The 112,833-nt window shown below is 68.4% G+C and carries 110 protein-coding genes (1 of these 110 only partly in view); 64 read left to right on the top strand and 46 right to left on the bottom strand.

Translation table 11 applies throughout. The features are described 5' to 3' along the window. A protein-coding gene (locus NA3_RS25355) for an amino acid ABC transporter permease (RefSeq protein ID WP_062966344.1) crosses the window boundary here: on the top strand, positions 1-678 show its 3' portion. The gene continues 273 nt to the left of window position 1, outside the view; 678 of the gene's 951 nt are visible here — the last part of the coding sequence; its start codon lies off the left edge, out of view; its stop codon occupies positions 676-678. Next, entirely contained in the window at positions 675-1,463 is a 789-nt protein-coding gene (locus tag NA3_RS25350; RefSeq protein WP_372464233.1) for an amino acid ABC transporter ATP-binding protein, read from the top strand. The genes NA3_RS25355 and NA3_RS25350 overlap by 4 nt, the downstream gene beginning before the upstream one ends. A gap of 10 nt (positions 1,464-1,473) precedes the next feature. Here NA3_RS25350 and NA3_RS25345 read toward each other — a convergent pair whose 3' ends face one another. Then, complete coding sequence (locus tag NA3_RS25345; protein WP_062966161.1) at positions 1,474-2,316, bottom strand: oxidoreductase; 843 nt, start codon at positions 2,314-2,316, stop codon at positions 1,474-1,476. 90 nt (positions 2,317-2,406) lie between these two features. Here NA3_RS25345 and NA3_RS25340 point away from each other — a divergent pair, with 90 nt between their 5' ends. Continuing rightward, positions 2,407-3,300: a LysR family transcriptional regulator gene (locus NA3_RS25340; protein ID WP_062966160.1), complete on the top strand. Its 894-nt coding sequence runs from the start codon at positions 2,407-2,409 to the stop codon at positions 3,298-3,300. Positions 3,301-3,303: 3 nt separating this feature from the next. On the opposite strand, the gene NA3_RS25335 is transcribed toward NA3_RS25340, so the two are convergent. After that, the gene (locus NA3_RS25335) at positions 3,304-4,215 is read right to left on the bottom strand and encodes a LysR family transcriptional regulator (RefSeq protein ID WP_062966159.1); all 912 of its coding nucleotides are present in this window, start codon (positions 4,213-4,215) and stop codon (positions 3,304-3,306) included. Positions 4,216-4,286: 71 nt separating this feature from the next. On the opposite strand from NA3_RS25335, the gene NA3_RS25330 reads away from it, so the two are divergent. The 4 genes from NA3_RS25330 (at position 4,287) to NA3_RS25315 (ending at position 7,764) form a co-directional block, all read left to right on the top strand. After that, the gene (locus NA3_RS25330) at positions 4,287-5,651 is read left to right on the top strand and encodes an FAD-binding oxidoreductase (protein WP_062966158.1); all 1,365 of its coding nucleotides are present in this window, start codon (positions 4,287-4,289) and stop codon (positions 5,649-5,651) included. Positions 5,652-5,733: 82 nt separating this feature from the next. After that, a complete protein-coding gene (locus NA3_RS25325) occupies positions 5,734-6,672 on the top strand; it encodes an SPFH domain-containing protein (protein WP_062966157.1) in 939 nt (312 codons plus the stop codon). Continuing rightward, on the top strand, positions 6,672-6,851 hold the full coding sequence (locus tag NA3_RS25320) for a type II toxin-antitoxin system antitoxin (RefSeq protein ID WP_030514608.1): 180 nt from the start codon (positions 6,672-6,674) through the stop codon (positions 6,849-6,851). Before NA3_RS25325 ends, NA3_RS25320 begins: the two co-directional genes overlap by 1 nt. Before the next feature lie 109 nt (positions 6,852-6,960). Continuing rightward, positions 6,961-7,764, top strand: coding sequence for a hypothetical protein (locus NA3_RS25315; RefSeq protein WP_063917743.1), 804 nt, complete (start codon positions 6,961-6,963; stop codon positions 7,762-7,764). On the opposite strand, the gene NA3_RS25310 is transcribed toward NA3_RS25315, so the two are convergent. Next, entirely contained in the window at positions 7,739-8,620 is an 882-nt protein-coding gene (locus NA3_RS25310; protein ID WP_062966156.1) for a class I SAM-dependent methyltransferase, read from the bottom strand. The genes NA3_RS25315 and NA3_RS25310 overlap by 26 nt on opposite strands. A gap of 475 nt (positions 8,621-9,095) precedes the next feature. Between NA3_RS25310 and rpsA the strand changes: the two genes are divergently transcribed. Together rpsA and NA3_RS25300 are read left to right on the top strand one after the other, a co-directional pair. Beyond that, positions 9,096-10,565 (top strand): 30S ribosomal protein S1, encoded by a 1,470-nt coding sequence (gene rpsA / locus NA3_RS25305; protein ID WP_039777576.1) that lies wholly within the window; start codon positions 9,096-9,098, stop codon positions 10,563-10,565. Positions 10,566-10,786: 221 nt separating this feature from the next. After that, positions 10,787-12,316, top strand: coding sequence for a phospholipase C (locus NA3_RS25300; RefSeq protein ID WP_062966155.1), 1,530 nt, complete (start codon positions 10,787-10,789; stop codon positions 12,314-12,316). Positions 12,317-12,370: 54 nt separating this feature from the next. Here NA3_RS25300 and NA3_RS37145 read toward each other — a convergent pair whose 3' ends face one another. Then, positions 12,371-12,577 (bottom strand): hypothetical protein, encoded by a 207-nt coding sequence (locus tag NA3_RS37145; RefSeq protein ID WP_128145175.1) that lies wholly within the window; start codon positions 12,575-12,577, stop codon positions 12,371-12,373. Positions 12,578-12,867: 290 nt separating this feature from the next. Between NA3_RS37145 and coaE the strand changes: the two genes are divergently transcribed. Then, positions 12,868-14,064: a dephospho-CoA kinase gene (gene coaE / locus NA3_RS25295; RefSeq protein WP_062966342.1), complete on the top strand. Its 1,197-nt coding sequence runs from the start codon at positions 12,868-12,870 to the stop codon at positions 14,062-14,064. A 63-nt stretch (positions 14,065-14,127) separates the two neighbouring features. Here the strand turns inward: coaE and NA3_RS25290 are convergent, their stop codons facing one another. From NA3_RS25290 to NA3_RS25280, 3 genes are all read right to left on the bottom strand, one after another. Next, entirely contained in the window at positions 14,128-15,090 is a 963-nt protein-coding gene (locus tag NA3_RS25290; RefSeq protein WP_062966154.1) for an aldo/keto reductase, read from the bottom strand. Positions 15,091-15,218: 128 nt separating this feature from the next. Then, a complete protein-coding gene (locus NA3_RS25285) occupies positions 15,219-15,743 on the bottom strand; it encodes a ribonuclease FAU-1 family protein (RefSeq protein ID WP_062966153.1) in 525 nt (174 codons plus the stop codon). Between the two features lie 86 nt (positions 15,744-15,829). Beyond that, positions 15,830-16,393 (bottom strand): DUF402 domain-containing protein, encoded by a 564-nt coding sequence (locus NA3_RS25280; protein WP_084491882.1) that lies wholly within the window; start codon positions 16,391-16,393, stop codon positions 15,830-15,832. 617 nt (positions 16,394-17,010) lie between these two features. On the opposite strand from NA3_RS25280, the gene uvrB reads away from it, so the two are divergent. Next, the gene (gene uvrB, locus NA3_RS25275) at positions 17,011-19,194 is read left to right on the top strand and encodes an excinuclease ABC subunit UvrB (RefSeq protein ID WP_062966152.1); all 2,184 of its coding nucleotides are present in this window, start codon (positions 17,011-17,013) and stop codon (positions 19,192-19,194) included. Between the two features lie 71 nt (positions 19,195-19,265). On the opposite strand, the gene NA3_RS25270 is transcribed toward uvrB, so the two are convergent. Next, complete coding sequence (locus tag NA3_RS25270) at positions 19,266-19,736, bottom strand: VOC family protein (RefSeq protein ID WP_062966151.1); 471 nt, start codon at positions 19,734-19,736, stop codon at positions 19,266-19,268. Between the two features lie 76 nt (positions 19,737-19,812). Between NA3_RS25270 and NA3_RS25265 the strand changes: the two genes are divergently transcribed. The 3 genes from NA3_RS25265 (at position 19,813) to NA3_RS25255 (ending at position 22,129) form a co-directional block, all read left to right on the top strand. Beyond that, positions 19,813-20,718, top strand: a complete 906-nt coding sequence (locus NA3_RS25265; RefSeq protein ID WP_227995294.1) for an AraC family transcriptional regulator — start codon at positions 19,813-19,815, stop codon at positions 20,716-20,718. A 104-nt stretch (positions 20,719-20,822) separates the two neighbouring features. Next, positions 20,823-21,239 carry a DoxX family protein gene (locus NA3_RS25260; RefSeq protein WP_062966150.1) on the top strand — a complete coding sequence of 139 codons (417 nt, stop codon included), beginning with the start codon at positions 20,823-20,825 and terminating at the stop codon, positions 21,237-21,239. A gap of 437 nt (positions 21,240-21,676) precedes the next feature. Next, on the top strand, positions 21,677-22,129 hold the full coding sequence (locus NA3_RS25255; protein WP_062966149.1) for a universal stress protein: 453 nt from the start codon (positions 21,677-21,679) through the stop codon (positions 22,127-22,129). 27 nt (positions 22,130-22,156) lie between these two features. Here the strand turns inward: NA3_RS25255 and NA3_RS25250 are convergent, their stop codons facing one another. The 3 genes from NA3_RS25250 to NA3_RS25240 form a co-directional block, all read right to left on the bottom strand. Next, positions 22,157-24,544 (bottom strand): HelD family protein, encoded by a 2,388-nt coding sequence (locus NA3_RS25250; protein WP_062966148.1) that lies wholly within the window; start codon positions 24,542-24,544, stop codon positions 22,157-22,159. 65 nt (positions 24,545-24,609) lie between these two features. Next, positions 24,610-24,945: an antibiotic biosynthesis monooxygenase family protein gene (locus NA3_RS25245; protein WP_062966147.1), complete on the bottom strand. Its 336-nt coding sequence runs from the start codon at positions 24,943-24,945 to the stop codon at positions 24,610-24,612. Between the two features lie 10 nt (positions 24,946-24,955). Beyond that, positions 24,956-26,296, bottom strand: a complete 1,341-nt coding sequence (locus NA3_RS25240; RefSeq protein ID WP_308189530.1) for a diguanylate cyclase domain-containing protein — start codon at positions 26,294-26,296, stop codon at positions 24,956-24,958. A 306-nt stretch (positions 26,297-26,602) separates the two neighbouring features. On the opposite strand from NA3_RS25240, the gene NA3_RS25235 reads away from it, so the two are divergent. Both NA3_RS25235 and uvrA read left to right on the top strand, forming a co-directional pair. Continuing rightward, a complete protein-coding gene (locus tag NA3_RS25235; RefSeq protein WP_062966145.1) occupies positions 26,603-27,745 on the top strand; it encodes a beta-ketoacyl synthase N-terminal-like domain-containing protein in 1,143 nt (380 codons plus the stop codon). Positions 27,746-27,874: 129 nt separating this feature from the next. Beyond that, positions 27,875-30,829: an excinuclease ABC subunit UvrA gene (uvrA, locus tag NA3_RS25230; RefSeq protein WP_062966144.1), complete on the top strand. Its 2,955-nt coding sequence runs from the start codon at positions 27,875-27,877 to the stop codon at positions 30,827-30,829. A gap of 78 nt (positions 30,830-30,907) precedes the next feature. On the opposite strand, the gene NA3_RS25225 is transcribed toward uvrA, so the two are convergent. Beyond that, positions 30,908-32,206, bottom strand: coding sequence for a hypothetical protein (locus NA3_RS25225; protein ID WP_062966143.1), 1,299 nt, complete (start codon positions 32,204-32,206; stop codon positions 30,908-30,910). Continuing rightward, on the bottom strand, positions 32,206-32,427 hold the full coding sequence (locus NA3_RS25220; RefSeq protein WP_062966142.1) for a hypothetical protein: 222 nt from the start codon (positions 32,425-32,427) through the stop codon (positions 32,206-32,208). Before NA3_RS25220 ends, NA3_RS25225 begins: the two co-directional genes overlap by 1 nt. A gap of 209 nt (positions 32,428-32,636) precedes the next feature. Between NA3_RS25220 and NA3_RS25215 the strand changes: the two genes are divergently transcribed. From NA3_RS25215 to NA3_RS25205, 3 genes are all read left to right on the top strand, one after another. Further along, positions 32,637-33,605, top strand: coding sequence for an NAD(P)H-dependent flavin oxidoreductase (locus tag NA3_RS25215; RefSeq protein ID WP_062966141.1), 969 nt, complete (start codon positions 32,637-32,639; stop codon positions 33,603-33,605). 215 nt (positions 33,606-33,820) lie between these two features. Further along, entirely contained in the window at positions 33,821-34,648 is an 828-nt protein-coding gene (locus NA3_RS25210; protein WP_062966140.1) for a class I SAM-dependent methyltransferase, read from the top strand. Positions 34,649-34,653: 5 nt separating this feature from the next. Then, positions 34,654-35,268 (top strand): TetR/AcrR family transcriptional regulator, encoded by a 615-nt coding sequence (locus NA3_RS25205; protein ID WP_062966139.1) that lies wholly within the window; start codon positions 34,654-34,656, stop codon positions 35,266-35,268. A 50-nt stretch (positions 35,269-35,318) separates the two neighbouring features. On the opposite strand, the gene NA3_RS25200 is transcribed toward NA3_RS25205, so the two are convergent. Beyond that, a complete protein-coding gene (locus tag NA3_RS25200; protein WP_062966138.1) occupies positions 35,319-35,693 on the bottom strand; it encodes a DUF1844 domain-containing protein in 375 nt (124 codons plus the stop codon). A 375-nt stretch (positions 35,694-36,068) separates the two neighbouring features. Here NA3_RS25200 and infC point away from each other — a divergent pair, with 375 nt between their 5' ends. The 4 genes from infC (at position 36,069) to NA3_RS25180 (ending at position 38,385) form a co-directional block, all read left to right on the top strand. After that, complete coding sequence (gene infC, locus NA3_RS25195) at positions 36,069-36,749, top strand: translation initiation factor IF-3 (protein ID WP_036500642.1); 681 nt, start codon at positions 36,069-36,071, stop codon at positions 36,747-36,749. A gap of 66 nt (positions 36,750-36,815) precedes the next feature. Further along, the gene (rpmI, locus tag NA3_RS25190; protein ID WP_030518931.1) at positions 36,816-37,010 is read left to right on the top strand and encodes a 50S ribosomal protein L35; all 195 of its coding nucleotides are present in this window, start codon (positions 36,816-36,818) and stop codon (positions 37,008-37,010) included. A gap of 74 nt (positions 37,011-37,084) precedes the next feature. Further along, on the top strand, positions 37,085-37,465 hold the full coding sequence (rplT, locus tag NA3_RS25185) for a 50S ribosomal protein L20 (protein ID WP_025348785.1): 381 nt from the start codon (positions 37,085-37,087) through the stop codon (positions 37,463-37,465). A gap of 71 nt (positions 37,466-37,536) precedes the next feature. Next, positions 37,537-38,385, top strand: a complete 849-nt coding sequence (locus NA3_RS25180) for a TrmH family RNA methyltransferase (protein ID WP_062966339.1) — start codon at positions 37,537-37,539, stop codon at positions 38,383-38,385. Between the two features lie 82 nt (positions 38,386-38,467). Here the strand turns inward: NA3_RS25180 and NA3_RS25175 are convergent, their stop codons facing one another. Both NA3_RS25175 and NA3_RS25170 read right to left on the bottom strand, forming a co-directional pair. Then, positions 38,468-40,888 (bottom strand): MFS transporter, encoded by a 2,421-nt coding sequence (locus NA3_RS25175; RefSeq protein ID WP_062966136.1) that lies wholly within the window; start codon positions 40,886-40,888, stop codon positions 38,468-38,470. Positions 40,889-41,075: 187 nt separating this feature from the next. Then, positions 41,076-41,648: a TetR/AcrR family transcriptional regulator gene (locus tag NA3_RS25170; RefSeq protein WP_062966135.1), complete on the bottom strand. Its 573-nt coding sequence runs from the start codon at positions 41,646-41,648 to the stop codon at positions 41,076-41,078. A 145-nt stretch (positions 41,649-41,793) separates the two neighbouring features. On the opposite strand from NA3_RS25170, the gene NA3_RS25165 reads away from it, so the two are divergent. The 8 genes from NA3_RS25165 (at position 41,794) to NA3_RS25130 (ending at position 50,249) form a co-directional block, all read left to right on the top strand. Then, entirely contained in the window at positions 41,794-43,272 is a 1,479-nt protein-coding gene (locus NA3_RS25165) for an MFS transporter (RefSeq protein WP_084491854.1), read from the top strand. 314 nt (positions 43,273-43,586) lie between these two features. Further along, complete coding sequence (pheS, locus tag NA3_RS25160) at positions 43,587-44,660, top strand: phenylalanine--tRNA ligase subunit alpha (protein WP_062966134.1); 1,074 nt, start codon at positions 43,587-43,589, stop codon at positions 44,658-44,660. Positions 44,661-44,714: 54 nt separating this feature from the next. Then, positions 44,715-47,216, top strand: coding sequence for a phenylalanine--tRNA ligase subunit beta (gene pheT, locus NA3_RS25155; RefSeq protein ID WP_062966133.1), 2,502 nt, complete (start codon positions 44,715-44,717; stop codon positions 47,214-47,216). 36 nt (positions 47,217-47,252) lie between these two features. Beyond that, complete coding sequence (locus NA3_RS25150; protein WP_062966132.1) at positions 47,253-47,465, top strand: ribbon-helix-helix protein, CopG family; 213 nt, start codon at positions 47,253-47,255, stop codon at positions 47,463-47,465. Continuing rightward, positions 47,465-47,809, top strand: a complete 345-nt coding sequence (locus tag NA3_RS25145; RefSeq protein ID WP_062966131.1) for a type II toxin-antitoxin system PemK/MazF family toxin — start codon at positions 47,465-47,467, stop codon at positions 47,807-47,809. The genes NA3_RS25150 and NA3_RS25145 overlap by 1 nt, the downstream gene beginning before the upstream one ends. A gap of 50 nt (positions 47,810-47,859) precedes the next feature. Further along, entirely contained in the window at positions 47,860-48,642 is a 783-nt protein-coding gene (locus tag NA3_RS25140; RefSeq protein WP_062966130.1) for an alpha/beta hydrolase, read from the top strand. Positions 48,643-48,681: 39 nt separating this feature from the next. Then, positions 48,682-49,167 carry a PspA/IM30 family protein gene (locus NA3_RS25135; protein WP_062966129.1) on the top strand — a complete coding sequence of 162 codons (486 nt, stop codon included), beginning with the start codon at positions 48,682-48,684 and terminating at the stop codon, positions 49,165-49,167. A 41-nt stretch (positions 49,168-49,208) separates the two neighbouring features. Further along, on the top strand, positions 49,209-50,249 hold the full coding sequence (locus NA3_RS25130; RefSeq protein WP_062966128.1) for a hypothetical protein: 1,041 nt from the start codon (positions 49,209-49,211) through the stop codon (positions 50,247-50,249). A gap of 62 nt (positions 50,250-50,311) precedes the next feature. Here NA3_RS25130 and NA3_RS25125 read toward each other — a convergent pair whose 3' ends face one another. Together NA3_RS25125 and NA3_RS25120 are read right to left on the bottom strand one after the other, a co-directional pair. Further along, complete coding sequence (locus NA3_RS25125) at positions 50,312-50,797, bottom strand: carboxymuconolactone decarboxylase family protein (RefSeq protein WP_062966337.1); 486 nt, start codon at positions 50,795-50,797, stop codon at positions 50,312-50,314. A gap of 96 nt (positions 50,798-50,893) precedes the next feature. Then, positions 50,894-51,850, bottom strand: coding sequence for an LLM class flavin-dependent oxidoreductase (locus tag NA3_RS25120; RefSeq protein ID WP_218021896.1), 957 nt, complete (start codon positions 51,848-51,850; stop codon positions 50,894-50,896). A 292-nt stretch (positions 51,851-52,142) separates the two neighbouring features. Between NA3_RS25120 and NA3_RS25115 the strand changes: the two genes are divergently transcribed. Continuing rightward, a complete protein-coding gene (locus NA3_RS25115) occupies positions 52,143-53,684 on the top strand; it encodes an amino acid permease (protein ID WP_062966127.1) in 1,542 nt (513 codons plus the stop codon). A gap of 56 nt (positions 53,685-53,740) precedes the next feature. On the opposite strand, the gene NA3_RS25110 is transcribed toward NA3_RS25115, so the two are convergent. After that, positions 53,741-54,604: a LysR family transcriptional regulator gene (locus NA3_RS25110; RefSeq protein WP_062966126.1), complete on the bottom strand. Its 864-nt coding sequence runs from the start codon at positions 54,602-54,604 to the stop codon at positions 53,741-53,743. Here NA3_RS25110 and NA3_RS25105 point away from each other — a divergent pair. Continuing rightward, on the top strand, positions 54,488-55,687 hold the full coding sequence (locus tag NA3_RS25105; RefSeq protein ID WP_227995293.1) for an MFS transporter: 1,200 nt from the start codon (positions 54,488-54,490) through the stop codon (positions 55,685-55,687). The genes NA3_RS25110 and NA3_RS25105 overlap by 117 nt on opposite strands. Here NA3_RS25105 and NA3_RS25100 read toward each other — a convergent pair. The 3 genes from NA3_RS25100 to NA3_RS25090 all read right to left on the bottom strand — a co-directional run bounded on the left by NA3_RS25100 (position 55,684) and on the right by NA3_RS25090 (position 58,250). Beyond that, the gene (locus NA3_RS25100; RefSeq protein WP_062966124.1) at positions 55,684-56,874 is read right to left on the bottom strand and encodes a Fic family protein; all 1,191 of its coding nucleotides are present in this window, start codon (positions 56,872-56,874) and stop codon (positions 55,684-55,686) included. The two genes, NA3_RS25105 and NA3_RS25100, sit on opposite strands and share 4 nt — an antisense overlap. 283 nt (positions 56,875-57,157) lie before the next feature. Beyond that, positions 57,158-57,364, bottom strand: coding sequence for a DUF397 domain-containing protein (locus NA3_RS25095; protein WP_062966123.1), 207 nt, complete (start codon positions 57,362-57,364; stop codon positions 57,158-57,160). After that, positions 57,354-58,250, bottom strand: a complete 897-nt coding sequence (locus tag NA3_RS25090; protein WP_062966122.1) for a helix-turn-helix domain-containing protein — start codon at positions 58,248-58,250, stop codon at positions 57,354-57,356. The genes NA3_RS25095 and NA3_RS25090 overlap by 11 nt, the downstream gene beginning before the upstream one ends. 569 nt (positions 58,251-58,819) lie before the next feature. Here NA3_RS25090 and NA3_RS25085 point away from each other — a divergent pair. Further along, the gene (locus tag NA3_RS25085; RefSeq protein ID WP_062966121.1) at positions 58,820-60,556 is read left to right on the top strand and encodes a pyruvate dehydrogenase; all 1,737 of its coding nucleotides are present in this window, start codon (positions 58,820-58,822) and stop codon (positions 60,554-60,556) included. Between the two features lie 62 nt (positions 60,557-60,618). On the opposite strand, the gene NA3_RS25080 is transcribed toward NA3_RS25085, so the two are convergent. Beyond that, complete coding sequence (locus NA3_RS25080) at positions 60,619-62,151, bottom strand: acyl-CoA synthetase (RefSeq protein ID WP_062966120.1); 1,533 nt, start codon at positions 62,149-62,151, stop codon at positions 60,619-60,621. 300 nt (positions 62,152-62,451) lie between these two features. Here NA3_RS25080 and NA3_RS25075 point away from each other — a divergent pair, with 300 nt between their 5' ends. Both NA3_RS25075 and NA3_RS25070 read left to right on the top strand, forming a co-directional pair. Further along, complete coding sequence (locus tag NA3_RS25075; RefSeq protein WP_062966119.1) at positions 62,452-62,856, top strand: hypothetical protein; 405 nt, start codon at positions 62,452-62,454, stop codon at positions 62,854-62,856. 161 nt (positions 62,857-63,017) lie between these two features. Next, entirely contained in the window at positions 63,018-64,034 is a 1,017-nt protein-coding gene (locus tag NA3_RS25070) for a hypothetical protein (RefSeq protein ID WP_128145176.1), read from the top strand. A 147-nt stretch (positions 64,035-64,181) separates the two neighbouring features. Here the strand turns inward: NA3_RS25070 and NA3_RS25065 are convergent, their stop codons facing one another. The 5 genes from NA3_RS25065 to NA3_RS25045 all read right to left on the bottom strand — a co-directional run bounded on the left by NA3_RS25065 (position 64,182) and on the right by NA3_RS25045 (position 66,989). Beyond that, positions 64,182-64,610, bottom strand: coding sequence for a MarR family winged helix-turn-helix transcriptional regulator (locus tag NA3_RS25065; RefSeq protein ID WP_062966117.1), 429 nt, complete (start codon positions 64,608-64,610; stop codon positions 64,182-64,184). Between the two features lie 34 nt (positions 64,611-64,644). Then, positions 64,645-65,070 (bottom strand): SRPBCC family protein, encoded by a 426-nt coding sequence (locus tag NA3_RS25060; RefSeq protein ID WP_062966116.1) that lies wholly within the window; start codon positions 65,068-65,070, stop codon positions 64,645-64,647. Positions 65,071-65,265: 195 nt separating this feature from the next. After that, complete coding sequence (gene infA / locus NA3_RS25055) at positions 65,266-65,490, bottom strand: translation initiation factor IF-1 (protein ID WP_227995292.1); 225 nt, start codon at positions 65,488-65,490, stop codon at positions 65,266-65,268. Next, complete coding sequence (locus tag NA3_RS25050; RefSeq protein ID WP_062966115.1) at positions 65,481-66,233, bottom strand: GNAT family N-acetyltransferase; 753 nt, start codon at positions 66,231-66,233, stop codon at positions 65,481-65,483. Before NA3_RS25050 ends, infA begins: the two co-directional genes overlap by 10 nt. Before the next feature lie 210 nt (positions 66,234-66,443). Continuing rightward, the gene (locus NA3_RS25045) at positions 66,444-66,989 is read right to left on the bottom strand and encodes a MarR family winged helix-turn-helix transcriptional regulator (protein WP_062966114.1); all 546 of its coding nucleotides are present in this window, start codon (positions 66,987-66,989) and stop codon (positions 66,444-66,446) included. Positions 66,990-67,057: 68 nt separating this feature from the next. Between NA3_RS25045 and NA3_RS25040 the strand changes: the two genes are divergently transcribed. From NA3_RS25040 to NA3_RS25010, 7 genes are all read left to right on the top strand, one after another. Further along, positions 67,058-67,783 (top strand): SDR family NAD(P)-dependent oxidoreductase, encoded by a 726-nt coding sequence (locus NA3_RS25040; RefSeq protein WP_062966113.1) that lies wholly within the window; start codon positions 67,058-67,060, stop codon positions 67,781-67,783. Positions 67,784-67,882: 99 nt separating this feature from the next. After that, positions 67,883-68,980 (top strand): N-acetyl-gamma-glutamyl-phosphate reductase, encoded by a 1,098-nt coding sequence (gene argC, locus NA3_RS25035; protein ID WP_062966334.1) that lies wholly within the window; start codon positions 67,883-67,885, stop codon positions 68,978-68,980. Then, positions 68,977-70,194 (top strand): bifunctional glutamate N-acetyltransferase/amino-acid acetyltransferase ArgJ, encoded by a 1,218-nt coding sequence (argJ, locus tag NA3_RS25030; RefSeq protein ID WP_062966112.1) that lies wholly within the window; start codon positions 68,977-68,979, stop codon positions 70,192-70,194. The genes argC and argJ overlap by 4 nt, the downstream gene beginning before the upstream one ends. Beyond that, positions 70,191-71,126 carry an acetylglutamate kinase gene (gene argB, locus NA3_RS25025; protein WP_062966111.1) on the top strand — a complete coding sequence of 312 codons (936 nt, stop codon included), beginning with the start codon at positions 70,191-70,193 and terminating at the stop codon, positions 71,124-71,126. Before argJ ends, argB begins: the two co-directional genes overlap by 4 nt. 11 nt (positions 71,127-71,137) lie before the next feature. Continuing rightward, positions 71,138-72,325, top strand: coding sequence for an acetylornithine transaminase (locus NA3_RS25020; RefSeq protein WP_062966333.1), 1,188 nt, complete (start codon positions 71,138-71,140; stop codon positions 72,323-72,325). A 2-nt stretch (positions 72,326-72,327) separates the two neighbouring features. Continuing rightward, complete coding sequence (argF, locus tag NA3_RS25015) at positions 72,328-73,266, top strand: ornithine carbamoyltransferase (RefSeq protein WP_062966110.1); 939 nt, start codon at positions 72,328-72,330, stop codon at positions 73,264-73,266. Positions 73,267-73,325: 59 nt separating this feature from the next. Beyond that, complete coding sequence (locus NA3_RS25010) at positions 73,326-73,799, top strand: arginine repressor (RefSeq protein WP_039777686.1); 474 nt, start codon at positions 73,326-73,328, stop codon at positions 73,797-73,799. A gap of 39 nt (positions 73,800-73,838) precedes the next feature. On the opposite strand, the gene NA3_RS25005 is transcribed toward NA3_RS25010, so the two are convergent. Further along, positions 73,839-74,441: a TetR/AcrR family transcriptional regulator gene (locus NA3_RS25005; protein ID WP_062966109.1), complete on the bottom strand. Its 603-nt coding sequence runs from the start codon at positions 74,439-74,441 to the stop codon at positions 73,839-73,841. A 77-nt stretch (positions 74,442-74,518) separates the two neighbouring features. On the opposite strand from NA3_RS25005, the gene NA3_RS25000 reads away from it, so the two are divergent. Further along, positions 74,519-75,073: a TIGR03086 family metal-binding protein gene (locus NA3_RS25000; RefSeq protein ID WP_062966108.1), complete on the top strand. Its 555-nt coding sequence runs from the start codon at positions 74,519-74,521 to the stop codon at positions 75,071-75,073. A gap of 9 nt (positions 75,074-75,082) precedes the next feature. Here NA3_RS25000 and NA3_RS24995 read toward each other — a convergent pair whose 3' ends face one another. Both NA3_RS24995 and NA3_RS24990 read right to left on the bottom strand, forming a co-directional pair. Next, entirely contained in the window at positions 75,083-75,889 is an 807-nt protein-coding gene (locus NA3_RS24995; protein WP_062966107.1) for an SAM-dependent methyltransferase, read from the bottom strand. Positions 75,890-76,063: 174 nt separating this feature from the next. Next, positions 76,064-76,933 carry an NmrA family NAD(P)-binding protein gene (locus NA3_RS24990; RefSeq protein WP_062966106.1) on the bottom strand — a complete coding sequence of 290 codons (870 nt, stop codon included), beginning with the start codon at positions 76,931-76,933 and terminating at the stop codon, positions 76,064-76,066. A gap of 72 nt (positions 76,934-77,005) precedes the next feature. Between NA3_RS24990 and NA3_RS24985 the strand changes: the two genes are divergently transcribed. Together NA3_RS24985 and NA3_RS24980 are read left to right on the top strand one after the other, a co-directional pair. Further along, positions 77,006-77,620 carry a TetR/AcrR family transcriptional regulator gene (locus NA3_RS24985; RefSeq protein ID WP_062966105.1) on the top strand — a complete coding sequence of 205 codons (615 nt, stop codon included), beginning with the start codon at positions 77,006-77,008 and terminating at the stop codon, positions 77,618-77,620. Positions 77,621-77,659: 39 nt separating this feature from the next. After that, complete coding sequence (locus NA3_RS24980; protein WP_062966104.1) at positions 77,660-78,457, top strand: maleylpyruvate isomerase family mycothiol-dependent enzyme; 798 nt, start codon at positions 77,660-77,662, stop codon at positions 78,455-78,457. 16 nt (positions 78,458-78,473) lie between these two features. Here NA3_RS24980 and NA3_RS37140 read toward each other — a convergent pair whose 3' ends face one another. Continuing rightward, positions 78,474-78,638, bottom strand: coding sequence for a hypothetical protein (locus tag NA3_RS37140; RefSeq protein ID WP_157126597.1), 165 nt, complete (start codon positions 78,636-78,638; stop codon positions 78,474-78,476). Positions 78,639-78,957: 319 nt separating this feature from the next. On the opposite strand from NA3_RS37140, the gene NA3_RS24975 reads away from it, so the two are divergent. From NA3_RS24975 to NA3_RS24960, 4 genes are all read left to right on the top strand, one after another. After that, positions 78,958-80,160 (top strand): argininosuccinate synthase, encoded by a 1,203-nt coding sequence (locus NA3_RS24975; RefSeq protein WP_030518242.1) that lies wholly within the window; start codon positions 78,958-78,960, stop codon positions 80,158-80,160. Positions 80,161-80,484: 324 nt separating this feature from the next. Then, positions 80,485-81,495, top strand: a complete 1,011-nt coding sequence (locus tag NA3_RS24970) for an SAM-dependent methyltransferase (RefSeq protein ID WP_062966103.1) — start codon at positions 80,485-80,487, stop codon at positions 81,493-81,495. Beyond that, positions 81,492-82,907 carry an argininosuccinate lyase gene (gene argH / locus NA3_RS24965; protein ID WP_062966102.1) on the top strand — a complete coding sequence of 472 codons (1,416 nt, stop codon included), beginning with the start codon at positions 81,492-81,494 and terminating at the stop codon, positions 82,905-82,907. The genes NA3_RS24970 and argH overlap by 4 nt, the downstream gene beginning before the upstream one ends. A 61-nt stretch (positions 82,908-82,968) precedes the next feature. Further along, complete coding sequence (locus NA3_RS24960; RefSeq protein WP_062966101.1) at positions 82,969-83,292, top strand: DMT family transporter; 324 nt, start codon at positions 82,969-82,971, stop codon at positions 83,290-83,292. Between the two features lie 30 nt (positions 83,293-83,322). On the opposite strand, the gene ilvA is transcribed toward NA3_RS24960, so the two are convergent. Beyond that, entirely contained in the window at positions 83,323-84,543 is a 1,221-nt protein-coding gene (gene ilvA / locus NA3_RS24955) for a threonine ammonia-lyase (protein WP_062966100.1), read from the bottom strand. Positions 84,544-84,697: 154 nt separating this feature from the next. Between ilvA and NA3_RS24950 the strand changes: the two genes are divergently transcribed. Both NA3_RS24950 and NA3_RS24945 read left to right on the top strand, forming a co-directional pair. Then, positions 84,698-85,180 (top strand): RrF2 family transcriptional regulator, encoded by a 483-nt coding sequence (locus NA3_RS24950; RefSeq protein ID WP_062966099.1) that lies wholly within the window; start codon positions 84,698-84,700, stop codon positions 85,178-85,180. Between the two features lie 216 nt (positions 85,181-85,396). Beyond that, the gene (locus NA3_RS24945) at positions 85,397-86,632 is read left to right on the top strand and encodes a globin domain-containing protein (protein WP_062966098.1); all 1,236 of its coding nucleotides are present in this window, start codon (positions 85,397-85,399) and stop codon (positions 86,630-86,632) included. A gap of 6 nt (positions 86,633-86,638) precedes the next feature. Here NA3_RS24945 and idi read toward each other — a convergent pair whose 3' ends face one another. Genes idi through NA3_RS38810 form a run of 4 tightly spaced genes read right to left on the bottom strand, consistent with a single transcriptional unit; the run spans position 86,639 to position 89,786 of the window. Next, positions 86,639-87,202: an isopentenyl-diphosphate Delta-isomerase gene (gene idi, locus NA3_RS24940; RefSeq protein ID WP_227995291.1), complete on the bottom strand. Its 564-nt coding sequence runs from the start codon at positions 87,200-87,202 to the stop codon at positions 86,639-86,641. Next, entirely contained in the window at positions 87,199-87,702 is a 504-nt protein-coding gene (locus NA3_RS24935) for a methyltransferase domain-containing protein (protein ID WP_227995290.1), read from the bottom strand. Before NA3_RS24935 ends, idi begins: the two co-directional genes overlap by 4 nt. Beyond that, positions 87,699-89,012 carry a family 2 encapsulin nanocompartment cargo protein terpene cyclase gene (locus NA3_RS24930; RefSeq protein ID WP_062966097.1) on the bottom strand — a complete coding sequence of 438 codons (1,314 nt, stop codon included), beginning with the start codon at positions 89,010-89,012 and terminating at the stop codon, positions 87,699-87,701. Before NA3_RS24930 ends, NA3_RS24935 begins: the two co-directional genes overlap by 4 nt. 6 nt (positions 89,013-89,018) lie before the next feature. Further along, on the bottom strand, positions 89,019-89,786 hold the full coding sequence (locus tag NA3_RS38810; protein WP_267887403.1) for a family 2B encapsulin nanocompartment shell protein: 768 nt from the start codon (positions 89,784-89,786) through the stop codon (positions 89,019-89,021). Here NA3_RS38810 and NA3_RS39095 point away from each other — a divergent pair. Both NA3_RS39095 and NA3_RS24920 read left to right on the top strand, forming a co-directional pair. Continuing rightward, positions 89,749-89,871: a hypothetical protein gene (locus NA3_RS39095; protein WP_258562162.1), complete on the top strand. Its 123-nt coding sequence runs from the start codon at positions 89,749-89,751 to the stop codon at positions 89,869-89,871. The genes NA3_RS38810 and NA3_RS39095 overlap by 38 nt on opposite strands. Positions 89,872-90,532: 661 nt before the next feature. Further along, positions 90,533-93,484: an AMP-binding protein gene (locus tag NA3_RS24920; RefSeq protein ID WP_084491852.1), complete on the top strand. Its 2,952-nt coding sequence runs from the start codon at positions 90,533-90,535 to the stop codon at positions 93,482-93,484. 79 nt (positions 93,485-93,563) lie between these two features. Here NA3_RS24920 and rffA read toward each other — a convergent pair whose 3' ends face one another. Further along, positions 93,564-94,700, bottom strand: a complete 1,137-nt coding sequence (gene rffA, locus NA3_RS24915) for a dTDP-4-amino-4,6-dideoxygalactose transaminase (RefSeq protein WP_062966094.1) — start codon at positions 94,698-94,700, stop codon at positions 93,564-93,566. Continuing rightward, the gene (locus NA3_RS24910) at positions 94,690-95,712 is read right to left on the bottom strand and encodes a glycosyltransferase (protein WP_084491879.1); all 1,023 of its coding nucleotides are present in this window, start codon (positions 95,710-95,712) and stop codon (positions 94,690-94,692) included. Before NA3_RS24910 ends, rffA begins: the two co-directional genes overlap by 11 nt. Positions 95,713-96,104: 392 nt before the next feature. On the opposite strand from NA3_RS24910, the gene NA3_RS24905 reads away from it, so the two are divergent. From NA3_RS24905 to NA3_RS24895, 3 genes are read left to right on the top strand one after another with little or no spacing between them, the layout of a single operon-like run. Beyond that, positions 96,105-98,327, top strand: coding sequence for a hypothetical protein (locus NA3_RS24905; RefSeq protein ID WP_062966092.1), 2,223 nt, complete (start codon positions 96,105-96,107; stop codon positions 98,325-98,327). Then, positions 98,324-98,815 (top strand): GtrA family protein, encoded by a 492-nt coding sequence (locus NA3_RS24900; RefSeq protein ID WP_308189526.1) that lies wholly within the window; start codon positions 98,324-98,326, stop codon positions 98,813-98,815. Before NA3_RS24905 ends, NA3_RS24900 begins: the two co-directional genes overlap by 4 nt. 10 nt (positions 98,816-98,825) lie before the next feature. Then, positions 98,826-99,047 carry a Trm112 family protein gene (locus tag NA3_RS24895; RefSeq protein WP_062966091.1) on the top strand — a complete coding sequence of 74 codons (222 nt, stop codon included), beginning with the start codon at positions 98,826-98,828 and terminating at the stop codon, positions 99,045-99,047. Between the two features lie 21 nt (positions 99,048-99,068). Here the strand turns inward: NA3_RS24895 and NA3_RS24890 are convergent, their stop codons facing one another. The 4 genes from NA3_RS24890 to NA3_RS24875 form a co-directional block, all read right to left on the bottom strand. Continuing rightward, positions 99,069-99,692: a TetR/AcrR family transcriptional regulator gene (locus tag NA3_RS24890; RefSeq protein ID WP_062966090.1), complete on the bottom strand. Its 624-nt coding sequence runs from the start codon at positions 99,690-99,692 to the stop codon at positions 99,069-99,071. A 67-nt stretch (positions 99,693-99,759) separates the two neighbouring features. Next, entirely contained in the window at positions 99,760-100,545 is a 786-nt protein-coding gene (locus NA3_RS24885; protein ID WP_062966089.1) for an ABC transporter permease, read from the bottom strand. Continuing rightward, positions 100,542-101,273: an ABC transporter ATP-binding protein gene (locus NA3_RS24880; RefSeq protein WP_062966088.1), complete on the bottom strand. Its 732-nt coding sequence runs from the start codon at positions 101,271-101,273 to the stop codon at positions 100,542-100,544. The genes NA3_RS24885 and NA3_RS24880 overlap by 4 nt, the downstream gene beginning before the upstream one ends. A gap of 178 nt (positions 101,274-101,451) precedes the next feature. Then, entirely contained in the window at positions 101,452-102,180 is a 729-nt protein-coding gene (locus NA3_RS24875; protein ID WP_062966330.1) for a DsbA family oxidoreductase, read from the bottom strand. Between the two features lie 159 nt (positions 102,181-102,339). Here NA3_RS24875 and NA3_RS24870 point away from each other — a divergent pair, with 159 nt between their 5' ends. The 4 genes from NA3_RS24870 to NA3_RS24855 all read left to right on the top strand — a co-directional run bounded on the left by NA3_RS24870 (position 102,340) and on the right by NA3_RS24855 (position 105,667). Then, positions 102,340-103,575 (top strand): NAD(P)/FAD-dependent oxidoreductase, encoded by a 1,236-nt coding sequence (locus NA3_RS24870; protein ID WP_062966087.1) that lies wholly within the window; start codon positions 102,340-102,342, stop codon positions 103,573-103,575. A 52-nt stretch (positions 103,576-103,627) separates the two neighbouring features. Beyond that, positions 103,628-104,551: an RNA polymerase sigma-70 factor gene (locus NA3_RS24865; protein ID WP_084491851.1), complete on the top strand. Its 924-nt coding sequence runs from the start codon at positions 103,628-103,630 to the stop codon at positions 104,549-104,551. 110 nt (positions 104,552-104,661) lie between these two features. Beyond that, positions 104,662-104,976, top strand: a complete 315-nt coding sequence (locus NA3_RS39090) for a DUF3761 domain-containing protein (RefSeq protein WP_267887399.1) — start codon at positions 104,662-104,664, stop codon at positions 104,974-104,976. 67 nt (positions 104,977-105,043) lie between these two features. Further along, a complete protein-coding gene (locus tag NA3_RS24855; protein ID WP_062966086.1) occupies positions 105,044-105,667 on the top strand; it encodes a DNA-3-methyladenine glycosylase in 624 nt (207 codons plus the stop codon). Between the two features lie 4 nt (positions 105,668-105,671). On the opposite strand, the gene NA3_RS24850 is transcribed toward NA3_RS24855, so the two are convergent. Continuing rightward, on the bottom strand, positions 105,672-107,360 hold the full coding sequence (locus tag NA3_RS24850; protein WP_062966327.1) for a 2-isopropylmalate synthase: 1,689 nt from the start codon (positions 107,358-107,360) through the stop codon (positions 105,672-105,674). Between the two features lie 214 nt (positions 107,361-107,574). On the opposite strand from NA3_RS24850, the gene NA3_RS24845 reads away from it, so the two are divergent. Next, positions 107,575-108,243, top strand: a complete 669-nt coding sequence (locus tag NA3_RS24845) for a FadR/GntR family transcriptional regulator (RefSeq protein ID WP_062966085.1) — start codon at positions 107,575-107,577, stop codon at positions 108,241-108,243. Between the two features lie 82 nt (positions 108,244-108,325). Then, positions 108,326-108,724 carry a DoxX family protein gene (locus NA3_RS24840; RefSeq protein WP_062966084.1) on the top strand — a complete coding sequence of 133 codons (399 nt, stop codon included), beginning with the start codon at positions 108,326-108,328 and terminating at the stop codon, positions 108,722-108,724. Between the two features lie 137 nt (positions 108,725-108,861). Here NA3_RS24840 and NA3_RS24835 read toward each other — a convergent pair whose 3' ends face one another. Both NA3_RS24835 and NA3_RS24830 read right to left on the bottom strand, forming a co-directional pair. Next, positions 108,862-109,830 carry an AraC family transcriptional regulator gene (locus tag NA3_RS24835; protein ID WP_062966326.1) on the bottom strand — a complete coding sequence of 323 codons (969 nt, stop codon included), beginning with the start codon at positions 109,828-109,830 and terminating at the stop codon, positions 108,862-108,864. A gap of 102 nt (positions 109,831-109,932) precedes the next feature. Further along, entirely contained in the window at positions 109,933-110,904 is a 972-nt protein-coding gene (locus tag NA3_RS24830) for an NAD(P)H-binding protein (protein WP_084491850.1), read from the bottom strand. 202 nt (positions 110,905-111,106) lie between these two features. Between NA3_RS24830 and tyrS the strand changes: the two genes are divergently transcribed. Then, positions 111,107-112,390, top strand: coding sequence for a tyrosine--tRNA ligase (tyrS, locus tag NA3_RS24825; RefSeq protein ID WP_062966083.1), 1,284 nt, complete (start codon positions 111,107-111,109; stop codon positions 112,388-112,390). Positions 112,391-112,833 lie beyond the last annotated feature (443 nt).

Genomic DNA, 112,833 nt, shown 5'->3' with positions numbered 1-112,833 from the left:
GGCGTGATCCTCGCGGTGATGCGGCTGTCGCCGAATCCGGTGCTGCGGTCGGTGTCGTGGGTGTATCTGTGGATCTTCCGCGGCACCCCGGTGTACATCCAGCTCGTCTTCTGGGGCCTGTTCCCGGCGCTGTACAAATCGATTCAGCTCGGAATCCCGTTCGGCGGGCCCAGTTTCGTGCACTGGGATGTGCAGGACTGGTCGCAGCCGTTCATCTTCGCGATGGTCGGCCTGGGTCTGAACGAGGCCGCCTACATGGCCGAGATCGTGCGTGCCGGCGTCAACTCGGTGGGTGAGGGGCAGCGCGAGGCGTCGGTGGCGCTGGGCATGTCGTGGGGGCAGACCATGCGGCGCACGGTGTTGCCGCAGGCGATGCGGGTGATCATCCCGCCCACGGGCAACGAGCTGATCTCCATGTTGAAGACCACCTCACTGGTCACCGCGATTCCGCTGACCACCGATCTGTACGGCCGGGCCCGCGACATCTACGGCATCAACTTTCAGCCGATCCCGCTGCTGCTGGTCAGCGCGACCTGGTATCTGGCGATCACCAGTGTGCTGATGGTCGGCCAGTTCTATCTCGAGCGGTACTACTCGCGCGGGGTGACGCGGCAGTTGACCGGCCGGCAGCTGCGCGCGCTGGCCACCGCCCAGCAGACGACGGAGGTCGGCAAATGAGTGGCGTCGCGGCGGCTTCGGCCGACGTTCCGATGATCCGGGCCGAGCAGGTGTGCAAGAACTTCGGCGCGCTGCGGGTGTTGCAGGGAGTGACGCTCGAGGTCGCGCGCGGGCAGGTGATGTGCCTGATCGGCCCGTCCGGTTCCGGCAAGTCGACCTTTCTGCGCTGCATCAACCATCTGGAACGGGTGAATGCCGGGCGGCTCTACGTCGACGGCGATCTGGTGGGCTATCGCGAGCGCGGTGGCAAACTCTACGAACTGCGTCCGCGCGAGTCGGCTCGCCAGCGCCGCGACGTCGGCATGGTGTTCCAGCACTTCAACCTGTTCCCGCATCGCACCGCGCTGGCGAATGTGATCGAGGCGCCGATCCATGTGAAGAAGATCTCCCGCGCCCGGGCGGTCGCCCGGGCGCGAGAACTGCTCGAGCGAGTCGGCTTGGCGGACAAGGCCGATTCCTATCCGGCGCAGCTGTCGGGCGGCCAGCAGCAGCGGGTCGCCATCGCCCGCGCGCTGGCGATGGATCCGAAGCTGATGCTGTTCGATGAGCCCACCTCCGCCCTGGACCCCGAACTGGTCGGCGAAGTCCTCACGGTCATGCGCGAATTGGCGCAATCGGGCATGACGATGGTGGTCGTCACGCACGAGATGGGTTTCGCCCGCGAGGTCGCCGACCAGCTGGTGTTCATGGACGGGGGAGTGGTGGTGGAGGCCGGAGACCCGCGCGAGATGCTGGCGAATCCGCGACACGAGCGCACCCAGGCCTTCCTGTCCCGAATCCTGTAGGAAACGAGGCTCAGTTCTCGTCGAAGGCCGTTGCGCGCGCGACCTTTTCCCACTCGCCGATCTCGGCACGCACGGATTCGAGGTGGCCGAGCAGAGTGTCGACCGAATCGCTGCCCAACGGCAGTCGCAGGGGGGTGCGCTCGGCCTCGAGTGCGGCGCGGATGGCGGCCGCGGCCTTGGCCGGGTCGCCGGGCTGGGTGCCGTCGCCGCCCTCGATCATGCGGCGGGTCTTGCCCGCGGTGTCGGCGTAGACGTCGGATTCGGCGCTGAAATAGGCGGCGCCGGAACCGAACAGACCGGTGCGGAAGGCGCCCGGCTCCACGACGAGCACCCGGATGCCGAACGGCGCCACCTCGTCGGCCAGCGCCTCCGACAAGCCCTCCAGCGCGAATTTGGTCGCGCTGTACGCGGAGAAGCCGGCGAACGACATCTGGCCGCCCACACTGCTCATCATCACGATCGCCCCGCTGCCCTGGGCGCGCATCTGCGGCAGGACGGCGCGCGTGAGAGCCGCGGGACCGAATACGTGCAGGTCGAACAAGTCCCGCAATTCCCGGTCGGTGGTTTCCTCCACCGCGCCGACCTGGGTGCGCCCGGCATTGTTGACCAGCACGTCGATGCGGCCGTAGCGGGCGATCACATCGGCGATCACCGCGTCGATGCGGGCGGTGTCGGTCACGTCGAGCGCGACGGCCTCGATGCGATCGGGGTGGGCGGCGACCAGATCGTCCAGCGCGGCGGTGCGACGGGCGACCGCGACGACGATATCGCCGGCGTCGATCGCGTCCTGGGCGATCGCACGGCCGAATCCGCTACTGGCGCCGGTGATCAGCCAGACCTTGCCTGTGCTCACGGAAACTCTCCTCGGTAGTTCTGGGTACGAGAGAAATCTTCGCCTGTCCCCAGTGGTGGAGTCCAAGACCTTTCGCTATAACCATGGGTTATGGATGTGCACGGACGTGATCTGCGGTATTTCGTCGCCGTCGCCGACGAGCTGAATTTCACCCGTGCGGCCGAGGTCCTGTTCATTTCCCAGCCCGCGTTGTCGAAGCAGATCCGCGCACTGGAACGGCGGATCGGTGCGCCACTGTTCGATCGCCGCGGCCGGGCGGTGCGCCTGACCCCGGTGGGCCGGACGCTGCTGCCGCATGCGCGAAAGCTGCTGGCGGACTGGGATATCGCGCGTGCGGAGGTGGAGGCGGCGAAGGCCGGCCAGTATGCGACCGTGACCATCGGGATCAGTACCAGCCCGGGGCGCGGTTTGCTGCCGGCCGTGCGGTCCCGGTTCGCGACCGCCTTCCCGCACGCGAAACCCGCGCTGCGCCAACTGGGTTGGTCCGACCCGACTGCCGGATTGGCCGATGCGAGCGCCGATGTGGCCTTCGTATGGCTGCCATTGGCCCAGCCGGACCGCTACGACTGGATCGTGGTGGCACGCGAACCGCGCATGGTGGCGTTGCCCGAAAACCACCCTCTCGCAGCACAGTCGGTGGTCGACTTCGCGGACCTGCTCGATGAGCCGTTCCTCGCGCTGCCGGAGTCGGCGGCCGAGTTGCGCGACTACTGGCTGGCCGTCGACGCGCGGGGCGGCCGCGCCCCGATCATCGGGGCGGTGATCTCCAGCACCGAGGAAACCTACGAGGCACTGCTGAACGGTGACGGCGTGGTGCTCCTCGCGGCGGGCAATGTTCCGCTCATCGCGCACGAGGGCGTGGTGGCCCGCGAAGTACGCGGTATCGGCCCGAGTGAGCTGGCGCTGGCGTGGCGGCGCGGCGACTCCCGCCCGCTCGTCCACGGATATGTCGAGGCGTGCCGCTCGGCGGTGGGCGCTGGATGAGCCTCAGCGGTGCGCCGGCTTGCGGTGACTCAGGGCGATCCGCAACTGGCCGAGTAGTACCTTCGCGGCCGGCGCCGCCGGGCGATCCGACCGCCAGACCAGGCCGAGCTGTCCGTACATCGCCGGATCGGTGATCTCGATCATCCGGACTCCCGCGGCCTCGGCGTGGGCAGCGCCGAGGGCCGGCACCACGGCGATGCCCAGCCCTCCGGCGGCCAGCTGCACGAGCAGCGGCGGCGCGGCGGCCTCGAACTCGATCGTCGGAGTGAAACCCGCGGCGGCACAGCAACGTTCGAGCACGCCGCGGATCCCGGTGCCGCGCGGCAGGCAGATCAGAGAGCGCTCGCGCAACTCGGCCAGCGCGATCCGGGACCCGAATTCGTGGTCGTCGCGCGCCACGGCCACGGCCAGGCGCGTCTCGAAGACGATGTCGGCGGCCAGGCGCTCGTCGAGCTTCTCGCCGGTCAGCCCCACCAGGGCGATATCGAGTTCACCGCGGGTCAGCGCGGCGAGCATGCGGTCGGTGGTGTCCTCGGTAAGGGTGATGCCGACCTGTGGATGATCCCGGTGGAAGGCCGACAGGACCGTTGCGACATCGAATTCCTCGGTCGCCGCCCCGGAGATCAGGCCGATGCGGACCTGTCCGCGCAACAATCCGGTGAACTCGTCGACGGTGAAGGAAACCTGTTGTGCCGCTGCCAGTGCCGCGCGTGCGTGCGGCAGCACGGCCGCACCGGCGGCGGTCAGTGTCACAGTGCGTCCCGACCGGTCCAGCAGCGGCTGGCCCAATTCTCGTTCCAGCTGCCGGATCTGTGCCGAGAGACCGGGCTGGGCCAGATGCAGCCGCTGGGCCGCCCGGGTGAAATTGGCCTCCTCGGCGACGGTGACGAAGTAGCGCAACTGCCGCAGTTCCATAACTGTTGATTCTAGTATCGAGAACAACTATCTGTTTTACTTCTCATTCCGCCGACGGCAGAGTTCAGAACATGACGAACTCGAACTTCCCCGCCGAACTGCCCACCGTCACCGGTCCCGTTTTCCGCCCGGGGGACGACGGCTACGCCGCCGAGGTCTCCGGCTTCCAGACCGCCTACACGCACCGGCCCGATCTGGTCGTCGGCGCGGTGCACGCCGAGGACGTGCGTGCGGCCGTGGAATTCGCCGCCCGGCACCGGCTGCCCGTCGCGGTGCAGGCGACCGGGCACGGCCTCTCGGTGCCGGCCGCGGGCGGTGTGCTGATCAGTACGCGCCGGATGACCCGGGTGCGCGTCGATCCGGGCGCCCGCACCGCCTGGGTGGCCGCCGGCGTGCAGGCCGAGGCGCTGATCGCGGCCGCGGTCGCGCACGGTCTGGCACCGCTGAACGGCTCCTCGCCCTCGGTCGGCGTGGTCGGGTATCACCTGGGTGGCGGGCTCGGAATTCTGGCGCGCACCTTCGGCTACGCCGCTGACCGGGTCCGCGTCCTGGAGTTGGTGACGGCCGACGGGCGGCTGCGCCGCCTCACTCCCGGCGACGAATTGTTCGGCGCCGCACTGGGTTCCGGTGGCAACTTCGGTGTGGTCACCGGCATGGAGCTCGAACTGTTCCCGATCACCGAGGTCTACGGCGGACAGCTCACCTTCGACACCGCGCTGGTGGAACCCGCGCTCGAGGCGTGGCGGCAGTGGACCGCCGAGGTGCCCGAGGAGATGACCTCGGCGATCACCATGATGACGATGCCCGACGTTCCGGCGATTCCGGAACCCCTGCGCGGGCGCTATCTGGCGACCGTCAATATCGCCTTCACCGGGGCGGCGGCCGACGGCGAGCGGCTGGTCCGGCCACTGCGTGAGGTGGGCGCCCGGATCGCCGACGACCTGCGAACCATGCCCTACAGCGAGACCCACGGCATCTACCGCGACCCGAATTTCCCGCACGCCTACACCGCCACCAACGCGCTGCTGTCGGATCTGACCGCGGACGCGGCCTCGGCCTTCCTCGACGCCACCGGCCCCGAAGCGCCGGTCGCGGCGGTGGCGGGATTCCGGCATCTCGGGGGAGCGCTGCGCCGCCCGGGTCCGGCGGGGATCGCGATGGATCACCGGGAGGCCGAATACACCGCGCGCGTCATCACGATGCCGGCCCCGGACGGCCCCGATCTGCGGGGCTTCCACGACCTGGTCGCGAAGACGTTGTCGCCGTGGACGATCGGCCACAATCTGAACTTCCTCTACGGCGCCGGGGATTGGGCCGACGAGAACCAGACCCGCGCCGGATACGCGGCGCCGACGTATGCGCGGCTGCAGGTGCTGAAGTCGGAGTACGACCCGGCCAACCTGTTTCGCTTCAACCGCAACATCCGGCCTGCCTGACCGGTTCCCGCGATCGTCCCCTTGGCATCCGGGATATCCGTGCGCTATCGTCGTGATATCACTTCAATATTGGGAGGATGTCATGTCGCTGCGTCCGGCTTTCCGGCTGAACGGGTTCTTGATGCTGTTGGTGCTGCTGGTGGTCGGCACCGCCGGACTGATCGGCGGGGTCGCCGCCTCCAGCGCCGCCGGTTCGGGCGGGGGTGCCGGGGCGGCGATCGGCGCGGCTGCGGGATATGTGATCCTCGCGGTCGCGGTGATCCTGCTGACCGGGCTCACCACGGTCGGCCCGAACGAGGCCAAGGTGCTGCAGTTCTTCGGCCGCTACGTCGGATCGGTCGCCGACGCCGGCTTCTTCTGGGCCCTCCCGCTGACCACCAAACGGCGAATCTCCTTGCGGGTCCGCAATTTCGAAACGCAGAAGTTGAAGGTCAACGATTTCGACGGCAATCCGGTGGAGATCGCGGCGGTGGTGGTCTACCGGGTCGTCGACAGCTTCAAATCCGCCTTCGCCGTCGACGACTACGAGGAGTACGTGCAAACCCAGTCCGAGGCCGCGGTCCGGCACCTGGCCACCGTGCACCCCTACGACGCCGCCCCCGACGTGCGGCCCGCGGCCGTGGCGGCGACGCCTGCTCTCACCGGAGCCGACGACCCGGCCCCGACCAGCCTGCGCAACGGCGCCGAGGTCGCCGGGGAACTGACCACCGAACTGCGCGAACGTACCGCGCTCGCGGGTATCGAGATCCTCGAAGCGCGGATCACCCACCTGGCGTACGCACCGGAGATCGCCCAGTCGATGCTGGTCCGCCAGCAGGCCGCGCAGGTGGTGGCCGCGCGGAGCCGCATCGTCGAGGGCGCGGTCGGCATGGTGGGCATGGCGCTGCAGCGGCTGACCGAGGAGGGAATGGTCGACCTGGACGAGGAGCGGCGGGCCTCGATGGTGTCGAATCTGCTGGTGGTGCTGTGTGGCGACCGCTCCGCTCAGCCCGTCGTCAACACCGGAACCCTCTACTCCTGATGGCCAAGCGCGAGCCCAAGAAGGTGCTCGTCCGGCTCGATCCGGCCGTCCACGAGGCGATCGCCAAGTGGGCGGCCGACGACCTGCGCAGCATCAACGCTCAGATCGAGTTCGCCCTGCGGATGGCGCTCGATCAGGTGGGGCGCTCCCCGCGACGATCCGGGGAGACCCCCGAGTGAAAACAAACCTGACACCCGTTTCGTCCGATATTTATTACCAGGTGGTCACACGTTGAACACAAAACGCCCCAGGAAGTGCGAAAATGTCACAGATGGGTAGCGTGGTTGCGTGCCAATCGTGTTCGAAACCGGGGGACTGCAGCAGCTTGACCAGACCACGTGGGGGAATCCGGCCACCCGTGACATCATCACGCTGAGCTATATCGATCTGGTACCGGACTTACCCGCCCCGCTGTCCGACATCGACACGTTGCGCCGCTGCCTCACCGAACTGCAGGCCGAGTTCGGCTGCCTGATCGAGGCACATGCCATCACCGTGGATTCCCAGCCGGCCCTGCTGCGCCTGGAGAAGTTCCCATTGGCCGATCAGGCGAGCGGACTCGGCTTCACCGCCGGAATCGTCGTGCCCAAGGCCGGATGCAGCGCGATCGTGAAGATCATGTGTCCCGAAACCGGCCGCTCCGGCGTCCGGGAGGCCGCGGTCGTGCCGAAGGTCGGCTTCGCGAACATGTTCCCGCCGCATCCGTACGCGCCCCAGGTGAAGGGCAAGCTGCCCTACAACATCGCCGACGACGCGCGGTGGGATCCGCAATTCCCGGACCATCCGCTGACCCGCGCGCGGCGCTGGATCACCCACGTCAGCCGGACCGCGCGCATCGACCCCCGGTTCGCGGCGCTGCCGCCGTTCCCGGGGCCGGCCGGTGCGGACGCGCCGACCGGCAAGGCGGGGCCGACCGGCAAGACCGGTAAGGCGGAGCCCGCCGCCGCGCCCGCCCCGCCGGTGGCCGAGCCCGATCCGGGCAAGACCACGCCCATTCCCGCGCAGAACTCGGTGTCCGACGGCAAGGCGACGGTGGCGCCGCCGCCGCTGCCGCGGGCCGCGCGGGCTAACGCCGCGACGGCTTCTCGGTAACGAAAATGGCTGTGCCGGGGAAGATCTCACCGCGCAACGGGCTCCACTGACCCCATTCGCGCTCGAGCCACTCCGGCCATTCGGGTTCGACGATGTCGAGCAGGATCAGGCCCGCGCCGACGATGTCGCGGACCCGATCGCCGATCGTGCGGTGATGTTCGACGTAGATCGGTTCGTCGTCGGCATCGACCTCGACGTAGGGCGTGCGGTCGAAGTAGGGGATCGCGGCGCGCAGGCCGTCCGGGCCCGGATCGTCGGGGAAGATCCACCGCATGGGGTGGTTCACCGAGAACACCCAGCGCCCGCCCGGCCGCAGCACCCGGGCCACCTCCCGCATGACCGCGGCGGCATCGGCGACGAACGGAATCGCGCCGAACGCCGAGCAGGCCAGATCGAACGATTCGGCCGCGAACGGCAGCGCCTCGGCACCGGCCTGCACCAGCGGCACCCGCGGTCCGCCGCGCGCCATGGCCGCGAGTCCGCGGTCGAGCATCGCCCGCGACAGATCCAGTCCGACCGGATGTGCGCCCTGGGCGGCCAGCCAGCGCGAACACGGCGCCGATCCGCAACCGATCTCCAGGACCCGCCGCCCGGCGACCTCGCCCAGCAGATGCCAGTCGCCCTCGTGCAACCCTTCCGGGCACCAGACGAATTCTCCGGCCTCGGAGTCGACGCCGAGGAAATCGGCGTGGGTCTCGTGGTACTGCGCGGCATCGGCATCCCACCAGCGCCGGTTGGCGCGCTCGCTGTCCGCCGACCCGACCGTCGTGCGGGTCACCCGCGCGGTGCCGAGCAGGGCGTTGGCCTGGGCGTGGCGCTCGTCGTCGAGAAGGGCCGGATGCGGGTCGTCGGACATGGTTCGCAGCGTATGGCACGGCCCGGTCCGCGCCTCCGCGGACGCCGTCTCCGGTCCCGCCGGCACAGGCGCGTGACCGGGGTGATTACTTCTCGGCCGTGACGGGTACCACACTGTGCGGGAACGGTGTTCGGTGCCGGACGTATGATCATGGTGCGGGCGGGGACCCGTGTTTGCTTGGCGTAACTCACGTCGCGTACGCTGTTTCCCGCGAGTGTCTTCGGCATTTGCGTAGCCGCTGTCGGTACTGTAGCGCTCGGTACCGGGCGCAGGGGTTACGGATTTCGGAAGTCGCCCGCGGGCTGTGATTCAGCAGCCGGTGCTGTGAGTTTCTGCAGTGAGTACAGCGTTGTGCTGTGTCGCAGCGATGTGCTGTGCATGGCCGTCAACGTAGTTCCACCGCTGTGACTTCACAGCAAAACCGAGAGTTCCAATGTCCACTACCGACCACAATCCGTCCGGAGCAACCCAACATATGCCCACCACCGTCACCTCGCCGCAGGTAGCCGTCAACGACATCGGCTCCGCCGAGGACTTCCTCGCCGCCATCGACAAGACGATCAAGTACTTCAACGACGGAGATATCGTCGAAGGCACGATCGTCAAGGTCGACCGCGACGAGGTTCTGCTCGACATCGGTTACAAGACCGAAGGCGTCATCCCTTCCCGCGAACTGTCCATCAAACACGATGTCGATCCGGCCGAGGTCGTTTCCGTGGGCGATGAGGTCGAGGCCCTCGTTCTCACCAAGGAGGACAAGGAAGGCCGCCTGATCCTGTCGAAGAAGCGGGCTCAGTACGAGCGGGCGTGGGGCACCATCGAGGAGCTCAAGGAGAAGGACGAGGCCGTCAAGGGCACCGTCATCGAGGTCGTCAAGGGTGGTCTGATCCTGGACATCGGCCTGCGTGGCTTCCTCCCGGCCTCCCTGGTCGAGATGCGCCGCGTCCGCGATCTGCAGCCGTACGTCGGCAAGGAGATCGAGGCCAAGATCATCGAGCTGGACAAGAACCGCAACAACGTGGTCCTGTCCCGCCGCGCCTGGCTGGAGCAGACCCAGTCGGAGGTTCGCAGCGAGTTCCTGCACCAGCTGCAGAAGGGCCAGGTCCGCAAGGGCGTCGTCTCCTCGATCGTCAACTTCGGCGCATTCGTCGATCTCGGCGGCGTCGACGGTCTGGTGCACGTCTCCGAGCTGTCCTGGAAGCACATCGACCACCCGTCCGAGGTCGTCGAGGTCGGCATGGAGGTCACCGTCGAGGTTCTCGACGTCGACCTGGACCGCGAGCGGGTTTCGCTGTCGCTCAAGGCCACCCAGGAAGACCCGTGGCGTCAGTTCGCCCGCACCCACGCCATCGGCCAGATCGTGCCCGGCAAGGTCACCAAGCTGGTTCCGTTCGGTGCGTTCGTGCGCGTCGAAGAGGGCATCGAGGGCCTGGTACACATCTCCGAGCTGGCCGAGCGTCACGTCGAGGTGCCGGACCAGGTTGTCGCCGTGGGCGACGACGCGATGGTCAAGGTCATCGACATCGACCTGGAGCGTCGCCGGATCTCGCTGTCGCTGAAGCAGGCGAACGAGGACTACCACGCCGAGTTCGACCCGTCGAAGTACGGCATGGCCGACAGCTACGACGAGCAGGGCAACTACATCTTCCCCGAGGGCTTCGACCCCGAGACCAACGAATGGCTCGAGGGCTTCGACAAGCAGCGGGAAGAGTGGGAAGGCCGCTACGCCGAGGCCGAGCGTCGCCACAAGATGCACACCGCTCAGATGGAGAAGATGGCGGCCGACGCCGCCGCCGAGGCGGCCAACGGTGGTGCCTCCGGTAACTACTCCTCCGAGAGCGGCGCGCAGAGCTCGTCCTCCAGCTCCTCCGAGCCGGCCGGCGGTTCGCTGGCCAGCGACGCGCAGCTCGCCGCGCTGCGTGAGAAGCTGTCCGGCAACGCGTAATTCGCTGAGCTGAAACGAAGGCCCCGGTTCGATGGACCGGGGCCTTCGCCCGTTTCCGGGCTGCCCATTCAGCCCGTCGTCACCGCGTCGATACCGCCGGTCCACTATTGTCGGCAAGGATCTGCCACTGGCCTCTGTCAGCCGGCACGGTCTTGCCGGCTGGCGCGGTCTTGTCATCCGGCACTGTTGTTTTCACCGACGCGGAAGGTCTCGGCACCGGCATGGGTCTGTTCGACGGCATCAAGAGGCGTGATTTTCTCGCGAAGGCCATGGCGGCCGGTGGGGCCGGGGCGCTGGCCGCGTGGGCGAACCCGATCATCGAGCGTGCGCACGCGGCCGACCCGGCGGGAATGGGCGGGCTCGGTGACATCGAGCATTTCGTTCTGCTCATGCAGGAGAACCGCTCGTTCGACCACTACTTCGGAACCCTGTCCGGGGTACGAGGTTTCGACGACGCCTCGCCGGCGTGGAAGCAGTACGGCTACGCACCCGGCGTCGGGCCCACCGCCGACGGGTTCATCGTCCCGTTCCGGCTCGACACGACCCGCGGGGCGACCCTCGACGGCGAATGCATCAACGATCCCGATCATTCCTGGGCCGGTATGCACGAGGCGTGGAACGGCGGCCGCAACGACCGCTGGATGCCGATGTCGGTGGCCGGCGTCGGCGCTGCCAACGGTCCGGCGGCCATGGGGTATTACACCCGCGCCGACATTCCGGTTCACCACGAGCTGGCCGACGCGTTCACCCTCTGCGACCACTACCATTGCTCGGTACTCGGCCCGACCGACCCGAACCGCCTGTACTGGATCTCCGCGACCATCGACCCCGACGGTCTGGCAGGCGGGCCACTGGTGGAGACGCCGACGCTGATCCCGCAGAATGCCTACAGCTGGCGCACCTACCCGGAGAACCTGTCCGAGGCCGGCGTCGACTGGAAGATCTACAACAACCGCGATATCGGCCCGATCTCGTCGGTGATCCTCGACGGCATGATGGGCTGCTTCAAGCAGGCCGCGGACCCGAATTCCGAACTCGCCCAACGCGGCAAGGCCCCGGTGTATCCGCAGGATTTCGCCGCGGACGTGGCCGCCGACCGGCTTCCCTCGGTGTCGTGGGTGATCCCGCCGCTGTTCAACTGCGAACATCCCGCGCTGCCACCGGCATTGGGCGCGGTGGGCATCATGCAGGTGCTCGACATCCTCACCTCCAATCCGAAGGTGTGGGAGAAGACCGCGCTCATCGTGAGCTACGACGAGAACGGCGGCTTCTTCGATCATGTCACCCCTCCCACCCCGCCGCCCGGCACGCCGGGGGAGTACCTGTCGGTGGATCTCGGCCGGGTACCGGCGGCCAAGGGCGTCGCGGGACCGATCGGATTGGGTTACCGCGTCCCGTGCTTCGTCATCTCGCCCTATTCGCGGGGCGGGCTGGTCGCCTCGCAAACCTTCGACCACACCTCGCAATTGCGTTTGCTGGAACGCCGATTCGGTGTCGAGGTGCCGAATGTGACCGCCTGGCGCCGCAGCGTCACCGGCGATATGACCTCGGCATTCGATTTCGGTTCCACGCCCGATTCGGTGCCGCCCCGAATTACCGATCCGAAACCGAAATCGGATGCCGCGCTCGCGCAATGCGGGCCGAATATCGCGCTCGGTACCGACGGTAAGGGAATTCCCTATCCGGTGCCGCCGAATGCGATGCCGAGCCAGGAAGCGGGCTCGCGCCGGAGCCCGAGCGGCCTGGTGTGAAAAACGGGCGGCCCACCGCATCCGCGGTGGGCCGCCGAACGTTCGAGGTACTGGTCAGCTCGCCGTGGCGGGAATCCAGCGGGTGGCACCGCCCCGGCTGCGCATGGCCGCGAAGCTGTGCCGCGCCGGGCTGAGTAGGGCGGTCAACCACGAACGGCGATGTTCGGCCAGTGCTGCCGCCACGGCGGGAATCCGAATGCAGTGCACGGTGCCTGCCATACCCAGCCGGTGGCGACCCGACTGGATGTGTGTGGTGCCCAATGATCTTCCTTCGCTAGCTCGGATGGCCTGGATCGCCCGCGGCGAAACAGTAGCGGAACAAAAGTGTGGGGTCGCGGATTTTGCGTGACTTCGAGCCCGGCGTGTCGGAAAGTTGCCGACCCCAGGTCGGTATCGCGCGGAAAAAGTTGCGAATTGATATCACCGGCGTCACGGAATGGGTAATACCGCGTGGGCGAGGTGAAAAGGATTCACTCGATGGGTAATCGGCTCTATCGCCTCGCGGCGGGGTGCGGGCGGGCACCGCGGTGGCGGGATGCGAGACTGAGGAAATGTTGCGTATCGGTCTCACCGGAGGCATGGGAGCGGGTAAGTCGACGGTCGCGCGGCTGCTGGTGGAACACGGGGCTGTTCTGGTCGACAGTGACGCCATCGCCCGCGAGGTCGTCGAACCCGGCACCGAGGGCCTCGCCGCACTCGTCGCGGCGTTCGGCCCGGAAATTCTGGCCGAGGACGGCAGTTTGAACCGCCCCGCGCTCGCGGCGGTGGCCTTCGCGGACGAGCAGTCGCGCACGACGCTGAACTCGATCACCCATCCGCTGGTCGGCCGGCGCACGACCGAACTGATCGCCGCCGCGCCGGCGGACGCCATTGTGGTGCAGGATGTTCCGCTTCTGGTCGAGAACAACCTCGGCGCGATGATGAATCTCGTCGTGGTGGTGATGGCCGACGAGAAGACTCGCGTGCACCGGCTCGAGCAGTTCCGCGGTGTGAGCCGCGCGGACGCGCTGGCGCGGATCAAGGCACAGGCCGATGACGACCAGCGGCGTGCGGCCGCGGATGTCCTGTTGGACAACAACTCCGATGCCGAGGCGCTGGCGCCGCAGGTGCGGGCGCTGTGGGAGCAGCGGCTGGTGCCGTTCGAACGCAATGTGCGCACCGGGACTCCGGCGCGCTCGACCGAGGCGGTGCGCGTGGTCGAGCCGGATCCGCAGTGGCCGGCGCAGGCGCAGCGGTTGATCGGCCGGCTGTGGCTTGCCTGCGGCGGCGATGCGCGCCGCATCGATCACATCGGTTCCACCGCCGTACTCGGGCTGCCCGCCAAGGATGTGATCGACATCCAGATCACGGTGGCCGACCTCGCGACGGCCGATGCGCTGCGAGATCGGTTGGCCGCCGCGGGTTTTCCCCCGATCGTCTCCGTCACCGGCGACAACCCCAAACCCACGCCGCAGGACCCCGCGGGCACCGACGCCGGGCTGTGGGCGAAACGTCTGCACGGCAATGCCGACCCCGGGCGGCTCGCCAATATCCATGTGCGCGTGGACGGTTCGCCGGGGCAGCGGTTCGCCCTGGACTTCCGCGACTGGTTACGCGCCGACGCCGACGCCCGTGCCGAGTACCTGGAGATCAAGCGCCGCGGGGAGGCGGAGGCGGCGGGCACGGTGGGCGACGAGGCCGTCGAGGTTTATCTGTCGGTGAAAGAGCCCTGGTTCGACAAGGTCTACGAGCGGGTCCCCCGCGGTTGACGCAGGCTCTGCCGCGATCGGGCGCACCGGCCGAGGGCATTCCGCCGGGCGCCCGCTCCGCTGTCAGTGCGATGCGGAGGTGATCCGGTCGATCTCCGCGAGGTCCTCGGCGGTGGGCTGCCACTGCCCGGCCCTCACATTGGCCTCCACCTGCTCGGGTGAGGTTGCGCCGGCAATCACCGAACTCACCGCGGGCTGCGCGGCGAGACCGCCGATGGCGACATCGAGCAGGGTGATCGATCGTTGCGCCGCGAAATCCTCCAGCTGTTCCACGATGTCGAAAGCCGCGTCCGTGAGGGCGGATTCCCGGCCCCACGCCTGAATTCTGCTGCCTTCGGGCGCGGGCGCACCGCGTTTGTACTTGCCGGTGAGCAGACCGCTCGCCAGGGGGAAGTAGGGGAGCAGACCGATCCCGTAGTGCTCGAGCGCCGGCACCAGATCGGCCTCGATTCCGCGCTGCAGCAGGCTGTATTCGTTCTGCGCGCTGATGAACCGCTCGAGATTGCGGGTGCGTGCGGTCCATTCGGCGTCGGCGGTCTCCCATCCGGTGAAGTTCGAATGGCCCAGGTACCGGATCTTGCCCTCGTGAACGAGATCGTCCAGCGCGGACAGCGTCTCCTCGATCGGTGTCGCCGGATCCGGGCGATGAAGCTGGTAGAGGTCGATCCAGTCCGTGCGCAGCCGGCGTAGCGACTGTTCGACCGCGCGGCGGATGTAGCGGCGTGAGCCACGCGCCCCCCAGTCCTCGCCGTTGTCTCCGCCGAGGCGGCGCACATCGTTGCCGAACTTGGTCGCGATCACGACATCGTCACGTCTGCCCTGCAGGATCTCGCCGATTCGCCGTTCCGATTCCCCGTAGGAGTCGGCGGTATCGATCAGAGTGATGCCGTGGTCGAGCGCGGCGTGCAGCACCGCCCTGCTCTGCTCGAAATCGAGCTTCATCCCGAAATTGTTGGTGCCCAGCCCGACGACCGAGACCGCGAGCCCCGAATTCCCGACACGACGCAACGACGACGACTCACCCATGGCTCTCCCGGTTCTCGAGGGGACGTGATCGACTTGCTGGACCCTAGTGGCGGGGACCCACCACCGAGAAGAGTTCGGCGCAGCCCGACTCGTTCCCACATCTGCCGCACCGGGCTCGGCGCCGGGTCTCACCGCCAGCCGAGGGTGATACCTCGGGAGCGCAGCCAGGCTTCGAAATCGTGTCCGTGCGAGGCGATTCCGTCGATGGCGGTGGTGGCGGCCTCGATCGCCTGCTGTGCCTCGGACGCACTCAGATAGCCGGCGGCGTGGGCGGCCAGGAGCTCGTCGACATCGAGCAGGAGCGCCTCGCGGCCGGTGCGGACCACGATGTCGAGGTAGTGGTCGACCGACCTCCACATCTGCGGTCCCGCCGCGGCGAAATCGCCGATATCGAGGTAGAAGTCCTGGTCGCGCAGGTGCGTGGGGCGGAAGTGGAAAACGGTGGCGCGCAGCGACAGCTCCGGCAGCAGCCAGGATTCGAGGTAGTGGAATTCCGGATGATCGGCGGTGCGGGCCATGTAGAGCCCCCAGGGTTCGGTCCGATACGTCTCGACCGGCCGCACGAAGCCCTTCGGATCGGTGTTGGTGGACCCGGCGAGGTCGAAGTACTCGATCTTCGGCCGATGCAGATCGACCACATGCCCCTGCGTCATGCCCCGAATCTACCGCCGGGGGCCCGCACAACACCCGCTCGCGCCGCGATTCGGATGATCATCGGCGCGAGCGGGCGGTGATGCGATTACAGCCAGTGCAGTGTGATGCCCTGGGTGGCGAGCCAGCGTTCGAAGTTGTGATCGTGCGACGCGATACCGTCGACGACCGCCGTGGCGTGCTCGAACGCCTGCTGAGCCGTCTCAGCCGACACGTAGCCGGCCGCGTGCGCGGCGAACAGTTCGTCGACCCCGTGCAGCTGGCAGACGTGGCCGTTGCGGGCGACGATGTCGATGTAGTGGTACTCGGCGCGCCAGCGCTTCGGCTCGATCTTGGCGAAGGTGCCGAAATAGATGTGGTAGATCGGATCGCGATCGTGCGCCGCGTTGACATGGTGCATGGTGACGCGGATCGATTGCCTGGGCAGCAGCCACGTCTCGGTGTAGCGGTAGGGCGGGGTATCGGCAGCCCGGACCAGATACAGTCCCCACGGCTCGGCGTGATAACTGTCGACCGAATGGACGAAACCGCGGGAATCGGTTCTGGTGAGATCGGCGATGTCGAAATATTCGACGTGCGGTCTGTGTGCCGTACCCGTTGGTGGCACCGGAATCGGTGCTTTTCGGCCCGGAATGTTGCGATTCGACGGCATTGGGCTGACTCCATTGGGCGCGGCAGTGCGCAGAGTCCGGGTGACACGTTCAGCGAGGAAACCGGCCATAACACTTGCCCTTCTCGACTTCCGACCGGATCAGCGTACACCCGGGCAACCCCCTCGGGCGGGGTGAAAACGACACGGATTCGGGCGGATTCGGCCGTGCCATGATCATCGAGGCGCCTTGTGCTACCGGACATTTCGGGCATCTGGTCGGTTGATTCACTGCTTGCGCGTTCGGTTGCCGGAACAATGCTCCGACCGCTCTGGCAAACCGTGGGTCAGCCCTGCCGCGATGGTCGGCGGCGGCGCTTCGGCCGCGCGGGCGGGAGTGTGGACGCCCGGTGGGTGAATGGGCGAATTATTGTGCAGGATAGTGTTTTCGGCCCGCGGTCGCCGAAAGATAGCCGCGCATTTCGAATTGTTGGAAATGTCCGGACGGGTCGGCGGGGAATTGTGTAGTCGGTAGCGCCGGCCGGACGGTGTCCGAGCAGTGCGGCGGTGGCCCGTTGCCGCCGATATCCGGCCGTGGCCGACAATGATCACCGAGGGTGTGGCTGTGCCCGCGGTCACCGCGCCGGAACTTGTCGGTGCCGCGGCTTACCCTGGTGACCATGGCTTTCGCAACGGAGATCCCCGCGGATTCGGACGCACCCGGCGGGCAGCCGCTGGCGCATTCGGAATTCCGGCCGATCGGGGCGATCGAACGCTCCGACGGGCGGTTCGAGGTCGTCAGCGAGCATCGGCCCGCCGGTGACCAGCCCGCCGCCATCGCGGAGCTGGAGCGGCGGTTGCGTGGCGGTGAGAAGGACGTGGTGCTGCTCGGCGCCACCGGCACCGGCAAGTCGGCCACCGCGGCCTGGCTGATCGAGCGGGTGCAGCGCCCGACCCTGGTCATGGCGCCGAACAAGACCCTGGCCGCCCAGCTGGCCAACGAACTGCGCGAGATGCTGCCGCACAACGCGGTGGAGTACTTCGTCTCCTACTACGACTACTACCAACCCGAGGCCTACATCGCGCAGACCGACACCTATATCGAGAAGGACTCCTCGATCAACGACGACGTGGAGCGGCTGCGCCATTCGGCGACCTCGAGCCTGCTCTCGCGGCGTGATGTCGTGGTGGTCGCCTCGGTCTCGTGCATCTACGGCCTGGGTACCCCGCAGTCCTATCTGGACCGCTCGGTGCAGCTCGAGGTCGGCACCGAGGTCGAACGCGACCGGCTGCTGCGCCTGCTGGTCGACGTCCAGTACACGCGCAACGACATGGCCTTCACCCGCGGTTCGTTCCGGGTGCGCGGTGACACCGTCGAGATCATTCCCTCCTACGAGGAGCTCGCGGTCCGGATCGAATTCTTCGGCGACGAGATCGAGGCGCTGTACTACCTGCATCCGCTCACCGGAGATGTGGTGCGTCAGGTCGACACCCTGCGCATCTTCCCGGCCACCCATTACGTGGCCGGACCGGAGCGGATGGAGCGCGCGGTCGCCGATATCGAGACCGAACTCGAACAGCGGCTGGCGGAACTGGAGCGGCAGGGCAAACTGCTCGAGGCGCAACGGCTGCGCATGCGCACCCAATACGACCTGGAGATGATCCGGCAGGTCGGCTTCTGCTCCGGTATCGAGAACTATTCGCGCCATATCGACGGCCGTCCGGCGGGTTCGGCGCCGGCGACGCTGCTGGACTACTTCCCGGAGGACTTCCTGCTGATCATCGACGAGTCGCACGTGACCGTCCCGCAGATCGGCGGCATGTACGAAGGCGATATGTCGCGCAAGCGCAACCTCGTCGAATACGGTTTCCGGCTGCCCTCGGCGGTCGACAACCGCCCGCTCACCTGGGAGGAGTTCGCCGAGCGGATCGGCCAGACCGTGTACATGTCGGCGACGCCCGGCCCGTACGAGCTGGGCAGTACCGGCGGTGAGTTCGTCGAACAGGTGATTCGCCCGACCGGTCTGGTCGACCCGCAGGTCGTGGTCAAACCGACCAAGGGCCAGATCGACGATCTGGTGCACGAGATCCGCACCCGCACCGAACGTGACGAACGCGTACTCGTCACCACCTTGACCAAGAAGATGGCCGAGGATCTCACCGACTATCTGCTGGGCATGGGTGTGCGGGTGCGCTACCTGCATTCGGAGATCGACACGCTGCGCCGCGTCGAACTACTGCGCCAGCTGCGGCTGGGCGAATACGACGTGCTGGTCGGCATCAACCTGCTGCGTGAGGGCCTCGACCTGCCCGAGGTGTCGCTGGTCGCGATCCTGGACGCCGACAAGGAAGGCTTCCTGCGCAGCGCCACCAGCCTCATCCAGACGATCGGGCGCGCCGCGCGCAACGTCTCCGGCGAAGTGCACATGTACGCCGACAAGATGACCGATTCGATGCGCCAGGCCATCGACGAGACCGAACGCCGGCGGGCCAAGCAGATCGCCTACAACGAGGCCAACGGCATCGATCCGAAACCGCTGCGCAAGAAGATCGCCGACATCCTCGATCAGGTCTATCGCGAGGCCGACGAGACCGAGGTCGAGATCGGCGGATCCGGGCGCAATGCCAGCCGCGGACGCCGCGCCCAGGGTGAACCCGGCCGCGCGGTGAGCGCCGGTGTGTACGAGGGCCGCGATGTCGCGAATATGCCGCGCGCGGAACTGGCGGATCTGGTGGCCCAGCTGACCGATCAGATGATGAACGCCGCCCGCGAATTGCAGTTCGAGCTGGCCGGGCGATTGCGTGACGAGATCGCCGACCTGAAGAAGGAGTTGCGGGGTATGGACGCCGCCGGGCTGAAATGAGTTCCCGCACAGCATCGTTCCCGCATACGCGGCGGTGCCCCGGCCGGACCGGGGCACCCGCGCGGCCCGCGTCAGCTCTGCGTGGCCATCCACTCGTTGACCCGGCGCTCGCCCTCCTCGCGCGAGACGTCCTCGACCCGGGTCATGACCACCCAGCGATGTCCGAACGGATCCATCACCAGCCCGTAGCGGTCGCCGGTGACGAACGTCTGCGGCTCCTCGACCCGGGCGGCGCCGTGTTCGGCGGCGCGGGCGACGACCGCGTCGACATCGGGGCAGTAGTGCACGATGCTGGTGTGCACCCAGTCCGATTCGGGTGCGCGCACCCCGTGTTCGGGGATGGGCATACCCATCTGGATGGTGGAATCGCCGATCGACAGTTCGGCGTGCGCCGGTTGCCCGTCGGGAAGGTCGTTGCGGCTGAGCACCTTCGCGCCGAAGACCGCGGAGTAGAACTCGATGGCCTTGTTGCCGTCGGGTACGGCCAGGAAGCAGTTGATGGAGTGGTAACCCTCGGGAATGGGATTGACGTCGTTGCTCATAGGAACAACTCTCGGCCATCGCGGGGAGGAGATCTTGTAAGAAAGCGACAGTCTCGTCCGCGACGGGAGACGGGCCGTGCCGGCCGCTGACGCGCGCGCGAAAGGCGCTGCGCTGCATCCGGTTCCGGTTCCTCCGCCGGAAGTGACGAAGGGCATCCTGCATCCCCGTGAGCAGGCGCGCCACCGCCGGCTGATCCGGTTGCCGGCCGGTCCGCAGACCGCCGAATTCGTCGAATGGTATTGGTCGGTCTCCTGGGATCTGCGCGGCCGGCCGCCCTATCGGGCGCAGGTGCTGCCCTTTCCCTCGATCAACGTCAGCTTCGAGCGGTCCGCCACCCGCACCGGCGGGTTCGTCAACGGCGTGTCCACCGGCAAATTCGTCCGCGAACTGGTGGGGGAGGGCGAGACCTTCGCGGCGAAGTTCCGTCCCGGCGGCTTCGGCGCCTTCACCGGGATCGATGTGGGAGCGCTGCGCGATACCGCGATCGAACTGACCGGGGTGTTGCCCGAGGCCGCGGGCCTGACCGAACGCGTGCTGGCGGCCGGCAGCGCCGACGAGCGCCGCGACATCGTCGACGCCTACTTCGCCCGTGCCGCGCGCCGCCGTACGCCCGACGACAATTACCGGCTGGTGCTGCGAATCATCGCCGCGATGGAGGGCGATCCCGACCTGACCCGCGTCGACCAGGTCACCGCCCGTTTCGATATCCCGATTCGCACCCTGCAACGCCTGTTCCGCCGCTACGTCGGAGCGGGCCCGAAGTGGGTGCTGCGCCGCTACCGCCTGCAGGACGGCGCACAACTGCTGGCACAGGGCCGCACCGACGATCTGGCGACCCTGGCCCTGGAACTCGGCTATTTCGACCAGGCCCATTTCAGTCGCGAATTCGCGAACGAGATCGGAATGGCGCCGCTGGAATACGCGCGCGCGTCGCTACTGTCACACCACGCGTCACCGCGGGACTCGGCGCCGGATCGCTGATTCGTTTCGGCCGAACCGGTTCCGGGAATAACCGAACACATAAGTAGTTGAATGCTGTACTACCAGCCCGGCGGCGGTGCCGCCGGCCGACAGAGGAGTTGGCGATGAGTGTTCTGGTGCTGATCGGGCGCATTCTGTTCGTCATATTGTTCGCGAGTTCGGCGATCGGGCATCTCACCCAGGCCGATGCGATGACCGGCTACGCCCGCAGCAAGGGTGTTCCGATGGCGAAGGGGGCGGTGCTGGGTTCGGGGGTCGTCCTGCTGCTCGGGGCCTTGAGCGTGCTCCTCGGGGTGTGGGCAGATCTGGGGTCGCTGCTGCTGTTCGTATTCCTGCTGCCGACCGCATTTCTCATGCATCCCTTCTGGAAGGAATCCGATGCTCAGGCCAAACAGGGCGAGATGATTCATTTCAACAAGGATCTGGCATTGGCCGGTGCGTCGCTCATGCTGTTCGCCTTCTTCGCTCATGTCGACGATCTCGGCGCCACAATCACCGGGCCGCTATTCCACCTCGGGTGATCGCGGAACGGCCGCATTCCGCTTTTCGTTTATCGCCTCACATATCCGGTAAGCGCCGGAACGGTTTCCCGCCGCCGCGAATTGTGAGTTCTCACGATCCCGCCGGGGTGGCGTCTGTGCCTCCGCGCAATCGCGGTCCGCGCAATTGGGGAATGCCCATCTGTGACGAAAATCCCAGGGCCACAAGCGGGTTCGCCACTGCGACGACGGTCGCAGCGAGAGGTGGCCGCGGTCGGGATCCGCGCTGGTGAGACGGGTCGCGTGGCCATCCGGGCGGCCAATGTGGTCTGAGGATCGCGGGGCGCACCGATGTGATGTATTGCGATTGTCGATGATTCCGGCACGATAACGGTTATGGTCTAGCGCAGTTGCCCCGCGCGGGTTTCTGCTCCGGAATTGCGCGCAGGCATCCGCCCACTTGTACGTTTGGAGGAAAGATGACCGCCTACCGGTCCATTGTCGTCGGTACCGATGGCTCGGATTCGTCGTATGTCGCTGTCGAGAAGGCTGCCGCGCTGGCCGGCGACGCGGGCGCCACCCTGTACGTCGCATGCGCGTACTACCCGACCGACGACCGCGATGTGGCCGCTGCGGCCGATGTCCTCAAGGACGAGGCCTACCAGGTGCGCGGCTCGGCCCCCACCAACGAGATCCTGCGGGTCGCGCGGGACAAGGCCGTCGCCGCCGGCGCGACCAACGTCGTGGAGCGGGCCGTCGTCGGCGAACCCGTCGAGTCGCTGCTGAATCTGGTCAAGGAGGTGGAGGCCGATCTGCTGGTCGTCGGTAACCGCGGCCTCAACACCCTGGCCGGGCGCCTGCTCGGCTCGGTGCCCTCCGATGTCGCCCGCAAGTCGCGCAGCGACGTCCTGATCGTGCACACCGTCCGCTGACCTTCGCCCGGCCTGCCGCCCGGGGCCTCAGCGCAACGCGCCGAGGACCTCGGGCAGTGCGCCGGTGTGGACCACCGATAATCGCTGGGTGGCACGGGTGAGCGCCACGTAGAGATCGTTGAGTCCGCGCGGCGACTCGTCCAGGATGGTCTGCGGTTCCACCAGCACGACCGCGTCGAACTCCAGGCCCTTCACCTCCGCCACCGTCAGCACCTGCACGGAATCGCCCGCCAGCGAGGCGAATTCGCTCACCGTCGCATGCGGGGCGAGCACGGCGGTGATTCCCGGCTTGTCCGCCTCGGCGGCGACGAGTTCGGTGACCGCGGCCAGCGAGCCGCCGGCCGCGACCTGCACGGCCCGGGGCGGAAAGCCGGATTCCCGCACGGATCGGGGAATGGTCGCCTCCGGATCGATCGCCGCCAGCACATCGGCGGCCACCGCCATGATCTCGGCGGGCGTCCGATAGTTGACCGTCAGCTCCGTGAGCTTCCAGCGCTGTGCGACATAGGGTTCCAGCATTCGCTGCCAGGACGAGGCGCCCGCCGGATCTCCGGTCTGCGCGACGTCGCCGACCACCGTCACCCAGCGATTCGGGATGCGCCGCATCACCATTCGCCACGCCATCTCCGACAGTTCCTGGGCCTCGTCGATGATCACGTGTCCGTAGGTCCAGCTCCGATCGCCGGCCGCCCGCTCGGCGGTCGTCTGGCGGTTGCGCACGTGCTGGCGTTCGGCGAGCTGCCCGGCGTCGATCAGGTCGTAGGCCATGAGGATTTCCGGATCCAGATCGTCCTCGAGATCCTGTGGCGCCGAACCGGTCAGGATGTCGAGTGCCTCCTGCGCCTCGGCCAGCTGTGCGCGCCACCGCCGCCGCGAGCGTTCCCGCTCCTCCGCGTCGTCGATGCCCAGGAGTTCGGCCAGCTCGTCGAGCAGCGGCGCGTCCGCGGCCGCGAAGGCGGGCCCGCGCGCCGGGTCGAGCGCGCGGAACAGCTCCTTGCGGTCCTCGGCACTGAGGCGGTCCGCGGCATGCGCCAGCCGTTCGGGCTCGGCCCAGAGGTCGGCGAGCACCTGCTGCGGCGTCAGAATCGGCCACAACTGCGCGATGGCGCGCTGAATGCCGGCGTCGGCGCGCATCTCGTCGCGAATCTCGGTGAGGTCGGCCTGGCTCAGCAGATTGCGCCCGGAGCCCGACGGGCGCCGGCCCGCGGCGGCATCCGCCTCGTCGACGGTCTCGGCGAACTGGTCCTTGCCGATGATCTGTGCCAGCTGGTCGGTCAGCGCGTCGACCACCGAGGCGGCGAAGATCGGGCGGGCGAGGTTGTGCGGGCGGCGCGAGGAGCGCGCCCGGCCGCGGGCACGGGTGGCGATCTTGCGATCCAGCGTCAGCTCGTACCCGTCGAAGTCGAGGCGGACCGGGTCGCGCGGCACCTCCTGCCGGTCGCGCACCGCCTTCTTCAGCACATCGATCATGTCGAGCGAACCTTTGAGTTCGCCCGCGCGCAGCGAATCCTCCAGTGTCGCGTCGACTCCCGGATACAGATTGCCGATCGTGGACAGCAGCACGCCGGTCTCGCCCAGCGACGGCAGTACCTGGCCGATGTAGTCGAGGAAGGTGGAGTTGGGGCCGATGATCAGCACGCCGGCCTTGTCGAGCTGCTGGCGGTAGGTGTAGAGCAGATACGCCGCACGATGCAGCGCGACCGCGGTCTTCCCGGTACCCGGACCGCCCTGCACCACCAGGACGCTGCGGTGCTCGGAGCGGATGATGGCGTCCTGCTCGCTCTGGATCGTTTCGACGATGTCGGTCATATGGCCGGTGCGCGCCGCGTTCAAGGCGGTGAGCAGGGCGCTCTCACTGCCGACACCGCCGTCGTCGGAGTCGATCGCGCCGGCTTGTCGCGCCATCTCCAGATCGAGGTATTCATCGCTGATACCGGTCACGGTGCGATTGCGCGAGCGGATGTGGCGGCGACGGGTCACGCCGTCGGGGGCAGCGGTCGTGGCGAGGTAGAACGGGCGGGCCAGCGGGGCCCGCCAGTCCAGGAGCAGGGTGTTGTAGTCGTCGTCCTCGTCGAGGATGCCGAGGCGGCCGATGTAGCGGTACTCGCCCTCGGCGCTCGCGTCGCCGGTGTCCTCGGTGTTCCCGGCGGACAGATCGATCCGGCCGAAGCACAGCCCGTTCTCGGCGGCGTCGTATTTGGCCAGGTCCTCGGAGTAGAGCTGGGTGAACGATTCGCGCTCGCTGCGGGCCTGCGGGGTGCCGCCCGTTTCCAGCAGCACCGTCCGAAGCCGGCGCTGGGCGTATTCGCGCATACCGTCGAGCCGCTGATACAGCAGGGTGAGATAGCTCTGCTCCCGTTCCAGTTCGGCGGCGCGGTCGGCGGCGGGGCGATCCTCGGTGAGGCGGTCGGGCAAAACGGAACTCCTTGTCACCACAGGGGCCGAGCGGGCCGCGCGCGAAGAGAACGGAATCGTCGAGTCTAGTTGTGGTTCGCCGGACTCGCCGTAGTCGCAGGTGAACGCGTCGCGCACACGGTAGTGAAATGTTGCACCACCGGGAACGGATCGTAGAAGTGATGCAGGAGTCGCTTCCAGTCCTGATAGTCCGCGGAGCCGCGGAAGCCCTCGGTGTGATCGCTGAGTTGCTCCCACTCGACCAGCAGCAGATAGGTGTTCGGTGACTCGGCGGATCTCGACAGCGTCAGCGACCGGAACCCCGGCGCGCGGGCAATCAAGGGGCGCGCCTGCTCGAACGCCGCCTCGAATTCGGCCGTGTGTTCGGGCCGGACGGGCAGCAGCGCGTGTTCGAGGATCATCGCGGGTCTTTCAGGAGGCGTGGGTGTTGTTCGGCCGCCGTCCCAGGGCATTGCTCTCGGAGGTCGCCGGTTTGGCACGGTACATCGCCAGATCCGCATCGTGCAGGACCGCTTCGGGAGTGCGCGGATCACCCGGGCGCAGCGCGGTGACGCCGATCGATGCCTCGACGTGGATGCGGTGGCCGCGGGCGATGATCGGCTCGGCCATGGTCTGGCGCAGCCGGGTGATCAGGCCGTCCAGGTCGTCCGGCTGGGTGCGGCCCGACAGCAGCACCAGGAATTCGTCGCCGCCGATGCGGCCCACCACGTCGTCGGTGCGCAGGCCGCGCTGCAACCGCTGGGCCACGATCTGCAGCACGGTATCGCCGATCGCGTGGCCCAGGGTGTCGTTGATGGCCTTGAATCCATCGAGGTCGATGAACAGCACGTTCGACACCGGCGACTGTTCGTCGACGCCCAGCGCGGTGGCCAGCCGCGAGAGCACCAGCGATCGGTTGGCCAGCCCGGTGAGCGGATCGTGGGTCGCCTGATACTCCAATTGCCTTCGGCTGGCGCGGAATTCGGTGACGTCGTTGAACGAGGAGACGGCCGGCGAGTCGGGTGCTCCGGGGTTGAGCAACCGGCTCGAACCCGACAGCCAGCGCCGCTGGCCGTCCGGGCGGTCCACGCCGAACACGTAGCGGGAGATCGTTTCCCCGGTGGCCAGGGTTCGCGCCACCGGATGGTGGCTCGGGGCCAGCGGCTGGGCGTTCGCGTCCAGCAGCGCCAGCGGCAGCGAATCGATGCGGCGGCCGACCAGATTGTCGCTTTCCTGACCGAAGATGCGCAGCGCAGCCGGGTTGATCGACTCGATGCGGCCCTCGCGGTCGATGACGACCACACCCTCCTCGAGTTGCGACACCACGGCCGTGAAATGGTGTTCGGCCCGGCGTTGCGCGGCCTCGGCGCGGCGCTGAGCGGTGAGGTCGTGGATCACCACCTGATAGGCGAGCCGGTTCTGCCAGACGGTGAGCACCGAGACCGTCTCGACGTCGACCGCCTGGCCGTCGCTGCGAATGAGCGTCATTTCCGCCGTCTCGGACGCGTCGCCGGTCTGGTGCAGCCGATCGATGCGCTCGAGCATCGCCGGCACGTCGCGATGCGCCACGAACTGGGTGACCGGATGTCCGACCACCTCGTCCACTCCGGGGGCGGCCAGCAGCCGCACGATCGCCGGATTGGCGTAGACGACGACGCCGTCCTCGTGCACGACGACGCCGTCGGGACTGTGCTCGACCAGGGTGCGGTACCGCTGGGCGAGCAGTTCGGCGTCCATCACGGCCTCGGGCCGGTTCTCACCTGCCTCAACCACATGTAACCCCCTGATCATGGCCTGCTCAGGTCAATTGGCGCACGGGATCATTCTGATGGTGACGTACCGCGGATCACAGTGTGGACGGTATTGGTTCGGTCACAGTTCAGGTTCTCATCGGGCCTGTGGGTGATCATGACAGGTGCCCGTTCCCGCGGTATCGGCGGAGGGTACGCTGTCGGGTTCGGGTTCGGTCCGGTCGGGGGGCCGGACCGGGTGTTACGCCGGAGGCAGCTGCCCAGGCCGGGTGTAGGAGCGCGAATGCCGAACACAACCCCGATGTCGACTCGAGAATATCAAGATCGTATGCCGATCGCAGGTATCGGCGTGGTCAGCGGTTACGGCTGGGGCCGGGAGACGCTGTGGCGCGGACTGCACACCGGTAAGGCGGCCGCCGGACTCTATCCCGGCTACGGTCCCGACCGCGACGAATACGCGTGGATCGCCCTGGTACCCGACGGGGGCGACGAGTCGCTGAGCCCGAGCCGGTATGCCCGCGCGGTTCAGGAGGCCGCGCGCGAGGCGATCGCCGATGCCGCCGGACGAGGCTGGCGTCCGGGCCGCACGGTCGGGGTGATCCACGCGATCGTGCTCGGCGACGTCCGGGACTGGGAGGATTTCTACCTCGACGACGGCAGCCGCCGCCGCTCTCGCGACTATCTGCGGCTGCTGCCGTCGACTCCGATTTCGCTGCTGATGCAGGAATTCGGCTTCCACGGGCCGTCGATGAACGTCTCGGCGGCCTGCAGTTCGGCCAACGTTGCCCTGATCACCGCACAGATGTGGCTGGATCAGGGTTTCGCCGACGACGTGGTCTGCGTGACCACCGATCTGTCGGCCAGCCCCGATATGGTGCACCACTTCGTGCAGATGGGTGCGGCGGTGATCGATGCCGAGCCGCTGGAGGCGTGCCGTCCGTTCCAGGAGGGCAGCCGGGGGTTCAGCTTCGGCGAGGCGTCGGTGGCGTTCGTGGTGTCCCGGCAGGTCGAGCGGCCGTACTGCGCGATGCTGGGCGGGGCGATGACCAATGACGCTTATCACGTCGTGTCCGTGGATCCCGGTCTGGAGCGGATACTGGACTGTACGCACCGGGCCCTGGACCGGGCCGGGGTGCGCCCCGGGGACGTGAGCTACTACAACGCGCACGGACCGGGAACCCGGCAGTGCGATGTGGCCGAACGGGCCGTGCTGGCGCGGATCTTCGACGACCGCCCGCAGGTCTATTCGATCAAGCCGCTGACCGGACATTGCATGGGTGCGGCGGCCGGCGTCGAGATCGCGGCGACGGCGCTGGGGTACGAGCGCGGCGTCGTGGTGGCGCCGCCGATCGTGGCCGAGGCGCATCCTCGCCTGCTGGACGGACCCACCCCGTTCGACGGCGGATTCACGGTGAAGACCTCGCTCGGCATGGGCGGGCACAACTCCGTGGTGGTGCTCGGTCCGGCGTGACGGCCGAGTCCGCTCGCGGTCCGGAACGGGGCCGCTCGCGGTCGTGTCGCCGAACTTGTCGGTGGGTGTGCCTAGCATGGCGTCCGGGGAGATTCTGGACGCCGAATTTCGATCGAGAAGGGACAGCCGGTGGCGGATCTGTTGACCGTGCGCGGAGCTCGGGAGCACAACCTGAAGGGAGTGGACCTCGACCTGCCACGGGACAGCCTCATCGTGTTCACCGGACTCTCCGGGTCCGGTAAATCGAGCCTCGCCTTCGACACCATCTTCGCCGAGGGTCAGCGCCGCTACGTCGAATCGTTGTCGGCGTACGCGCGCCAGTTCCTGGGGCAGATGGACAAGCCCGATGTGGATTTCATCGAGGGACTCTCTCCGGCGGTGTCGATCGACCAGAAGTCGACCAACCGCAATCCGCGCTCGACCGTCGGCACCATCACCGAGGTCTACGACTATCTGCGCCTGCTCTACGCCCGCGCCGGAACCCCGCACTGCCCGGTCTGCGGTGAGCTGATCGCCAAGCAGACCCCGCAGCAGATCGTGGATCAGGTGCTGGAGATGGAGCCCGGCACCCGTTTCCAGGTGCTGGCGCCGGTGGTGCGCACCCGCAAGGGCGAATTCGTGGACCTGTTCGACCAGCTCAACACCCAGGGCTATTCCCGGGTACGGGTCGACGGCGTGGTGTATCCGCTCACCGAGCCGCCGAAGCTGAAGAAGCAGGAGAAGCACGACATCGAGGTCGTGATCGACCGGCTGGCCGTCAAGCCGACGTCCAAACAGCGCCTGACGGATTCGATCGAGACGGCGCTGCGGCTGGCCGACGGCATCGTGGTCTTGGACTTCGTCGATCGCGACGAACACGCACACGACCGCGAGCGGCGGTTCTCGGAGAAACTGGCCTGCCCGAACGGTCATCCGCTCGATATCGAGGATCTGGAACCGCGTTCGTTCTCCTTCAACTCGCCGTACGGCGCCTGCCCGGACTGCACCGGTCTCGGCATTCGCAAGGAGGTCGATCCGGATCTGGTGGTGCCCGATCCGGAACTGAGCCTCAACGACGGCGCGATCGCCCCGTGGTCGCGCGGGCAGACCGCCGAATACTTCAACCGGTTGCTGTCGGGGCTGTCCGAGGCGATCGGCTTCTCGATGGACGCGCCGTGGAATACGTTGCCGCTCAAGGCCCGTAAGGCCGTGCTCGAGGGCAGCTCCGATCAGGTGCACGTGTCCTACACCAACCGCTACGGCCGCAAGCGGTCCTACTACGCCGATTTCGAGGGCGTGATGCCGTTCCTGCAGCGGCGGCTGGAGAGCACCGAATCCGAGCAGATGAAGGAGCACTACGACGGGTACATGCGCGATGTGCCGTGCCCGGTCTGTAGCGGTGCGCGGCTGCGCCCGGAGATCCTGGCCGTCACGCTCAACGCCGAAGGCGGACGCCGTTCCATCGCCGAGGTGTGTGATCTCTCGATCCGCGACTGCTCGCGTTTCCTGAACTCGCTCGAGCTGGGGGAGCGGGAGGCCGCGATCGCCGGGCAGGTCCTCAAGGAGATTCAGGCCCGGCTGGGCTTCCTGCTCGATGTGGGCTTGGAATATCTGACCCTGTCGCGTGCGGCGGCGACGCTGTCCGGCGGTGAAGCGCAGCGGATCCGGCTGGCCACCCAGATCGGTTCGGGACTGGTCGGCGTGCTGTACGTGCTCGACGAGCCGTCCATCGGCCTGCACCAGCGCGACAACCGGCGCCTGATCGAAACCCTCACGCGGCTGCGCAATCTCGGCAATACGCTCATCGTGGTCGAGCACGACGAGGACACCATCCACTCCTCGGACTGGGTGGTCGACATCGGCCCGCTGGCCGGCGAGCACGGCGGCCAGGTCGTCTACAGCGGTCCGTATCCGGGTCTGCTCGAGGATCCGAATTCGCTGACCGGCGCCTATCTTTCGGGCCGCGAAGTGATCGAGGTGCCGCTGGTACGCCGGCCGGTGTCGAAGAAGAAGCAGCTCACCGTCGTCGGCGCGAACGAGCACAATCTGCGCGGCATCGATGTCGCCTTCCCGCTCGGCGTGCTGACCTCGGTGACGGGTGTCTCCGGTTCCGGCAAGTCGACGCTGGTCAACGACATCCTGGCGACCGTGCTGGCGAACAAGCTCAACGGTGCGCGGCAGGTGCCCGGCCGGCACACCCGGATCAACGGACTCGACCACCTCGACAAGCTGGTGCAGGTCGACCAGTCCCCGATCGGGCGCACGCCGCGCTCGAACCCCGCGACCTACACCGGGGTCTTCGACAAGATCCGCACCCTGTTCGCGGCCACCACCGAGGCCAAGGTGCGCGGCTATCAGCCGGGCCGGTTCTCCTTCAATGTGAAGGGCGGCCGGTGCGAGGCGTGTTCCGGCGACGGCACGTTGAAGATCGAGATGAACTTCCTGCCGGATGTGTACGTGCCCTGCGAGGTGTGCCACGGCGCCCGGTACAACCGGGAAACCCTCGAGGTGCACTACAAGGGCAAGACCATCGCCGAGGTGCTCGATATGTCGATCGAGGAGGCGGCCGAATTCTTCGAGCCGGTCACCTCGATCCACCGATACCTCAAGACCCTGGTCGATGTCGGCCTGGGCTATGTGCGGCTGGGCCAGAGCGCCCCGACGTTGTCCGGTGGTGAGGCGCAGCGCGTGAAGCTGGCCGCCGAACTGCAGAAGCGCTCGACCGGGCGCACGGTCTACATCCTCGACGAGCCGACCACCGGCCTGCACTTCGAGGACATCCGCAAACTCCTAGCGGTGATCAACGGATTGGTCGACAAGGGCAACACGGTGATCGTCATCGAACACAACCTGGACGTCATCAAGACCTCCGACTGGGTGATCGATATGGGTCCCGAGGGCGGCTCCGGCGGTGGCACGGTGATCGCGCAGGGAACCCCGGAAGACGTTGCGGCCGTTGCCGACAGCTACACCGGCCAGTTCCTGCGCGAGGTCCTCGACAAGCCGGCCGCACCGGCGAAGACGACCAAGGCGAAGAAGGCGCCGGCCACCAAGGCGGCGGCTGCGAAGCCGGCCGGGCGCCGGAAGACCGCTGCGGTCGGCTGAGTCGCGAGTAGTACGCGACGGACCCGCTGGTTTCCGGCGGGTCCGTCGCGTCTCGACGCCGCACGGGTGACATTTCGTTCAGACGGCGTCCCAGTTGCCGGCCCCGCGGCGGCGGCCGAGCTGCCGGCGCCGGAAGAAGACCTCCTCCACCGAGACCGAACTGGCGGCCACCGCGCCGGCGACCGTGGTCAGCCGCGGGTCCTCGCCGCGTTCGTCCAGATGCCATCGCACGCCCGCGCGGCGCTCCGGAGGCAGCATCGCCCAGCGGCTGCCGATCCGCGTCTGCACCGAATGATCGCCCGCCGCAACGATATCCAGCAGGATGGGCCACAGATCGGCCTCCGTCGCGTGCGAGGGCAACGCCGTGATGGTGGCGTCGGACTGCTGGGCGAGCATATCGGCCAGCGCCGGCCGCATCGTGGGATCGAGCTGTGCCAGAAGGGCGAACAACCCGCGCCAGGGCGCCGGATCGGAGCAGCCCTCCAGTCCCTGCAGCAGCGCGGCGGCCACCGCGGTATCGGTGAAGATCGGCAGTGCCGCCATCGCGGTCAAGGCGGGCGGGCGCAGGGTGCCGAAGAAGACGGCCAGATCGCGCACCGCCCCGCCGTGGATCGCGGTCGCCACCAGATTGCACAGCACGGCGGGCGTCCCGACGCCCAGCGCGATATCTCCCACGTCGGCGACGACGTCGGCATCGCAGCGCGCGAAGATCGACAACGCCGCCAGCCGCAACTCCGGCGACCCGTGCAGCACGGTCTGGATCATGCGCGGCATCCGGCGCGCCGGGCCGTTCAGCAGCTGGCGCAGCACGGAGGTCAGGGCGCTGGTGGAGAAGGCGAACGACGCCGAGAAGATCAGGCCTTCGTCGTCGGGGACGCCGCGCTCCACGGCTTCGATCAGCCGAGGTGAGGCGTAGCCGAGAAACGGCCCCGCGGTGATGTAGTCGCGCCGGCGCAGGACCTCGTTGACGATCTGCACGATCGGTTCCGGTGGTGCGATATCGGCCAGTTCACCGACCGTGCGCGGGTCGAGATACGGCGCGCAGTCGGCCGCGTAGCCGATGCCCAGCAGCGCGACGGTTTCGGCGGCCTTCTTCGGGTGATCGACGCCCACCGCGCCGGCCGCGCGCCCGGTCAGCGCGGGCGGCACCAGCTTCTGCACCAGCGGCATCGAGATGCCGAGCGGGATGACCGGCACCAATCTGCTGATCCGCTTGAAGGTTTCGGCATGCTGATCGAAGACGATCGCGGCCATCCGCTGCTGCAGCTCGTGCAGATTCTGGGCGCCGAGGCGCTCGAGATGAGCGAGTCGTTCCGGCGGAACGTGCAGCGTGCGGGCGAGCAGGATGAGCTGGGCGCGGGTTACCGGATCCGTCATCAGTCCAGCAGGCTCCCGAACATGATCTTCTTCGCCGGCCCGCGCAACGGCCGCGGCAGGGCGCTGATCATCGCGTCCACCGATTGCGACAGCGCCTGCGCCTCCTCCCGACGCGCCTGCGTGAACAGCTGCAACAGGTCGGCGCACTCGTGATCGGTCAGTAGATCCGTGGCGGCGATCGGCCCGCCGAGTTCGTGGTCCAGATCTCTTCTGGCGGTCATGCTGCACCCCGGTATCGTCACGTCTTCGGCTGAACGTACCCATGAAGACATCCGGCGAATCATAGAAGGCGGCTACCGCGCGGTCCGGGCGAAAGTGCCCGCGTTGGGGCAAGTCACCGCGAAAAGCGGAGAGTGCTCGAGTGCGGTAACCATCAATCGGTTCGCACGCCGCCGTCACGTCCGCCGCGCACACCTGCGACGATCGGGGCATGGCGATCCCGACCGCATTCACCGACATCTTCTCCGTCCGCCACCCGATCGTGTCCGCTCCCATGGGTGGGGAAGCGGGCGGGGCGCTGGCCGCAGCGGTCTCCGAGGGTGGCGGTCTGGGGCTCGTCGGTGGGGGTCGCGGCGACCGGGAATGGGTCGAGCGCGAACTGCGACTGGTGCGCGAGAACACCACCGCGCCATGGGGAGTCGGCTTCCTGAGCTGGGCGATCGACCGGGCCGTGCTCGACCACGCGCTCTCGTTCGACCCGGCCGCGGTGGTGTTGTCCTTCGGCGATCCGATGCCGCTCGCGGCCACCGTCCGCGACGCCGGTGCGGTGTTGATCGTCCAGGTCACCGATGTCGAGGAGGCGCGGCGGGCGCTGGACGCGGGCGCGGATGTGCTGGTGGCGCAGGGCAGCGACGCCGGTGGCCACTGTGCCGCCCAGGGCATCGGGACGCTGTCGTTCGTGCCGACGGTCGTCGATCTCGCCGGTTCGGTGCCGGTGCTCGCGGCCGGCGGAATCGCCGACGGGCGTGCGATCGCGGCCGCTCTGGCGCTCGGCGCGGCGGGGGCGATGGTGGGCACCCGCTTACAGGCGACCCACGAGGCTCTCGTGCCCGCCGAACTCGGCAAGGCCCTGGTGGATGCCGCCGGCGGCGATACCGAGGTGAACTGGACGCTCGACATCGCGCGCGGCGCACCGTGGCCCGAGAAGTATCCGGCCCGCACCCTGCGCAACCCCTTCATCGATCACTGGCGCGGCCGCGACGAGGAACTGCGCACCGACGAGGCCGCCCTGCGCGACTACCGTGCGGCCGCCGCCCGCAACGACCTCACCGCTGTTCCGGTGTGGGCGGGCCAAGCCGTGGACCGGGTCACCTCGATCGCGTCGGCCACCGAACTGGTGGGTGTGCTCGCCGCCGAGACCGAAGCGGCTCTGCGCCGAATCACGATGCGCGACAACTGATCCGCGACGGACTCGTCACGCCGCGGACGACGTCGCGCCTCGGCGCTCACGGCAGTGGTTCTCCGGCGGCACTGAGGATCCCGGTCGATCACGCCGAGCGGTCTGCCGCCGACACCGATCGGGGTGCGCCGGCACCTTGACGACCGGACGTCCCATCGACCATTATGAACACACGTTCATGAACACTTGTTCATAATATTCGCGAGGAGACCGTGATGACCCACATCGTCAACACCGCACAGTCCGAGGCGTGGAACGGGTACGAGGGCGAACATTGGGCAGACCATGCCGACCGTTACGACGCGGTGAACTCCGGAATCAACGAGCCGTTGCTGACCGCCGCGACCATCGGGCCGGGAGATCGCGTCCTCGATATCGGTTGCGGGAACGGGCAATTGACGCGAGCGGCGGCGCGCAGGGCGGCCTCGGCGACCGGGGTCGACCTCTCCGGGCCGATGCTCGCGCGAGCGCGCCTGCTCGCCGAATCCGAAGGTGTGGACAATGTTTCGTTCGAACAGGGCGATGCGCAGGTGTTCGGGTTCGCGCCCGGCTCCTACGATGTGGCGATCAGCCGGTTCGGCATCATGTTCTTCGCGGATCCGGTGGCGGCGTTCACCAACATCGCGCGTGCTCTGGGTCCCGGCGGGCGGCTCGCGGTAGCGGTCCCGGCCATGGCGGACTCCGAGATCGCCGGTGTCTTCGCCGCGGCCGCGGCACATCTGCCCGGTTTCGAGGTGGGGCACGGCTTCAGCGCCCTCGCCGACCCCGTGGCCACTGCCGACCTGCTGGGCGCGGCCGGATTCGCCGGCGTCGAGAACGAACTCGTCGTCACCGACAGCGTCTGGGGAGCGGATGTCGACGACGCCACCGAATTCGTCGTGGGCTGGGGGCCCGTGCGATATCACCGGTTGCGCAACGATTTCGGCACCGATGCCGAGGTGCGGGCGGCGGTCGCCGCCGCCCTCGCGCCGTTCGCCGGCGACGGTCCGATCCGGTTGCGCGCGGCCTCCCGGCTCGTCACCGCCACCGTCGCACTACCGTAGTTCCCATGTCACCCCGACGGGCGGCGGCGCTGCACGACCGCGACGATCGCGATCTGCGCGCCCATCTGATCGCCACGGCCGAGAAGTTGTTCGCCGAACAGGGCAGCGCCGGGCTCACCGTGCGCGCCATCGCGCGGGCGGCCGGGGTGTCCGACGGGGTGCTCTACAACCATTTCGCCGACAAGGAGGAATTGCTCGCCGCGGCGCTGCGGGCTCATGTGGAATCGGTGGATCGGAGCTTCCCGCCGCTACCCGCCGCCGGTAGCGGCGATCTCGCGGAGAACCTGGCGGTGTGCCTGCGTCAGGGGCTGGCGCTGCATCAGGCGGTCTTGCCGGTGTTCGCGGGCCTGATCACCCAGCCCGCGGTCCTGGCCAGATTCGCCGAAACGGAAGGCCGGCAACGGATTTGGCGCGAGGAACTGGTCGTCTATCTGCGTGCCGAACGCGATCTGGGCCGGCTGGCGGCCGATGCGGACGTCGATGCGGCCGCCGCCGTCCTGGTCGGCATCTGTCACGACGCGGTGCTGTCGTCGTTGCTCTCGGGCACGCCGCACCCGTTCGCGCCACCCCCGGTCGATGCCGTCGTCGCCACCCTGCTGTCGGGGATCGCCGTGCGGTGAATGCCCGGCGCGGCACGGCCACCCGTTGCCGCGCCGATCGGACCCTCGGCTCAGTAGACCGGCCCGGTGTACTTCTCACCCGGTCCCGCGCCCGGCGCATCCGGATGCGCCGACGACTCGCGGAACGCGCGTTGCAGCGACTGCAGACCCTCGCGAATGGGTCCGGCGTGCGGGCCCAGATATTCGACCGAGGCCGTCACCAGCCCGGCGAGGGCCGTGATCACGCGCCGGGCCTCGTCCAGATCGCGACGCGGGCTGGAATCGGGATCCTCGTCGGCGAGGCCGAGCTTCTCGGCGGCCGAGCTCATCAGCATCACCGCGGCCCGGCTGATCACCTCGACGGCGGGGATATCGGCCAGCTCCCGCACGGTTTCCGGATCCGCGGACTCACTCAGGGCCGACTGGTCGCCGGCATGCTCGCTCATATCCGTAGCATGTCATCGAGTCGCATCGCCGGGTTGCGGGGGCGGCCGATTGGGAGTAGGGGCGTCTCCGGTGTTAAAGTGGTCGGCGACGACCGCCCCGGTCCCGTGCTGGAACCGATCCAGCGCACCGGCTCGGGGCTGTAAGTGGAGCCCGACTCCCACCATCGGCCGGCCTGCGTGCCAGGTTCGATGGTCCGGTCACCCGCCGTATGCGGTGGGTTCTCGCTCGGATCCGTCCGTGGCGAGGTCGAGGTGGCAGTCCTGGTGATGGACGCCCGCGGCGACCGGTCGACATTCGGGCCCCGTGGCGGTGAAATACCGCGACGGGGCTTTCGTGTTGGGTATGGGGTTGCAGTTGTTGCTCGCGGTCGTTGGATGACACCGCTTGACCTAGGAGGCCCCATCAGCACTGAGACCCGCATCAACGATCGCATCCGCGTCCCCGAGGTCCGACTCATCGGACCGGGGGGTGAGCAGGTAGGGATCGTGCGTGTTGAAGATGCACTACGCGTCGCCCAAGAGGCTGACCTCGACCTCGTCGAGGTCGCACCGGACGCGCGTCCACCGGTCTGCAAGATCATGGACTACGGCAAGTTCAAGTACGAGACCGCGCAGAAGGCGCGCGAGTCCCGCAAGAACCAGCAGCAGACCGTGATCAAGGAGCAGAAGCTCCGTCCGAAGATCGATGACCACGACTACGCGACCAAGCGGGGACACGTGATGCGGTTCCTCGAGGCCGGGTCCAAGGTCAAGGTCACCATCATGTTCCGTGGTCGCGAGCAGTCGCGTCCCGAACTCGGTTTCCGGCTGCTGCAGCGGCTGGCTTCCGACGTCGCCGACCTCGGCTTCGTGGAGACCTCCGCCAAGCAGGACGGCCGGAACATGACGATGGTCCTCGCACCTCACAAGGGCGCGAAGACCCGGGTCAAGGCGCAGACCGCCGCGCAGCAGACCGCGCAGCGTGGTTCGGCGCCCGGCAGTTCCGCGCCCGCTGGGGGCGACGCTGCGGCCGGTTCGGCGCCCGCGCCGGAAGCCGAAGCGGCCAGCCCGCAGTAAACCGATACAGCACCGGCGGTATCGCACGATGCGATGCCGCCGGAACGAGACAAGATTGAGGAATCCATGCCGAAGATGAAGAGCCACAGCGGCACCTCGAAGCGATTCAAGGTGTCCGGTCGCGGCAAGCTGCTGCGCCAGCAGGCGAACCGTCGCCACCTGCTCGAGCACAAGTCCAGCCGCCGGACTCGTCGTCTGGACGGCACGGAGGTCGTCGCGCCCGCGGACGTCCGTCGCGTGAAGAAGCTGCTCGGTATCTGAGCGCACTCGCGCACCGTTCCCTCTCCCAACCTGTGGGCGCCCGCCGCGCCCCTCGATCGAACAAGGACTGACCAGTGGCACGCGTCAAAAGGGCCGTCAACGCTCAGAAGAAGCGCCGTTCCGTGCTCGAGGCCTCCAAGGGCTACCGCGGGCAGCGCTCGCGGCTGTACCGCAAGGCCAAGGAACAGCAGCTGCACTCGCTCACCTACGCCTACCGGGACCGCCGGGCTCGCAAGGGTGACTTCCGCAAGCTGTGGATCGCGCGTATCAACGCCGCGGCGCGGCTCAACGACATCACCTACAACCGCTTCATCCAGGGCCTGAAGGCCGCGGGTGTCGAGGTCGACCGCAAGATCCTCGCCGAGCTCGCCGTCTCCGACGCCGAGGCGTTCGCCGGCCTGGTGGCGGTGGCCAAGGCCGCCCTGCCGGAGGATGTCAACGCCCCGGCCGCCTGAGCTGCGACCAGTTGACCAACACGTCGAAACGACCCGCGGAGCGCGGCTCCGACGACCGGACGAATCCGGAACTGTCGGAACGCAATCCGCGGGTCGTTTCCGCTGTCAAGCTGCACCGTTCGGCCTCTCGCCGCAAGAGCGGTCTCTTCCTGGCCGAGGGCGCCAATTCCGTGGCCGCGGCCTTGGATACCGAGCGGGTCGAGGAGCTGTTCTACTCGAGCCGCGCGGCCGAACGCGACCACGAACTGGTGGCCACGGCCGCCGCGCTCGGTGTCCGCACCAGCCTGGTGAGTGAGCGGGCGGCGCAACATCTGGGGGAGACCGTCACCCCACCCGGTTTGGTCGCGGTCTGCCGGCTCGTGGATGTGCCCCTGGGCCAAGTGCTGTCGGGAACCACGTCGCCGCAGACGCGCGAGGGGGTGGACGGCCACGCGGCCGCGTCTCGCATGCTGGCGGTTCCGGTCGAGATGTCCGATCCGGGCAATGCGGGAACGTTGATTCGCGTGGCCGATGCCGTCGGCGCGAACGGTGTCGTGCTGGCCGGTGATTCGGTCGATCCGCACAACGGCAAATGTGTGCGCGCCTGCGCGGGCAGCCTGTTCCACGTCCCGATCGCGCGCGACCGCGATATCGACGCCGTGCTGAACGCGTTGCGCGACAAGGACATCACGGTGCTCGCGACCACCGCGCGGGGTGAGGTCGATCTCGACGACGCCGACGACCTGCTGCGCACCGCGGGCGAATCGGGCGGCACCGCATGGCTTTTCGGCAACGAGGCGCACGGCCTGGACCCGGCCGTCGCCGCCCGTGCCGACCACCGCATCCGCATCCCCATCCACGGCCGCGCGGAAAGCCTGAACCTGGCCGCCGCCGCCGCGATCTGTCTCTACGCCGACGCCCGGGTCCGCCACCGCCCGTAGCGCCCGGCCGGGCCGCGGCGACGGGCCCCGAATACGACTGTGGGCGCCGGATATTCGTATCCGGCGCCCACACCTGTGTCGATCAGTCGCGCGGGTGTGCCAGCTCGATCACGTGGTGGTCACCGGACCCCGCGGCCAGGGTCAGCGTGGAGGTGGTCTCCGGGTAACCGGACGCCACCACCGTGTAGTCGCCGACCGCGAGATTGGCGAACAGGTACCTGCCGTCGGCGTCGGTGGTGGTGCTGTCGATCACCGCACCCGCCGCGTCGACGAGGCTCACCCGGGCATCGCCCAGCGGACCGTGCGCGCCGTACACGACACCGCGCAGTTGCGCGCCGCGGGAGAGCACCACATCGAGCTGGGTGATGCCCTGGCTGCCGACCTCCGCCGGCAACGCCACCGGCTGGAACGTGGCGGCGTTGACCGCGACGGTCACCGGCCCGGGGACCAGTTCGGTCAGCGCGTAGTCGCCCTCGGGACCGGAGGCCCCCGCCGCCAGCACATCGCCGCGGCTGTCGGTCACGATCACCAGCGCATCGGCCACCGGGGCGCCGTCGTCGGCCGCCCGCACGGTGCCGGCCAATCCGCTCATACCGCTCAGCCGCACATCGTGTTCCAGCGGCCGCGCGCCCACCGTGATCGGCGTGGCCTGCGGCTGGAATCCGTCGGCCGAGGCGATCAGCACGTACGAACCGGGTTCCGGTGCGTCGAGGGCGTAGTGCCCGTCACCGCGGGCGATGGCACGGCCGATCTGGCGGCCGGTGGGGGAGATCAGGGTGAGCGCGGTGCGTGTCACCGGCGTGCCGTCACCGGCCCGCACGCGCCCGTGGACCGTGATCCCGGTGCTCACGAACTCCTCCGGCACCAGGCCCGAGGCATCCTCGGCCATGACCTGGGCCGAGAGCACCGGTTCGGGCCCCGACTCCGACTCCGCGGCCTGTGCCAGCGCGCCGGTGGTCCGCAGCGCGACCTCCTTGATGAACAGCGTCAGCAGGAATGCGACGAGCGCGATGGGCGCCGCGATGAGGAACACGTCGGCGATGCCGTGACCGTAGCCGTCCTCGACGACCGTGCGGACCGGACCGGGCAGGGCGGAGATGTCCGGGATCTGGCTGCCGCCGCCCATGGCCCGCGCCGCGGCCGGATTCAGGTGGCTCAGACCGTCGCTGATGTAGTCCTTCACCCGCTCGGCCATCACCGCGCCGAGCGCCGAGACGCCGATCGCGCCGCCGAGGCTGCGGAAGAACGTCACCAGCGAGCTGGCCGCGCCGAGTTCGTGCGGCGCCACCTGGTTCTGGGTGCACAGCACCAGGTTCTGCATCGTCATACCGATGCCCAGGCCCATCATCGCCATGTAGATCGCCACCAGCCAGTAGTCGGTGTCGTAGCGGATGGTGCCGAGCAGACCGAGGCCGGCGGTGACCAGGAAGCCGCCGGTGACCAGCCACGCCTTCCACCGGCCGGTGCGGGTGATGATCTGGCCCGACACCGTGGAGGAGATGAACAGGCCGCCGATCATCGGGATGGTCATGATGCCCGACATCGTGGGCGATTCACCGCGCGCCAGCTGGAAGTACTGGCTGAAGAACACGGTGCCCGCGAACATCGCGACACCGATGAACAGCGAGGCTGCCGAGGCGAGGCTGATGGTGCGGTTGGCGAACAGGTGCATCGGCACGATCGGTTCGGCGGCCCGCAATTCGGCGAAGACGAACAGCACGGCGAGTACGACGGCGCCGAGCACCATCACCAGGGTCTGCCAGGACGCCCACGCGTACTTGTCGCCGGCGAAGGTGACCCACACCAGCAGCAGGCACACCGCCGCGGTGACCAGGAAGGCGCCGAGCCAGTCGACCTTCACCTCGCGCCGGGTGACGGGCAGACGCAGGGTGCGCTGCAGCACGATCAGCGCGACCACCGCGAACGGCACACCGACGTAGAAGCACCAGCGCCAGCCCAGCCAGCTGGTGTCGGTGATGACACCGCCGAGCAACGGGCCGCCGACGGTCGCCACGGCGAACACCGCGCCCAGGTAGCCGCTGTAGCGGCCGCGTTCGCGCGGGGAGATCATCGCGGCCATCACGATCTGGGCCAGGGCGGACAGACCGCCCGCGCCGATGCCCTGCACCGCGCGGCAGGCGATCAGCATGCCCGGATTCTGCGACAGACCCGCGACCACGGAACCGGCCACATAGATCAGCAGAGCGATCTGGACGAGCGCCTTCTTGCTGAACAGGTCGGCGAGTTTGCCCCACAGCGGGGTGGTGGCCGTCATCGCGAGCAGGGAGGCGGTGACGACCCAGGTGTAGGCGGACTGTCCGCCGCCCAGCGTGCCGATGATCTTCGGCAGCGCGTTGGTCACGATCGTGGAGGAGATGATCGCGACGAACATGCCCAGCAGCAGACCGGACAGGGCCTCCATGATCTGCCGGTGCGTCATCGCCGCCGTGTCACCCGATTCCGGGGATCTGCGCGCGGCGTCGTTCGCAGAGGTGATTGCCATCGTTCTCTTTCGGAAGCGGTCGATGCGGCGCTCGGCGGGTCGCCGATGTCGCCGCATCACGAAGTGTTCGGGAGATATCAAACAAGTTGATTAACGAAAGTAACTATAATCCTGTGAGAACGCTGCGCAAAGGCCGAACGCCCGGTGTGTTCGATCACATCCGGGCGCGGTGGGGCGAAATGGCTGGTCAGTCGTCCGCGAGGCAGGCGTTGATTTCCTCGGCCCAGCGGGTCGGCACCGCATCGGGTCCGATCACCTGCATGGCCGTCATGACGGTGATGAGCATGCCGGTGGCCATGAACCGGCGGGCATCGTCGGCGTCGGCGCCGGTGAGTTCGCGGACCAGGTCGTAGATGCGCCCGAAACGCTCGCGGACGTTGTCGCCGATCGCCGGATCGGCGCTGGCGGAGAAGCCGTGCAGCAGGATGAGCGGCAGTTCCCGTTCGGCGAGGAAGACCTCGTAGCCCTTGCCGAGCGCCTGCAGCGCTTCCTGCGGGGTCGCGTTCGCCGGTGCGTCGGCGCGCGCGGCGCGGAAAACCTGTTCGATCCGCCCGCAGGACTGGTTGATCGCGGCGACGAACAATCGTTCCTTGGTGCCGAACAGCCGGATCACGTAGGGCTGCGACACGCCGGCGAGGCGGGCGATCTCATCGGTTTTCGTTGCGGCGTAACCGCTTTCGGCGAAGGCGGTGACCGCAGCGGTCAGTACCTGCTCGCTGCGCTCGGCTGCGGTCAGCCGCGTGCGGGTCGAGTCCGCCATGGTCCTCCTCGCGATCGTCCGACGGTCACGGTAGCGCGCGGCGTGGGCGAATCGAGTCGCGCACTGCTACCTGTTGACATGTTATCAGCGGATGCATACTCTTTTCGATATCAAGTTATCAGTCGATAACAACAAAGGATCTGCGATGACCTCCACCCTCGAAACCACTCCCGGCGCCGGCACGTCCGGCTCCCTCCGCCGACCGCTGGGCGCCGTCCTGGCCGCCGTCGGCATTCCGATGTTCATGGTCGCCCTGGACAATCTGGTCGTCACGAACGCGCTGCCGGTGATCCGCACCGAACTGAACGCCTCGCTGAGCGACCTGCAATGGTTCGTCAACGCCTACACCCTGTCCTTCGCGTCGCTGCTGCTCACTGCCTCCGCGCTCGGCGACCGATTCGGCCGCCGCCGGATATTCCTCCTCGGCATCGCGCTGTTCACCGCCGCGTCGGCGGCCTGCGCCCTGGCGACCGAGCCGTGGATGCTGGTGGCCGCGCGCGCGATTCAGGGATTCGGCGGCGCGGCGGTCATGCCGCTGTCGCTGACGCTGCTGTCCGACGCGGTGCCGGAGAAGATGCGCAGTGCCGCGATCGGCATCTGGGGCGGCATCTCCGGACTGGGCATCGCGGTGGGCCCGGTGGTCGGCGGCGCTGTCGTCGGCGGCCTGAGCTGGCAGTGGATCTTCTGGCTGAACGTGCCGATCGGCATCGCGGTGCTGCCCTTCGCGGCCCGGGTGCTCGGTGAATCCTTCGGCGGCGCACGGCGTTTCGATCCGCTCGGACTGGTGTTGTCGGCGGGCGGAGTGCTGGCGATCGTGTGGGCGGTCGTGCACGGCGCCGACGACGGCTGGACCTCCGCGCCGGTGCTGAGCGGCCTGCTCGGCGGGGCCGCGCTACTGGCCGTCTTCATCGCCTGGGAGCGGCGAACCCCCGCCCCGATGCTGCCGCTGCGACTGTTCCGGTCGCGCGCCTTCCGGGTCAGCAACATCACCAGCTTCACCTTCGCGGTCGGTGTCTTCGGCGCGATCTTTCTGATCTCGCAGTACTTCCAGGTCGTGCGCGGCTACAGCCCCTTCGAATCCGGTCTGCGCACCCTTCCCTGGACCGCCGCGCCCATGGTCGTGGCCCCGCTGGCCGGCCTGTTCGTCGGACGGATCGGCGCCCGGACCATGCTGGTGGCCGGACAGGCGATGCTCGCCGCGGCCCTGGCCTGGATGGCGACGGTGAGTACGGTCGACGCCGGCTACGACTCGTTCATCGGCGCCATGGTGCTCGGCGGCGTCGGCATGGGCCTGACCTTCGCGCCCAGCGCGACCGTCGTCATGGCGAGTGCCGCCGCCGAGGATCGGGCGATGGCCTCGGGCACGAACAACACCATCCGCGAGGTGGGCGTCGCGATCGGTGTGGCGATTCTGGCCTCGATCTTCGCCTCTCACGGGTCGTATGTGAGTCCGCAGGGATTCGTCGACGGGCTGGTTCCGGCCGTGTGGACCGGCGCGGTGATCGTGGCGGTCGGGGCCGTGATCGTCGCACTGCGGTTGCCGCGTCACATCGTCGCGATCGAGGCGCCGGCCAGTGCGCCGGACTCGGCCCACGACGCTGTGACCGCACCGGCCCACGCGTGACATCGGGTCCGGCGCGCCGTCGGTGACCGGGCCGGGACTGCCTCGCAAGACGGCCTGCACAGGCGCGTCGCTCGGATCCCGGGCGGCGCGCCTCGTCGCCGCCCCCGATGCACCGATTGCCGGTGGTCGGGCCGATGCCGCGGAGTGTCCGAACGCCGGAAATATCCGTGTGAGGCGGCCTGCCGACATCGCCTACGATTCGACCAGCGACAATGGTTGGCATCGCATAGTCGTGCATCGCATGTGCCGATGCCCGATGCGCGTATGCAGGCAACCGCACGGACCCGACCAGCCCAGGGGAGAGACGAACCATCGTGGCCGACGAGAAGGATGCAGCCGAGCAGTCAGCGACGCCGGCGGAGGCGCTCAGCGAAGAGGCTCTCTCCGCTGCTGCCGCCGCCGCGGAAAAGGCGTTCGCGGCCGCGGCCGACCTGGATGCGCTCGCCACCGCCAAGACCGAGCATATGGGCGGCAAATCGCCGATCGCCCTGGCTCAGCGGGCGATGGGCGGGCTGCCCAAGCAGGACAAGGCCGACGCCGGTAAGCGGGTGAACGTGGCCCGCGGCCGGGTCTCGGACGCCTTCGAGGCCCGCCGCGCCCAGCTGCTCGCCGAACGCGACGCCGCCGTCCTGGTGGCCGAGGCGATCGACGTCACGCTGCCGGCCCGGCGGAGTCCGATCGGCGCGCGCCATCCCATCACGGTGATCTCCGAGCAGATCGAGGACGTCTTCGTCGGCATGGGCTGGGAGGTCGCCGAGGGCCCGGAGGTCGAGACCGAGCACTTCAACTTCGACGCGCTGAACTTCCTGCCGGATCACCCGGCTCGCACCATGCAGGACACCTTCCATGTGGCGCCGGAAGGATCGAGGCAGGTCCTGCGCACCCACACCTCCCCGGTGCAGGTGCGTTCCATGCTGTCGCGCGAGCTGCCGATTTACGTCGTGTGTCCGGGCCGCACCTTCCGCACCGACGAACTCGACGCCACCCACACCCCGGTCTTCTCCCAGGTCGAGGGTCTGGCCGTGGACAAGGGCCTGACCATGGCGCATCTGCGCGGCACGCTGGACGCGTTCGCGCGGGCGCTGTTCGGTCCCGACACGCGAACCCGCATGCGGCCCAACTACTTCCCGTTCACCGAGCCCTCCGCCGAAGTCGACGTGTGGTTCCCGGACAAGAAGGGCGGCGCCGGCTGGGTCGAATGGGGCGGCTGCGGCATGGTCAACCCGAAGGTGCTGATCGCCAGCGGTATCGATCCCGAGGTCTACAGCGGATTCGCCTTCGGGATGGGACTCGAGCGCACCCTGCAGTTCCGCAACGGCATTCCGGATATGCGCGACATCGTCGAGGGCGATGTGCGCTTCACGCTGCCGTTCGGCATCCGCGCCTGAGTCCGGCCCCATCCACCACCCGAGAACCCTTCATACGAGGAAGCGAAACGTCACGTGCGAGTAGCGCAGTCCTGGCTGACGGAAACCCTGCAGCGGACCACCCCCGGCTGGTCGCTGACCCCCGAGGAGCTCGACGCCGGTTTCGTCCGCGTGGGCCTCGAGGTCGAGGAACTCGACACCCTCGAGCCGGTCACCGGCGATATCGAGCACCCGCTGGTGGTCGGCCGGGTCGCCGAGATCACCGAACTGACCGAGTTCAAGAAGCCGATCCGCTTCTGCAAGGTCGATATCGGCAGGCCGGAACTGCAGGAGATCGTCTGCGGCGCACGCAATTTCGCGGTCGGTGACCTCGTGGTCGTGGTGCTGCCGGGCGGTGTGCTGCCGGGCGGATTCGCCATCAGCTCGCGCAAGACCTACGGCCACGTCTCCAACGGCATGATCTGCTCGGTCGCCGAACTCGGTATCGGCAAGGACCATTCGGGCATTCTGGTGCTGGAGCCGGGCACCGCCGAACCGGGCGCCGACGCCAACGAACTGCTGGGCCTCGACGATACGGTGATCGAACTCAACATCACCCCGGATCGTGGCTACTGCTTCTCGGTGCGCGGCCTGGCGCGCGAGCTCGCCTGCGGTTTCGACCTCGACTACGCCGATCCCGCGGTGCGCACGCTGCCCGACGACGAGGCCGACGCCTACTCCGTGACCGTCGAACCGGAATCCGGCTGCACCCGCTTCGCGGTGCGCATGGTCACCGGCGTCGACCCGAACGCGGTGAGCCCGTGGTGGTTGCAGCGCCGGCTGCTGCTGGCCGGGGTGCGGCCGATCTCACCCGCGGTGGATGTCACCAACTACGTCATGCTGGAACTGGGTCAGCCGCTGCACGCCTTCGACGCCGCGAAAGTGTCCGGGCCGCTGGTCATCCGGCGCGCGCACACCGGCGAGACGCTGCGCACCCTCGACGAGGTCGAGCGTGTGCTGGACGCCGAAGATGTCGTCATCACCGACGATTCGGGCGTGATCTCGCTGGCCGGCATCATGGGCGGCGCGAGCACCGAGGTCGGCGACGCCACCACCGACATCCTGCTGGAGGCGGCGACCTGGAATCCGCTGGCGGTCTACCGCACCGCGCGCCGGCACAAGCTGGTCTCCGAAGCGGGCAAGCGCTACGAGCGCGTCGTCGATCCGGAGATCAACGTCGCCGCGCTCGACCGCGCCGCCACTCTGCTGGCCGACATCGCCGGTGGCACAGTGGAGGCGGCGCTGACCGACGTGCGGCTCCCGGTGCCCGCCACCGAACCGATCCGGATGGATATCGATCTGGCCGACCGCACCGCGGGCGTGGTCTATCCCACCGGCACCTCGGCGCGCCGGCTCGCGCAGATCGGCTGCGCGGTCGAGGTGAGCGTCAGCGAGACCGGCCACGGTCAGCTGGTCGTGACCCCGCCGAGCTGGCGACCCGATCTCACCCAGCCCGCCGATCTGGTGGAGGAGGTGCTGCGGCTCGAGGGCTTGGAGCAGATTCCGTCGGTGCTGCCGACCGCTCCGGCCGGGCGCGGCCTCACCGCCGTGCAGCGCCGTCGCCGGGCCGTCAGCCGTGCGCTCGCCTTCTCCGGATGTGTGGAGGTGCCCGCGCCGATCTTCATGACCGCCGGGGTCTTCGACACCTGGGGTCTGGACGCCGACGACCCGCGCCGCAACACCATGCGCGTGCTGAATCCGCTCGACGTGGAGAAGGCGGAACTGGCGACCACGCTGTTGCCCGCCCTGCTCGAGGTGGCCGCCCGTAACATCTCCCGGGGTGAGCGCGATCTGTCGATCTACGGCATCGCCCAGGTCGTCCTGCCCGGTCCGGACACCCACGCGGTGGCCGAACTGCCGGTCGACCGCCGTCCCACCGACGAGCAGATCCGCGAGCTGATCGAATCCCTGCCCGCCCAGCCGGTGCACGTCGCCGCGGTCCTGACCGGCCGGCGGGAACCGCGTGGCCCGTGGGGCCCGGGCCGGGTCGCCGAGGCGGCCGACGCGTTCGCCCTCGCCGACGCCGTCGCCGATGCCGCCGGGGTCACGATCGAGCGCCGCCCCGCCGCCTACCTGCCGTTCCATCCGGGCCGCTGTGCGGAACTGCTGGTCGACGGCACGGTGGTGGGCCACGCCGGGGAACTGCATCCGGCCGTCCTCGAGCGCAGCGGTCTGCCGCCGCGCACCTGCGCGCTGGAACTGGATCTGGACGCGCTGCCACTGCGCGAATCCCGGCCCGCCCCGGTGGTTTCCGCCTTCCCGGCGGTCCTGCAGGACGTGTCGGTGAGTGTCGAGAAGACCGTGGGCGCGGCCCAGGTCGAATCGGCGCTGCGCACCGGCGCGGGCGAGCTGCTCGAGGACATCGCGCTGTTCGACGTCTACGAAGGCGCACAGGCTGGAGAGGGCCGCAAATCCCTCACCTACGCGCTGCGCTTCCGCGCGAGCGACCGCACCCTCACCGAGGACGAGGCCAGCGCGGCCCGCGATTCCGCCGTCGCGGCGGCGGCCGACGCGGTCGGGGCGGTCCTGCGCGGGTAGTGCGAATGTAATTCCTACCCTGGTAGCATTTATAGTATGAAGCTGAGTGTGAGTCTGTCTGAGGACGACCTGGCGACGATCGACGAGGAAGTATGTCGGTCCGGTTTGCCTGGTCGGTCCGCCGCTGTGCACAAAGCCATCGAGCTGCTGCGTGCCCGCGCCCTGGAAGATGCCTATGAACAGGCGTGGGAAGAGTGGGAAGAAGCGGGCGAGGAAGCGGCCTGGTCGGTCGCGACCGGTGACCTGTAGTGCGGCGCGGGGATGTCGTGCTGGTCGATCTCGACCCGGTCCGGGGAAACGAGGTGGCGAAGACACGTCCCGCTGTCGTTGTGAGCAACGACGGAGCCAACCGGCGTGCGGTTCAGCTCGGCCGTGGCGTCGTCACCGTGGTGCCGGTGACGAGCAATACGGACAAGGTCTTCCCGTTTCAGGTGCTGTTGGAAGATGTCCCCGGCTTGCGGGTGGCGTCGAAAGCGCAGGCCGAACAGGTTCGTTCCGTGTCTGTGGAACGAGTGGGCCGGGTACTCGGCACCTTGCCGCCGGCACTGATCAAGGAAGTGGACCGAGCGCTACGCCTGCATCTGAACCTGTGAATTCAGCGGCTGGGTGGAGACTGAGTGGTGGTTGGCGCTAGGAAGGGATTATGCGACATCCGGCCGAGGGCGTGCTCAACGCGCTGACGTTCCATCCCGAACGTCGGATCACCATGACGCCCGAGCAGTTCGGGTACGTCCACGAGGACCTCTGGCTCACCGCGGACGACGAGGCCCGGATCAACGCGTGGTTCGTGCGCGCCGAGCAGCCGATCGCTCACGTGCTCTACGCCCACGGCAACGGCGGCAATATCGGCGATCGCTCGCCGATCCTGGCGTTGCTGGCCGCCGCCGGTTTGAACGTGCTGACCTTCGACTATCGCGGTTACGGTCGCAGTCCGGGCCGTCCGAGCGAACGCGGACTGTATCTGGATGCCCGGGCCGCCCGCCGGGCGCTGCTGGAGCAGTCCGGTGTGGACCCGAAACGCGTTGTGTACCTGGGTAAGTCGCTCGGTGGCGCGGTCGTCACGGAGCTGGCGACCGAACATCCGCCCGCCGCGATGATCCTGATGTCCACCTTCACCGGCCTGCGCGACGCGGCCCGCGCGGTCTACCCCTTCATTCCGAAAGCTCTGGTGCCGAACGCGTTTCCGACGCTGCAGCGACTCCGCACGCTGCGCGTGCCGACGTTCGTCATGCACGGCGAGGCCGACGAACTCCTGCCCGTCGAGATGGGCCGGACGCTGCACGCGGCGGCGGCCGACCCCAAGCGGTTGCTGATCTACCCGAACGCCGGTCACAACACTCTGGTCTCGATTCCCGGGTGGTCGGGAACGGTATCGGCGTGGGTGCGCGATGTGCTCGCGGGCGTGGAATCGGTGACCGGCGAGTGAAACCGGCCGGACCGCGGTCGCGATGCGTAGCCTGGGTGCATGTCCGACACCGGTGATATGGCGGCAGTGCTCGCCGCGCTGCAGGATGAGGATCTGCTCGAGGTCGTGGTCACCGCGACCACGGGCCGGCCGGGTCTGGAGAAGTTGCATCTGACCGCGGTCGAACTGGCGGCCCGCCCCACTCGTGCCGAGCCCCAGCCCGATGTGAGTTCGGACACTCCCGGCGCTGCCGCCGCCGTGCCGCCGCCGATTTCCGGCGGATTCGGGCAGGTCGCGGTGGGCTCGGGTGTGCCGCTGCCGCCGGAGGGCTTCGGGGTGCCCGGCGGGTATTCCGAATCCGGAGTCCCTACTTTCGAGTCAGTTCGCGATAAGGTCGAGCAGCGCTACGGCACCGCCCAGGGGATGGGCGAACTCGACCGGCAGACACCGGCGGGCCGCAGCGCCGACGAACAATGGCAGGCGCGGGAGAAAGCCGCGCGGGAACGCCTGGACGAGATCCGGAAGTCGCTGCGCGACGACGTGTGATTCCGGCTGGTCCGGCGGTCCGGACAGCTGAAGGGGAACCGATGACCGCAGCACAGGACATCGCCGCGAAACTGCTCGACGCGCAAGTGGACTACCTGCTCGCGGAGGTGACGGGAGATCGGTTCGCCGAGGTCGTCGCCCGCGACGTCGACGATGTGCTGGCGGTCGCCGACACCATCGTCTTCCGCGATGTGGTCTCCGTCGCCGACGCCCGGCAGACGGTGCGCACCGTGGTGAACCGCATCGGCGGCAGCCCGGTGCTCCAGGATTCGGTGGCGGTGTTCGCCGACGCCATCTACGACAACATCGCCGAGAACAACGACTACACCCTCGGCGACGTCGTGGACCGCGAACCCGTGGAAGCGTTGCTGGAGAAGATCTTCGGCATGCACCAGGCGCAGGAGCGCCTGTTGGAGCGGCTGACCGAAAGCCCCTTGGTCGCGAAGGCGGCGTCCAAATTCGTCGACAAGCTGATCGACGACTTCATGGAGTCGAACCGGCAGATGGCCAGCAAGGTTCCGGGCGTCGGATCGCTGGTGTCGTTCGGCACCAACGCGGCCAAGTCCGCCCGCAAGGCCGCCGAGAAGGCCAGCAGCGGCACCTTCATCGGCGATATGGCCGGCAAGGGCGCGATGTTCGCCCTCAAGCGCACCAACAACGCGATCCGCGAAATGCTGCGCGACGCACCGGTCCACGGCGCGGCGATGGAGTTCTGGGATCTGCACGCCGGTGAGCCGGTCAGCGGTCTGCGCGACTACCTGACCCAGGCCGACCTGCGTGAACTCGCCCTGCTGATCCATCGCATCGTCGTCACCACCCGCGACAAGGAGTACGTGGGTGTCCTCCTCGACGAATGTGTCGACGTGTTCTTCACCAAATACGGCGACCACACCCTCGGCGCGCTGCTGCCCGAACTGGGCCTGTCCGCCGACGACATCCGCACCGAGATCCTGCGCTACGGCCCCGTAGTGGTCGAGGCGGCGAAGCGAAACGGCGTGCTGGCCAAGCTGATTCGCGAACGCCTCGAACCGTTCTACACCTCGGAACCGGTGCTTGCGATCCTGTCCGAGGCCACGCAGTAACACCCCGCCGAGGTCCGGCCCAGGCCGTCTACCCCTGGGCCGGACCGCGTTTCGCCCGCTGATCAGCCGTCGATCTCGGCGAACATACCGGGCTCGTACGAGCCGCCCTGCTGGCGCACGATCACGCCGAGCCGGTTGGCGGCGTTGATCTGCGCGACCAGGCCGACCAGTGCGGCGATCTGGTCGTCGTCGTAGTGCTTGCGCACCTGCGCCCAGGTCTCGTCCGATACGCCCTGGTGGGCGTCGGCGAGGCGGGTGCCCTCCTCGGCCAGCGCCAGCGCCGCCCGCTCGGCCTCGGAGAACACCGACGCCTCGCGCCACGCGGCGACCAGGTTGATGCGCACCGCGGGTTCCCCGGCGGCTGCGAGGTCCTTGCTGTGAACGTCGGTGCACCAGCCGCAACCGTTGATCTGGCTGACGCGCAGCATCATCAGGTCCTGGGTGGCCTTGGGCAGCGTCGACTGGAGGATGACCATGCTGGTGTTGCCGAATCGCTTGGCGAACTTGGCGCCGAGTGCGCTGTCGGTGAGGGTGAAACGGGATTCCATGACGTCGTCCTTGCTGTCGTGATCGTGGTCGTGAACGAACACGAGATGCCGCTCACGCGATCGGTGTGACAGCGCGGAGAAGTGATGTGTGGCACATCAGCGCGATATCGTCAACGGCCGTAGCAGGGGCTTCATCAGAGCCAGTTGCCCGGCGAACTCGGACGGGTCGAGGGCGGCGATGCGCAGGAGGATGTGCTCGGCGCCCGCGGCGATGTACCGATCCAGTTGCGCCGCAACGTGTTCGGTGGTGCCGGTCATCAGGACCTGGATCGTCTCGACCGTCTCGACCGGCATCCGATAGGTCGCCTGTGCGTAGCGGTCCAGCGCTGCCCGGCCCTCGCCGGGATCGTCACTGAGGTAGACGGTGGCGAAAAGCGCCGGCGTGATGGATGATTCGGCTCGTCCGGCGGCGGTCGCGGCGGCTCGGACCGCGGTCAGGCCGTCGACGTAGGTGTCGACATCCGGTGGGTAGGGGAGCCAGCCGTCGTAGCGCCGTCCTGTCCGGGCGAGCGCCGCGGGCGTGATACCGGTGGCCCAGATGGGCGGCCCGCCCGGCCGATGCGGCTGCGGCACGTCCGGCAACCAGTCGTAGTGCAGAACCTTGCCGTGGAAGGGGTCGGTGTTCTCGGACCACAGCCGCCGCCACAGGTCCACGGTGTCGTCGAGCTGGGAGAAGCGGGTTCGGTAGTCCACGCCGACCAGGTCGAATTCGGCTCGGCTGAGTTCCGGGAATCCGGCGCCGACGCCGAGGATCAGCCGGCCCGAGGCGAGCTGGTCCAGCGATGCGAGGGTGGCGGCGGCCTGGACCGGATGCCGGTAGGCCGGCATCAGCGCGGCCGTTCCGAGCGTGATCCGCTCGGTCAGCGCCGCCGCGGCCGCCAGGATCGTCAGGGGTTCGATCCGGGCCCGGCTCAGCGAATCGCCCAGCCACACCGAATCGAATCCCATCCCTTCGGCCGTCACCGCCAACTCGGCCAGGCTGCGGGCCGCGCCGCCACGCTCCAACTGCGCGACGCCGCCGGGGAGGAGCAGACCGTATCGAATGTCGTTCACGAGATCAGCCTCCGCGCCGGGGCGCCTCGCGACAATTCCCCGGAGGGTATCGCCGGGTGCCGGCTCGGCCGGATCGGCGATCGCCGGACAGCGACAGCAAGCCGGTTCCGCGACAACGAATTCCGCGCTGTCGAATTCGTCTCGTATGGTGTGAATTTCTCGGCACAGCGGGCACTGATGCCGACTTGCGAGAACCGACCGCACGGTATTTCGATATTCCCACTCGTGAACGCACCGCTGTGCGGCAGTACGTTGTTTGAAGATTCAATGTTGTCCACCGGAAGGTCCGGTCATGAGTACAGACCACCGACCCGTCGAATTGTCGGCTCTGGCCGCGGCGTGGCATACCGAGCAGGACGGCTACCGAAAGTCGTTACGCAACCGTCAGCTGCAGATGATCGCGATCGGTGGAGTGATCGGCACCGGGCTGTTCCTCGGTGCGGGCGGGCGTCTCGCGGATGCTGGTCCGGGGCTATTTCTGGTCTACGCGGTGTGCGGTGTCTTCGTCTTCTTCGTGCTACGGGCGCTGGGGGAATTGGTGCTGTACCGGCCGTCGTCCGGATCGTTCGTATCCTACGCGCGCGAATTTTATGGCGAGAAACTCGCATTCGCCGTCGGCTGGATGTATTTCTTTCACTGGTGTATGACCGGCATCGTCGATATCACCGCGATCGCGACATATGTCCGATATTGGGGTGCGTTCGCGGTGGTACCGCAGTGGGTGATCGCACTGGTGGCGCTGCTCGCCGTCGTCGGCACGAATTTGATCTCGGTGCGATGGTTCGGAGAACTCGAATTCTGGGTGGCGCTGGTGAAAGTCGTCGCTCTCATCGGATTTCTGATCGTGGGCTCGGTCTTTCTCGCCGGCCGATTCGCGATCCGGGGCGAAGCGACGGGGGTCGGCGTGATCGCTCATCACGGCGGACTGTTCCCGACCGGTGTGGTGCCGCTCGTCACGGTCACCACGGGCGTCGTCTTCGCCTACGCCGCAGTCGAATTGGTCGGCATCGCGGCCGGGGAGACCGAGAATCCGCACGAGGTGATGCCGCGCGCCATCAATTCGGTCATCGCCCGCATCGGGGTGTTCTACGTCGGCTCACTCGTCCTGCTCGGACTGTTGTTGCCCTACACCGCCTTTCGTGACGGCGAGAGTCCGTTCGTCACCTTCTTCGCCCGCATCGGCGTCCCCGCCGCCGGATCGATGATGAACCTGATCGTGCTCACCGCCGCGTTCTCCAGCCTCAACGCCGGCCTGTACTCCACCGGCCGCATCCTGCGCTCGATGTCGGCGAACGGAAGTGCCCCCGCCGTCGCCGGCCGCATGTCGCGCACCGGCGTGCCCTACGTCGGCATCCTGGCCACCGGCGCGCTCGCGCTGGTCGGCGTCGGGCTCGACGCGGTGGTGCCGGACAAGGCTTTCGAGATCGTGCTGAACGTCTCCGCACTCGGCACGATCGTCTCGTGGATGGTGGTTCTGCTCTGTCAGCTGCGCCTGTGGCGACGCTGGTGGGACGGCATCTCCCACCGTCCCGCCTACCGCATGATCGGCGCCCCCTACACCGGTATCGCCACCCTCGTGTTCCTGGTGGCCGTGATCGCCCTGATGGCTTGCAGCAGCGACCCGATCCAACGCTGGGCGGTCGTGGCCACGATCTGCGTCATGGGTCCCGTACTGGTCGGAGGATGGTTCCTCACGCGCCGGAAAGTGTTGCGGATAGCGGCGATTCGCCACGATCACACGGGTCAGTTCCCGGTGGTCGCCGAGCGCCCGTGGCCGGGGCGGCCGGCGGAACCCGAAGTGATCGTGGAGGGTCCGGGCAAGCGTGGGGAATGACATCGCAATGGTGGCCGTGGGACCGAGCGCGGCTCGCTGGTCCCGCTCACGACGTGTTACGCGTTCAGGTGCTCGTGCAGCAGATCTCCGAACAGGGTGGCGACGGCATCGGCCACCTCCGGCTCGACATGTCCGCCGATCCGGATTCCGACGACGACGGGCGGTGGCGCCGGCAGCTCGCCGATGGTCCGCAGCCGTGGGGGCAGACGACCCAGCTCGGGCAGGACGGTGACGCCCAGACCCGCGCGGACCGCGGCGTGAATGCCCGTCAGATCCGGCGCTTCGGCGGCGACGGTGTAACCGATTCGCGCCGCGGCCAGGGTGTCCACTGCTCCGGATCGCAAGCCGCAGTGATGATCGAACAGCACCAGCGGCACCGGTGCGCCCCCGCCCAGCCAGGTCGATGATCCGACCCAGCGTGTCGGAATCACCCGGGACGCAGGCGATTCTGGCGGCAGGTCGTCTCGGGCAAGACGCTCCAAGACAAGGGCGACGTCCACGCTGCCGTGGTCGACGGACTCGCGCAGTCGCGCGCTCCGGCCGAGACGAACCTGAATCCGCCGGGCGGGGAAGCGTTCCCGCAACCGATCGACCAGCTCGGGAAGGAGCAGATCGGCCGCGTGGTCCATGGCGCCCACGGTCAGCTCGTCGGCCGGCCCGCCGACATCGGTGACCGCGTCGTCGTGCGCGTCGAGGATGGACCGGGCATGTCCGAGCAGTCGCTCGCCCGCCGGTGTGAAGCGAATGCCGCGGCCCTCACGGACCACGAGTTCGACGCCGAGCGCATCCTCGAGCCGCTGTACGTGCCGGCTCACCGCCGACTGGGTGAGGTGCAGGGCGCGCGCGGCCCGGTGGAAACCGCCGCAGGTAGCCACGGCGACGAGGCTGCGCAGCGCGACGATGTCCAGAGTGGCGGGCACGCGAATCAGAGTACCGATGACGAAAACGCATCGGTTCCGACTCCGCGGCGTGCCAGAGCGTTCGGCGTCTGGAGCGGTGTGTACGGCCTCAGTATGGCGATCGGTCCGATTCTCGGGGGAGTGCTGGTCGGTTCGGTGGGCTGGCGGTCGGTGTTCTGGATCAACCTGCCGATCGGTGTGGCGGCGATCGCGCTGTGCGCGCTGTTCGTGCCGGAATCGGCGGCGACGCGTCCGCGCCGCGCCGATCCGGTCGGCCAGGTGCTGGTCGTGGTCGTGCTCGCATCGGCCACGTACGCGATCATCGAGGGCCGCGCCATCGGAGGGGCGGCGGTCGCGGTGGTGATGGCCGTGGCCGCCGGGGCGGCTGTGGCGCTGGTGCGATACGAGCTGGGACATCCGGAACCGCTGATCGATCCGAGACTGTTCGCGCGGCGCGGTTTCGCCGGCGGTGTGGTGATGGCGCTGATCGGGATGGCCGCCGCCGGAGGGTATCTGTGGGTGACGACGTTCTATCTCCAGGACGCCCGCGGCCTGTCGGCGGCGGCCGCCGGGATATTCCTCCTGCCGGTGGCCATGACCGTACTGCTGGTCGCGCCGATATCGGGCCGGTTGACCGCAACCTATGGACCGCGAATCCCGTTGCTGCTCAGCGGTTTCGGAATCGCCGCCGCGGCCCTCCTGCTGACCGGTCTGACGCCGGCCACATCCGGATGGTCGGTGGTGTCGTCGTTCGTCCTGTTCGGTGTGGGCTTCGGCATGCTCAACGCGCCCATCACGGCGACCACGGTGGCAGGCATGTCCCCGGAACAGGCCGGTGTCGCCTCCGCGGCCGCGTCGACCGGCCGCCAGGTCGGGCAAGCATTGGGAGTTGCGGTGGTCGGTGCGGTCGTCGTACCCGGCATCGGGACGCACCCGGCGCAGACGCTGGCGGTCGCCAGCCATCCTGGCTGGTGGATCATCGTGGGTGCCGGACTGTCCGTCGCGCTCTCGGCCGCCCTCACGGCTCCGCTGCGGAAGCCGGAACGGGCGGCGGACGTGCCGAGTCCGACGCCGATTTCAGCAGGTGACGGGCTCGCCGGCTAACCACCGCGCAAAGTTCGTTTCCCGATCGCGGCGCTCAGCGCGTCCAACTCCGCGATCACGTCGACCGCGGCCCAGACGCGGCTGCGTCTGCTCTCGGAAAGCACCTCCAGGATGCCGGCGGCGGTCAGGCGATCCAGCGCGCGATATGTGCTGGCTTCAGTTGTGCCGGTGAGGTTTTGCGCGATCTCCACATTGAGGATCGGATTGTCGAGGAGAGCTTCGAGCAGGGCCTCGTCCGCCGACCTCGCCCGCGGTCGGGAGACAGCGGCCCAGCGCTGCGGTAGTCCGCTCAAGGCGAGGGCAGACTCTTCAGCTGCCGAGCTGGAATGGATCGCGGCGTGAGCGAAGTACTCGACCAGTTCGTCGGCGCGTCCCGCACGATAGCCGTCGAGGTGAGCGAAATAGCGGTGGGTGTCGGCAAGCATGACCGACGCCAACGGAACAGTCACGCGGTGGGTGAGCCGGCGACGCCGGAAAATCGCGCTGATCAACGCCCTTCCGATACGTCCGTTGCCGTCGGTGAACGGGTGAATCGACTCGAATTGAGCATGGGCGATCGCGGCCTGCGCGACGATCGGCACATCGGTTCGATTGGCGAAGCGCAGCAGGTCGGCCATCATCGCGGGAACCAGATCCGGCGGCGGTGGTACATACAGTGCGTCGAGGGGCGTGTAATCGCTGCCGCCGATCCAGTTCTGGACGTCGCGCAATTGCCCCGAATCGCGGGCGGTGTAGTAGTCCGGCGACATCAGCGTGCGATGGGCGTCGAGCAGCATCTCGAGTGTGATGTCCTCGTGTGCCGCTCGATCGACCATGGCCGCCAAGGCCCGAACCGCCGCCAGTTGCGACAGGGCCTCGTCGCTTGCCTTGGCTCCCGCGACGGCTTTGCCGAACGCTCGCCAGCCCGCGTCGATGTGCTCGATCTTCGACGACGCCACCGATTCGCTACGCAGCAGAAAGTCTGCCAGGGGTGCGAGGTAGGCCCCGAAGCCGGCTTCCAGCCGCGCCACCGCGATGACGGCGTCCTCCTGTGCGCGAGCGACCGAGCCGACAGCGTCGAAGTCGAGTTCCGCGATGCTCGGGGGAATGGAGACCTCGACGCGGTCGAGTAGGCGATCGGCGCGAGAGCCCTGCCGTACGCGCGCCTGCCAGTCCCGCTTCTCCTTGCGGTGCGACGGCCAACTCATATCAGGCTCCTTGAAGCGGCAAAGTATAGTAAGCGCCTCGTTACTATACTTTATGGTGCTTAACATATAGTAACGACTGGCTTGCTGTACTTTAGGCGCTCAACCTCCACTGGGAGTGACTGACGGCAGAGCTTGGCGCGTCGGGATGGCGGCGGGAAATGCCGCCGGGGGTGGCCGGTCTCTGTGTAACGGACGAAGGTTTCCGGCTCGAAGCTTTGTGGATATGACGATACGACAAGGGCGTTCGAGCGTATTGGCTCGAACGCCCTTGTGGCACAGACGGTTAGGTGAGGTCGAAGCCGCCGCTCTCGAGTCGGGCGGTGAACGCGTCCCACTCGGTGGGGGCGAAGACGAGGGCTGGGCCGGTGGGGTTCTTGGAGTCGCGGACGCCGACGTGGCCTTCGCTCAAGTGCGCGACCTCGACGCACTCCTTCTGAGATGTGCTGCGGCTGGACTTGAACCATTGGGCGCCGGATAGATCAATGTTCACTCGCGAACTCCTTCGCTACCGCCAGGATCAGATCTCTGGACACGTCCTGATCCAACGCTACACGGCTGATCTCCTGCAGCGCAGCCCTATAACGGTTCACTTCGGGTTCGCGTTCGAGGTACAAGTCCCCGGCGAATTCTTCGACATAGACGATAGGTGGCTCGGTGATCCTGGAGTGCGGAAGCACGGGGAACTCCATCAGGATCGCCGAGCCGACGCACGAGCCGAGGTGGTTCGTCGCTCCGAACGGGACGACGCGGACCGAAACATTGGGCCTCTGAGTGACTTTCGTGAGGTGCAGGAGCTGGTCGCACATGACAGCCGGCCCGCCGATCTGGTCTCGCAGAACGGCCTCCCACAGCAGCACGTCCATCGTAAAGGCGGGGTCGTCGAGACGGGCTTGTCGATGCGTTGCCATCTCCACTCGCTTCTCGATCTGTTCGGAGGGGGCGGTTGGCGACTCGGTCCAGGCTATGGCGCGGCGATAACTGGCCGTCTGGAGCAGGCCGGGGACGATCGCGACCTTCCATGCGATCATCTTGCAGGCGGCCTCTTCCAGCGAGAGGTAGTGGTCGAAACCGGTGCCGAGTTCATCGGCATAACTCCTCCACCACCCACCTCCACGCTCCCGTGATGCCCGCACCTCGGATACCAACCTCAGCAAGGTCCGCCGTTCCTCATCCGACGCCTCATAGAAATCGCACAGAGCATTCACCTGCAGCCCAGTGGTTCTCGTGGACAGCCCCTCCTCGATGCGGCCGATGGACTGGGGTGAGGTTTCGGCGGCGCGGGCGGCGGCGGCCTGTTTCAACCCCTTGGCCTCGCGGAGGCGGCGCAGTTCGCGCCCCAGGGCGCGGCGGGCGAGGGTGCTGCCGGTGACGGACATATCTTTAGCCTCCCTGACGATCGAGCCTGTTTCTGGAAGCCACCCTGTGGTGGCGTTCGAAGTTCGGTCCCCGTAGTGAATGTCCGGGATCCGTGAAAAGCATTCGGGCACTGGCCCATTCCGGATGCGGGACGTGTGGAGTGTACTGGCTATCGGGCCCGCCATTGCCGAAACACGCAGGAGCGCACCGATGTACGAACGTCCGATCACCTATCACATCCAAATCACAGCGGTGTGTGATCAATGACGTGTGCCGGTTGCCCGACGTATCGGCAGTCGGTTACCGACCACCTGTCGCGGGTCGGTATCCACTGTCCGCCAACCACTTCGGATCAGGAGGTATCGATGGGAGAACCGGTCGTTCATCCGGCCGAAATGCGTTGTGAATATGCGAATCGCAATTTCACCGACGGCGGTACAGCGGCCAGGCGTGATGTCCGCCGACATTTCCGCTCCGCCCTGCCCGGTAGTATTCGTGGCGATCGCGAATCTGTTCATCCGGGAAGGGAGCTTCGGCTCCGGGCGACGGCGAATACGCCGGCGCCGATCACAGCGGTGGAGGAGAGCGCATGGCGAAAACGAATGTGGCCGACCAATTCGTGCAGGTTCTCGTACAGGCCGGAGTGCGGCGGATCTACGGCGTGGTGGGGGACAGCCTCAATCCGATCGTCGACGCGGTGCGCCGCACCCCGCAGATCGAATGGGTGCATGTGCGCAACGAGGAAGCCGCCGCTTTCGCCGCCGCGGCGGAGGCGCAATTGACCGGCCGCCTGGCCGTCTGCGCGGGCAGTTGCGGCCCGGGCAACACCCACCTCATCCAGGGCCTCTACGACGCGCACCGCACCGGAGCACCGGTCCTGGCACTGGCCTCCCACATCCCCTCCGATCAGATCGGCACGCAGTTCTTCCAGGAAACGCATCCGGAACGGCTCTTCGTCGAATGCAGCGGATACTGCGAGATGATCAGCCGGCCCGAGCAGATGCCGCGCATGCTGCGGATCGCGATCCAGCATGCGCTGGCGCGCAACGAGGTCTCGGTGGTGGTGCTCCCGGGCGATGTCGCCCAGCTGGACGCCGCGCATCCGACCGGCGAAACGAGCCTCGTCTCCGAACTCGGCCGCGTCATGCCCGTCGCCGGCCAGGTGCGGGCGCTCGCCGATGCGCTGAACGCGGCACGTACCGTCACCCTGTTCTGCGGTGCGGGCGTGCGCGACGCGCACGAGGAGGTGATGCGGCTCGCCGAGATGCTGCACGCACCCATCGGGCACAGCCTGCGCGGGAAGGAATGGATCCAGTTCGACAATCCCTACGACGTGGGAATGAGCGGCCTGCTCGGCTACGGCGCCTGCTACAAGGCCATGCACGAGGCCGATCTGGTTCTCCTGCTCGGCACCGATTTCCCTTACGACGAATTCCTGCCGGGAACCAACACCGTGCAGATCGACCATGATGCCGCCCGCCTCGGCCGCCGCACGCCACTGCAACTGGCCGTGCACGGCGACGTTCGCGACACCGTGCGCGCGGTCCTGCCCCTGCTGGAGCAGAAATCAGACCGCGAATTCCTGGACCGCATGCTCGGCGAGCACTGCCGGCTGCTCGAGCAGGTCGTCGACGCATACACCCGAAATGTCGCCGACCACAAGCCGATTCACCCCGAATACGCCGCCGACATCCTCGACGAACTCGCCTCCGACGACGCGATCTTCACCGTCGACACCGGCATGTGCAATGTGTGGGCGGCCCGCTATCTGACCCCGAACGGCCGCCGCCGGGTGATCGGGTCGTTCCTGCACGGCACAATGGCCAACGCCCTGCCGCATGCCATCGGCGCGCAATTCGCCTATCCGGACCGGCAGGTGATCTCGATGTCCGGTGACGGCGGACTGGGCATGCTGATGGGGGAACTGCTCACCGTGGCGCTGCATCGGCTGCCGGTGAAGATCATCGTCTTCAACAATTCGTCGCTGGGTATGGTGCGGCTGGAAATGCTGGTGGATGGCCTGCCGAATTTCGAAACCGACCACGCCCCGGTCGATTTCGCCGCCGTGGCCCGCGCCGCCGGCATCCACGCGGCGCGGGTGACCGACCCGTTCGCCATCCGGAACGCCGTCTCCGACGCGCTGGAACATCCGGGCCCCGCCCTGGTCGACCTCGTCACCGACCCCAACGCCCTGTCCCTCCCGCCGCACATCACCGCTGCGCAGGTACGCGGCTTCGCGCTCGCGGCCAGCAAGATCGTGCTCACCGGCGGTGTGGGCCGCATGATCGACATGGCGCGATCGAACCTGCGCAACGTGCCGCGCTGAAACAGACTATGACTCAGCGTGTTTCGCGGTTGCCGGGCGGGGAGCTCCCCGCCCGGCAACACTCACGCGTACTGCTCGCGCAGCTTGCCTTTGACCAGTTTGCCCGTCGGCGTCCGAGGCAATTCGTCGGCGAAATCGATGCTGCGCGGCACCTTGTAGTGGGCGATGCGCTCGCGCAGGAAGTCGCGGAGTCGTTGTGCCAGTTCGGGTCCCGGTTCGGCGCCGGGTGCGGGCTGGACGACCGCCTTCACCGATTCGCCCATCTCCTCGTCGGGTACGCCGATTACCGCCACATCGAGGACATCGGGATGCAGGGCGAGGGCGTCCTCGATTTCCTGCGGGTAGATGTTCACGCCGCCGGAGATGATCATGAACGCTTTGCGATCGGTCAGGAACAGGAACCCGTCGGCGTCGATATAGCCGATATCGCCGGTGGTGGTCCAGGTCGGATGGTCGGGGTGGATCGCCTTCGCGGTCTTCTCCGGATCGTTGTGGTAGTCGAACGGGACTTCCTCGCGTTCGAAATAGATGGTGCCGATCTCACCGGCGGGCAACTCGCGGCCGTCGTCGTCGCAGATGCGAACGGCGCCCAGACCCGCCGGCCCGACCGAGCCGGGTTTGCGCAACCACTGCTCGCTGTCGATGAATGTGGCGCCGTTTCCTTCGGTCGAGGCGTAGTACTCGTGCAGCACCGGCCCCCACCAGTCGATCATCGCCTGCTTCACCTCCACCGGACACGGCGCGGCGGCGTGGACGGCGACCCGCATACTCGAGACGTCGTAGCGGGCACGCACGCTCTCATCCAGTTTCAGCATGCGCACGAACATCGTCGGCACCCACTGGCTGTGGGTGACGCGATAGCGTTCGATCGCGGCTAGCGCCTGTTCGGCGTCGAAGCGTTCCATCACCACCACGGTTCCGCCGAGGGCGTGAACCACGCCGCCGAACCGCAACGGCGCGGCGTGATACAGCGGCGCCGGCGACAGGTAGACGGTGTCGGTGTCGAATCCGTAGAGCGGGCCGAAGACGGCGGTGTAGGTGTCGCCCGGCGGATCGCCGACCTGCCGATCCGGCAGCGGATGCTTGATGCCCTTCGGGCGGCCGGTGGTGCCCGACGAATACAGCATGTCGGCGCCGCGCGGCTGATCCGGCAGCGGTTCGGAAGACGCTGCGGCCGAAGCCTTTTCATATGATTCGTAGCCGTGGACATCCCCGCCGAAGGCGAGCCGGATCTCGACCTCGGGGGTCTGCTCGACCACCCGCTGCGCCACATCCGCCAGCTCCGCCCACACGATGAGCGCCCGCGCGCCGCAATCGTTGACGATATAGCTGATCTCGTCCGCGGACAGATGCCGGTTGACGGCCGTGATGTAAAGGCCGGATCGCAACGCCGCCCAGTAGACCTCGTAGACTTCGAGCGTATTGCCGGACAGCAGCGCGATGTGATCGCCCTTGCGCAGGCCAGCGTCGTACAGATGGCGCGCGAGGCGGACGGAGTTGTCCTCGAGCTCGCGGTAGGTCAGCGCCGTCCCGCTCTCGGCCAGCACGACCGCCGGTTTATCAGGGAAATGATCGACATGCGCACCGGGGTACATCCTGCTCCTCCACAACACCGCCGACGGCTCCGACACGACCGCCGGTCGAGAGGGACCTGCCTCGCCGCCGCGACACGGCCCCGCCGGGACACCGTCCCGACGAGCGCGACGATAGCGGAAAGTGAACGACGATTCGTGAGTTATCGCCAAACTGGTGCGGCGCCTCCGAGGCGGCGGAACCAGGCGGTTTGTTGCGCCCGCTCGGTCGGCGCAGGTCTCGCGCCCACGTATTTCGGGGCATAACAGGTCCCTCGAGGGGCTCGATACTCCGTACGAGAGCTCATCGAGCGGGAGGTTCCTATGAAGATCGGGCGTATCTGTGCGGTAGCCGCCGGACTGGCGATGGCGGCCACGACCACGGCCGGGCTGGGCGTTGCGGCACATGCCGATCCGGCCGGTGCCGATGTGGAGGTCTACACCTACTGCGGCGGGGCGCTGCCCGGGTTTCCGCCGCCGTTGCAGGTGATCGTCCGCAATATCGGCACCGCGACCGCGGAGAATGTGGCGGTGACCTATTGGACGCCGTTCGGCCCGTCCGGATCCATTATCAAGCCCACGCTGGCGCCGGGAGAAATCGCCAACTACACGGTCGGCACCGCGCGCACGCTGGAGCTGGTCACCGCCAGGGTGACGAGCACGACGCCGGATGCGAACCCCGGCAACAACTTTGTGCTCCAGCCGATGGTCTGCATGGCGTCGACCTAGCCCGCCCATGCCGCGGCGACCGGGTCGACGATGACGGCCGCGTCGACGGTGACGCAGGGCCGCGCCCCGGGGGGCGTCACTGCGTATGCCGGTGAACCCGCGCGGACCTCGGCACTCGCTTAGGCTGAGCCACAAGCGATGCCGACAAGGAGTCCCGATCGATGGTGAACCCGTACCAGCCCGGATATCCCGCACCGCAACCACCGGGCTGGGGTGTGCCACCGAATTACCCTGGTGCTCAGCCGTTCTCGGGGACCCGGCCGCCGGGTAACCGTTCTGTCGCCGATATCGTGGCGGGCATCGCCTCGGCGGTAGCGGCTGTTCTCGGTATGGCGCAGTCGATATGGGGGTTGATATCCGCGCACGGCTACGGCTTCTGGGAATACGGAAACGGCGCGCATCTCATCGTGTTCTGGGTGTGCTCGCTGACCGCCCTGGCCGGCGGCATTCTGCTGGCCTCCACCGGCTCCCGTTACGGACGAGTCCGCGTCATCGCATCGCTGGGTTCGGGTGCGGTGTTCATCGCGACCGCGCAGGAGATCCTCACCATCTGCTTCGTCCACTACACGCGCCTGTCCGACAGCGGAAACTGGTTGGTCATCCCCACAGCCGTCGCGATCCTCGCCGCTGTGGTAGCTCTGATCGTCGGTAAGCCGGACACCCCGGCGGCACCCGTCCCCGGTTACCCCGGCGTGGAGCTCCATCCGGGGGCGACGGCTCATCCCGGCACCCATGCGTCACCGCCGATTCCCGCACCGCAGCCCTGGTCGGCGCATCCCGGCGCAGCAGCACCGGCCTATCCCGTCGCGCCTCCCGCCTACCCGGCCGGTACACCCGGCTATCCGGCTCCCGCGATCCATGCGGCCCCCGAGTCTCCGTCGCCCACTCCCACGCCTGATGGCCGGCCGTCGTATACGGGCGCTGCCGCTGCCGGCTATCCGGGTGCCCCCACACCGGCCTACCCGGGAGCGCCGGGCTACCCGCTCGCTCCGTACGCCGCCGGCACGCCGTCGCCGCACGCTCACCAAGACGCCGCACCGGCGGGCGCGGCGGGTCCGCAACCGGGTTACGCGTCCGCACCGGAACAGCCCGGCGGCCCGGACTCATCCTCCGCTCCCACAGTCCATGCGGGCCCCAGTGGCACGCCGCCTTCGGAACCGCGTCTACCTCAACAGTGAAGCGGCGCTGTGGATCGGGGGAGGAGATGGGCTGACCACTGCGCGCACTGATCGGCTGAACTCGGTAGTGGGCACGAGGCAGGCCGACTTCGCTGCGGCAACGCATGTTCTTTCGGCCGCTGCTGGATCAGGTTGCGCGGTACCGCTTCACTCGGTCGGCCGTTCTGCCGGCACCCGGTGGGCGGCGATCGGGCGGAGGTGTTCGCGCAGAAGATCGCCATGGGCACCGAAGATCTGGTCGTCGGTGTCTACGGCGACCCTGATTGCCGCGGACGCCAAATCCCTTCCCGCGGCGGTGAGTTCGAGCCGGAAGGCACGGGCGTCGGCGGCGTCGGGGTGGCGGCGGAGCAGGCCGCGCTCCTCCAGGACACGGATCACCCGCGACGCCATCATCCGGTCGGTGCCCGCCATGTCCGCCGCCTGCTGTTGAGTGGGGAGTGCCTCGTGGCGGGCCAGCCATCCGGTGGAGGCCAGCAGATTGAATTGCGTCGGTGTCAGTCCGAGCGGGCGCAGGTTCCGTTCCAGCGTTGCTCGCCACTCGAGGGCGGCGTGATGCAACCAGAACCCAGGGGACATGAGCGGCCCCTGGGGTACGGCCCGCGCCGATCGTTCAGCCACGCCGTGCCGCCTCAGCCGCCAACGCCGCGAAGGTGCGCGGCATATCCGCCCGCATGCCCTTTTCCCAGATGAGTTTGAACAGCGGTCCCATCGGCCCGTGGACCTCCACGTTCTCCGCTACCCGCACCGTGCCGTCGCCCAGTGGCTCGTAGGTGCGCCGGCCTCGCAACTTGCCGAACGGCAGGCCCGCCTCGCTGGTCCACGACCGTCCGGGTTCCACCTCGACGATCGTGAACGGCCCCGCGGGTGCCCCCTTGGGCTTCACCCACCCCTTGGTTCCCGGGGCGAACGGCCCGTCGAGGCGGGCCTTCTCCTCGTGCGGATCCCATTCGGCCCAGCGCGCGACGTCCGTGGCTACCGCCCAGATCCGGTCGATATCGCCTGCTATTACCGCTTCTTCGGTGAACGAGTACATCATGGCCGCCTCCAGTTTGTTGCTGCAACAACAATAACTGTTGTTGCAGCAACAAATCTAGAGAATGGCCGATACCCGCTAGAATTTTGCGGAGGTTTACACGGAAAGTTCAGCCAGGGACGGCCGACGTCTGCGTGACGGCGCGCGTGGCCTCGTTGCGCAGAGCGTCGGGTTGAACCTCACCGTCCCGTCCTGGTGCTAACTCCGGTAGCGGAACAGGATTCGGCCCCTGGTCAGGTCATAGGGGCTGAGCTCCACCAGGACCCGGTCGTCCGGGAGGATCTTGATGTAGTTCATCCGGACCTTGCCGGACAGATGCGCGAGGACTGTGTGGCCGTTGGGGAGTTCCACCGTGAACGTGGCGTTGCGCAGACACTCCACGACGTGCCCCTGAACTTCGATCGCTCCTTTCTTCATCGCCACACCAACTCCAGCGTGCTGTTCGACCGCTCGGCGCCGATGCCCTCGAACAGGGCGGTGGCCGCCGCGTTGGATTCATCGATTTCGGCCGATGCCCACGCCTTTCCGGCGCGGTGCAGTGCGCCCAGCGCTAGGCCCAGCAGGGCCCGGGCGATGCCGCGCCGATGCGCCTCGGCGCGGACCGCGATCAGGCCGATGCGCGGTAGCCGAGTCGGTTGCGTCACGCGGCACAGTCCGGCATAGCGGCCGGCCTGCACTGCCACCACGTAGTGCGCGGGATCGATCGGTCGGGAGATCACCTCGGCCGGCATGGTCTGCCAACCGGCGGCGGCCTCGACTTCGGCGCGTACGGTGCGGTCCAGTTCGCGCAGTGAATCCGCCTCGGCCACACCGAAATCCAGGATCTCGACGCCGGGCGGCGGCGCTGAAGCGAGCCCTGTGATCGCCGGATCGGTGGGAACCCGGTATTCCCATTCGCGCCGCCGGGTCGCCAGACCCGCCCGGCGCCAGTGCGCGGTCAGTTCGAGGTCGGCCTCGTCGACCACCGTGTAGAGCGGTGTGGGTAGCTCGGCCAGCATGGCGGTCGCGAGCCGATCGAAGGCGTCGGCCTGCCAGGAGTCGATGCTGAGGAACAGTCGCCCATCGGGCCGCGGCGAGGCCTCGCCACACCCGACCACCCGGTCGCCGGTCCGCGCCTGCCACTGCCGGTCCGCGATGCGCGTCACGATGAGTTCGGAAGAGTGCATTGTCGTCCCCTTTCGGGATCGCTCGGACGAGCGCTCCCGATGACGACGTGCGTCAATCGTCCGATCGTGAGAACGGGGAGCGCCCAAGGAATGCCGTGAAAATGGGACTCACCCCCTCGCGTGATCAGGTCGGACCGCAGAAGGTTAACAACTCGAATACCGCGGGGCCACCTGTTATTTCGAACGGGTCCGGCGGGTGGCTCGGCGTGATCATTGTCGCGGCGTGACGAGTGCCTGTTCCAGCCCGGCGAGAAGGCCGGTCAAGGTCACTCGCTCGGCGGGGCCGAGAGCGCTGATGAGGTCTGCCTCGTGCTCGAGGAGTTGACGCACGGTGGCTTCGATCGTCCGGTGACCGGCTTCGGTGAGCCGGACGGCGACCGCCCGGTGCGACACGGACGACGGTGATCGTTCCACCAGCCCCGCCTGCTCCGCGCGGGCGATGCGCTGCGAAACGGCCCCCGCGGTGATCATCGTCCGGTCGGTGATCTCGCGAGTCGTGAGTTCGTACGGTGGTCCCGAACGCCTGATCACACTGAGGAGATCCAGCGTGGAGGGGTCGACTCCGAGTTCGCTCAGGGTGCGTCGCCGGTCGTCGGCGAGGGCTTTCGCGATCCGCCACACGGACGTGATGATCTCGATGGATTCGGTGCGCACGCCCGGCAGCTCCCGCTGCCACGCCGCCGCGATATCGGCCGCGGGCCAGCGCGCGGAGATCGACCCGATCGGGTAGTTCTCGGCATCACGATCGGTGGACACAGCCGCACTCTCCTCGGTACGTTTAGAGCTAAACGTTAGGGCTGAAGAATAGCAGAGGGGTCATTGTCATGGGTCGTATCGTGCTCGTCACCGGCGGTGGAAACGGGATCGGCAAGGCGACCGCGGCTCGTTTCCGCGCCGACGGGGACACCGTGATCATCACCGGCCGAAACGCGGAGCGCCTCGCTCGCGCCGCGGCCGAGATCGACGCCGAACCCATCGTCTGCGACGCGACCGATCCGCAGGCGGTGGCGGAGATGGCCGACGAATTGGGCGCCGACCTCGACGTGGTGGTCAACATGGCGGGCGGCAACACCGACCTGGGCCGGTCCGGTGGGCACCCCGCGTCCCTCGACGAGGTGGCCGCGGCGTGGCGGGCGAATCTGGACGCCAATCTGCTGAGTGCTGTCCTGACCACCACGGCGGTGCTCGACAAATTGCGGCCGGGCGGCTCGATCATCACCATCGGTTCCATCGGCGCCGAGTACGCGGCGTCCTCGTACGGCGCGGCGAAAGCGGCGCTGGCGGCGTGGACCGCCGGCCTGTCGTCGACCGTGGGTGCGCGAGGGCTGACGGCCAACGCGGTCGCTCCCGGCTATATCGCCGAGACCGGCTTCTTTCGCGGCGAACTCAGCGAACAACGGCGGACCGCGCTGATCGACGCCACACACAATGGGCGGGCGGGGCGCCCGAGCGACGTCGCGGAAACGGTCTACTTCCTGGCCTCCGCCGGTGCGCGCCACATCACGGGCCAGACGCTGCATGTCAATGGCGGTGCGCACACGACTCGTTGAGCGTGTGCCCCGCGCGTCCCGACCCGCGGTGACCAGGTCGGTATCCGTGGCGTCCACCCCGCTCGTGAATGAGCTTGCATGATCGTGCATAATCATCACATGGCGGATACCTCGAGTGGGCCCGTGGTACGGGTCGCGGTGGCTGGTGCGAGCGGATACGCGGGCGGTGAGGTCCTGCGTGTGCTGCTGGGGCATCCGGAGTACCGAGCCGGGCGCCTCGAGATCGGGGCGCTGACCGCGGGATCCAATGCCGGGACCAGGCTGGCGCAGTTGCAGCCGCATCTGCTGCCGCTGGCCGATCGGGTGCTCGAGGCGACCACGGCGGAGGTGCTGGCCGGCCACGACGTGGTGTTCCTCGGATTGCCGCACGGGCAGTCGGCCGCCATCGCGCAGCAGCTGCCGGAGTCCACCGTGATCATCGACTGCGGGGCCGATTTCCGGCTCACCGATCCGGAGGACTGGGAGACCTACTACGGATCTCCGCATGCCGGCAGCTGGCCTTATGGTCTGCCCGAGCTGCCCGGCGCCCGGGAACAGCTGCGCGGGGCCACCCGGATCGCGGTGCCGGGCTGCTATCCGACGGTGTCGAGTCTGGCCCTGGCCCCGGCGGTCGGGGCGGGCATCGTCGAACCGGATGTGACCGTGGTCGCGGTGAGCGGCACCTCGGGCGCCGGCCGCAAACTCGACGTGGGTTTGCTGGGTTCGGAGGTGATGGGCTCGGTCCGCGCCTACAACATCGCCGGCGCGCACCGGCACACCCCCGAGATCGCGCAGAACCTGAAGGCCGCGGCCGCGGCCACGGGCGCCGACATCGGCGATGTCACAGTCTCTTTCACGCCGGTGCTGGCGCCGATGCCGCGCGGCATCCTGGCCACCTGCACCGCGCGCCTGCGCCCCGACGCCGCGGGCGCGGTGGCCGACCTGGCCGCCGCTCGCGCCGTCTACGACAAGGCCTACGGCGACGAACCGTTCATCCATCTGCTGCCCGAAGGCGTACTGCCGCAGACGGGTTCGGTGGTCGGCTCCAACGCCATCACCCTCCAGGTCGCCGTCGACACCGCCGCTCGCACGCTGGTGGTGATCGGCGCGATCGACAATCTGACCAAAGGCACCGCGGGCGCCGCGGTGCAATCGATGAATCTCGCTCTCGGTCTCGACGAGACCGCCGGACTTTCCACCGTAGGAGTGGCACCGTGACCGACACCGATATCGCCGGCGGCAAACTGGTCCGCACCCAGGGTGTGACCGCACCGCTCGGATACCGGGCCGCCGGTATCGCAGCCGGCATCAAGGCCAACGGAAAGCTCGATCTGGCACTGGTTTTCAACGAGGGGCCCGACTACGCCGCGGCGGGCGTGTTCACCCGCAACAAGGTGAAGGCCGCGCCGGTGCTGTGGTCGCAGCAGGTGCTCACCAGCGGCCGCCTGCGCGCGGTGATCCTCAACTCCGGCGGCGCCAACGCGTGCACCGGGCCGGGTGGATTCCAGGACACCCATGCCACCGCCGAGGAACTGGCGAAAGCGTTGAGCAACTGGGGAACCGAAACCGGAGCGGGCGAAATCGCGGTCTGCTCAACGGGTTTGATCGGTGACCGGCTGCCGATGGACAAACTGCTGCCCGGCGTGACCGAGATCGTGCACGAGATGGCGGGCGGCCTGTCCGGCGGCACCGACGCCGCGCACGCCATCATGACCACCGACACCGTGCCCAAGCAGGCCGCGTTCCACCACGCCGACAAATGGAACGTCGGCGCGATGGCCAAGGGAGCGGGCATGCTCGCCCCGTCCCTGGCCACCATGCTCGTAGTGGTCACCACCGACGCCGCCGCCACCCCGCAGCAGCTGGATGCCGCGTTGCGCAACGCGACCCGGCTGACCTTCGACCGGCTCGACGTCGACGGCTCCTGCTCGACCAACGACACCGTATTGCTGCTGGCCAACGGCGCGAGTGGTGTCACCCCGAGCCAGGACGAACTCGACGCCGCGGTGCTCGCGGTCTGCGACGACCTCGCCGCGCAGCTGATGGCCGACGCCGAAGGAGTCACCAAGCGCGTCGAGATCACCGTCACCGGCGCGGTGAGCGAGGACGAGGCGCTGATCGCCGCCCGCGCGGTCGCCCGCGACTCGCTGGTCAAGACCGCGTTCTTCGGTTCCGACCCGAACTGGGGCCGGGTGCTGGCCGCGGTGGGCATCGCGCCCATCGAACTGGATCCCGATCGGGTCACCGTGTCGTTCAACGGAAATCCGGTGTGCGTCAACGGAACCGGCGCACCCGGCGCACGTGAGGTGGACCTGTCCGGACCCGATATCGCGGTGCTGGTGGAACTGGGACTCGGCGAGGGCACCGCCACCGTGCGCACCACCGACCTCTCGCACGGATACGTCGAAGAGAATTCGGCCTACAGCTCATGACCACGGAAGCCACACCGGAGGTTCCGGTGACCACTCAGGATCTGTCCGCGCTGGACAAGGCGCACGTGCTGGCCGGCGCGCTGCCGTGGCTGCAGAAGTTCCGCGACAAGATCGTGGTCGTCAAATACGGCGGCAACGCCATGATCGACGACACTCTCAAACACGCCTTCGCCGCCGATATGGCGTTCCTGCGCACTGTCGGCGTGCACCCGGTGGTGGTGCACGGCGGTGGTCCGCAGATCAGCGCCATGCTGAAGAAGCTGGGCCTGCAGGGCGAATTCCGCGGCGGCTTCCGCGTCACCACTCCCGAGGTGATGGATGTGGTGCGGATGGTGCTGTTCGGTCAGGTCGGCCGGGAGCTGGTCGGGTTGATCAACGCGCACGGCCCGTACGCGGTCGGCATCTCCGGTGAGGACGCGCGACTGTTCACCGCCACCCGCCGCACCGTCACCGTCGACGGCGAGCAGACCGATATCGGCCTGGTCGGCGACGTCACCGCGGTCAATCCGGACGCGGTGCTCGATCTCGTTCGCGCCGGGCGCATCCCGGTGGTGTCGACCATCGCGCCCGATGCCGACGGCGTCGTGCACAACATCAACGCCGACACCGCCGCCGCCGCGCTGGCCCAGGGCATCGGCGCGGAGAAGCTGGTGGTGCTCACCGATGTCGAAGGCCTGTACACGAATTGGCCGGACCGCTCGTCGCTGACCACGCATATCGACACCGACGCCTTGGCCGCCCTGCTGCCGAGCCTGGACGCGGGCATGGTGCCGAAGATGGAGGCCTGCCTGCGCGCGGTGCGGGCCGGTGTCCCGACCGCGCACGTGATCGACGGCCGGGTGCCGCATGCGGTACTGCTGGAACTGTTCACCGGGGAAGGTATCGGAACGATGGTGACCCCACCCGAGACGGCGGGAACGACAACGTCATGAGCGACAACGGCATGAGCACAGAGCAATTGCAGCAGCGGTGGGCGTCCGCGCTGATGAACAACTACGGCACCCCGAAGGTGGCGCTGGTGCGCGGCTCGGGTGCGGTGGTGTACGACGCAGACGGCAACCGCTACGTCGACTTCCTGGGCGGTATCGCGGTCAACAGCCTGGGCCACGCCCATCCGGCGATCGTGGAAGCCGTCACCCAGCAGCTCGGGACCCTCGGGCACGTCTCGAATCTGTATGTCAGCGAGCCGGTTCTCGAACTGGCCGAGAAGCTGCTCGCGCATTTCGGTGACGGCACCGGCCGGGCGTTCTTCTGCAATTCGGGCACCGAGGCCAACGAGGCGGCGTTCAAGATCGCGCGCCTGACCGGACGGCACAAGATCGTGGCCTGCGACGAGGCCTTCCACGGCCGCACCATGGGCGCGCTCGCGCTGACCGGCCAGCCTTCGAAGCGGGCGCCGTTCGAACCGATGCCGCCCGGTGTCATCCACGTGCCCTACGGTGACGCCGCCGCGCTGGCCGCTGCGGTGGACGACGACACGGCCGCGGTCTTCCTCGAGCCGATCATGGGGGAGAGCGGTGTGGTCGTGCCGCCGCCGGACTATCTGGCCGAGGCCCGCCGGATCACCTCCGAGCACGGCGCGCTGCTGGTCCTCGACGAGGTGCAGACCGGAATCTGCCGCACCGGACCGTTTTTCGCCCATCACGCCGCGGGCATCGTGCCCGATGTGATGACGCTGGCCAAGGGGCTCGGTGGCGGTCTGCCCATCGGCGCGGTGCTGGCACAGGGCCCGGCGGCGCAGCTGCTGACCCCCGGACTGCACGGCACCACCTTCGGTGGCAATCCGGTCAGCGCCGCGGCGGCGCTGGCGGTGCTGCGGACCATCGACGAGCAGGGACTGGCGGCCCATGTCGAATCGGTCGGCAAGACGCTGATCGACGGCATCGAGGACCTCGGCCACCCGCTGATCGACCACGTGCGCGGCGCGGGGCTGCTCATCGGAATCCAACTGACACAGGACGTTTCGGCGAAGGTCGAGCAGGCCGCGCGCGCCGCCGGCTATTTGATCAACCCGCCCAAGCCGAATGTGATCCGGTTGGCCCCGCCGCTGATCCTGACCGAGGCGCAGGCGGAGGGCTTCCTCGCCGATCTGCCCGGCATCCTCGACGCGGCTTCCCAGGAGAGTGAGTGACCATGGTGCGGCATTTCCTGCGCGACGACGACGTCACGCCCGCCGAACAGGCCGAAATCCTCGCGCTGGCCGCGGAATTGAAGGCGGCGCCGGTCTCCCGGCGGCCGCTGGAGGGACCGCGCGGGGTGGGCGTGATCTTCGAGAAGAACTCCACCCGCACGCGGTTCTCCTTCGAGATGGGCATCGCGCAACTCGGTGGGCACGCGGTCGTGGTCGACGGCCGCGACACCCAGCTGGGCCGCGAGGAGACCCTCGCCGATACCGGCCGGGTGCTGTCGCGCTACGTCGACGCCGTCGTCTGGCGCACCTTCGAACAGCACCGGCTCGACGAGATGGCCTCGGCGGCAACGGTTCCGGTGGTGAACGCGCTGTCCAACGAATTCCATCCGTGCCAGGTGCTGGCCGATCTGCTGACCTTGCGGGAGCACAAAGGCGAGCTCGCGGGTCGCAAACTCACCTACTTCGGCGACGGTGCGAACAATATGGCGCATTCGCTGCTGCTGGGCGGCGTCACCGCCGGGCTGGACGTCACCATCGCCGCGCCCGAAGGTTTCCAGCCCTACGACTGGGTGCTCGAGGCCGCCCGCAAACGGGCCGCCGAAACCGGCGCCACGATCACCCTGACCGACGATCCCGTCGCGGCGGCCACCGGCGCCGACGCCCTGGTCACCGACACCTGGACCTCGATGGGGCAGGAGAACGACGGCCTCGACCGGGTCGGCCCGTTCCGCCCGTACCAGCTGAACGCCGAGCTGCTCGCTCATGCCACCTCGGATGTTGTTGTGCTGCATTGTCTTCCGGCGCATCGCGGTGAGGAGATCACCGACGAGGTGCTCGACGGCCCGCACAGTGTGGTGTGGGACGAGGCCGAGAATCGGCTGCACGCGCAGAAGGCGCTGCTGGTGTGGTTGCTGGAGCGACGATCGGGCGGTGCGGCGTGAGCACGGCCAGAGCGAACGGGTCGGCTGCCGGATCGGAGGGTCCGCGCACCGGCCCGGCCATCGCCCGCACCCGCGCCGGGCGCCAGCAGCGCATCGTGGAACTGTTGTCCGCCCACGCCGTTCGCAGCCAGACCGAGTTGGCGGCCCTGCTCGCCGACGAGGGCATCGAAACCACCCAGGCCACGCTGTCGCGTGATCTGGACGAACTCGGCGCGGTGAAGCTGCGCGCGGCCGACGGTGGCGCCGGCATCTACGTCGTCCCCGAGGACGGCAGCCCCGTGCGCGGCGTCACCGGCGGCACGTCCCGGCTCTCGAAACTGCTCGGCGACCTGCTGGTCTCCACCGATCACAGCGGCAACCTCGCGGTCCTGCGCACGCCGCCGGGTGCGGCGCACTTCCTTGCGAGCGCGCTCGACCGCGCTGCCCTACCCGAGGTGGTCGGCACGATCGCCGGCGACGACACCATCGCGGTGATCGCCCGCGAACCCATGACCGGTGCGGAGCTGGCCGCGAAGATCGAACACCTGGCGTAGACGGCCGAATCGGGGATCGACCCGCCTGGTACGTGTGCGTCACGGCGTCAGTCCGAGGGCCGCTCGAAGTGCCGCCCTCCCGCGTTCGGCGGCGCGGGGATCCTCGAGGAGTTGTATTTCCTGGTTGACCGCCATCGTGATGCCGATGACAGTGGTGACCAGTTCGTCCGCCGGGCGATGGGGACCCTCCGATTCCGCCTGGTACGCAAGGATTTCGGATTCCAGCGCCGCACGTGCGCCGGTCACGTAGGCGCGGAGGCGGTCCCGCAGCACTCCCGGCCGGCCGTCGAGTTCGGTCGAGGCCGCGGTGACGAAACAGCCTCCCGGAAACGGGCATTCGGCCAGATAGCCGATCCAGTTGTCGATCAGACGCGTCAGCCGTTCGGTGCCCGGCGGTACCCCGTCCAGCGGGGCGATTACCGCTTCTCGGAAGATCGTCCCGGCCTGCTCCAGTGCACTCAGCTGCAACTGCTCACGCGATCCGAAGGGCCCCACGACCCCGGCCTTGCTCATGTCCAGGCTCTCGGCGAGCGATCCGATGGTCACGCCCTCCACCCCGACCAGCGAGGCCTGTTCGACCGCGGCCGAGATGATGCGCTCCCGGGTGTGGGCGGCGTCGGCGGCGGAACGGCGAGGGGACATGAGCCAAGCATAGCGTCCGTTCGTTCGCTATAGTCATTTGGCGAACGATCGTACGCTAAACGGTGAAAGGTATTGTCATGAGCGAACTTCTGCGGCTGGACGCGATGGCCCTGGCCCTGATCGGCCATGATGTGGTCACACTCGACGATGCGGATCTCACCGCGCCGACGCCGTGCGCGGGATGGAATGTCGCCGATCTGATCACGCATATGAACGAGCGGCACGAGGCGGTCAACGCCTCCGTGCTCGGCACCTCGGCCGAATTCGCGGACGATCCGCGCGCCGCGTTCGCGCACATCACCGCCCGGTGGATCGCGGCGATCGAGCGCTCGCGCGAGGTCGTGGAACTGCCGCGGTCCGGCCCGCTCGCCACCGAGCGAGTGCTGGGCGTCCACCTGGTGGACATGCTCACTCACCGCTGGGACCTCGCACGGGCGCTGAACCGACCCTGTCTCGTCCCGCGGCGATTGACGGCGGTGGCATTGCCGATCGCCCGCTCGATCACCGCGCCGGGCAGCCCGCTCAACGGCCCGGGCGGCGCCTACCGGCCCGGGCTGGCCGAGGACGAATCCCGCACGCCGCTGGAGAATATCGTCGCCCTTCTCGGCCGCGACCCGGACTGGCGCTGCTGAGCGCCGACGCTACGGCTTGCGCGCGACCGCGCCCCAGCAGTTGACCTGGGCGTCGAGCCAGGATGGGGGTTCGATGCCGGGGCGCCAGCGATTGACCGCGACCACGCCCGGATCCAGCAGTTCGAGGCCGTCGAAGAAGGCGGCGAATTCGTCGCGGGTGCGGGCCTGCGCGTACACGGCGCTGCGGCGATACATCTCGAGCGCCCGGTCCATCCCTTCCGGGTCCAGATCGGCGGTGATGTGTGACGCGATGACGAACGAGCCGGGCGCGAGGTTGTCGAGCAGGGTTTTCAGCACGCCGGCCGGATTCTGTTCGGCGGACAGGAAATGCAGCACCGCGACCAGGCTCAACGCCACCGGACTGGCCAGATCGAGGGTCTCGCGCAATTCCGGTGCGGACATGATCGCCTCGGGATCGGTGAGGTCGGCCCGAATGAAGGTGGTGCGGCCCTCGGGTGATCCCGCGAGCAGGGCGCGCGCGTGAGCCAGCACCACCGGGTCGTGATCGACGTACACCACGCGGGCCTCCGGCGCCCGCTCCTGTGCCACTTGATGCAGATTGGGTTCGGTCGGAATGCCCGTGCCGATGTCGAGAAACTGTTTCACCCCGGCGTCGGCGAGGACGCCGACCGCGCGATGCATGAACTGCCGGTTGTGCCGGGCCGCGATCCGTACCGTCGGAAAACCCTCCATGACCTTCTCGAGGGCGCGGCGGTCGACTTCGTAGTTGTCCTTGCCGCCCAATGCGTAGTCGTAGATGCGGGCACTGCTGGGCGCCTCGGCATCGGAGGTCGCACTGCTGTCGGATGCGGTCATCACAGTCCTGTCGGCGCGGGATCGTGTCGTTCGGATGGTATTCGAAACCAAGCGCACGTGCACGGAATCCGCGCCGACCGGAAGGTGTTGGCGATCAAAGGGTTTGGGGCATCCGGAACGGGCTCCGCCGATTCCGCGGACGACATTCCGGATTCGGGCGACCGGATCGGCGAATCAGCCGGCGACCGCCGGAGCGAGCACCTCCTCGCACCACTGCCGGAAGCTGGTGGGGGAGTAGGACTCCGGTGTGCGCGGCGTGTCGTAGAGACCGTCCTCGACCGCGGCCGACATATCCACCAGGCCCTGCGCCCAGGCCGGGCTCATCCCGTGTGCCGTCAGCGACGCCGCGTAGTCGGCCGCCGGGACCTGCTGGTAGCCGATCGAGCGGCCGAGCACCTCGGACATGATGCGCGCCATCTCGTTGTGCGACAGATCTTCCGGGCCGCGGATCTCCACGCTGTCCTGTCCGGTCCAGGACTCGTCGAGCAACAGTCGCGCCGCGACGGCTGCAATATCCCGGGTGGCACAGGTGGGCGCGCGGAAATCGCCGGAGATGGTGCCGAAGAAGGTGCCGAGGTTCCGGATCGGGTCGACCTGCCGCAGCATATTGTCCATGAATCCCGGCGGGCACAGCGACCGGTAATGCACCCCGCTGCTCTCGATCAGCGCGTCCATCGCGAAGATCGCCGAAATCTGGCCCGCCTTACGGCCGTTGGCGCGACCGAGGCTCGATACGGCGACGATCCGGCCGAGGCTGTCGAGCGCCTCACACAGCGGCGTCACGAATTCCAGGACGTGCCCGGGCACGCTGGGCGCCGCCGGATTCGGCGGAACCACCCAGAACACGGTGTCGGCCCCCTTCAGCGCGGCGGCGACGACCTCGCGATCGGAGGTCGATCCCTGGACCACCTCGACCCGATCGCGGAGGTGCGGGGCCAGGCGCGCCGGATCGCGGGCGATCACCCGGATCGGCTGGTCGCTGTCGGCGACGAGATCGAGAACCTGGTGTCCGATACTGCCTGTAGGTGTGGTTACGACGATCATGACCTACTCCTGAACGAGTGCGACGTAAGTAAACTACACCGTACCGTTTACTTTGACGGAAGGGAAGACCGCATGGCGAGGCGTGGTGATCGGCTGCGCGAACACATCCTGTGGACGGCCAAGGACGTCTTCCTCGAGGTGGGGTTCGAGCGCACGTCGATGGATGTGCTGGCCGCGCGCGCCGAAACCTCGAAGCGAACCCTGTACGCGCACTTCGAGAACAAGGACGCGCTGTTCCTCGCCGTCGTCGACTTCGTGCGCGGTCTGCATCTGAACCGGCTGGGGACTCCCGAGGACTACGGTGACGAGCGCCTGGACGCGGTGACCGGGTATTGCGTCGGATTCCTGTGGTCGGTGGTGTGGGTCCAGTCGGTGCGGACCTGCCGGCTGGTGATCGCCGAGGCCGAGCGGGTACCGGCTGCCGCCGCCGACTTCTACGACGCCATCTTCGCGACCACGCGGCGCAATCTCGCCGCATTCGTGGCGGCGGCGTGGCGGATGCCCGAATCCGAGGCGCTCGCCGCGGTGGACGAAATCTTCTCTCTCGCAATCCATCCGCGCTTCACCGCGGTCCTGTTCGGCATCGAGGACGCGCCCGGTGAATGGCCCGAACGGCCACCGGCCACGACCGATCCGGACTACGAGCGGATCCGCCGGATCGTCACCGGCGTGCTCGGCGACACCTGATGCGCCGAGTCTGTCGGTGGCCGTGCTTAGGGTGTGCGCATGGCGCTGACCTTCGAGCGGTACTGCGATGAGATCGTGGCCCAGACCGAATTGCTGCGAGCCGCACTCGCGCACGCCGACACCTCGCTTCCCGTCCCGACCTGCCCGGGCTGGACCGTGGGCCAGCTGGGACGCCACCTCGGCGGCGCGCAGCGGTGGGCCCGGGCGGCCGTGGCCGCCCGGGTGCGAGAACCCTTGCCGGAGGACGACTTCGCGTTCCGGGATCTGTCCGGATATCTGGACGAGGACCCCGAGCAATTACGCGACTGGCTCGCCGAGGGCGCCGCGGCTCTGGCCGCCGAACTCCGCGAGGCGGGGCCCGGCCGCACGCTCTGGACGCCGGTGCCGGTCGTGCCGACCACCGACTTCTACGCCCGCCGCTTCACCCACGAAACGCTGATCCATCGAGCGGACGCCACGCTCGCGCTGGGCGCCGACTATCACGCCGCGCCGGACGTGGCCGCCGACGCCATCGACGAATGGCTGGAACTGGCCTCGCTGCCGGTCATGTTCGACTACAAGCCGGAGTCACGGGAACTGCTCGGGCCCGGCCGCACCCTGCACTTCCATGCGACCGACACGCCCGAGGAATTGCACGCCGAATGGATCGTCGATCTCACCGGCGACGCCATCGGCTGGCGGCGTGCCCACGAGCGCGCCGCGGTGGCGGTTCGCGGTCCGCTCACCGAACTCCTGCTGGTGATCTACCGGCGCCGACCGGTCGAGGATGCCGGAATCGAGATTCTGGGCGATCGGGAACTGTTCGACTTCTGGCTCGATCGGGTCGGCTTCGGATGAATGCCGATCCCGCCACTCAGGCCAGCGGATACTGCCCGGGCGGGTAGTTGCCGCCGAAACCGCCCGGCGTGGCCGCGCCGCCCGCGCCGATGAGGTCGGTGATGAGGGTGATCACCGATTGGCCGATCGCCAGCACATCGGAACCGATCGTGCCGAAATAACCCGCAAACGTGGAGAGCATGGGTCCGCCTTTCCCGGGGCACCGGAGTCCGTTCACCATCAGGGTGACATATCGGTGATACCCCGTTTCGGCAATCTCATTGACGCGCAGAGGTTTCGGGGTGAATGTCCGTAGTTGTCCGATCCGTGAGGCAGGCCTGCGGGGGCGCCGGGGCGCTCGGGCGGTGGTATGCCTACCCCCGGTTATGAATGGGATTGCATCATCATGCATAATCATTTGCAGTTGATGTGAGCCGTCCGAGGGCGGGTAGCGGCGGCACATCGCACCGGTGACATCGCGCACCCCCTACGCATACGCACGAACCTGAGGAGCATCAGATATGGCCGATCGCGTCGTACTCGCCTATTCCGGCGGGTTGGACACCTCCGTTGCCATCAGCTGGATCGGCAAGGAGACCGGGGCCGAGGTGGTCGCCGTCGCGATCGATCTGGGCCAGGGCGGCGAGGATATGAACGTGGTGCGCCAGCGCGCACTGGACTGCGGCGCGGTCGAGGCCATCGTGGTCGACGCCCGCGACGAATTCGCCGACGAATACTGCTTGCCGACCGTGCAGGCCAACGCCCTCTACATGGGCCGCTACCCGCTGGTGTCCGCGATCAGCCGCCCGCTGATCGTCAAGCATCTGGTCGAGGCGGCCGAGTACCACGGCGCGACCACCGTCGCGCACGGCTGCACCGGTAAGGGCAACGACCAGGTCCGCTTCGAGGTCGGCATCGGCGCGCTCGCGCCCGATCTGAACGTCATCGCTCCCGTGCGCGACTACGCGTGGACCCGGGAGAAGGCCATCGCCTTCGCCGAGGAGAACGCGCTGCCGATCACCGTCAGCAAGAAGTCGCCGTTCTCGATCGACCAGAACCTGTGGGGCCGCGCGGTGGAGACCGGCTTCCTCGAGGATCTGTGGAACGCGCCGACCAAGGACGTCTACGACTACACCGTCGACCCGACCGTCAACTTCGAGGCGCCCGACGAACTGATCGTCACCTTCGACAAGGGTGTGCCGATCGCGATCGACGGCCGGCCGGTCAGCGTGCTCGAGGCGATCACCGAACTCAACAAGCGCGCGGGTCGCCAGGGCGTGGGCCGGCTGGACATGGTCGAGGACCGCCTGGTGGGCATCAAGAGCCGCGAGATCTACGAGGCGCCGGGCGCGATCGCGCTGATCACCGCGCACCAGGAACTCGAGGCCGTCACCGTCGAGCGCGAACTCGGCCGCTACAAGCGCCAGGTCGAACAGCGCTGGGGCGAGCTGGTCTACGACGGCCTGTGGTTCTCCCCGCTCAAGCGGGCCCTGGACGCCTTCGTGCGCGACACCCAGCAGCACGTCTCCGGTGAGGTGCGGATGGTGCTGCACGGCGGCAACGTCGTCGTCAACGGCCGCCGCAGCGAGGAGTCGCTCTACGACTTCAACCTCGCCACCTACGACGAGGGCGACAGCTTCGACCAGTCGCTGGCCAAGGGCTTCGTCCAGATCCACGGCCTGTCCTCGAAGGTCGCCGCGCGCCGCGACCTGTCCAAGAAGTAGGACGCCGGCAGTCTCGGCCGGGCCGCGCGCCCGGCCGGGGGCCTGCGCGCCGGTCGTTGCCGTGCGGAGTCCCGTGCGCTCGGTCCTCGATCGCTCGCTGACCGTGCCGCTTCGTCGCGGCAATCGTCTCCGCCATTCGGGTCCACCTCCGGCGCGAAGTCGGCACCGTCCGGCTGTGGCACTCCTTGCGCCGAGTGCGCACAGCCCTGGTGCGGAGTCCGGAGCCGCACCGGGTGCGGAGTAGCCTGCGACCGGGTGACACCGCACGACCGCAGGGTGCGCATCGTGTAGGAGGCGACGCAGCCCGAACGGGAGGAGACGTCCGTGCGCAGTGACGACGACAGCTGGGATATCACCGAAAGCGTCGGCGCGACCGCCCTCGGTGTGGCCGCGATGCGGGCGGCCGAGACCCGGCGCCCCGATGCGCTGTTCCGTGATCCCTACGCCGCGCGTCTGGTCGAGGCCGCCGGTTCGGGCTGGAGCCGCATCATGAGCGCTCAGGTCGCGGCGGCATCGGGCAGTGCCGATTCCGCCGCCGAGGGCGCGGGCAGCTCGGTGAGCGAGGGCGCGGCGGACTCCGGCGGCGGTGCGGACGGCCCCGGCAGCGCAGCCGCCGAGGGCGCCCCTGTCTACAGTTCGCTGGCCGCGATGCTCATCGCTCGCACGGTCTACTTCGACGAGTACTTCGCTGCCGCCTCCGCCGCGGGTATCCGGCAGGTCGTGATCCTCGCGAGCGGACTCGACGCCCGTGCCTACCGGCTCGAGTGGCCCTCCGGCACAGTAATTTTCGAGATCGACCAGCCGAAGGTGCTGGAGTACAAGAACTCCGTGCTCGCGGATGCGCACCCTGCCGCCGACCGGCGCGCGATCGGTGTGGATCTGCGCCAGGATTGGCCGAAGGAGCTGTGGGACAACGGTTTCGAACCCACCGCTCCGACCGCCTGGCTGGCGGAGGGGCTGCTGCGTTACCTGCCCGGTGAGGCACAGGACCGGCTGTTCGGCGATGTCGTGGCGCTCAGCGCACCCGGCAGCCGGATCGCCCTGAACATCGGACGCGGCCGGCGCGAGGATTCGCCCGCCCGGCAGGCGATGCGGGAGCGCCGCAAGCGACTGCTCGCCGAGGCCGGGATCACGCTGAACCTCGAAGAACTCTGGTACCCCTGGGAGGGCCGCACCGACCCGCGCGAATGGTTCGCCGCGCGCGGCTGGGCCGTGACGACCGGCGACCCGGTGGCCGTCCTGACCGACCACGGACGCGAGCAGCCCGATGTCGCTCGCGCCGAACTGAACCACCACATTCTGATGACCGCCACACGAGGAGACGAGAACCGATGAGCCAAGCCACCAACGAAGGCGCGCTGTGGGGTGGGCGTTTCGCCTCCGGCCCCGCCGCGGCCATGGCGGCGCTGAGCAAATCGACCCATTTCGACTGGGCACTGGCGCCCTACGACATTCGCGCGTCCAAGGCCCACGCTCGTGTGCTGCACAAGGCCGGACTGCTGTCGGAGGCCGATCTGGCGGGCATGCTGGACGGGCTCGACCGGCTCGCGGCCGATGTCGCCTCCGGCGCCTTCACTCCGGCCGAATCCGACGAGGACGTGCACGGCGCGCTCGAACGCGGTCTGATCGATCGGGTCGGCGCCGAACTCGGCGGCCGGTTGCGCGCGGGACGCTCCCGCAACGACCAGGTGGCCACCCTGTTCCGCATGTGGTTGCGTGATGCGGTGCGCCGCATCGCCTTCGGCGTGCTCGAGGTCGTCGACGCCCTGGTCGAGCAGGCCGCCGCGCATCCCGATGCCGTGATGCCCGGCAAGACCCATCTGCAGGCCGCGCAGCCCGTACTGCTGGCCCATCAGCTGCTCGCCCACGCTCACCCGCTGCTGCGCGATATCGACCGGCTGCGCGATTTCGACAAGCGCGCGGCGATCTCCCCGTACGGTTCGGGTGCGCTGGCCGGATCGTCGCTGGGTCTCGATCCGGAGGCCATCGCCGCCGATCTGAATTTCGATGCGGCCGCGGCCAATTCGATCGACGCGACCTCCGCGCGCGACTTCGCCGCCGAGGCCGCCTTCGTGCTCGCGATGATCGCGGTCGATCTGTCGCGCATGGCGGAGGAGATCATCATCTGGAGCACACCGGAATTCGGTTACATCACCCTCGCCGATGCCTGGTCCACCGGATCGTCGATCATGCCGCAGAAGAAGAATCCCGACGTGTCGGAGCTGACCCGCGGTAAGGCCGGACGCCTGATCGGCAACCTCACCGGCCTGCTCGCCACCCTCAAGGCGCAACCGCTGGCCTACAACCGGGACCTGCAGGAGGACAAGGAGCCGCTGTTCGATTCGGTGGCACAGCTGGAACTGCTGCTGCCCGCCATCGCCGGTCTCGTCTCCACCCTGACCTTCCACACGGAGCGGATGGCCGAATTGGCGCCCGCCGGATACACCCTGGCCACCGATATCGCCGAATGGCTGGTGCGCCAAGGCGTTCCGTTCCGCGTGGCGCACGAGGCCGCCGGTGCGTGCGTGCGCGCCGCCGAGGCGCGCGGGGTCGGCCTGGACGAGCTGACCGACGCCGAGTTCGCCGCCGTGGATCCGGCCTTGACGCCGCAGGTACGCGAGGTGCTCACGGTGCAGGGCTCGATCGCCTCCCGCAACTCCCGCGGGGGTACCGCCGGGGTGCGGGTCGCCGAACAACTGGGCGAGGTCCGTACCACCGCCGCCGAAGCTCGCACCTGGCTGAGCTGATCCAGCGGGCGCGACCTGCCCGTGCGGGCGCCTCGGTCACCGCGGCCGATATCGTGCGCGCATGATGTTCCTCTTTCTCGGGTTGGCCATCGTGACCGAGGTGTCGGCGACCGTGTCGCTGAAGCTGTCCGAGGGATTCACCAAGCTGGTGCCCTCGATCGTGGTGGTCGTCGGCTACCTGGCGGCGTTCGTCTTCCTGTCGCAGGCGCTGAAGCGGGGCATGTCGGTCGGTGTCGCCTACGGGGTGTGGTCGGCGATCGGGGTGGCGCTGGTCGCCACCATCGGCGTGCTGTTCCTCGACGAGCCGCTGTCGGTGGTGCAGATCGGCGGCGTCGCGCTGCTGATCGCCGGGGTGCTGGCGCTGGAATTGGGCGGCGCGCACTGACGCGTGCGGCTCGATTCTGCTGACGCGCGGTCAATCCTGCACGCGCACAGCGTATTCCGCCCGCTCGAGCGCGTCGAGAACATCGTCGCGATGGGCGGGGCCGCGGGTCTCGAGGGTCAGCTGCACCTCCACCTCGTCGATGGCCAGACCGGCGGGAGTGCGCGCGTGCACCACGTCGAGCACATTCGCCCCGGTGCCGGCGACGGCATCGAGCAACCGGCTCAGACTGCCGGGCCGATCCGAGATGGTGATTCGCACCGCGAGGTAGCGCCCGCCGGTGCTGAGCCCGTGGCCGATGATGCGGGTCAGCAGGATCGGGTCCACATTGCCGCCGGAGATGACCGCGCAGACCGGTCCGCGTAGGCGCAGTTCCTCGGCGGGCAGGCTCAGCAGGGCCGCGACCGCCGCCGCGCCCGCCGGTTCCACGAGGAGTTTCGCTCGTTCCAGGCAGAGCAGCACGGCCGCCGAGAGTGCGTCCTCGTCCACGGTGACGATCGTCGGCTGGTGGGCGATGACGTGGGCGAAGGGCACCTCACCGGGCCGTCCGACCGCGATACCGTCGGCGATGGTCGACATACGCTGCAACGCAACGGGTTCCCCGGAGCGCAACGAATCGGGCCAGGCCGCCGCCAGCGCGGCCTGGACGCCGATCACCCGCACCTGCGGTGCGACCGGGTGCAGGGCGGCGGCGATTCCCGCGAGCAGTCCGCCACCCCCGGTCGGCACCAGTACGGTCCCGACGTCCGGAAACTGTTCCAGCAGTTCCGATCCGACGCTCGCCTGGCCCGCGACGATATCCGGATGGTCGAAGGGATGGATCAGCGTCGCCCCACTGCGATCGGCGAATTCCTGGGCCGCGAGCAGTGCCTCGTCCACCGTCTCGCCCACCTGATGAACGGTGGCGCCGTAGGCGCGGGTGGCGACGAGTTTGGGCAGGGGCGCTCCGACGGGCATGAACACCGTCGAGGCGATGCCGAGAGTGGTTGCGGCCCAAGCGACCCCCTGCGCGTGATTCCCGGCGCTCGCGGCCACCACACCGTTGCGGCGTTCCTCCGGGGCGAGATTGGCGATCCGGAAGTACGCGCCGCGCGGTTTGAACGACCCCGTCCGCTGCAGATTCTCGCATTTGAGCCGCACATCGGCCCCGGTCCGTTCGGACAGCACCCGTGACGCGATCACGGGGGTGCGGCGGATGACGGGCGCCAGCATCTCCCGCGCCGCGCTGATGCGATCGAATCCGATCAGCTCCATGCGGCCATGCTGCCAGACAGCTGTGGTGAATCCGCGCAGCCGGGCGCGCGGGCGGCGGGGTGTGAGCCGGCCCGCAAAATCCGCAGGATGCGGGGTAATTGAACACACACCGCTGAATGCGCTTGTCAAAGGCGGAATTAAGTAGCCTGGGAGAATGCAGTTGTCGCGATTCACCGATCTGGGGCTGCGGGCGATGATGCGGCTCGCGGTGAGCAGCGGCGCCGACGAGCGGGTTACCGCGAAGCTGATCGCCCGGCAGGTCAACGCCTCCGAACACTACGTCGCCAAGGCCGTCACCAAACTCTCCGAGCTGGGCCTGGTGGCCTCGCAGCGCGGCCGCGCCGGTGGCATCTTCCTCACCGACGCCGGGCGCACCGCCACCGTCGGGCAGATCGTGCGCGGCCTCGAGGGGGCGGCCGAGGTGGTCGACTGTGTGGGTGAGCACCCCTGCCCGATGGCCGGGGCATGCCGGCTGCGGCGGATCCTGGCGGAGGCGCAGGAGTCGTTCTATCGAGAACTCGACCGCTATACCCTCAGCGATCTGGTCGATCAGCGCACGCAGCAATTACTGCATCTGTCGGCCTCGCCGAAATTACCGTTCGGCGGTGTCGCGGCCCATATTCCCGCCGTTTCCTGACGGCTACTGTCTACGAGAAACGCTGTGCGCCAATAACTTCGGGGCGCACGGCGCGGTTCGCTATATTCGGTTGAAAATGTGGCGTGGACAACATAATCCGCACCCGGGGTGGTAATTGAACACACGGGCTCGGAAATGGATTCGAGGCACCCGAAATGGTTACCGTGGAATTCGCCGGTAATGCACCGGAATTGTTGCTCGAAGAGGAGTTTCACCATGACGACCGCGTCGACATCGGCTTTGGACACCATCGCCGAACTGGAACCGCATCACGCCGAGATCGTGCGGGCGACCCTGCCGGTGATCGGGGCGCGGATCGACGACATCACCGCCGAGTTCTATCGTCGTCTCTTCGCGGCACACCCCGATCTGCTGCGCAACGTGTTCAATCGCGGCAATCAGGCCCAGGGTGAGCAGCAGCGCGCACTGGCCGCCTCGATCGCCACGTTCGCGACCCACCTCGTCGATCCGAACCTGCCGCATCCGCGCGGGCTGCTGGCCCGCATCGGCCACAAGCACGCCTCGCTCGGGGTGGTGCCCGACCAGTATCCGGTCGTGCACGAACATCTGTTCGCGGCGATCGGGCACGTGCTCGGCGAGGCGGTCACGGCCGAGGTGGCGGCCGCCTGGGACCGGGTCTACTGGCTGATGGCCGACACGCTGATGGGATTCGAGAACGAGCTCTACGCGGGCGCCGGTGTCGAACCGGGCGCGGTCTTCCGTGAGGTCCGGGTGGTGCAGCGCATCGAGGACCCCGCCGAGACCGTCATCTTCGTCGTGGAAGCCGCCGACGCGGCCGCGCCGCTTCCGGACTTCGTTCCGGGGCAATACGTTTCGGTCGGCGCCGATCTGCCCGACGGTGCCCGCCAGCTACGCCAGTACAGCCTCGTCAACGCTCCCGGGGCGGGCCGGCTGGCCTTCGCGGTGCGCCGCGTCACCGCCGCCGGCGACCGCCCCGAAGGGGAGGTGTCGTCGTGGCTGCACACCGACGTCCAGGTGGGCGACAGGCTGCAGATCACGCTGCCGTTCGGTGATCTGACCATCGACACCGCCGCGCGGACGCCGCTGGTGCTCGTCTCGGCCGGAATCGGCGTCACCCCGATGGTCGGCATCCTGGAATATCTCGCGGCCACCGGGTCGCCGCGCCGCGTGCTGGCGTTGCACGCCGACCGCGCCGCGTCCACGCACCCGCTGCGCGGCACCCAGGCCGATCTGGTCGCCGGTCTGCCGGACGCCGAGCTGCACGTCTGGTACGAGCAGCCCACCGCCGGTGCGCACGCGGGCCTGCTGTCGCTGGCCGGCATCGACCTGCCCGCGGACGCCGAGATCTATCTGTGCGGCGGCACCGGTTTCCTGCAGGCGGCACGGGCCCAGCTGACAGCGGCCGGTGTGTCCGACGAACGGGTCCACTTCGAACTGTTCGCGCCCAACGACTGGTTGCTGGATCTGTGAGCGGCCTCAGCGGCCGGCGCGCGCCGCGGCGAGCACTCCGTGCAACCAGGGCGTGAAATCCGCTGGGGCGGAGGCGATATCGGCCTCCAGTCGATCGGGCTCCGCCCAGCGCAGCGCCGCCACCTCCGTCGGGTCGGGGTGGTCGGGCACGCCGGCGAACTCGCCGACCAGCACATGATCCCACTCGTCCTCGACCCGCCCGGTCGCCGGATCGTCGGCCCGATAGCGGTACACGCCGACCTCACGCAATTCCGCGCTCACCCGCAATTCCTCACCCAGCCGGATCGTGGCGGCCTCGGCGAGGGACTGGCCCGGCGCGGGATGTCCGCAGCAGGTGTTGGACCAGCGCAGCGGGAACCGGGTCTTGACCGCGGCCCGCTGCTGGAGCAGCACCCGGCCGTCCGGCCCGAACAGCAGCACCGAGAATGCGCGGTGCAGCCGTCCGGGCGCGGTGTGGGCATCGGACACCGGGCAGATTCCGGTCGCGCGGCCCTGCTCGTCGACCAGTTCGACGAGCAGGGACTCGCGGTCGACCGTGCTGTCGGCGGAGGTGGGGTGGGTGCCGGTCACCGCCCTACCTTATCGGCGGCTATCACCAGATACTGGAAACTGCCCTCGCGATAGGACGTGAGGAACGGTTCCTCCACACCGGTCGCCAGCTCGCAGTGCGTGCGAAGTTCCCAGTAGGGGATGGTCGCGGAGGTCAGATCGGTGACCGCGATGGGAACCAGGCCGTGTGCCGTCATCGCGCGGAAATACTCCCCGCGGGGATGGATCATGCACCCGTAGTGCGCGTCGATCCAGCTCACCGCTGCCGACCGGCCGCCGGTGACGTCGTTGGAGCAGCCGGTGACACAGACGTAGCGCCCGCCCGGTACCAGCAACCGGGCGACTTCCGCGAACAGGTCCGGCAGGTCGACGTACATATCGGTTTCGTTGGTCCAGACGCCGCGCATGGAACCGGCCTCGAATCCGGTGTCGAGCATGTTGCGGTAGTGGAACCGCACCAGATCGTCCACGCCCCGCTCGCGGGCCTGATCGTTGGCGAAGCCGACCGAAATCGGGTTCACGCGTCGCGGTAGCGGCGGCTGTCGGCGTGCCAGGCGCGATTGCCGCCCAGCCATGCCCACAGTCCGGCGAGGAAGCGGCGTTGCTGCGGCGAACCGGTCGCCGCCAGTGCCGTGGCCTCGGCCTCGAATCGATGGACCAGTTCGTCGTGGATCGCCGCCGTGCGCTGGACGGCCTCGCGGCGGGTGCAGCCCTCCTCGGCGGCCAGTACCGTCGGCAGATTGAATTCCCTTCCGCCGGACACGTCTTCGCGGGCCATCGAGTACAGATCGTTGACCATCTGGGCCGCCAGCGCGGCGGTGGTGACCGCGCGCCGCATGCGGGGATCGCAGTAGCCCGCCGCGTCGAGTTCGTAGCCGCCGACCGTGTCGATCGGTGCCATGCACGGCAGGAAACTGTGCGGTTGCCGGTTGGCGAGGTATTCCCACACCGGTGGCATCCGCCCCGCGGCGCGCCACCCCGCTTCGGCGCCCAGCGCGATGAACCAGCCGCCGATCTCGGTGCGCAACCGGGCGAGCTGAGCGGCGCTGGAGTAGCGCGCCAGATGATCGAACGAGGTGCGGAAGGCCCGCAGGATCGGATCGGCCCGCAGCGCGCGCTCCAGCCGTTCCTGGTAGGCCACGGGCAGTTCGACGGGATCTATTGCGGCCACGGCCAATTCGAGCCGCGGACCCAGTTCGGCGGCCGCATCGGACGGCGTGCCGTCGGGTGCGTGGTCGTCGGCGTCCTCCTCACAGTAGTAGTCGTCCACCGACCACTCCGAGACGGCGGCCTTGGCCGCCGTGAGGAGACGATCGGCGTCGTCGCAATCGGGGTGGGCGAGCATGACGAGGCGGCCGAACCCGGCCTTCGCCAGATCGTCGAGCCGGCCCTCGTAGAGCCCGATGTCGTTGGCCCACCCCAGAATTCCCGCATCGACCTGCGCCGCGAGGGCGGGATCGTCGCGAATGGGCGGCGGGCAGTACAGCGGCGGGATATCCGTTCGGGCGGGCAGGTCCTCGCCCGGACCGCCGGCGCCGGATGCGGCCGGCCCGGGCCCCGGCGGCCGCGCCCCGGGCGCTGCGGAATCGGCGCCCGGGCGGGGTAACCGTAGTCCCGAGGTGCCCAGGCCAGTGGGGCCGAGCAGGCCGGCGGGGATCGCACCGGTGACCATGGTGTGCACCGTCGCACCGCCCGGCGGAAACGTCGGCGCGGAGCCCGGAATCGCCATTCGAGCGGGGGGAGCGTGATCGAAACTGCCGAGCAGCGCCGCGATCGTTCCGGCCAGATCGTCACCGGCCGGTGGCGCCGCGGCACGTGAGAGTACCGACATCTGCGCTCACCTCGTCAATCGCACGTTCAGGCTGGGCTCGTATTCGTCCGGAATTCCGGTCTGGTGCAGGCCGATCACGCCCTGCTCCTTTTCCCCTACCCGCATCGCCAGAATCGACGTGATCTGCTTCTCGCTGACCGGGATCTTTCCGCACGGCAGAATTGGCATACCGCGCCACGCCGGGACCCGCCGGCCCTCGATGTCGACCGGATCCGGGTACAGGCCAAGTTTGTTGCATTCCCGCCCGAATGCCGCGATCGCCTTCGGATGGGCGAGAAAGAATGTGGTGCTGCGGCGCATGCTCAGCAGTTCGTCGAGATCGTCCGGTGTCGGCGGGCCCGATTCGGTGTAGATGCGCTGTTTCAGATCGCAATTGTTCAGCAGTCCGAATTCGGGACTGTTGACCAGATCGTATTCGCGGCGCTCGTGCAGGGCCTCGATGGTCAGCCGCAACTGCTGTTCGATCTGATTGTGCGGATCGTTGAACAGATCGGCCACACGAGTATGCACTCGCAGCACGCTCTGCGCGGCGCTCAGTTCGTATTCGCGCGGAGAACTGTCGTAATCGACGAAGGTGCCGTCGAGCAGCGGTTCGCCGATATGCCCGGAGGTGATCTCGATATTCGCCTCACCGTATTTGTTCTGCGGCCGCACCGGTGACTGCGAGACCCGGGACAGATGTTCGCCGAGCAGCGGCGCCTGGTCCGCCAGGCGGTCGAATGCGGTGCGCGGCAACGTGAGTACCGTGACGGGTGTGACGGTCTTCACCGTCACCGGCCAGATGGCGTCGCGGTCGGTGAGCATGGCGTCGCCGCGCCGCGAGGATCTCCTCGTCGTCGAGATCGCGCAGCGCCGGTAATTCCTGCAGTTCGAGCGGGATGACATGGGCGTGCGAGCCGTCGATGACGAATTCCACCTCACCGTTTCCGACGGTGTGGGTCAGCCGGCGGTTGACTCGGTAGATACCGCCTTCCACCTGGGTCCACGGCAGCATCCGGGTCAGCCAGCGCGAGGAGATGCCCTGCATCTGGGGTTCGGATTTGGTGGTATGGGCCAGTTGACGGGCGGCGGCGGTGGACAGGGATCTACGGTCTTGGTGATCGGTCTGGGCAGGAAGTTCGAGGGTCATCTGCGGTCCTCACCTCGGGGGTTGGCGATGGATGCGGACAGCACCGAAAAACTGGCTTCGGCACGCGAACATGCGGACACGAAATCGGCCGGGACCGATTACTGTCACCTGACGAGAACTGGAGTCGGGACTAGCCTGGCGAACTAGACATCTGATCGAATAGTCATGCGCTACAACGGCGTTCCGTAATCCATGGTAGGGCAATCCCGCTGCCGCGCGAATACTTTCGCCGAAAGTCCGTGGCGCCGTCCGCACCCGCACTTCGTCCGTGCGCAACCTGTGATCGCGGATGGGACCGATCACAACAGGCCCGCAGTAGGCTGTCGATGTGGCAGGCTCGACCCACACGCAGGGGGCGTGAAGGTGTGAGCGCAGGGCTCGAGGGCTGGGAGTGGTTGTGAAATTCGATACGAGAACCCTGACGGGACCGGCGCGACGGCTGATGGCGACCGCGCAGAACGGCCTCGAGGTCATCCGTTTCGGCGGCCTCGCCCACGATGTGCAGTCCTCGCCCTTCGAGGTCACCGAGCGCAAGCGGATGTACCGGCTGCGCCACTACTTCCCCGACGAGCCGGCCGCCGACCGGCCCGTCGCGCTGCTGGTGCCGCCGCTGATGGTCAATGCCGACATCTACGACGTCAACGCCGAGGGCGGCGCCGTCGGCATTCTGCACCGCGCCGGAATCGATTGCTGGGTACTGGATTTCGGATCGCCGGCCACGGAGGAAGGCGGCTGGCAGCGCGATCTGGCCGATCATGTCCTCGCCCTGTCCAGCGCGATCGACACGGTCAACGAGCTGACCGGCCGCGGCGTGCACCTGATGGGGTACTCGCAGGGCGGCATGTTCGCCTACCAGGCCACCGCGTTCCGCTACGGCAAGGGCGTACAGAGCATCGTCACCTTCGGCAGCCCGGTCGACATCGTGGCGGGACTGCCGTTCGGACTGCCCTACGGGCTGGTGTCGGAGGTGGCCGATTTCGTCGCCGACCACGTCCTCACCCGGTTGCCGATCACCGATGCGATGGTGCGCGTCGGTTTCCAGTTGCTCGACCCGGTGAAGACGGCCAAGGCCCGTATCGACTTCCTGCGCCAGCTGCACGACCGAGAGGCGTTGCTGCCCAAGGAACGTCAGCGCCGGTTCCTCGAACACGACGGCTGGGTGGGCTATTCCGGACCGGCGGCGGCCGATCTGCTCAAGCAGTTCGTCGCGCACAACCGAATGATGTCCGGCGGCTTCGTCATTCGCGACCAGCCGATCTCGCTGGCCGAACTCAAATGCCCCATCCTCGCCTTCGTCGGCGAGGTCGACGATATCGGCCAGCCGGCCGCGGTGCGCGGCATCGTGCGTGCGGCGCCCAATGCCGAGGTCTACGAGGCCACGCTGGTGGCCGGGCATTTCGGCCTGGTGGCGGGCAGTACCGCGACCAACCAGACCTGGCCGCTGGTGCGCGACTGGGTGAACTGGCTGGGCGGGAACGCCGAACTGCCCGACCAGATCGCGCCCATGCACGAGCATGTCGCCGCCGACCGCCAGGCCACCGCGGCCACCCGGGTCGTGCACACCGCGGCCACCCTCGCCGAGGCCGGCGCCGGAATCGGCGCGGCGTTCGGCAGCCTGGCCGGAAACGCGCTACGCGGATCGAAGGAGCTGACGGGGGAGGCCGCCCGTGCGCTGCCCCGGCTGACCCGGCTCGGCATGATCCAGCCGCACACCCGGATCTCGCTGGGCCGCCTGCTGGCCGAACAGCAGCGCAACGCGCCGATGCGCGAGCTGTTCCTCTTCGACGACCGGGTGCACACCCACGCCGCGGTCGGCGCCCGCATCGACAACGTGGTGCGCGGGCTGATCTCGGCGGGCGTACGCCCCGGCACCCGCGTCGGAGTGCTGATGGAAACCCGCCCGAGCGCGCTGGCCTCGGTCGCGGCACTGTCGCGGATCGGGGCGGTCGCGGTCCTGCTGGCGCCCGGCGGCGAGACCGCGCGGGCGGTCGAGTCGACCGGGACCACGGTGATCGTGGCCGATCCGGAGAATCTGCGCGCCGCGGCCGCCGCGGGAACCCGGGTCCTGGTGCTCGGTGGCGGCAACGCCCGCGCGCTCGACATCCCGGACGGCGCGGATGTGGTCGATCTCGAGCAGGTCGACCCGGCGGCGGTGGCCTTGCCGGGCTGGTTCCGGCCCGATCCCGGGTTGGCGCGCGAGCTGGCGTTCATCCTGGTCACCGGCACCGGTGACAAACTCGACCTGAAGTACATCACCAACCACCGGTGGGCGCTGTCGGCCTTCGGCACCGCGTCGGCGGCCGACCTCGACCGCCGCGATACGGTGTATTGCCTTGCGCCGCTGCATCATTCGTCGGGCCTGCTGGTGAGTCTGGGCGGTGCGGTAGCCGGTGGCAGCCGGATCGCGCTGGCCCGCTCGCTGGATCCGCCCAGCTTCGCCGCGGAGGTGCACCGCTACGGGGTCACCGTCGTCACCTACACCTGGACCATGCTGCGCGACATCCTCGACGTGGAAACCTTCCCCGCCGGCCATTCGCATCCGATCCGGCTGTTCATCGGCTCCGGCATGCCGGCCGGTCTGTGGCGGCGCACCATCGAGCGGTTCGCGCCCGCGCGGGTGCTGGAGTTCTACGCCTCGATCGAGGGCGACGTGGTGCTCGCCAACGTGGCGGGCGTGAAGATCGGCTGCAAGGGCCGCCCGGTGCCGGGCACGGCGAAGGTGGAGCTGATCTCCTACGATCCGATCGCCGAGCAGATCGTCACCGACGCACGGGGTTTCGCGCGCCGTGCCGCCGACAACGAGGTGGGCCTGCTGATCGGGCGGGCCGCCGACAACGTCGACATCTCCCGCGGCGGCCTGCGCGGAGTCTTCACCGCCGGGGATGCCTGGATGCCGACGGAGAATCTGTTCCGCCGCGACAGCGACGGCGACTACTGGCTGATGGACCGCCGCGACACCGTCATCGCGACCGCCCGCGGGCCGGTCTACACCCAGCCGATCGTGGATGCGCTCAACGACATCACGGCCGTCGACATGGAGGTCGCCTTCGGCCGCCGCACCCCGAGCACCACGCTCGCGGTCGCCGTGGTGAGCGTGCGCGCGGGCCACCACCTCGAACCCGCCGACGTCACCGAGGGCCTGCGCCCCCTCGACCCCGCCCAGCGACCCGACATCGTGCAGGTGGTCGCCGAAATCCCGCGCAGTTCCAGCTTCCGTCCGGCCACCCACGCAGTGCGATCGGCGCTGCGCCTCGAACCGAACGAGAACACCTGGTACTACAACCGGGAATCGGAAGGCTACGAAGTGCTCACCCCGGAGGTCGCGGCCGCCCTGCTGGGGTAGCTGCCAGGAGGTTGCGGCGGAACCCGGCGTATGCGGCGGCCGGTCCGGCACCGTTGTCGCGAGTGGTCCCCGCGCCCGCTCACACGGTGAACGCGGTGACCGTGTCGATCACGCGCGCGACCTGCTGATCGGTCAGATCCGGCCACAGCGGCAGGCGCAGCAGGGTCGCCGAGAATTCGTCGGTGCGCGGGCAGGGGACCGTGGTGCGGCCGAGTTTCTGACCGGCCGGACTCGAATGCAGCGGCACGTAGTGGAACGGGGCCGAAATGCCTTGTTCGCGAAGGTATCCGATCAACGCGTCGCGGGAGACCTCGGTGGGGGTGCGCAGGTAGTACAGATGCGCGGTGTGCTCGCGGTCGTCCGGTACCTGCATCAGCCGCACGTCGTTGCGCGCGGCCCACTGCGGCAATGCGTCGGCGTAGGCGTTCCAGACCCGCATGCGCCCGGCCTGGATCCGGTCGAATTCGGCCAGCTGCGCATCGAGCACCGCGGCATTCAACTCACTGGGAAGATAACTCGATCCGATGTCCTGCCAGGAGTACTTGTCGACCGCCCCGCGCAGGAACCGGGCCCGGTCGGTGCCCTTCTCGCGGATGATCTCGGCGCGCCCCATCAGGATCTCGTCGGTGAGCAGGATGGCCCCGCCCTCACCGCAGTGCACGTTCTTGGTGTCGTGGAAGCTGAGCGCGCCCACGGTGCCGATCGTGCCCAGCGGCCGCCCGCGCCACCGACCGCCGAGGCCGTGCGCGGTGTCCTCGACGATGGCCAGGCCGTGCGCCTCGGAAATCTCGAGCAGCCGGTCCATATCGGCGCCGACTCCGCCGTAGTGGATGACCACGATCGCCTTGGTGCGTGCGGTGACCGCCGCGGCCACCGACTCCGGATCGAGGTTGCCGCGCTCGTCGATATCGGCGAAGACACAGGTGGCCCCGCGCATCGCGGCCGCCGTGGCGGTGGAGGTGAACGCGAAACTGGGCACGATCACCTCGTCGTCGGGCCCCAGTTCGAGCAGCAGCCCGGCCATCTCCAGCGCATGGGTGCACGAGGTGGTCAGCAGGGCGTGCGGGGCGCCGGTGATGGCGCGCAACTTCGCCGTCGCCGCGGCGGTGAACGGTCCGTCGCCGTGACTGTGGTCCGAGGCCAGGACGGCGGCCAGATTCGTCAGCTCGGCCTGGGCACGGTAGGGACGGCTGAAGAGGATGCGGTCAGTGCTCACCCGGATTGTGTCCCCCGATTGCTGCGGCCGTGGTCGGAACCCGCGCCTCGGCGTGCGGACGCGGTGTCGGGGAATCTACCGTCAGATACAGCGGTTTGCCCACCAGCACGTGCAACGCCACACCCAGATACTCCGCGATCAGGCCGAGCGAGAACAGGATCGCGCCCGAGACCAGCAGCAGCACCACGATGATGGAAGCCCAGCCTTCGGGGTCGTGACCGTTGCCGAACAGGGCATTCCAGATCACCACGGCGGCCATCACCGCACCACCGGCGGCCAGGGTCACGCCCAGCAGGCTCACCAGCCGCAGGCCGCGGGTTCCGCTGCACAACACCATCTTCCAGAACAGCGAGAACAGCCGGCGGTAGTTGTAACCGGACTCTTCGCGGCCCTCCGCGCGCAGCACCACCGGCGCCTGCGCGGTGTTGTCCACGACCCAGGTCAGCGCCACATCCAGATACACCCCGTTGGAGGCGACCTCGGCCAGCTGACGGCCGATATCGCCGCGGATCAGCCGGTAGCTTTCGAACCGGGTGGAATCGGGGAAGGCGAAGACCGTCGCCAGCACCACCTTGGCGCCGCGCGAGGTGAGGTTGCGCAGCAGGCCGTGCGGGCGGGTGTTGGTCGGCTTCGAATAGACCAGATCCGCGCGCTGGGCCAGGGCAGTGTCGAGGAAGGCGCCGATGAACCCCGGATCGTGTTGTCCGTCCTCGTCCATCGTGACGATCCATTCGCCGCGCGCGGCGGCCATGCCGGCGATGGTGGCCGCGTCCTGGCCGAAGTTGCGGCTCAGCCAGATCACACGCACCTGCGGGCATTCTGCGGCGAGCCGCTGCAAGACGACGTCGGAACGGTCGGGGCCGTGGTCGTGGACCAGCACGATCTCCTCGACCGCGAAGCTGTTGCCGTCGGGTGTCACCGACGGCTGGGCCAATCCGTGCAGTTCGGCGACCAGTCCGGCGATGGTCTGCTCGCCGCGATACACCGGAATCACCACCGAGACCGCATGCACTCGTTCGCCGCCGGTGACCGGTGGGTGAACATCGGGTGTCGACGCCTGCCCGGCGGCAGGGGGATGTGCGGTTGCGGACGGAATCGGCATCAGCTGGTTCGACTTTCGATGACGGTGCGCACCGGAACTCCTCGCCTGTATCCAGAGCCCGAATCGGGGTGAACTCTAACACGCTGCTGGTCACCGGCATCGGCTCCGCGGGGGGCCGCGGTTCCGGGGGCGGTGCTCGCGAGCGCGCGGGCGGGTAGGGTCTGTCAATCGTGGTGGAAAGTGCAGTGTCGACGACGGCGCTCGCGGAGCCCGGGAAGGATCGGCGCGATGGCGCCGTCGAGGATGGGCGGCCTGCCGCTCCCCGGCCCGATTCGAGTGTCGCGAGGCATCGGCGGCGGATCGTGTTCCGATGGGGCGCGGTCACCGCGATCGGGGTAATTGCCGGATATGTCGCGGTGCTGCTCGCCAACGCGCGGCACTTCTACACCGACGACACCGAATCCCAGTACACCCCGCTGTGGGTGATGCTCGGCCGGCATCTGCGCGAGGGCCATCTGCCGCTGATGGTGCCCGAACAGTGGATGACCGGGAACTACACCATGGAAGAGGCGGGGCTGTTCAACCCGCCGCAATTGCTGATCGATCTGATCGCACCGTCGGTGGACAACCTCGCGCTGCTGGCGACGGTCGTCAAACTCATCTTCTCGATCATCGCCGCCCTCGGTGTGTACCGGGTCTGCCTGGTCTACGGCAGTCGCGCGTCGTGGGCCGCCGTGGCGGGCATCGCCTTCCCGCTCTCGGGCTGGTTCCTGTTCTTCGACGAGGCCAGCTGGGTCACCTCGCTGACCGGTACCGCCTGGATGCTGCACGCCTGGGCCAGTGCCGTGCGCTATGCCCGCGGCCCGGCCGGTGATCGGTCGCGCTACGGCGGCACCCGCGGCTACGGGCCGATCCCGTTGTTCGTCTTCCTGTATCTGGCGATTTCGGTCGAATACGTCTTTCCGGCCGTCGAGGCGGCGCTGATGCTGGTGGCCGTCGCGGTGGGAGAGCTTGTCGTCCAACGCGCCTGGCGGCCGGTGCTGCGGGTCGCGGTGGTCGCGGCCGCCGCCGGTATGGCCGGTTTGATGACGTATCTGCCGAGCATGTTGTCGGCGACGGTGAGCTGGCGAGGCAACTCGCAGATCAACAACGATCGGTTCCTGACGGTGCCGTGGTCGGAATCGCTGAATGCCAGCCTGCCGTCGGCGATGCCGGCTTTCACCTCCTGGTGGGGGTATGTGCAGCCGCTGCCGGTCACCTATATCGCGTGGTTCCTCATTCCGGCGCTGGCATTCGTCGACTGGAATCGCGCGCGCCGGGTCTGGCGGGAACTGATCTCGGTGGCGCTGTTCGCGATCATGTTCCTCATGTGGACGGCCGGGCCCGGGACGGTCGGCCCGCTGCGCTGGCCCGCGCGGGTGCTGCCGATGGTGGCGGTCGGCCTGCTGATCCTGGTCTGCGTGCTGCTGGGCCGGTTCGGCACGGTGCGGGACTGGCGCCCGCGCGCGGTGGCGGCGGCGGTGCTGATCGGTTTGCTCTGGGTGCGGACGTTTTCCGCCGATCCACACCACGTCTGGTGGCATGTGCTCTCCGCGCTCGCCGTCGCGGCGCTGGGCGCCGGCGTGGTGTGGCTGTGGGCGCGGCGCGGCAGCGGGGCGGCCGCGCTGGCGACCGCGGTCGCCGTGCTCCCCATCGCGTATCTGCAGGTGAGTCTGGTCCAGCCGACGCCGATGGGCTGGAATCTGCCCGTGCACCGCGCCGAGGCGGAGGCGGCGTTCCCGGCCTTCGACGGCGTCACCATTCAGCTCGGTGACCGCGGACTGCTGCAGCCGGCGGACAAGAGCCTGGAGGGCGCCTACGGATCGCTGGTGTTCGGCAACTTCGCCAAGGACGTGCATCGCAACTACGTCAACGGCTACACGCCCAACGGGCACTACTGGTTCGGCGAAATGCTCTGCATGCGCTGGGATTCCAGCGTCTGCCCGGACGCGTTCCGGCGGCTGTTCACCCCCGAGCCGATCACCGGGCGCGCCCCGGTGGATCTGATGAAACTCGACCGGGTCGTGCTGCAGCGGGCGATGTTCCCCGACCTCGGGAACCAGCCCGCGCCGCCCGGCTGGACGTGGGCCGACTATCCGGGCCACGAGCGCTACATCTGGGTGCTCGAGCGGGAGCAGGGCCCGGTCTCGACCACGAACGGCCGCATCTCCGACGCGCACGACGTGCAGGCGACCTCCTTGTCGGAATCGGACCGCACCAGCCGGGCACGCGTGAGCTCACCCGACGGTGGGCGCGTGGTCCTCGCGCGGCTGAACTGGCCCGGTTATCGCGCCACGCTCGACGGACGCGAACTCCCGATCCACGAGATCGCGAAATCGATTCTCGCCGTGGATATTCCGGCCGGCACCCGGGACGCCACGCTGGAGGTCTCCTGGGAGCCGCCGGGGTGGCGCATCGGGGTCGCCGGCGCGGTCGGCGGCCTGGTGCTGCTGGCGGTGATGCAGTGGTTGTATCGGCGGTCGCGGCGGCGTCCCGGCGAATCCGGCGATCCGGTGAAACAGGAAGCAGCGGAAGTGGTTTCGTGAGCGTCGGTGCGGACGGAGCGGCCGCGGCGCGGGTGGCGGGGGAGCCGGACACCCCGCCGCCTGGCCTGCTGCTGCGACTGATTCGCCGCCAGGAGATCGCCTTCGCCGCGGTGGGCGCGGCCAACACGCTGCTGGGCATGGTGCTGACGGTGATGTGGCTGAAGGTGCTGCCCGGCGGCTGGCCGCCCGCGGTGGCGGTGGCGCTGGCCTACGCGATCAGCATCGTGTTCGCCTTCTTCGCCCATCGCACCCTGGTCTTCCGGGTGCGCGGTCACCTGGTCGCCGACTTCGTGCGATTCGTCGCGGTCAACTCGGGTGGGCTGATCCTGAACATGGCGGGCGTGCAGCTGGCGGTCGGGGTGTTCGACCTGCCGGAGACCCCCGCCACGGTGGTCGTGATGGGCGCGGTGGCGGTGCTCAGCTTCTTCGGGCATCGGCACATCTCGTTCCGGCGGGCGGCCCGGCCCGCGGATTCGGCGGGCGGGTAGGTTGTCGGATATGGCGGAGCAAACCCTGGACCCGACGTTGTTGAGCCTGCTGGCCTGTCCGGAGGACAAGGGACCGTTGTCGCTGGTGCGCGACGCGGACGGCAACAGCGTGCTCTACAACCCGCGCCTGCGTCGCGCCTACCCGGTCGACAACGGCATCCCGGTGCTGCTGGTCGACGAGGCCCGCGCGGTCGGCGACGCCGAGCACGAGGCCTTCATCGCCCAGGGCTGAGGCCGGCCGGCGGTCGGTAGCCTAGCCGCCGGCGGCGGGCAGGTCACCCGTCAGATAACGCTGGATGGTCGGCCCGACCGCCGCGGCCAGCTCGTCCAGCGGCATCGACGCTACGGGTTCGACCTGCAGAATCTTGCGTGCCACCAGCAGGCCGATCATCTGCGACACGGCCAGCACCACGCGTGTGGTGCCGGAGCCCGGCGGCGAATCCACTTTCTCCCGAACGTCTTTCAGCGCGACCTCCAGCAGGAAACTGCGGGCGAGCGCGGCATCTCCGCCCGCGAGAATGCCGCGAAAGGCCGCGACCGCGTGCACGCCGACCGAGGAATCCCAAGCGCCGACCACGGTCCGGACCACGGTCTCGCCGAGCCGGTCGAGTTCGGCGGCCCGGATCGGCGCGCGGATCAGCTCCGGGTCGATCGGCAGATTCAGTGCGGCGGAGAACAATTGCTGTTTGGTGCCGAAGTAGTGATGCACCAGCGCGGGATCGACCCCCGCCGCGCCCGCGATCGAGCGGATCGAGGCCTTGTCGAATCCGACCTCGGCGAACCGGGTGCGCGCCGCGTCCAGAATCGCCTCCCGGGTACCCGATTCGCCGGCTCGCCGCCCACTGCGGGCGCTCACCCGATCGGTCACGTCGCTCATGCCGTTCCCTCTGTGGCACGGGCGCAGCGCTGCGTGGTGATGCCGCGCTGCCGCCCAAGCTGGCCGCTCATGCCGTGCGCCTGCGGAGGGTGGCGGCGCCCAAAGCCAGTGCGACAGCGGCGAATGCGGCGACGATGCCCAGATCGCGCCACATCGCGGCGGTCGCGCCCGGATGCCGGGAGACCTCCTGCAGCGCGTCGACCGCATAGCTCAGCGGCAGCACGTCGCTGATGATCTCCAGCCAGCGCGGCAGCTGATCGCGCGGTACCAGCAGGCCGCAGAGGAAGAACTGCGGGCCCACCACCAGCGGCATGAACTGCACGGCCTGGAATTCGGTGCGCGCGAACGCACTCGCCAGCAGTCCCAGCGCCACGCCCAGCACCGCGTCCACCACGGCGATCAGCAGCACCAGCCACGCGCTGCCCGCGGCGTGCAAGCCGAGCAACCAGAAGGAGACCAGACACGCCAGGCCCGCCTGCGCCGCCGCGGCGATGGAGAACGCGGTGCCGTATCCGCCCAGCAGATCCAGCTTCGACAGCGGTGTGGTCATCAGCCGCTCCAGCGTTCCCGAGGTCCGCTCCCGCTGCATCGCGATCGCGGTGATCAGGAACATCACGATGAACGGCAGGATGCCCAGCATGCTGATGCCGACGCGGTCGAACAGCGACGGCACCCCCGGCATCGTCGGCGTCTCGTGATAGACGAAATACAGCAGTGTCATGAGCAGCGTCGGCACCAGCAGCAGCATGGCGACGGTGCGCCGGTCCGCGCGCAACTGCCGCAGGATGCGCGCCGAGGTCGCGGTGTAGCAGCGCAGCGGCGGGCGTGACGGCGGGGCGAATGTCGTTGTCATCGCGGCTGTCCCATCGTGATGAGGGCGAGAAATGCGTTCTCCAAACTGGTTTCGCCGGTCTCGGCGCGCAGCTGGTCGGGGGTGAGCTGGGCCAGCAGATGACCGTCGCGCATGAGCAGCAGTTGCTCGCAGTGCTCGGCCTCGTCCATGACATGACTCGAGACCACGAGCGTGCGACCCTGACCGGCGAGTTCGTGGAACTGCTTCCACAACTCGGCCCGCAGCACCGGATCCAGTCCGACGGTCGGCTCGTCGAGGACCAGCAGTTCCGGATCGGCGACCAGCGCGCACGCCAGTGACGCCCGGGTGCGCTGCCCGCCGGAGAGTTGATTGCCCCGATGCCGGATATGCGGGCTCAGGCCGACCTGTTCGATCGCCGCGTGCACCGCGTCGGAGTCGCGGCCGTAGAGCGCGGCGAAGTAGGAGACGTTGTCCAGCACGCTGAGATCGTCGTAGATACTCGGCGCCTGGGTGACGTAACCGACGCGCGAGCGCAGTCCGCGGGTGCCCGCCTCCTCGCCGAGCACCCGCACACTGCCGGCCTCGATCAGCTGCGTGCCGACGATGCTGCGCATCAGCGTGGTCTTACCGCAGCCGGAGGGCCCGAGCAGGCCGGTGATGCTGCCCGCCGGAACGGTCAGCGAAATGTCGTGCAGCACTTCGTGTCCCCCGCGACGCACCCGCAGGTGCTCGACGGTGATCGCCGGGGACGAATCGGGGTTCGCCACGGTCCACCTCTCACGTCACACGGCCGGCGAGGTTATTCACCGAGCGTTGAATTCATTGTGTGTTGAATTCTGCCCGCGGTCCGGTCGTGACGCAAGAGGGGAGTCGTGACGCAAGAGAGGATCAGTGGTGATCGTGCGGCGGCGATGTGGCCGGGAATCGATGGGGGGAGTGCCGCGTTCAGCCCCGGTCGTCGGCGGCGGGCACGGCGCAGCCGTCCGGACCGCAGGCATCGCCGTCGCCGAGCACCTGCAGCGCGGGCGCCCGATCGGCCCACGCCCGCTCCAATGCCTGAGTGAACACCTCCGGCGGCTGAGCCCCGGATACCCCGTAGGTGCGATCGAAGACGAAGAACGGCACGCCGGTCGCACCGAGTTCGGCGGCGGTCTGTTCGTCGGCGCGCACCGCTTCGGCGTAGGCCTGCGGGTCGTCGAGGGTCGCGCGCACCTCGGCCGCGTCCAGCCCGGCTCGCGCGGCCAGCTCGATCAACCGTTCCCGGTCGCCGAACACCGGCTTCTCGTCGGCGAAATTGCCCTCGTACAGCGCGTCGAGCAGTTCCTCCTGCCGTCCGCGTTCCAGTGCGAAGTGCAGCAGCCGGTGCATATCGAAGCTGTTGCCGAAGTCGCGGCCCTCGGTGCGATACGGCAGGCCGACGGCCTGGGCCTGGGCCGCGATGCCGCGTTCGTTGGCGGCGGCCTGGGCCTCGCTGATGCCGTACTTCTCCGCGATATGGGCGACCACCGGGCCGCTGTGCCCGGCCGGCAGCGTCGGATCCAGCTCGAAGGATCGGTGCACGACCCGCACCTGGTCGCGGTGGTCGAAGCCGGCCAGTGCCTGCTCGAAGCGCCGCTTGCCCAGGTAGCAGAACGGGCAGTTGATATCGGTCCAGATCTCGACCTGTACGGCCATGGTCACCTCATTCGCGTCGTCCGGAAGTCCTGACATGTCAACCGGACCGGTGGCCGCCCTGTTCCCTGTGACCGGCATCACAAATGAAGGTGTCACGAATTCGGCGGCCTACTTGTCCCATCACCGAATCGCACAGTCGACCCGCGAAAGGACAGGACCATGAGCGAGACCCAGCGCAGCAATCGAAAGACCCAGCACGAGCCGCACGCCGGGCGTCCGCACGAGATCGTCGTCCTCGGCGCCGGATACACCGGAATGCTGGCGGCGATCCGGCTCGCGCGCCGCACCCGCAAGCAGGCGGTGCACATCACGCTGGTCAATCCGTCGGAGCGGTTCACCGAACGGCTGCGCATGCATCAGGTCGCGGCCGGTGCCGAACTCGCCGATCACCGGATCCCGGAACTGCTGGCCGGCACCGGCGTGACCTTCCGGCGCGCCGCCGCTACCGCGATCGACCCGGTCGCACACCGTGTGATCTGCGACGACGGTGCCGACCTCGGCTACGACACCCTGGTCTACGCCCTCGGCAGCCGTGCCGACACCACCACCGTGCCCGGTGTGGCCGAGCACGCGTGGACCCTCGACGATCCGCGCACGGCGCATCGGATGTCGGAGCGCCTCGCCGAACTCGAGGCGAGCGGGGGAGCGGTCGCGATCTGCGGTGGTGGCCTCACCGGCGTCGAAGCCGCCACCGAGATCGCCGAATCCCACCCCGGTCTGACCGTGACCCTGATCAGCACCGGCGAACCCGCCGCCATGCTGGGTGAGCGCCCGCGCGCCTACCTCGAGCGCGCCCTGGACCGCCTGAACATCGTGCGCCGCAGCGGAACTCGCGTCACCAAGGTGCTGCCCGACGCGGTCCGCCTCGACAGCGGCGTGATGGTGCCCGCCGGGCTCACGCTGTGGACCGCCGGAGTGCGCGTGCCCGCCCTGGCCGCGGCGGCCGGCATCACGACGGACGCGGCGGGGGCCATCGTCACCGACGCGACCTTGCGTTCGGTATCGCATCCCGACATCTACGCCATCGGCGATGCCGCCGCGATCACCCAGCCGTGGGGCCGCATGCACGGCACCTGCCAGAGCGGTATGCCGACCGCGGCCTACGTCGCCGACACCATCGCGCGACGGCTGCGCGGAAAGCCGGTGCGGCCGTTCCGGTTCGGATACTTCCATCAGCCGGTCAGCCTCGGCCGCCGCGATGCGGTCATCGGGTTCACCCACGCCGACGACAGCCCCCGGCGCGCGTACCTGAAGGGCCGCGCCGCGGTGCGCTACAAGGAGTTCGTGAGCAGCAGCCCGGTCCCGACCTTCCGGTTGAGCCGCCGCGCGAATGTCTCGGTGACGCTGTCGCGAGGGGGCCGCGCGACACGCGCGGCCGGCCGGATCGCGGCGTGAGGGACCTGCGCCGACATTGCGGGCGCTCGATCGATCGGGAGAGGATGAGCGCATGGACGGTGAGGCCGAGGACGCCGGTGCGGTGACCGCGCGGCCCGCGCACCCACCGGCGGACCCCGGCGATGCGTTCGACACGCATCGCCGGCTGCTGTTCGCCACCGCGTATCAACTGCTCGGCAGTGTGGCCGACGCCGAGGACGTGCTGCAGGACGCCTGGCTGAAATGGCACGAGGTCGACCGGGAGCGGGTCCGCCACCCCAAGGCCTACCTGGTGCGGACGGTGACCAACCTGTCGCTGAACCGGCTCACCAGCGCCCGCGCGGTCCGCGAAACCTATGTCGGCCCGTGGCTGCCCGAACCGCTGCTCAGCGAACCCGACGCCACCGAGCGCGTCGAGATCGTCGACACGGTGTCCACGGCCATGCTGGTCGTGCTGGAGACACTCGGCCCGGTCGAGCGGGCGGTGTTCGTACTGCGCGACGTCTTCGGTTTCTCACCCGCCGAGATCGCCGGCTTTCTCGATCGACCCGAGCCGGCCATCCGGCAGATCTCGCATCGCGCCCGCAATCACGTGCAGGCGCGCCGGCCGCGCTACGACACCGATCCCGTTGCGCGGCAGGAGATCACCGAGCGGTTCCTGGCGGCGGCCAACGGCGGCGACGTCAACGCGCTGATGCAGCTGCTCGCCCCCGACGTCACCCTCTGGAACGACGGCGGTGGCAAGGTCACCGCGGCCCGCCGCCCGCTGCACGGCCCCGACCACGTCGCCCGCTGGCTGCTCGGCGTGCTGGCCAAACCCGTCCTGACCGGAATCCGGATGCGGGCCGCGGTGCTCAACGGCGAACTGAGCGTGGTCGGCGAGATCGGCGAGTTTCCGGTCGGCGCGCTCACCTTCGACATCCTCGACGGTCGCGTGCAGAACCTGCGCTTCCAGGTGAACCCCGACAAACTCGCCGGCCTGCGCCCACCGCAATAGAGCCGATACCACTGATTCGCCCGAAATGTCCTGTGTAGCTGCGGGATGCGCTATTTTTGTCATCCGCCGGGACGGTTCCGGCCGCGATCAGAATGGTAGGAGTTTCACAAGTGCACAGCGTAGCGAGCCGCCCCCGTCGATCCGGCGCCGGTATTCCGGCCCGTCGAACCACCCTGACCGGCTGGCTGCTCGCCGCCGGTGTCGGCTTTGCCGCCGTCTTCGCCCCCACCGCGACCGCCACCGCCGCCCCGGCCTTCATCTCCTGCCCCGCAGGCGATTACGAGAACGTCGACCACGCCTGCGTCCCGCGTCCCGGCTCGGATCCCGACGGCGCGACCGCACAGTGCAGCGACGGCACCTACAGCTACAGCCGCCACCGCAGTGGAACCTGCTCCCATCACGGTGGTGTCGAGCGCTGGCTCTGACCGAGCCCGGCGTCCGCGGCGGGCGTGGCGCCGGTCACCACGGGTGCTCGAGTAAGAATGAGAACCCGTGTCTGCCGAGGAACTCGCCGTGGAACCGCTGGCCGCCGCCCGCCGCCTGCTGGGCGCGACCATGCGGTCCGGCCCGGTCGCCGTGCGCATCGTCGAGGTCGAGGCGTACGGCGGTGACCCGGCCGGGCCCTGGCACGACCCGGCGGCCCACTCCGGCCGCGGGCGCACCCCGCGCAACGCCGTCATGTTCGGTCCGCCCGGCATGCTCTACGTCTACTTCAGTTACGGCATGCACACCTGCGTGAACGTCACCAGCGGCCCCGACGGCATCGCCAGTGCCGTGCTGCTGCGGGCCGGTGAGGTGATCGAGGGCCACGAGATCGCGCGCTCCCGGCGCCCCGCGGCCCGCGCCGATATCGATCTGGCGCGCGGGCCCGGCAACTTCGGCAGTGCCCTGGGAATCACGCTCCCCGACTACGGCACCGCCCTGTTCGACCCGGCAGCGTCGATCCGAGTGGAGTTGGGCCCCGAGATCACCGACTCCGCGGCGATCGGTGTGGGCCCCCGGGTCGGCGTGAGCCTGGCCGCCGACCGCCCGTGGCGGCTGTGGTTGCGCGACTCCCCGGCGGTCTCGGCCTACCGGCGCAGTCCGCGCGCCCCCGAGGTCGGACGGTCAGCCTGAGCGGTCAGCTCGTCACGTCGGCGCGGATCCGCCCGCGTTGCGCCGCCGCGATCGTCGCCGCCAGTTCGGCCGCCGCGACCGTATCGGCGATCCCGAGCGTCCATCGGGTGTCCCCGCCGATCCGGAACTCGCCGTAGACCACGTATTCCGCGTCCGCGCCGGCAGGCAGCCGGTGGTGGGCCGACTGCAGCGACTCGATCGAGATACCGTGAGCGGCAACTATTTTCGTGAGTTCGTTCGCGGCATCGGCGGCCGCCGAAATGGTCTCGACGGCCTCCGGCGCGGTGATCACGACGTCGCCGGACTCGCTGAATCGGCAGTGGATCCGGCCTGCGGCACAGTCGATACCGTCGCCCGTCGGGCCGTACACCTGCCACAGCAGATCCCACAGCCAGGGCGCACTCACCTCGGCGCCGGTGTCGTCGGTATGGCGCTGTACGTGCCGGGCGAAGTCGATCTGCAACCGTCGCGGCAGTTCCAATCCGTATCCGGTCTGCAGCAGATACGCGATACCGCCCTTGCCGGACTGCGAATTCACCCGGATCACCGCCTCGTAACTGCGTCCGACATCCGCCGGATCGATGGGCAGATACGGCACCTGCCACTCGATCTCGGATTCCGGCACCCCGGCCAGCTCGGCCCGACGGCGATGGTCGGCGAACCCCTTCTTGATCGCATCCTGGTGCGTTCCGGAGAACGCGGTGTAGACCAGATCGCCGGCGTAGGGGTGCCGCTCCGGAATCGGCATCCGCGTGCAGTACTCGACGGTCCGGCGAATTCCATCGATATCGGAGAAGTCGATCATCGGATCCACGCCCTGGGCATGCAGATTCAACGCAAGCGTCGCGATGTCGACGTTGCCGGTGCGTTCACCGTTGCCGAAGACGCAGCCCTCCACGCGCTGGGCTCCGGCCAGCATCGCCAGTTCCGCGCAGGCGATGCCGGTGCCGCGGTCGTTGTGCGGATGCACCGACAGGATCACCCCGTCGCGGCGGCTCAGATTGCGGTGCATGTATTCGATCTGGTCGGCATAGACATTGGGCGTGGCCACCTCCACTGTCGCCGGCAGATTCAGCACCACCGGGCGCTGCGGGCAGGCGTCCCACAGCTCCGTCATCGCATCGCACACCTCCAGCACGAAATCCGGTTCGGTGAGCATGAAAACCTCGGGGGAGAACTGGAATCGCAGATTCGGCCGATCGCCGGCCAGCCGCGCGATCTCGCGTCCACCCGCGAGGATCATCTCCGCCACCTCGGCCCGGGACCGTCCGAGCACGACCTCCCGCCACAGCGGCGCGGTCGCGGTGTACATGTGGATCACCACGTCGTTGCTGATCCCCTCCACCGACTCCAAGGTCCGTGCGATGAGATCGGCACGTGCCGGAGTGAAGACGGCCAGGGTGACGTCGGCGGGCGCCAGCTCGGCGTCGCGGATCAGGCGGACGAAGTCGAAATCGGTTTGCGAGGCGCTCGGATAGCCGACCTCGATCTCCTTGTAGCCGATCGCGACCAGCATTTCGAAGAATCGGCGCTTCCGCGTCGGATCCATCGGTTCGGCCAGGGCCTGATTGCCGTCGCGCAGGTCGACCGGCACCCACAGCGGGGCGGATTCGAGACGTTTCGAGGGCCAGCTGCGGTCGGTCAGCGGCACCGGAACTCGGTGATACACATCGTGATAGCGATGCGAGGGCATGGCGGAGGGGCGCTGGCGATTCCAGCGGGACGTGTGCTCGTGCACGGGATCGGCTTTCTGCGTCGGAGGTGTCGACCGGCGCAGCCCAGCAACCCGCGGGCAGGGTGCCGGTCGTTCAGACCCCGCCGCGGCGGCCGAGGAGAAGCAGTCCCTGTCCCATGTCGGCTACCATAGCGAGTAACAACTCCTCAGACAAGTAGAGAGGTGAGGGCCGATGGCGACCGTGCAGAGGCAACCGCTGGCGGCCCAGGCCGCCCAGCTCCTGCTCGACCGGATCCGCGCGGGCGAATGGCAGCTCGGACACAAACTGCCGGGCGAGACGACCCTCGCGGCCCAGCTCGGCGTGGGACGCTCCACGCTGCGCGAGGCGATCCGGGAACTGTCCGGCCACGGCGTGCTCGAAAGCCGCCAGGGGGCAGGCGTTTTCGTCACCGCGCTGGAGGCGGCCGAGGACTGGGACGAGGTGCTGCGCCGGGCCGACGTCGCCGCCGTCATCGAGGCCCGCATCGCCGTCGAGGCCGAGGCCGCGGCTCTGGCGGCGCAGCGGCGCACGCCGGCCGATCTGCGGATCATGCGAAAGGCGCTGGCGGTGCGCGCCGGATCCGGCGATTCGGTCGAACATCTCGTCGACGCCGATACCGCCTTCCATCGCACCGTGATCGCGGCGGCACACAACGACGTGCTGTTGCAGTTGTTCGACGCCTTCGTCCCGCGCGTGCACCGCGCGATGACGCAGATGCTGCGGATGCGGCCGATGGCCGATCCCGCCGCGGACCATCACGCCCACGAGGTGTTGTTCGAGGCGATTCGCGATCGGTCGTCCGAGACGGCGGCCACGGCCAGCCGAGTGCACCTGAGCGCCTTGAAATCGGCTTTCACCTGACCGATGAATTCCTCCGGGGCGGTCCGTCTTCTGTGGTGAGCGCGCTCGAACAGACACCGAGCATCCGGAAGGACACCGAATCATGACCGCCATCACCGCCTCCGCCCCGTCCGTCGCCACCCGTCCCGGCAAGATCCGCAACCGCGTGCTGTGGACCCTGCAGATCGTGCTGGGCCTGTTCTTCGTCATCGCCTCCGGACTGCCGAAGGTGGTCGGCCAATCCGACGCCGTCCGCATCTTCCACGACATCGGCTGGGGCGACTGGTTCCGCTATTTCACCGGTCTGGTGGAGATCTCGGGCGGCATCGGCCTGATGGTGCCGCGCCTGTCCTGGCTCGCCGCCGCCGGACTGTCGATCACCATGGTGTGCGCCGCCGCGACCCAGGTCTTCGTCATGGACGCCCCGGCGGGTGCGATCTTCCCGCTGGTTCTGATGGCGGTCTTCGCCTGGATCGCCTACGAACGTCGCCCCGCACACTGAAGCGCGACCGCCCGATGGGCCCGCTCCGGGAAACACCCGGCGCGGGCCCATCGACATGTCGGTCGAGCGTGCCCGGAGATCTGTACCGCCGCGGACTTCCCAGGCTGCGGCACAACGACTTTCGGCGGTGGCGTTGGTCAGCCGCCCGCACCCGCGTCGCGTTCCGCTTCTCCCGCAAGGGGTTCGGTGCGCCGGTGCATACCCGGGCTGACCCCGTAGCGCCGTTTGAACGCGGCACTGAGACTGAACGCCGTCCCGTAACCGACCTGCCGGGCGATCGACTCGATGGTGGCGTCGGTGCCGCGCAGCAGGTCCGCCGCCCGCGCCAGCCGCCATTCGGTGAGGTAGGCGATCGGCGGATCCCCCACGAGTTCGGTGAACCGGCGGGCGAGCGCCGCCCGGGACGCGCCCACGGTCGCCGCCAGTTCGGCGACCGTCCAATCGTGGGCGGGATTGTGCTCGAGCAGCCGCAACGCCTGTCCCACCACGGGATCGGCGTAGGCGCTGTACCACTGCGGCGCCTCCGCCCGCGCGAACCAGGTACGCAGTGCGGCGATGGTCAGCAGATCCAGCAGCCGGTCGAGAACCGATGCCTGCCCCGGAACGTCGCGGCCGGACTCGTCGACCAACAGTCCGAGCAGACGTTCGTCCACCTCGTGACCGTCGAGTACGGCCCGCGGCGGCAGTGCACGCAGCAGCCGGTCGCTGACCGTGCCGGCCACCTCGTAGGTACCGGTCAGCAGCGCGGTCGTTCCGGCTGCATTCGTCCCCCAGCTACGGACCCCGAGATCCCATGTCTCACAGAGCAGTTCACCGTCCGGAGTGGTCGTGGTCTGCCCGGGGTGAACGATCGCCTGCGGCGGGGTCGACGGTTCGTCGGCGACCGTGTACGGATCCGGACCGCGCAGAATCGCGACCGCGCCCTCCTCGAGCCGGATCGGATCGTCGTCGTCCGGGACGAGATAGGCGTATCCGCGGGTCACCACCACCACCGTGAGCGGCGCCCGGTCCTGGATCCGCAGCGACCACGGCGGGTCCAGCAACGAGCGCATCACGAACGCACCGCGAGCGCGCGGGCCGTCGAGCAGGTCGGCGAGGGCATCCATCCCACGACGATCGCGTATGGCGGCGAGCGCGGCAACCGGGTTCCCAGCACCGGCGGGCCGGCGGCACCCCGGGAAATCGTGGACGATCACCGGCATCTCCGATCACCCGCGCGGCGCATCGGACGGTTCGCCGCCTCCTACCGGCCAACTGCCCTCGGCCGCGGTGCGCCGGGCATAGTCGGCAAACGATCGCGGCCCCCGCCCGAGCGCGCGCTCGACCCCGTCGGTGACGGCCGTATTGCGACCGTCGAGAACGGTGCCGAACAGATAGGTCAGCGAGTCGACGACCTCGCCGGGCAGCCCCATCGCCGACATCGCGGCGGCGTACTCGTCCAGGCTCACCGGCTGATATCCGATCTCGCGGCCGGTGGCGGCGGCGATGGTGGCCACGGCCTCGGCGAAGGTCAGCGCCTGCGGCCCGGTCAGCTCATAGATCTCACCGGCATGCCCGTCCTCGGTGAGTGCGGCGACGGCGACATCGGCGATGTCCTCGGCGTCGACGAACGGCTCGGCGACCGCGTCGGCCGGCAGTGTCACCTGTCCCGCCGCGATCTCCCCGGCCAGAAAATCCTCGCTGAAGTTCTGGGCGAACCAGCTGCACCGCACGACGGTCGTGGCCAGGCCGCTGCGCAGGGCGATCTCCTCACACCGCTGCGCTTCGGGCTCGCCCCGGCCGGACAGCAGAACCAGTCGCCGCACCCCGGCCCGCCGCGCCGCCTCGGTCAGTGCTCCCACCGCCTCGTCCGCGCCCGGGGCGGCGAGATCCGGCTGGTACGCGAGGTAGACGGATCGGGCGCCGTGCAGGGCGGCATCCCAGGTCGTCCGGTCGGCCCAGTCGAAGGGGACCGCCGTCGAGCGGGAGGCCGGTCGTACCTCGATCCCGCGCTCGGCCAGGCGCGCCACGATCCGTCGGCCCGTCTTGCCGGTGCCGCCCAAGACGACGACCGGGCCCGCATCGGTGTGGTCGAGGCCGTGGGAGGCGGTAGTTGCCGTGACCGGGTGATCGGATTCATCGGTCTCGAAAACCGTTGCGGTGCTGATGGTTTCGTTTTCGCTGATGGTGTTTTCGGTCATGCGTCAAGTACATCCGGCGCGGAGCCCACCGGCCATGGTCCGGACGCTCGCCCACATACGCGCGCGTCCACGCCGGGCGTTCCTGCCGAGGATCGTCGAGCACCGGCGCGCTCGCCGCTCGTCCGCCACCGGACCGTACGCCCATCCGGACATGGCCGACCCAGCGCAGCCGAGCGGGCCCGGTGCGGAAAGATGGGAGGGCGTGAGCGCCGACATCATCGACGAACTGACCTGGCGTGGGCTGATCGCACAGTCCACGGATCTGGATGCCCTGCGGGCCGAAACGGCGAAGGGCCCCATCACCCTGTACGCGGGTTTCGACCCCACCGCGGCGAGTCTGCATGCGGGTCATCTCGTTCCGCTGCTCACGCTCAAACGCTTCCAGCAGGCCGGACACCGCCCGATCGTCCTGGCCGGCGGCGCCACCGGCCTGATCGGTGACCCCCGCGACGTGGGGGAGCGGGTGATGAACTCGACCGACACCGTCGCCGAGTGGGCCGACCGGATCCGCGGCCAGCTGCAACGCTTCGTCGACTTCGACGATTCGCCGACCGGCGCGATCATCGCCAACAATATGGAATGGACGGGCAACCTCAGCGCCGTCGACTTCCTCCGCGACATCGGCAAGCACTTCTCGGTGAACGTGATGCTCGCGCGGGAGACGGTCAAGCGCCGCCTCGACAGCGACGGCATCTCCTACACCGAATTCAGCTACATGCTGCTGCAGGCCAACGACTTCGTGCAGCTGCGCCGCGCACATGGCTGTCACCTGCAGGTCGGCGGCTCGGATCAGTGGGGCAACATCATCGCCGGCGTCGAACTCAACCGCCGCCTCGACGGTGCACAGGTTCACGCCCTCACCACCCCGCTGGTCACCTCCGCCGACGGCAAGAAATTCGGCAAGTCGACCGGCGGCGGCAGCCTCTGGCTCGACCCCGAGATGACCAGTCCGTACGCCTGGTACCAGTACTTCGTGAACACCGGCGACGCCGATGTGATCCGCTACCTGCGCTGGTTCACCTTCCTGGACCGGGAGGAGCTGGCCGAACTCGAGACCGCGACCGCCGAACGCCCGCACGCGCGGGAGGCGCAACGCCGTCTGGCCGCCGAGATGACCACGCTCGTGCACGGCGAGGCGCACACCCGCGCGGTGCAGCTGGCCAGCCAGGCGCTGTTCGGCCGCGGCGATCTGCACGACCTGGACGAAACGACGCTCGGGTCCGCGCTGGCCGAAGCCGCTGGTGAGGGCACCGTGGCGGAGGCCGGTCCCGAATCGACGATCGTGGATCTGCTGGTCGCCTCCGGACTCTCCGACAGTCGTGGCGCAGCTCGCCGGGCGGTCGCCGACGGTGGTGCCTCGGTCAACAACGTCCGTATCTCCGATCCGGAGTGGGTACCCGCCGACGCCGACTACCTGCACGGACGCTGGTTGGTCCTGCGGCGCGGCAAGAAGAACTTCGCCGGCGCCCGCCGAGCGGGACGCTGATCCGGCCATGACCTGAGTCACATCCGTGTGATTCAGGTCGGTCACCGGCCCGGAGCGGGCTCGGTGACCTGCGCAAACGCGCGCCGACGTGGCGATTTGACGTTCCGTTCTCCGCCACGTAACTTATTCCAAGTCAGAGCGACACGGACACCGACCCGGAGCCGAGAGGCCCGGGACAACGAGGTCGGACGAGGAGCGCCTGACGGCCAGTAGGACCCAGAGATCGTGAGTTGACTTCGCGAGCTTCAGTGGTTAGGCTGGAAAAGTTGCCTCTCAGGAAGGTCGGTTAACCGGCCGGACTGTTTGTGCGCCTGTTCTTTGAGAACTCAATAGTGTGTCGATGAATGTCAGTGCCAAATGTTTTATTTTGGTTCCGATCTTCACCCCCCGTGTGAGGGTCGGACATTTTTGTCAGCTAATTTTCCGGCTGGCGTTTTAGTTAG

Origin of the sequence: Nocardia africana NBRC 100379, assembly GCF_001612635.1 — a bacterium.
In the GTDB taxonomy this organism is placed as follows: Bacteria; Actinomycetota; Actinomycetes; order Mycobacteriales; family Mycobacteriaceae; genus Nocardia; species Nocardia africana.
The sequence above is the reverse complement of the archived record's forward strand: the minus strand, read 5'-3'. Positions and strand labels throughout refer to the sequence as shown.

Bases quoted from the DNA above. Each gene is read 5' to 3' on its own strand.
- NA3_RS25350 (WP_372464233.1), top strand. From the start codon at position 675: ATGAGTGGCGTCGCGGCGGCTTCGGCCGACGTTCCGATGATCCGGGCC.
- NA3_RS25340 (WP_062966160.1), top strand. From the start codon at position 2,407: ATGGATGTGCACGGACGTGATCTGCGGTATTTCGTCGCCGTCGCCGAC.
- NA3_RS25335 (WP_062966159.1), bottom strand. From the start codon at position 4,215: ATGGAACTGCGGCAGTTGCGCTACTTCGTCACCGTCGCCGAGGAGGCC.
- NA3_RS25330 (WP_062966158.1), top strand. From the start codon at position 4,287: ATGACGAACTCGAACTTCCCCGCCGAACTGCCCACCGTCACCGGTCCC.
- NA3_RS25325 (WP_062966157.1), top strand. From the start codon at position 5,734: ATGTCGCTGCGTCCGGCTTTCCGGCTGAACGGGTTCTTGATGCTGTTG.
- NA3_RS25320 (WP_030514608.1), top strand. From the start codon at position 6,672: ATGGCCAAGCGCGAGCCCAAGAAGGTGCTCGTCCGGCTCGATCCGGCC.
- NA3_RS25310 (WP_062966156.1), bottom strand. From the start codon at position 8,620: ATGTCCGACGACCCGCATCCGGCCCTTCTCGACGACGAGCGCCACGCC.
- rpsA (WP_039777576.1), top strand. From the start codon at position 9,096: ATGCCCACCACCGTCACCTCGCCGCAGGTAGCCGTCAACGACATCGGC.
- NA3_RS25300 (WP_062966155.1), top strand. From the start codon at position 10,787: ATGGGTCTGTTCGACGGCATCAAGAGGCGTGATTTTCTCGCGAAGGCC.
- coaE (WP_062966342.1), top strand. From the start codon at position 12,868: ATGTTGCGTATCGGTCTCACCGGAGGCATGGGAGCGGGTAAGTCGACG.
- NA3_RS25290 (WP_062966154.1), bottom strand. From the start codon at position 15,090: ATGGGTGAGTCGTCGTCGTTGCGTCGTGTCGGGAATTCGGGGCTCGCG.
- NA3_RS25285 (WP_062966153.1), bottom strand. From the start codon at position 15,743: ATGACGCAGGGGCATGTGGTCGATCTGCATCGGCCGAAGATCGAGTAC.
- NA3_RS25280 (WP_084491882.1), bottom strand. From the start codon at position 16,393: ATGCCGTCGAATCGCAACATTCCGGGCCGAAAAGCACCGATTCCGGTG.
- uvrB (WP_062966152.1), top strand. From the start codon at position 17,011: ATGGCTTTCGCAACGGAGATCCCCGCGGATTCGGACGCACCCGGCGGG.
- NA3_RS25270 (WP_062966151.1), bottom strand. From the start codon at position 19,736: ATGAGCAACGACGTCAATCCCATTCCCGAGGGTTACCACTCCATCAAC.
- NA3_RS25260 (WP_062966150.1), top strand. From the start codon at position 20,823: ATGAGTGTTCTGGTGCTGATCGGGCGCATTCTGTTCGTCATATTGTTC.
- NA3_RS25255 (WP_062966149.1), top strand. From the start codon at position 21,677: ATGACCGCCTACCGGTCCATTGTCGTCGGTACCGATGGCTCGGATTCG.
- NA3_RS25245 (WP_062966147.1), bottom strand. From the start codon at position 24,945: ATGATCCTCGAACACGCGCTGCTGCCCGTCCGGCCCGAACACACGGCC.
- NA3_RS25235 (WP_062966145.1), top strand. From the start codon at position 26,603: ATGCCGATCGCAGGTATCGGCGTGGTCAGCGGTTACGGCTGGGGCCGG.
- NA3_RS25225 (WP_062966143.1), bottom strand. From the start codon at position 32,206: ATGACGGATCCGGTAACCCGCGCCCAGCTCATCCTGCTCGCCCGCACG.
- NA3_RS25220 (WP_062966142.1), bottom strand. From the start codon at position 32,427: ATGACCGCCAGAAGAGATCTGGACCACGAACTCGGCGGGCCGATCGCC.
- NA3_RS25215 (WP_062966141.1), top strand. From the start codon at position 32,637: ATGGCGATCCCGACCGCATTCACCGACATCTTCTCCGTCCGCCACCCG.
- NA3_RS25210 (WP_062966140.1), top strand. From the start codon at position 33,821: ATGACCCACATCGTCAACACCGCACAGTCCGAGGCGTGGAACGGGTAC.
- NA3_RS25205 (WP_062966139.1), top strand. From the start codon at position 34,654: ATGTCACCCCGACGGGCGGCGGCGCTGCACGACCGCGACGATCGCGAT.
- NA3_RS25200 (WP_062966138.1), bottom strand. From the start codon at position 35,693: ATGAGCGAGCATGCCGGCGACCAGTCGGCCCTGAGTGAGTCCGCGGAT.
- infC (WP_036500642.1), top strand. From the start codon at position 36,069: ATGACACCGCTTGACCTAGGAGGCCCCATCAGCACTGAGACCCGCATC.
- rpmI (WP_030518931.1), top strand. From the start codon at position 36,816: ATGCCGAAGATGAAGAGCCACAGCGGCACCTCGAAGCGATTCAAGGTG.
- NA3_RS25175 (WP_062966136.1), bottom strand. From the start codon at position 40,888: ATGGCAATCACCTCTGCGAACGACGCCGCGCGCAGATCCCCGGAATCG.
- NA3_RS25170 (WP_062966135.1), bottom strand. From the start codon at position 41,648: ATGGCGGACTCGACCCGCACGCGGCTGACCGCAGCCGAGCGCAGCGAG.
- NA3_RS25165 (WP_084491854.1), top strand. From the start codon at position 41,794: ATGACCTCCACCCTCGAAACCACTCCCGGCGCCGGCACGTCCGGCTCC.
- NA3_RS25150 (WP_062966132.1), top strand. From the start codon at position 47,253: ATGAAGCTGAGTGTGAGTCTGTCTGAGGACGACCTGGCGACGATCGAC.
- NA3_RS25140 (WP_062966130.1), top strand. From the start codon at position 47,860: ATGCGACATCCGGCCGAGGGCGTGCTCAACGCGCTGACGTTCCATCCC.
- NA3_RS25135 (WP_062966129.1), top strand. From the start codon at position 48,682: ATGTCCGACACCGGTGATATGGCGGCAGTGCTCGCCGCGCTGCAGGAT.
- NA3_RS25130 (WP_062966128.1), top strand. From the start codon at position 49,209: ATGACCGCAGCACAGGACATCGCCGCGAAACTGCTCGACGCGCAAGTG.
- NA3_RS25125 (WP_062966337.1), bottom strand. From the start codon at position 50,797: ATGGAATCCCGTTTCACCCTCACCGACAGCGCACTCGGCGCCAAGTTC.
- NA3_RS25115 (WP_062966127.1), top strand. From the start codon at position 52,143: ATGAGTACAGACCACCGACCCGTCGAATTGTCGGCTCTGGCCGCGGCG.
- NA3_RS25100 (WP_062966124.1), bottom strand. From the start codon at position 56,874: ATGAGTTGGCCGTCGCACCGCAAGGAGAAGCGGGACTGGCAGGCGCGC.
- NA3_RS25090 (WP_062966122.1), bottom strand. From the start codon at position 58,250: ATGTCCGTCACCGGCAGCACCCTCGCCCGCCGCGCCCTGGGGCGCGAA.
- NA3_RS25085 (WP_062966121.1), top strand. From the start codon at position 58,820: ATGGCGAAAACGAATGTGGCCGACCAATTCGTGCAGGTTCTCGTACAG.
- NA3_RS25080 (WP_062966120.1), bottom strand. From the start codon at position 62,151: ATGTACCCCGGTGCGCATGTCGATCATTTCCCTGATAAACCGGCGGTC.
- NA3_RS25075 (WP_062966119.1), top strand. From the start codon at position 62,452: ATGAAGATCGGGCGTATCTGTGCGGTAGCCGCCGGACTGGCGATGGCG.
- NA3_RS25070 (WP_128145176.1), top strand. From the start codon at position 63,018: ATGGTGAACCCGTACCAGCCCGGATATCCCGCACCGCAACCACCGGGC.
- NA3_RS25065 (WP_062966117.1), bottom strand. From the start codon at position 64,610: ATGTCCCCTGGGTTCTGGTTGCATCACGCCGCCCTCGAGTGGCGAGCA.
- NA3_RS25060 (WP_062966116.1), bottom strand. From the start codon at position 65,070: ATGATGTACTCGTTCACCGAAGAAGCGGTAATAGCAGGCGATATCGAC.
- NA3_RS25050 (WP_062966115.1), bottom strand. From the start codon at position 66,233: ATGCACTCTTCCGAACTCATCGTGACGCGCATCGCGGACCGGCAGTGG.
- NA3_RS25040 (WP_062966113.1), top strand. From the start codon at position 67,058: ATGGGTCGTATCGTGCTCGTCACCGGCGGTGGAAACGGGATCGGCAAG.
- argC (WP_062966334.1), top strand. From the start codon at position 67,883: ATGGCGGATACCTCGAGTGGGCCCGTGGTACGGGTCGCGGTGGCTGGT.
- argB (WP_062966111.1), top strand. From the start codon at position 70,191: ATGACCACGGAAGCCACACCGGAGGTTCCGGTGACCACTCAGGATCTG.
- NA3_RS25020 (WP_062966333.1), top strand. From the start codon at position 71,138: ATGAGCACAGAGCAATTGCAGCAGCGGTGGGCGTCCGCGCTGATGAAC.
- argF (WP_062966110.1), top strand. From the start codon at position 72,328: ATGGTGCGGCATTTCCTGCGCGACGACGACGTCACGCCCGCCGAACAG.
- NA3_RS25005 (WP_062966109.1), bottom strand. From the start codon at position 74,441: ATGTCCCCTCGCCGTTCCGCCGCCGACGCCGCCCACACCCGGGAGCGC.
- NA3_RS25000 (WP_062966108.1), top strand. From the start codon at position 74,519: ATGAGCGAACTTCTGCGGCTGGACGCGATGGCCCTGGCCCTGATCGGC.
- NA3_RS24995 (WP_062966107.1), bottom strand. From the start codon at position 75,889: ATGACCGCATCCGACAGCAGTGCGACCTCCGATGCCGAGGCGCCCAGC.
- NA3_RS24990 (WP_062966106.1), bottom strand. From the start codon at position 76,933: ATGATCGTCGTAACCACACCTACAGGCAGTATCGGACACCAGGTTCTC.
- NA3_RS24985 (WP_062966105.1), top strand. From the start codon at position 77,006: ATGGCGAGGCGTGGTGATCGGCTGCGCGAACACATCCTGTGGACGGCC.
- NA3_RS24980 (WP_062966104.1), top strand. From the start codon at position 77,660: ATGGCGCTGACCTTCGAGCGGTACTGCGATGAGATCGTGGCCCAGACC.
- NA3_RS37140 (WP_157126597.1), bottom strand. From the start codon at position 78,638: ATGCTCTCCACGTTTGCGGGTTATTTCGGCACGATCGGTTCCGATGTG.
- NA3_RS24975 (WP_030518242.1), top strand. From the start codon at position 78,958: ATGGCCGATCGCGTCGTACTCGCCTATTCCGGCGGGTTGGACACCTCC.
- argH (WP_062966102.1), top strand. From the start codon at position 81,492: ATGAGCCAAGCCACCAACGAAGGCGCGCTGTGGGGTGGGCGTTTCGCC.
- NA3_RS24960 (WP_062966101.1), top strand. From the start codon at position 82,969: ATGATGTTCCTCTTTCTCGGGTTGGCCATCGTGACCGAGGTGTCGGCG.
- ilvA (WP_062966100.1), bottom strand. From the start codon at position 84,543: ATGGAGCTGATCGGATTCGATCGCATCAGCGCGGCGCGGGAGATGCTG.
- NA3_RS24950 (WP_062966099.1), top strand. From the start codon at position 84,698: ATGCAGTTGTCGCGATTCACCGATCTGGGGCTGCGGGCGATGATGCGG.
- NA3_RS24945 (WP_062966098.1), top strand. From the start codon at position 85,397: ATGACGACCGCGTCGACATCGGCTTTGGACACCATCGCCGAACTGGAA.
- NA3_RS24930 (WP_062966097.1), bottom strand. From the start codon at position 89,012: ATGTCGGTACTCTCACGTGCCGCGGCGCCACCGGCCGGTGACGATCTG.
- NA3_RS24895 (WP_062966091.1), top strand. From the start codon at position 98,826: ATGGCGGAGCAAACCCTGGACCCGACGTTGTTGAGCCTGCTGGCCTGT.
- NA3_RS24890 (WP_062966090.1), bottom strand. From the start codon at position 99,692: ATGAGCGACGTGACCGATCGGGTGAGCGCCCGCAGTGGGCGGCGAGCC.
- NA3_RS24885 (WP_062966089.1), bottom strand. From the start codon at position 100,545: ATGACAACGACATTCGCCCCGCCGTCACGCCCGCCGCTGCGCTGCTAC.
- NA3_RS24875 (WP_062966330.1), bottom strand. From the start codon at position 102,180: ATGGCCGTACAGGTCGAGATCTGGACCGATATCAACTGCCCGTTCTGC.
- NA3_RS24870 (WP_062966087.1), top strand. From the start codon at position 102,340: ATGAGCGAGACCCAGCGCAGCAATCGAAAGACCCAGCACGAGCCGCAC.
- NA3_RS24865 (WP_084491851.1), top strand. From the start codon at position 103,628: ATGGACGGTGAGGCCGAGGACGCCGGTGCGGTGACCGCGCGGCCCGCG.
- NA3_RS24850 (WP_062966327.1), bottom strand. From the start codon at position 107,360: ATGCCCTCGCATCGCTATCACGATGTGTATCACCGAGTTCCGGTGCCG.
- NA3_RS24845 (WP_062966085.1), top strand. From the start codon at position 107,575: ATGGCGACCGTGCAGAGGCAACCGCTGGCGGCCCAGGCCGCCCAGCTC.
- NA3_RS24840 (WP_062966084.1), top strand. From the start codon at position 108,326: ATGACCGCCATCACCGCCTCCGCCCCGTCCGTCGCCACCCGTCCCGGC.
- NA3_RS24835 (WP_062966326.1), bottom strand. From the start codon at position 109,830: ATGGATGCCCTCGCCGACCTGCTCGACGGCCCGCGCGCTCGCGGTGCG.
- NA3_RS24830 (WP_084491850.1), bottom strand. From the start codon at position 110,904: ATGACCGAAAACACCATCAGCGAAAACGAAACCATCAGCACCGCAACG.